81 protein-coding genes and 1 tRNA gene are annotated in these 106,833 nt (G+C 62.4%); 42 read left to right on the top strand and 40 right to left on the bottom strand.

Annotated elements, in window-relative coordinates; all coding sequences use genetic code 11:
• Nucleotides 1–505 precede the first annotated feature (505 nt).
• On the bottom strand, nucleotides 506–3,643 hold the full coding sequence (locus tag VLU25_13530; GenBank protein HSR68953.1) for a hypothetical protein: 3,138 nt from the start codon (nucleotides 3,641–3,643) through the stop codon (nucleotides 506–508).
• On the opposite strand from VLU25_13530, the gene VLU25_13525 reads away from it, so the two are divergent.
• Both VLU25_13525 and VLU25_13520 read left to right on the top strand, forming a co-directional pair.
• A complete protein-coding gene (locus VLU25_13525) occupies nucleotides 3,599–5,014 on the top strand; it encodes a hypothetical protein (protein HSR68952.1) in 1,416 nt (471 codons plus the stop codon). The genes VLU25_13530 and VLU25_13525 overlap by 45 nt on opposite strands.
• 401 nt (nucleotides 5,015–5,415) lie before the next feature.
• Nucleotides 5,416–9,006, top strand: a complete 3,591-nt coding sequence (locus VLU25_13520; protein HSR68951.1) for a DUF11 domain-containing protein — start codon at nucleotides 5,416–5,418, stop codon at nucleotides 9,004–9,006.
• Between the two features lie 23 nt (nucleotides 9,007–9,029).
• Here VLU25_13520 and VLU25_13515 read toward each other — a convergent pair whose 3' ends face one another.
• From VLU25_13515 to VLU25_13500, 4 genes are all read right to left on the bottom strand, one after another.
• Nucleotides 9,030–10,394 (bottom strand): hypothetical protein, encoded by a 1,365-nt coding sequence (locus tag VLU25_13515; GenBank protein ID HSR68950.1) that lies wholly within the window; start codon nucleotides 10,392–10,394, stop codon nucleotides 9,030–9,032.
• 213 nt (nucleotides 10,395–10,607) lie between these two features.
• On the bottom strand, nucleotides 10,608–14,219 hold the full coding sequence (locus VLU25_13510; GenBank protein HSR68949.1) for a hypothetical protein: 3,612 nt from the start codon (nucleotides 14,217–14,219) through the stop codon (nucleotides 10,608–10,610).
• A gap of 92 nt (nucleotides 14,220–14,311) precedes the next feature.
• Nucleotides 14,312–15,439, bottom strand: coding sequence for a hypothetical protein (locus tag VLU25_13505; GenBank protein HSR68948.1), 1,128 nt, complete (start codon nucleotides 15,437–15,439; stop codon nucleotides 14,312–14,314).
• 475 nt (nucleotides 15,440–15,914) lie between these two features.
• Nucleotides 15,915–17,816 (bottom strand): hypothetical protein, encoded by a 1,902-nt coding sequence (locus VLU25_13500; GenBank protein ID HSR68947.1) that lies wholly within the window; start codon nucleotides 17,814–17,816, stop codon nucleotides 15,915–15,917.
• A gap of 399 nt (nucleotides 17,817–18,215) precedes the next feature.
• Here VLU25_13500 and VLU25_13495 point away from each other — a divergent pair, with 399 nt between their 5' ends.
• Genes VLU25_13495 through VLU25_13465 form a run of 7 tightly spaced genes read left to right on the top strand, consistent with a single transcriptional unit; the run spans nucleotide 18,216 to nucleotide 26,169 of the window.
• Nucleotides 18,216–20,228: a class I SAM-dependent methyltransferase gene (locus tag VLU25_13495; protein HSR68946.1), complete on the top strand. Its 2,013-nt coding sequence runs from the start codon at nucleotides 18,216–18,218 to the stop codon at nucleotides 20,226–20,228.
• Nucleotides 20,225–21,187, top strand: a complete 963-nt coding sequence (locus tag VLU25_13490) for a glycosyltransferase family 2 protein (GenBank protein ID HSR68945.1) — start codon at nucleotides 20,225–20,227, stop codon at nucleotides 21,185–21,187. The genes VLU25_13495 and VLU25_13490 overlap by 4 nt, the downstream gene beginning before the upstream one ends.
• Nucleotides 21,168–22,517 (top strand): glycosyltransferase family 2 protein, encoded by a 1,350-nt coding sequence (locus tag VLU25_13485; GenBank protein ID HSR68944.1) that lies wholly within the window; start codon nucleotides 21,168–21,170, stop codon nucleotides 22,515–22,517. Before VLU25_13490 ends, VLU25_13485 begins: the two co-directional genes overlap by 20 nt.
• On the top strand, nucleotides 22,507–23,454 hold the full coding sequence (locus tag VLU25_13480; protein HSR68943.1) for a glycosyltransferase: 948 nt from the start codon (nucleotides 22,507–22,509) through the stop codon (nucleotides 23,452–23,454). Before VLU25_13485 ends, VLU25_13480 begins: the two co-directional genes overlap by 11 nt.
• Entirely contained in the window at nucleotides 23,451–24,416 is a 966-nt protein-coding gene (locus VLU25_13475; protein ID HSR68942.1) for a glycosyltransferase family 2 protein, read from the top strand. Before VLU25_13480 ends, VLU25_13475 begins: the two co-directional genes overlap by 4 nt.
• A complete protein-coding gene (locus VLU25_13470) occupies nucleotides 24,395–25,303 on the top strand; it encodes a glycosyltransferase family 2 protein (protein HSR68941.1) in 909 nt (302 codons plus the stop codon). The genes VLU25_13475 and VLU25_13470 overlap by 22 nt, the downstream gene beginning before the upstream one ends.
• Nucleotides 25,300–26,169 carry a glycosyltransferase family 2 protein gene (locus VLU25_13465; GenBank protein HSR68940.1) on the top strand — a complete coding sequence of 290 codons (870 nt, stop codon included), beginning with the start codon at nucleotides 25,300–25,302 and terminating at the stop codon, nucleotides 26,167–26,169. Before VLU25_13470 ends, VLU25_13465 begins: the two co-directional genes overlap by 4 nt.
• On the opposite strand, the gene VLU25_13460 is transcribed toward VLU25_13465, so the two are convergent.
• Entirely contained in the window at nucleotides 26,166–27,809 is a 1,644-nt protein-coding gene (locus tag VLU25_13460) for an FG-GAP-like repeat-containing protein (GenBank protein ID HSR68939.1), read from the bottom strand. The genes VLU25_13465 and VLU25_13460 overlap by 4 nt on opposite strands.
• 407 nt (nucleotides 27,810–28,216) lie before the next feature.
• Here VLU25_13460 and VLU25_13455 point away from each other — a divergent pair, with 407 nt between their 5' ends.
• From VLU25_13455 to VLU25_13425, 7 genes are all read left to right on the top strand, one after another.
• Nucleotides 28,217–28,810: a sigma-70 family RNA polymerase sigma factor gene (locus VLU25_13455; protein ID HSR68938.1), complete on the top strand. Its 594-nt coding sequence runs from the start codon at nucleotides 28,217–28,219 to the stop codon at nucleotides 28,808–28,810.
• Entirely contained in the window at nucleotides 28,807–29,310 is a 504-nt protein-coding gene (locus VLU25_13450; protein ID HSR68937.1) for a zf-HC2 domain-containing protein, read from the top strand. The genes VLU25_13455 and VLU25_13450 overlap by 4 nt, the downstream gene beginning before the upstream one ends.
• Nucleotides 29,311–29,373: 63 nt before the next feature.
• Nucleotides 29,374–29,808: a hypothetical protein gene (locus VLU25_13445; GenBank protein ID HSR68936.1), complete on the top strand. Its 435-nt coding sequence runs from the start codon at nucleotides 29,374–29,376 to the stop codon at nucleotides 29,806–29,808.
• A gap of 98 nt (nucleotides 29,809–29,906) precedes the next feature.
• On the top strand, nucleotides 29,907–31,625 hold the full coding sequence (locus tag VLU25_13440; GenBank protein HSR68935.1) for a histidine ammonia-lyase: 1,719 nt from the start codon (nucleotides 29,907–29,909) through the stop codon (nucleotides 31,623–31,625).
• Between the two features lie 71 nt (nucleotides 31,626–31,696).
• On the top strand, nucleotides 31,697–33,040 hold the full coding sequence (hisS, locus tag VLU25_13435; protein HSR68934.1) for a histidine--tRNA ligase: 1,344 nt from the start codon (nucleotides 31,697–31,699) through the stop codon (nucleotides 33,038–33,040).
• The gene (locus VLU25_13430) at nucleotides 33,037–33,495 is read left to right on the top strand and encodes a GatB/YqeY domain-containing protein (GenBank protein ID HSR68933.1); all 459 of its coding nucleotides are present in this window, start codon (nucleotides 33,037–33,039) and stop codon (nucleotides 33,493–33,495) included. Before hisS ends, VLU25_13430 begins: the two co-directional genes overlap by 4 nt.
• 76 nt (nucleotides 33,496–33,571) lie before the next feature.
• Complete coding sequence (locus tag VLU25_13425) at nucleotides 33,572–35,254, top strand: hypothetical protein (GenBank protein HSR68932.1); 1,683 nt, start codon at nucleotides 33,572–33,574, stop codon at nucleotides 35,252–35,254.
• Nucleotides 35,255–35,297: 43 nt separating this feature from the next.
• Here VLU25_13425 and VLU25_13420 read toward each other — a convergent pair whose 3' ends face one another.
• The 4 genes from VLU25_13420 to VLU25_13405 are packed head-to-tail and all read right to left on the bottom strand — an operon-like array spanning nucleotide 35,298 to nucleotide 39,683.
• Complete coding sequence (locus VLU25_13420) at nucleotides 35,298–36,566, bottom strand: TlpA disulfide reductase family protein (GenBank protein ID HSR68931.1); 1,269 nt, start codon at nucleotides 36,564–36,566, stop codon at nucleotides 35,298–35,300.
• Nucleotides 36,563–37,657: a thioredoxin domain-containing protein gene (locus VLU25_13415; protein HSR68930.1), complete on the bottom strand. Its 1,095-nt coding sequence runs from the start codon at nucleotides 37,655–37,657 to the stop codon at nucleotides 36,563–36,565. The genes VLU25_13420 and VLU25_13415 overlap by 4 nt, the downstream gene beginning before the upstream one ends.
• A 33-nt stretch (nucleotides 37,658–37,690) precedes the next feature.
• Entirely contained in the window at nucleotides 37,691–38,437 is a 747-nt protein-coding gene (locus tag VLU25_13410) for a methyltransferase domain-containing protein (protein ID HSR68929.1), read from the bottom strand.
• Between the two features lie 19 nt (nucleotides 38,438–38,456).
• Nucleotides 38,457–39,683: a YbhB/YbcL family Raf kinase inhibitor-like protein gene (locus VLU25_13405; GenBank protein HSR68928.1), complete on the bottom strand. Its 1,227-nt coding sequence runs from the start codon at nucleotides 39,681–39,683 to the stop codon at nucleotides 38,457–38,459.
• A 143-nt stretch (nucleotides 39,684–39,826) separates the two neighbouring features.
• Here VLU25_13405 and VLU25_13400 point away from each other — a divergent pair, with 143 nt between their 5' ends.
• A complete protein-coding gene (locus tag VLU25_13400) occupies nucleotides 39,827–41,053 on the top strand; it encodes a DUF3179 domain-containing protein (protein HSR68927.1) in 1,227 nt (408 codons plus the stop codon).
• Between the two features lie 311 nt (nucleotides 41,054–41,364).
• On the opposite strand, the gene VLU25_13395 is transcribed toward VLU25_13400, so the two are convergent.
• From VLU25_13395 to VLU25_13380, 4 genes are all read right to left on the bottom strand, one after another.
• Nucleotides 41,365–44,478, bottom strand: a complete 3,114-nt coding sequence (locus VLU25_13395; GenBank protein ID HSR68926.1) for an error-prone DNA polymerase — start codon at nucleotides 44,476–44,478, stop codon at nucleotides 41,365–41,367.
• 266 nt (nucleotides 44,479–44,744) lie between these two features.
• Nucleotides 44,745–46,100, bottom strand: a complete 1,356-nt coding sequence (locus VLU25_13390) for a hypothetical protein (protein ID HSR68925.1) — start codon at nucleotides 46,098–46,100, stop codon at nucleotides 44,745–44,747.
• A complete protein-coding gene (locus VLU25_13385) occupies nucleotides 46,057–46,773 on the bottom strand; it encodes an ATPase domain-containing protein (protein ID HSR68924.1) in 717 nt (238 codons plus the stop codon). Before VLU25_13385 ends, VLU25_13390 begins: the two co-directional genes overlap by 44 nt.
• Nucleotides 46,774–46,998: 225 nt before the next feature.
• Entirely contained in the window at nucleotides 46,999–47,241 is a 243-nt protein-coding gene (locus VLU25_13380) for a hypothetical protein (GenBank protein ID HSR68923.1), read from the bottom strand.
• A gap of 255 nt (nucleotides 47,242–47,496) precedes the next feature.
• On the opposite strand from VLU25_13380, the gene VLU25_13375 reads away from it, so the two are divergent.
• The gene (locus VLU25_13375) at nucleotides 47,497–49,161 is read left to right on the top strand and encodes an amidase (protein ID HSR68922.1); all 1,665 of its coding nucleotides are present in this window, start codon (nucleotides 47,497–47,499) and stop codon (nucleotides 49,159–49,161) included.
• A gap of 142 nt (nucleotides 49,162–49,303) precedes the next feature.
• On the opposite strand, the gene VLU25_13370 is transcribed toward VLU25_13375, so the two are convergent.
• The 5 genes from VLU25_13370 to VLU25_13350 all read right to left on the bottom strand — a co-directional run bounded on the left by VLU25_13370 (nucleotide 49,304) and on the right by VLU25_13350 (nucleotide 55,558).
• Entirely contained in the window at nucleotides 49,304–50,494 is a 1,191-nt protein-coding gene (locus tag VLU25_13370) for an RNA-binding domain-containing protein (GenBank protein ID HSR68921.1), read from the bottom strand.
• A gap of 150 nt (nucleotides 50,495–50,644) precedes the next feature.
• Nucleotides 50,645–51,061, bottom strand: coding sequence for a hypothetical protein (locus VLU25_13365; GenBank protein HSR68920.1), 417 nt, complete (start codon nucleotides 51,059–51,061; stop codon nucleotides 50,645–50,647).
• A 111-nt stretch (nucleotides 51,062–51,172) separates the two neighbouring features.
• Nucleotides 51,173–52,297: a lipocalin-like domain-containing protein gene (locus tag VLU25_13360; GenBank protein ID HSR68919.1), complete on the bottom strand. Its 1,125-nt coding sequence runs from the start codon at nucleotides 52,295–52,297 to the stop codon at nucleotides 51,173–51,175.
• Nucleotides 52,287–54,854: an ABC transporter permease gene (locus VLU25_13355; GenBank protein HSR68918.1), complete on the bottom strand. Its 2,568-nt coding sequence runs from the start codon at nucleotides 54,852–54,854 to the stop codon at nucleotides 52,287–52,289. Before VLU25_13355 ends, VLU25_13360 begins: the two co-directional genes overlap by 11 nt.
• The gene (locus VLU25_13350; GenBank protein ID HSR68917.1) at nucleotides 54,851–55,558 is read right to left on the bottom strand and encodes an ATP-binding cassette domain-containing protein; all 708 of its coding nucleotides are present in this window, start codon (nucleotides 55,556–55,558) and stop codon (nucleotides 54,851–54,853) included. The genes VLU25_13355 and VLU25_13350 overlap by 4 nt, the downstream gene beginning before the upstream one ends.
• A gap of 84 nt (nucleotides 55,559–55,642) precedes the next feature.
• On the opposite strand from VLU25_13350, the gene VLU25_13345 reads away from it, so the two are divergent.
• Nucleotides 55,643–57,976, top strand: a complete 2,334-nt coding sequence (locus tag VLU25_13345; protein ID HSR68916.1) for an alkaline phosphatase PhoX — start codon at nucleotides 55,643–55,645, stop codon at nucleotides 57,974–57,976.
• 185 nt (nucleotides 57,977–58,161) lie between these two features.
• Here VLU25_13345 and rpmB read toward each other — a convergent pair whose 3' ends face one another.
• The 3 genes from rpmB to VLU25_13330 all read right to left on the bottom strand — a co-directional run bounded on the left by rpmB (nucleotide 58,162) and on the right by VLU25_13330 (nucleotide 62,909).
• Nucleotides 58,162–58,404 carry a 50S ribosomal protein L28 gene (gene rpmB / locus VLU25_13340; GenBank protein HSR68915.1) on the bottom strand — a complete coding sequence of 81 codons (243 nt, stop codon included), beginning with the start codon at nucleotides 58,402–58,404 and terminating at the stop codon, nucleotides 58,162–58,164.
• A 294-nt stretch (nucleotides 58,405–58,698) separates the two neighbouring features.
• Nucleotides 58,699–61,467, bottom strand: coding sequence for an SBBP repeat-containing protein (locus VLU25_13335; protein ID HSR68914.1), 2,769 nt, complete (start codon nucleotides 61,465–61,467; stop codon nucleotides 58,699–58,701).
• A gap of 143 nt (nucleotides 61,468–61,610) precedes the next feature.
• Nucleotides 61,611–62,909, bottom strand: a complete 1,299-nt coding sequence (locus tag VLU25_13330) for a DUF6178 family protein (protein ID HSR68913.1) — start codon at nucleotides 62,907–62,909, stop codon at nucleotides 61,611–61,613.
• 71 nt (nucleotides 62,910–62,980) lie between these two features.
• Between VLU25_13330 and VLU25_13325 the strand changes: the two genes are divergently transcribed.
• A complete protein-coding gene (locus tag VLU25_13325; GenBank protein HSR68912.1) occupies nucleotides 62,981–64,399 on the top strand; it encodes a sodium/proline symporter in 1,419 nt (472 codons plus the stop codon).
• Nucleotides 64,400–64,417: 18 nt separating this feature from the next.
• On the opposite strand, the gene VLU25_13320 is transcribed toward VLU25_13325, so the two are convergent.
• Nucleotides 64,418–64,849: an arsenate reductase ArsC gene (locus VLU25_13320; protein ID HSR68911.1), complete on the bottom strand. Its 432-nt coding sequence runs from the start codon at nucleotides 64,847–64,849 to the stop codon at nucleotides 64,418–64,420.
• 249 nt (nucleotides 64,850–65,098) lie between these two features.
• On the opposite strand from VLU25_13320, the gene VLU25_13315 reads away from it, so the two are divergent.
• The 3 genes from VLU25_13315 to VLU25_13305 all read left to right on the top strand — a co-directional run bounded on the left by VLU25_13315 (nucleotide 65,099) and on the right by VLU25_13305 (nucleotide 67,862).
• The gene (locus tag VLU25_13315; protein ID HSR68910.1) at nucleotides 65,099–65,476 is read left to right on the top strand and encodes a BlaI/MecI/CopY family transcriptional regulator; all 378 of its coding nucleotides are present in this window, start codon (nucleotides 65,099–65,101) and stop codon (nucleotides 65,474–65,476) included.
• Nucleotides 65,477–65,497: 21 nt separating this feature from the next.
• On the top strand, nucleotides 65,498–67,192 hold the full coding sequence (locus tag VLU25_13310; GenBank protein HSR68909.1) for an aldehyde dehydrogenase family protein: 1,695 nt from the start codon (nucleotides 65,498–65,500) through the stop codon (nucleotides 67,190–67,192).
• A gap of 184 nt (nucleotides 67,193–67,376) precedes the next feature.
• Nucleotides 67,377–67,862, top strand: a complete 486-nt coding sequence (locus tag VLU25_13305) for a thioesterase family protein (protein HSR68908.1) — start codon at nucleotides 67,377–67,379, stop codon at nucleotides 67,860–67,862.
• 39 nt (nucleotides 67,863–67,901) lie between these two features.
• Here the strand turns inward: VLU25_13305 and VLU25_13300 are convergent, their stop codons facing one another.
• From VLU25_13300 to rpsO, 7 genes are all read right to left on the bottom strand, one after another.
• Nucleotides 67,902–70,037 (bottom strand): M28 family metallopeptidase, encoded by a 2,136-nt coding sequence (locus VLU25_13300; GenBank protein ID HSR68907.1) that lies wholly within the window; start codon nucleotides 70,035–70,037, stop codon nucleotides 67,902–67,904.
• Nucleotides 70,038–70,377: 340 nt separating this feature from the next.
• The gene (gene rpoD / locus VLU25_13295) at nucleotides 70,378–72,090 is read right to left on the bottom strand and encodes an RNA polymerase sigma factor RpoD (protein HSR68906.1); all 1,713 of its coding nucleotides are present in this window, start codon (nucleotides 72,088–72,090) and stop codon (nucleotides 70,378–70,380) included.
• A gap of 173 nt (nucleotides 72,091–72,263) precedes the next feature.
• Nucleotides 72,264–74,051, bottom strand: coding sequence for a DNA primase (gene dnaG / locus VLU25_13290; GenBank protein HSR68905.1), 1,788 nt, complete (start codon nucleotides 74,049–74,051; stop codon nucleotides 72,264–72,266).
• Nucleotides 74,052–74,143: 92 nt separating this feature from the next.
• Nucleotides 74,144–76,486 (bottom strand): endonuclease MutS2, encoded by a 2,343-nt coding sequence (locus tag VLU25_13285; GenBank protein ID HSR68904.1) that lies wholly within the window; start codon nucleotides 76,484–76,486, stop codon nucleotides 74,144–74,146.
• A 4-nt stretch (nucleotides 76,487–76,490) separates the two neighbouring features.
• Complete coding sequence (gene larB, locus VLU25_13280) at nucleotides 76,491–77,252, bottom strand: nickel pincer cofactor biosynthesis protein LarB (GenBank protein HSR68903.1); 762 nt, start codon at nucleotides 77,250–77,252, stop codon at nucleotides 76,491–76,493.
• Nucleotides 77,249–79,351, bottom strand: coding sequence for a polyribonucleotide nucleotidyltransferase (gene pnp / locus VLU25_13275; protein ID HSR68902.1), 2,103 nt, complete (start codon nucleotides 79,349–79,351; stop codon nucleotides 77,249–77,251). The genes larB and pnp overlap by 4 nt, the downstream gene beginning before the upstream one ends.
• A gap of 155 nt (nucleotides 79,352–79,506) precedes the next feature.
• Nucleotides 79,507–79,776, bottom strand: a complete 270-nt coding sequence (gene rpsO, locus VLU25_13270; GenBank protein HSR68901.1) for a 30S ribosomal protein S15 — start codon at nucleotides 79,774–79,776, stop codon at nucleotides 79,507–79,509.
• Nucleotides 79,777–79,963: 187 nt separating this feature from the next.
• On the opposite strand from rpsO, the gene VLU25_13265 reads away from it, so the two are divergent.
• Complete coding sequence (locus VLU25_13265) at nucleotides 79,964–80,683, top strand: histidine phosphatase family protein (protein HSR68900.1); 720 nt, start codon at nucleotides 79,964–79,966, stop codon at nucleotides 80,681–80,683.
• 38 nt (nucleotides 80,684–80,721) lie between these two features.
• Nucleotides 80,722–82,590 (top strand): acyl-CoA synthetase, encoded by a 1,869-nt coding sequence (locus tag VLU25_13260; protein HSR68899.1) that lies wholly within the window; start codon nucleotides 80,722–80,724, stop codon nucleotides 82,588–82,590.
• On the opposite strand, the gene VLU25_13255 is transcribed toward VLU25_13260, so the two are convergent.
• Complete coding sequence (locus VLU25_13255; GenBank protein ID HSR68898.1) at nucleotides 82,591–83,994, bottom strand: isocitrate/isopropylmalate family dehydrogenase; 1,404 nt, start codon at nucleotides 83,992–83,994, stop codon at nucleotides 82,591–82,593.
• A gap of 33 nt (nucleotides 83,995–84,027) precedes the next feature.
• The gene (locus tag VLU25_13250) at nucleotides 84,028–85,185 is read right to left on the bottom strand and encodes a dipeptidase (GenBank protein ID HSR68897.1); all 1,158 of its coding nucleotides are present in this window, start codon (nucleotides 85,183–85,185) and stop codon (nucleotides 84,028–84,030) included.
• Between the two features lie 217 nt (nucleotides 85,186–85,402).
• Between VLU25_13250 and VLU25_13245 the strand changes: the two genes are divergently transcribed.
• Together VLU25_13245 and VLU25_13240 are read left to right on the top strand one after the other, a co-directional pair.
• Nucleotides 85,403–85,648 carry a hypothetical protein gene (locus VLU25_13245; protein HSR68896.1) on the top strand — a complete coding sequence of 82 codons (246 nt, stop codon included), beginning with the start codon at nucleotides 85,403–85,405 and terminating at the stop codon, nucleotides 85,646–85,648.
• The gene (locus tag VLU25_13240; GenBank protein ID HSR68895.1) at nucleotides 85,645–86,049 is read left to right on the top strand and encodes a type II toxin-antitoxin system VapC family toxin; all 405 of its coding nucleotides are present in this window, start codon (nucleotides 85,645–85,647) and stop codon (nucleotides 86,047–86,049) included. The genes VLU25_13245 and VLU25_13240 overlap by 4 nt, the downstream gene beginning before the upstream one ends.
• A 4-nt stretch (nucleotides 86,050–86,053) precedes the next feature.
• On the opposite strand, the gene VLU25_13235 is transcribed toward VLU25_13240, so the two are convergent.
• Entirely contained in the window at nucleotides 86,054–86,965 is a 912-nt protein-coding gene (locus VLU25_13235) for an ATP-binding protein (GenBank protein ID HSR68894.1), read from the bottom strand.
• 53 nt (nucleotides 86,966–87,018) lie between these two features.
• Nucleotides 87,019–87,558, bottom strand: coding sequence for a cob(I)yrinic acid a,c-diamide adenosyltransferase (locus VLU25_13230; GenBank protein ID HSR68893.1), 540 nt, complete (start codon nucleotides 87,556–87,558; stop codon nucleotides 87,019–87,021).
• 360 nt (nucleotides 87,559–87,918) lie between these two features.
• Between VLU25_13230 and VLU25_13225 the strand changes: the two genes are divergently transcribed.
• Genes VLU25_13225 through VLU25_13200 form a run of 6 tightly spaced genes read left to right on the top strand, consistent with a single transcriptional unit; the run spans nucleotide 87,919 to nucleotide 93,800 of the window.
• Nucleotides 87,919–88,368 carry a hypothetical protein gene (locus tag VLU25_13225; protein ID HSR68892.1) on the top strand — a complete coding sequence of 150 codons (450 nt, stop codon included), beginning with the start codon at nucleotides 87,919–87,921 and terminating at the stop codon, nucleotides 88,366–88,368.
• Entirely contained in the window at nucleotides 88,365–89,147 is a 783-nt protein-coding gene (locus tag VLU25_13220; GenBank protein HSR68891.1) for an electron transfer flavoprotein subunit beta/FixA family protein, read from the top strand. The genes VLU25_13225 and VLU25_13220 overlap by 4 nt, the downstream gene beginning before the upstream one ends.
• A gap of 22 nt (nucleotides 89,148–89,169) precedes the next feature.
• Entirely contained in the window at nucleotides 89,170–90,150 is a 981-nt protein-coding gene (locus tag VLU25_13215; GenBank protein ID HSR68890.1) for an electron transfer flavoprotein subunit alpha/FixB family protein, read from the top strand.
• Between the two features lie 25 nt (nucleotides 90,151–90,175).
• Nucleotides 90,176–91,216, top strand: coding sequence for a zinc-binding dehydrogenase (locus VLU25_13210; GenBank protein ID HSR68889.1), 1,041 nt, complete (start codon nucleotides 90,176–90,178; stop codon nucleotides 91,214–91,216).
• A 39-nt stretch (nucleotides 91,217–91,255) separates the two neighbouring features.
• On the top strand, nucleotides 91,256–92,218 hold the full coding sequence (locus VLU25_13205; protein HSR68888.1) for an aldo/keto reductase: 963 nt from the start codon (nucleotides 91,256–91,258) through the stop codon (nucleotides 92,216–92,218).
• Nucleotides 92,219–92,276: 58 nt separating this feature from the next.
• On the top strand, nucleotides 92,277–93,800 hold the full coding sequence (locus tag VLU25_13200) for an AAA family ATPase (GenBank protein HSR68887.1): 1,524 nt from the start codon (nucleotides 92,277–92,279) through the stop codon (nucleotides 93,798–93,800).
• 361 nt (nucleotides 93,801–94,161) lie between these two features.
• On the opposite strand, the gene VLU25_13195 is transcribed toward VLU25_13200, so the two are convergent.
• Nucleotides 94,162–94,794 (bottom strand): hypothetical protein, encoded by a 633-nt coding sequence (locus VLU25_13195; GenBank protein ID HSR68886.1) that lies wholly within the window; start codon nucleotides 94,792–94,794, stop codon nucleotides 94,162–94,164.
• A gap of 171 nt (nucleotides 94,795–94,965) precedes the next feature.
• Between VLU25_13195 and VLU25_13190 the strand changes: the two genes are divergently transcribed.
• A complete protein-coding gene (locus VLU25_13190) occupies nucleotides 94,966–95,259 on the top strand; it encodes a hypothetical protein (GenBank protein ID HSR68885.1) in 294 nt (97 codons plus the stop codon).
• A gap of 14 nt (nucleotides 95,260–95,273) precedes the next feature.
• Here the strand turns inward: VLU25_13190 and VLU25_13185 are convergent, their stop codons facing one another.
• Genes VLU25_13185 through pyk form a run of 3 tightly spaced genes read right to left on the bottom strand, consistent with a single transcriptional unit; the run spans nucleotide 95,274 to nucleotide 98,368 of the window.
• Entirely contained in the window at nucleotides 95,274–95,672 is a 399-nt protein-coding gene (locus tag VLU25_13185; protein HSR68884.1) for a BlaI/MecI/CopY family transcriptional regulator, read from the bottom strand.
• 55 nt (nucleotides 95,673–95,727) lie between these two features.
• Nucleotides 95,728–96,903: a phosphopentomutase gene (locus VLU25_13180; protein ID HSR68883.1), complete on the bottom strand. Its 1,176-nt coding sequence runs from the start codon at nucleotides 96,901–96,903 to the stop codon at nucleotides 95,728–95,730.
• A gap of 19 nt (nucleotides 96,904–96,922) precedes the next feature.
• The gene (gene pyk / locus VLU25_13175; protein HSR68882.1) at nucleotides 96,923–98,368 is read right to left on the bottom strand and encodes a pyruvate kinase; all 1,446 of its coding nucleotides are present in this window, start codon (nucleotides 98,366–98,368) and stop codon (nucleotides 96,923–96,925) included.
• 95 nt (nucleotides 98,369–98,463) lie between these two features.
• On the opposite strand from pyk, the gene VLU25_13170 reads away from it, so the two are divergent.
• The 4 genes from VLU25_13170 (at nucleotide 98,464) to pyrE (ending at nucleotide 102,351) form a co-directional block, all read left to right on the top strand.
• Nucleotides 98,464–99,036, top strand: coding sequence for an HD domain-containing protein (locus VLU25_13170; protein HSR68881.1), 573 nt, complete (start codon nucleotides 98,464–98,466; stop codon nucleotides 99,034–99,036).
• 69 nt (nucleotides 99,037–99,105) lie between these two features.
• A complete protein-coding gene (gene acs, locus VLU25_13165) occupies nucleotides 99,106–101,058 on the top strand; it encodes an acetate--CoA ligase (protein ID HSR68880.1) in 1,953 nt (650 codons plus the stop codon).
• A 57-nt stretch (nucleotides 101,059–101,115) separates the two neighbouring features.
• Nucleotides 101,116–101,610, top strand: coding sequence for a YajQ family cyclic di-GMP-binding protein (locus tag VLU25_13160; GenBank protein HSR68879.1), 495 nt, complete (start codon nucleotides 101,116–101,118; stop codon nucleotides 101,608–101,610).
• Nucleotides 101,611–101,745: 135 nt separating this feature from the next.
• On the top strand, nucleotides 101,746–102,351 hold the full coding sequence (gene pyrE / locus VLU25_13155; GenBank protein HSR68878.1) for an orotate phosphoribosyltransferase: 606 nt from the start codon (nucleotides 101,746–101,748) through the stop codon (nucleotides 102,349–102,351).
• Between the two features lie 49 nt (nucleotides 102,352–102,400).
• Here pyrE and VLU25_13150 read toward each other — a convergent pair whose 3' ends face one another.
• On the bottom strand, nucleotides 102,401–103,201 hold the full coding sequence (locus tag VLU25_13150) for a hypothetical protein (GenBank protein ID HSR68877.1): 801 nt from the start codon (nucleotides 103,199–103,201) through the stop codon (nucleotides 102,401–102,403).
• Nucleotides 103,202–103,334: 133 nt separating this feature from the next.
• On the opposite strand from VLU25_13150, the gene VLU25_13145 reads away from it, so the two are divergent.
• The 4 genes from VLU25_13145 (at nucleotide 103,335) to VLU25_13130 (ending at nucleotide 106,501) form a co-directional block, all read left to right on the top strand.
• Nucleotides 103,335–104,612 carry a pitrilysin family protein gene (locus tag VLU25_13145; protein HSR68876.1) on the top strand — a complete coding sequence of 426 codons (1,278 nt, stop codon included), beginning with the start codon at nucleotides 103,335–103,337 and terminating at the stop codon, nucleotides 104,610–104,612.
• A gap of 27 nt (nucleotides 104,613–104,639) precedes the next feature.
• The gene (locus VLU25_13140; protein HSR68875.1) at nucleotides 104,640–105,998 is read left to right on the top strand and encodes a pitrilysin family protein; all 1,359 of its coding nucleotides are present in this window, start codon (nucleotides 104,640–104,642) and stop codon (nucleotides 105,996–105,998) included.
• Between the two features lie 31 nt (nucleotides 105,999–106,029).
• Nucleotides 106,030–106,356, top strand: coding sequence for a tetratricopeptide repeat protein (locus VLU25_13135; protein HSR68874.1), 327 nt, complete (start codon nucleotides 106,030–106,032; stop codon nucleotides 106,354–106,356).
• A gap of 70 nt (nucleotides 106,357–106,426) precedes the next feature.
• Nucleotides 106,427–106,501 (top strand) — tRNA-Thr (locus VLU25_13130).
• Nucleotides 106,502–106,579: 78 nt separating this feature from the next.
• Here the strand turns inward: VLU25_13130 and VLU25_13125 are convergent.
• A partial coding sequence (locus tag VLU25_13125; protein ID HSR68873.1) for a tyrosine-type recombinase/integrase occupies nucleotides 106,580–106,833 on the bottom strand: 254 nt, incomplete at its 5' end.

The following is a 106,833-nucleotide window of genomic DNA, read 5'->3' as shown; positions in this document are numbered from 1 at the left end:
GGCCTGGCCTATTGGGTTGGCTGCACCCTGCTCCTCCTGGCCCTGGGGCTGTGGGTCTTCAAGGCAACGCGCCGCCAGATCGTCGACTTCGTGTGAGGCCCCAAGCCCCGGCTCAGAATCTATGAACGCCGGCACCAGTGCAGTGCGTCAGAGGTTTTGAGCCACCCTGTGGCGTTATCCCACGCTTTCAGCGTTTGCACATTTGCCGTCTGAAACCCAGGGTGGCGCCGCCGTCTCGCTTGCGCTCGCCGGGGCTGACCCTGGGCTGGCGAATCACTCGCCTTCAGCGAGCCCGGACTTGACTTCTAACACAGTCCCTTGGGCTGGCGAATCGCTCGCCTTCAGCGAGCCCGGACTTGACTTCTAACACAGTCCCTTGGGCTGGCGAATCGCTGGCCTTCAGCGAGCCCGGACTTGACTTCTAACACAGTCGCTGGGCTGGCGAATCTGTCCCTGTCAGGGACAAGAACGGAGGGCCCTGACTCAGAATCTATGACCGCCGGCACTAGCGCAGCGGTTGGCCTTGCACGGCCGAAAGGAAAGTCTGGGAGCCGTCGGTGAAGAGAGAGAAGGTGTAGATGGGCAGGCTACTCTGCAGACGCAGGTGCCCGCCGGTCTGATCGAAGTTCTCGCCGAAATAGGTTTCGGCATCGAGGAGATCGACGATGCGGTGGCCTGGTTCCAAGGTAAAGGTGTTTTCGGCGGTCTTCTCCCCTTCCGCGTCGAAAGCCTGAAGCGTTACCTGGGCTGCACTCCCGTTGGTGTTGAGCAGTGCGAGGCCCTGGAAGACATGGGCTTGGCCAGATTGCGCCACATGCAGAAAACGGTACCGTTCAGCCGGCTCCTCGGCCAAGGGAAGACTGGACCTGGCTCGGCCGCGGTTGGTGCTGAAGATGGCGCTGCCTACCAATTGAGCGGGGATCAGCAGGGGACCGCTGAGTCCTTCGTTGGCCAGCACCTCCAGATAGCCCACGGTGATGACCCCGGGCGAAGGATCCTCAAGGAAGCTGAAAACCGCCTGGTCGAGCACCGTTCCCGCTTCCACCACCTGCTGGAAGGTCCCCAAGACGTTGGATTGGTCGTCGTAGGCCGTGATGCGGACCTGAATACTCCTCTCCCCGGCGTTGAGCAGGCGCAAGCGGGTGGTCTGGCGATCGCCGTCGGTGAAAAAGTGAGGAGCATAAAGGCGCAAGGTTGACCGAGGCGCTACCGCCGGAAGCGCAACGTAAGCTTCATCGTCCACCAGCATGGCCATCCCCAGCAGAGGACGGCTGCCCTCCACCACCACATAGCCTTCTTCCTCGGAGTCCTCGTCCAACTCAAAGAGAGAACCGAGCATCTGCAGCAGAGTTCCCCCCGGGGCTAAGAGGGTCTGACTCTCAGCTTTGAGCCCTCCGTCCGGACCACGCAGTCGCAGGGTGAGAAGGCAGTCTCCCGAAGGGTCGGGGTTATGCAGGTAAACCAAGGTGTCGACGGTGGCGTTGCGCCGGACCGCCTGCAGATAAAGCTTGGGGGCGATCTCCAACTGGCCGCCGACCCCGTCCAGCCGCGTCGCCTCCAGGTCGCCCATCAAGAAAAAGCCCTTCAAGGCCTCTTCGACACCCTGCAGGCTCAGGGTTCCCAGGATCTGTCCGCGGGTCAATTGTTCGGTCAAAAACGTCCACTGGCCTCCCGCCGCCAACTGCAGGTCGGTGTCGGCTTCCACAAGGTCGCCCTGCAGATCGCGGACTCGCAGGAAAACAGAGACATCGTCGGCGGAATCATGGATCACCGCGCCCCCCACGAAGGAGCGGCGCAGCCGTTCGTCTCCCAGGCGCAGAGAAGCCGGCATCACAATCGGGGCGGAGCCGCCCACCAGCACGGCGACCGCCGCCGTGGCGGTCAGTCCTCCGTCGCTGACTTCGAGTTGGAACCCGAAAAAGGTGTTGACGGCCTCCGCCGGAGCCCGGAAAACCAGCCTGTCGGAATCCTCGCCTTCAAGGTCCAGCGGCGAACCTGAGGTCTGCTCCCAGCGGAAGGTCAAGGGGTCGCCATCCGGGTCTTCGGCCTCAGCCTGAAGTTCGACCAACTCGCCGGGCGGGACGGTAGTGAAAGGCGCTACCTCCACCTGGGGAGGGCGATTGCGCAGCAGCGTTACATTAGACCGGTCCTGGGCGAAGCCGCCCTTGCCGTCCGAAGCCTCCAGTTGAAAAGTCAGGACGCGCCGTTCCGAGACGCTGGGCGCTACGAATCGTGCCATTTGTTGATCGGCCCCCAGCAGTTCCACGGCGGGACCGGTCAATTGCCGCCAGCGCAGGAAAAGCGAATCTCCATCCGGATCCGAGGTTTGTCCCTGAAGCTCCACCAGTTGTCCGTGGGCCGCAACTTGATCAGGGCCGGCATCTACCAGGGGAGGATTATTGCCGGGAACCGGAATCACCGTAATCCGCACCGTGTCGCTGGCCTCGAAGAAGCCGTCGTCAACCGTCAAACGGAACACCAATGCCACCGCTTCGGCAGTGGCCGGCGCCAGGAAGGTGGGCCTCAGAGACTCGGGGTCGGAAAGAACGACTTGCGGCCCGCTTTGCTGGCTCCAGCGGATCTCCAGGGCATCACCGTCAGGATCCTGCGCCGTGGCCTCCAATTGCACGAGCTGAGCGCTCTGAACCGTGCGGGGCTCGCCAGCCTCCACCGTGGGAGGCAGATTGCCCTCGTTGGCGACTAAGTCGATGCCTTCAATCTCCTGTCCGCCACTCACCACCAGGACAGTCTTGGCCAAGGGGTTGTCGCTGTTCGTCCCCGTTTCATTGATCCCGTTATAGTAGTCCTTCGGGAACTGATCGAAGCGCTGATCATAGGGTCCCACGGAGCTGCCGCCCACGAAACGGGGGTCCAGCGGCTCGATGAAGACCACGTAGCGGCCGGGAATCAGCCCCGGAATAAGATAATCCCCCGAGCCGTCCAGCAGAAAACCGGAGACCACCGAAACCACCTCGTGCAGCGATTCGGCGTCGTTTGGCTCAAGGCGTACCGCCACCACGTTGGCTCCTCTCAAAGGCTCGCCGCCGCGCCGTGTGACGTTGCCGCTGATACTGCCCGTCTCCTGGAAAGAAGAAGCGGGCTGAAGCCAGGAAATCCAGGCAATGTCATCGCGCAGAGGCTGCTCGACCGCATTGGCGATGGCGAATGGATACATGAGCGGAACCAGCCAGTTGTCCTCCGCATCCTGGTTGGAGGCCAGCAGCCGGTTGGCTTGGGTGTGGTCCAGCCCCAGCAGATGGCCCAGTTCATGCACCACGGTGGCCTGGAAGTTCTCCGAAAGTGCGAAGAGCCCATTGAAAACCGCGAATCCGGAGAGGAAATTGCGGGTGTTGGTGTTGATAAAGCGGGGACCGGAAAAGGCCAGAACAGAGTTCCTCGAGCCTGCTCCCAGAAGCATGTCGATGACGGCGCCGTCGTTGTCGAAGATGACCGGGTTTTCCGGCCTGATCTCGCCGCCTCCGATGGGCGCTCCCCCGAAGAAGTCGAGAATGTTGTCGGCATCCACGTCAACTTCCAGTTGGGGCTGCTCCTGAAAGGAAACAGTCGAAGACGGGACGGCCTGCCATTGGTCCACGGCATGGCGGATGAGAGCATCGGCCGAGTCATTGTCGAGAGGGCCCAAAGGACCTCGGTCCAAGGCAAACGGCACCGGGCCTGCCCATCGGCCCGGCTGACCTTCCTGGACGACCAGGGGACCTCCCCCCACAAGAAAGGACTGCCACGACAAGAGGAGAAACAAACAAAGGAGCCCTGGACCGAGGCAGGCCAATCCCCGGCGAGAGTCCGAGATGGAAATTGGCGAGAGCAATCCGCTCAACATGAAACTATCCTGTTCGGTCCGACTGGTGCCGGTTTCCCTATTTGCTCTCCTGCCGAGCGTCCAGGCAAAAATGAGCGCAGCCTCCCTTGGAATCGCGCCTTCTTATTAGATGCGCAAAAGCCGCTCAAGACGCAAAATCAGCCCAAAAATGATAATTTTTTCGCATCCGGGAGACGCGTCCCCGCACGGGAAGGCCAGCCGCTGCTACAGCCTCTGCTTCATCTGCCGGGGCCATGGGCCGAGGGTCTTGGCCGCCGGCCTTCCGATTCGGAAGGGGTGGTGTATACTGCGGGCATGATCGCTCTGCTTCTGCTCTCTGTGACGGTTTCTCCCTGGGCCGGACTGTGGCGCATCGATTCCGGACAGCATCAAGCGCCTCATCTCTATATTCACCAAGATGGCACCGTGCAGATGTTCGCCCTCGACTGGTCAGCTTTCGCCATCCGCGAGAGCCGAGTCACAGAAGATGAAATTGTCGTTCAGTTCACCGAGGAAACCAGCATCGAGCTTTCGCGCCTCACCCTGAAGCCAGACGGGAACGGCTTGAAAGGTTCGATGGCGATCGCGGCGGGTGGAGGGCAATTCGCCATCGAGCAACCCGTTAGGGCCATTCGGGTGGCCGAAAAGATGCCCGTTTCCCCCCAGCAATGGATTGCCGACGCCCGCAAAGAGAACCGGATCGACGTGGTTGCCCTGGTATTGGAAGCGCCTCGTGAGTCGTTTGAGGATTTCCTCAAATTTTGGGATGAGAAAGTGATACCCGCCTACTATCCGTTCTTAAATCATGCTCTGTACGGAAAAGAGAACGATTCCCAACTGCGCTTGCAACAGCTCCGCAGGCTCTTCGAGCATCTCTCCGACTTTGAGGAGGAGGCCTCACTGCGGGTGGCTCGAGCCCGGGAGGCCGTGTCTGAAGCCGCCCAGAGTCACAGGGGCTTGCGGGCTCAGATGAAAGAGGACACCTGCATCGTGCTTCTGCCGGCCTTCGACAAGCCGAGAGTCGATATGCATACCGTGGCAACGGCCCGTCTGAAGCGGGAGCCGGGTCAGATACTCTGCTGCGGCAGCCGGGAGTACAAGATCGAGAACTTTGTCTTCGTCGAGCTGGCGCCACCCGCCAAGCCCTCCCCTGAAGGCCAAGAAGAACAATCCCCCACAGCGGACCATCGCTGAAAAACGCATCATTCCTTCTGAGCCAAAACGATCAGCGCGTCACTCTTGAAGCGGCCTGGTGAAGAGCCGCAGCATCTTCCCGACTTGAGAACCTGCTTGGTCGGGGAGCGGCAAGAATTGCCCGGCAGAGTGGGCAGAGTCTTCAAGGACTGCTGGCAGGCGGGGATCAGCCGCCCCCGGCTCAACCTCCCGTAAAACCTACCTTTAGGGCCTTTTGACGATTGGCTCGTTCCTTGGCATCCGGCTTGCTCACGATGAGTCCACGGGCAAGCCGGCCGCGGCATTGTTTGGCTGAAAGCGTCAAGAAACTATGGCCTGTGATGAGCGTCACCTCCTTTTGTGCGCATTAGCCCGACACTGTAGCTGGAGACAACTGACTATCAAACTCGGGAGTCATCGAGATGCGAGCCTCACTTCAAGCCTTTATTACCGTTTTCTTTATTTTTGCGATCGCTTCCGGCCCCCTTCTGGTCGGCCAGGAGGAACTTCCTCCCCCCAATTTCGACGTCGAACTCATCGCTACCGATTATTCGGGAGCCAAAGGAACCCTGGACGACCCTCTGAGCGGGAACCGCTCAATTCAAATGCTCACCGAGGTGCTGAATGATCCCGACCCGTCCGGCTACCAGTACACCGACTGGTCTGTGCGCATCGTCAAGGGTTCCTTCTGCCTTCCCTGCAGAGGCACAACCTGCCGGCTGATCGGAGCGGAGGGGCCGGATCCCATCTTTCAGCACACGCGGGTCCGCTCAAATGAGATGGCCATCGCCTTCTCCGTTTCGGTCTTCAAGACCGGCTTTCAGCTCGCAACTGCCCGCACCACCGTGCATCTGAAAGGCGAACCGGGAGCCTGCAGCGACGACTCGGGGGGAGACGGTCCCTTCGATGTTCAACTGGCCGCCCCGACAGGCAGCGTTCCGCTGGGATCGACCATCAAGCTCTTGGGCAACGCGCATCATCCGGGCGACGATCAACTGACTTTTCTGTTCTATGCAGCGACGGCTTCAGGACAACGCGGGAGCTTGATCGACGACCGCAGCGCTTCCAAGTGCGACGGCCCCTCGGGATGCTCGCTCGAAGTGTCCTTTCCGGCAGGAGACGTACCCGCCACCCATTTCTTCACTCTTGAGGTTTCCGATGGGACCAATACCGTCTCTTCCGTACAGAGGCAGGTACGCGTCTCCGAGAACGGCGATCCTCCGTTACCCGATGATCCGGAAAGGACCTGGACAGAGTGCGGCTCCTGTGGATCGCGGGTCGATGCGGGTCCTCTGGAAAGCACTGTTGTTGGAGGCGAAGACCTGAAACTGCGGGGTTCGGTCCGGGGCCCCTCAGTCGATTCCACCCTCATTCCAGGGATCTTCGAGTGGATCGTATTGGACGATGGCGGACTGGGATCTTCTCTGCAGATCGTGGCAGATTCTTCCCTCGGCGCCACGCTGCTGACTCCGGAAGTCAACCAAGACACTGAGATCGTGCTGGGATTGGAGGCTACCTTTAACGGCTGCGGCTGCGTCGACCCCATGCGGGTCATAATCTTGGCCCAACCGCCGCCTGAAGCCGCCGACGTGTCGGTGGCGGTCTCCGCGCCGGCATCAGCAGAACTGGGGGAGGGCGTGTCCTTCACCCTGAACGTGTTCAACCAGGGTCCCGAGGCGGCTGATGATGTGAAAGTGACGGCGACCCTGCCCCAAGGTTTGACCCTCAACTCCACATCTTCAAGCAGCGGGTCATGCAGCCAGTCGAACCAGGTCGTGACCTGCTCGTTGGGCACGATGAGCGCGGGCAGTTCGGCGACAGTCGGCCTGCTGACCGCTCCCGGCGGACCCGGCGACTGGGTCGTGGCAGCTTCGGTGAGCGCGGAGCAGGACGATCCCAACAGCGGCAACAACACTTCCGAAGCTCTGAGCCACGTCACCCAATCGGCCCTCGACTTGGCCCTGGCCATGACGGGCCCGGGACCCGATGCCGACCTGCGGGTCGACGGCGAGGTGGTTTACGAGATCACGGTCAAAAACCTCTCCAGCGGCGTCGCCAACAACGTCACGGTGATCAATCCGCTCTCTGAGCAACTGCTTTTCGTCAGGGCCAATCCCGACCGCGGCTCCTGCAGCCTGCTTATCAATACCCGAGAGATCTTGTGCCGGCTGGGCCGCTTGCAGGGCGGAGACGAGCCCCGCATCGAAGTGCGTGTCCGGGCTCGGCAGCCGGGATCGTTCGTCAATTCGGCTACCGTGACCGCTGATGAGGAGGACTCCCAACCCGACGACAACGTCGCCGGACTGGAATGGAACGTGAAGGCCGAGGAGGCCGACCTTGCAGTAGCCTTGGAGGCCTCCTCCGACCGATTAAACCAGAACGGCCTGCTGACCTACTCCATCACGGTCTCCAATGCCGGTCCCGGCAAGGTGGAGGAGGTGACGGTTTCAGGCCCTGTCCCCGCGGGCCTTACTTCGCCTTCGGCCTCGACCGAACAAGGGACTTGCACGGTTTCCGAAGAAGAGATCTCCTGCACTCTAGGCGCCCTCGAGGCCGACGAGCAAGTGACGATCACAGTTGAAGGCATGGCCAGCACCGAGGGCGTCCTGGTCTATACGGTGGAAGTCGGCGGCAGCGAGGAAGATCCCAACATGGAGAACAACTCCGACAGGGTGGAGATCCTGGTGGAGGCTTTGGAATTCACCCTGGTACCCTTCTCCCTGGGTCTTCCCGACACGTTCGTGAGCATGGCCCTGGTCAATTTGGCAGGGGGACCCAACTTCATCGAAATCGAAGCCGTGGGACGCGACGGAGTCATTCAGTCTTCGGCTTCCCTGGAGTCGGACTCGGACCGCAGTCAAGCCGCCTTCCTGACCAATCAGCTCTTCCCGCCCCAGGGCGGAGTGGACGAGGAAGCCACTTTGGTGGCTCGCGGGACGCAGGGCCGCATACGCTCCTTCTTCATGATGGGCGATAACGGCTTGCGCAAGTTGGACGGCATCGGAGGCTCGATGGCCGAGGGAGAGGAACTTTACTTCCCCATGGTGCGCGGCCAAGAAGCCAACACCCTTCTCTTCCTCTTCAATCCCGGCCAGGAAGAGGCTCCCGAAGTGCTCCTGGAACTGTTCGACGCTGAAGGCCACCTGCTGCAAACGGCCCTGGCCTCGCTGGCTCCCTTGGGATCATTGCGGGGCTCGGTCGGCGACGTGTTCGGTGAAGCCGACTTGGACGAAGGCTACGTCAGAGTGGCCTCCGCCGTTCCTTTGCGGGGATTCGAGGTGGTCAGCGACAACAGCAACTTCGCTTCTCTGACAGCCAAAAGGCCAGAACAAGTGCGGCGCCTGATAGTGCCTCATTTTCTAGCCACCGCAGACGCCACCACGTGGCTGCATCTGCTCAACCTCAACGACTCCCCGGCGGGCGGCACGGTCCATCTCTTCGACGACGATGGAGAAGAGCTGGCTGCGACCGCGCTTGACTTGGAGGCTCTCTCGCTGAGCCGCATCGACCTGCAGGACCTGTTCGACTTCGAGGAGTTGGATCTGATCACCGGCTATTTGGAGATCCGCATCAGCGGCGGCACCGCCGGCGTCTTCGAGAAGGCGGCAGAGGTGGTGGCCACGGTTTCTTATGAAAGCGAATCCTTCCACGCCGCCTTGCCCATGGCCCAGGAAGGCTTCCAGGAAACTTTCTTCCTGCACGTAGCCCAGTCGGACGAAATCGGAATGTTTCACGGCTTGGCCATCCTCAACCGCAGCCAGGAGCTTGCCCAGGGTCTGGTTTCGGTCTACGACAAAGAGGGTCTCAAGACGGGTGAAGCCGAATTCACGCTGGAACCTGGAGAGCGTGTCGTCGACCTGCTCAATGGTCCTGAATTCTTCCAATCCGGATTCTCCCAGATCCAGGGGCACATACTGATCACCAGCGATCAGCCAGTGATCTCCTTCGCCCTTTTCGGCGCGGCCGACTTCCTGGCCGCCATTGAAGGCCAAGGCGTGGAGGAGGAACGGTAGGGCCGCCTGGAGAAGGCTGGGCCTCAGCCTTCCGACTGGGGCGGATCGTTCGTCTGCGGCTGCTCAGCGGCCTTGGTCGTTTCCCTGCTTTCGGGTTTGGACGGATCGGGGGGTTCCTTGAGCAATCGCATGTAGGCTCGCAGTTCGTCGGTCACGCGCCCATAGTCAAACAGCCGAACCAACTCGCGTTCGGAGAAGCGGTTGGCCATCTGAGCGGCGAATCCATATCCAAACAAGTAAGACGAAGCGCGATGCTCTCCGGAGAAAAACTCCGAAAGTGACACCTCGTTTGGGCGCTTGTCAAAAGCTCTGCCAAACTCCGCGCCGAAGCGTTTGAACGCCTCCAGCCTCTTCTCCTGGGAGAGGCCCTCGGGCTGGAACAAGTAGGCGCTGGCAGAATCAGAATAATCGAGCCTCGAGGCCAGGTAGGCGGCGATGCCCCGGACGACGAATTCGTTGCGGAAAAAAGGCGGATGCGGACGGTGGATCACATGATCGAATGCCACCAGCCCCTGGGCGATTTGATAACGCACCTGTTGCCGCTCAAGCTCCTCAGCCATCCAGTTAAGATCGAAGAAGAGAAGGAAGCGGGGGGTGCCGATTGGACTCAGGATGCGGATCTGAAAGTCGAAGGGTTGGCGGCCCAGGATGGGAACCACCTGCCCAGGAATTTCCAGAAAAGGATACAGTTGGCGCAGGTCGTCGGCTGACTGCTTGACCAGCTCCTTGAAGGTGTCGGCGAGTTGCTTGATCTGTTCGCCCCGCTCCTTCAAGTCGGCGAACACCGTCTTGATGGCTTCCTGCCGGAGGTGCGTAAAGAAGATGCCGGTTTCCGAGCCGTAGAGGGCATGTGTGAGGAGGGAATAATAGCGGGGCTCGACCTCCTCTCGCCAATAGGCTTGGAAGGAGGAGAAGTCGTCTAAGGGCGCTTTTTCCAGCGTCTTCATCCAGGAAACGATTACCGAGGCCTCGGCTTCTTTCAGGAAGGCCCACGGCTCCCAGTCAGGATCATCGCTGACATGAATGGCCTGGAACTCGTAGCGGGCCGTAAACTGGACGTGCCGCATCTCGAGCACGCCCTTCAGCTTCCCTTCCTCGAAGCGTGCCTCGACTTTTTGCGGGCGCCCCCCCGGCACCGCAAAGGTCAAGGTTCCGTCTTCCACTTGAAAGGTCGTCGTTGTGCGGTTCCAGTCGGCATCGTAGAGCTTGGACTGGACGCCGTTGTAGACCAGGAAAAAGAGAGTTGAGGAATTCTCTTCGTTATAGGCATGCCACAATCCGGACCGTTGATCCGGCTGATCTTCAGCGTGAGCGGGCGCCAAGAGAGAGAGAGCCCCTAGAACTGCCGCGCCCACAAGACTGGAAATGCGTTTGAGTTGCCTGTTCATCTATTGCTCCTTAAAGTCTCTGGGAAGCTGGAAAGTACCTCGGCTTGATGGCGCAAGAGAGAGCCCAGCGGACTTTCCCATTGGATGCCGCGGTGATGCAAAAGTTGCATTTGGAAAGCTGCGGTCCCGAGCCTGAGGAACCGGCGTTTCCAGGGGTTGAGGCCGGCCTGCGTCCCGAGATGGCGGACGCAGGCCGACTCTTGACGAGGCTGGCTACTGAAGAGGCCGCTGGCCTCCGATAGCGGAAAGAAACACTCCATCGCGTGCGCCGAAGAGGGCAAACGCGATGATGGGCTGAGTGGAGGTGATCCGCAAGTAGCCTCCGATCTGCTCGAAGTTGCCGAAAAAGGTGCTGTTGTCGAGCAGTCCGATGATGCGCGAGCCGGAATCCATCAGGTGTTCCTTCATCCCCGTCCTTTCCCCGCTTCTGTCGAAAGCCTCGACTATCACCTGAGCCGGCTCCCCGCTGTTGTTGAACATGGCCAGACCTGTGAACAGATTGAGGTCGTCTGATTGAGCGACATGGAGGAAGAGGGTTTCGGTCTGTCCTTCGATCGGAATGGGGAGACTGGACAGCGTCTCCTTACCGATGCCGTCGAAGCTGATGATGGGCACGACTTTGGCTTCATCCGTAAAGGGGCCGACAACGCTCCCTTCAAGCTCGAACTCGAGATGCCCCTGCAGCAGCGTGAACCGGTCCAATTCACTGGTGTCGATTCCCATGATGTCGGCTAGTTCATGCACGCCCACCGATGACGGAGACAGGTCGAAGGTTCCCCCTCCCATCTTTTGTCCGCCGCCGTCGAATGCATCGACATGGACTCGGACGAAGACGTCGTCATCGGCATTGACGAGGCGCAGACGGGTTCCGGCTCCGTCCGGCCCGATCAAGAAGTGAGGCGAGACCAGGCTGGGGGTGCTGACGGCAGACTGAGCCATCATGGTTGCGAAGTTGTCGTCCACCTTAAGCAGTTCAAAGCCCCTGATCGGCAGAGAGGCGTCTATGTGCACATATCCGTCTTCAAGATCAGAAACTCCGAAAAGCTCCTCGGCCGTGGCCAAGATGGATCCTTGAGGCTGCAGGTCGAAGGCGGCGCTCCCAACCTGGCCGCCCTCGAGATCGAAAAGATCCAGAGTTACTGCGGAAACTGCTTCCAAGTCAGGATTGAAAAGATAGATGGTGGTGAAGTCTTCTCCGCTTTGGCGCACCCTGGGCAGGAACAAGTCGGTACCGTCCTGGGGTTCGCTTCCCACGCCGTCCAGCCGCCGGACGCTGTTGTCGCCGATCATGAAGAAGGCCTGGAAGGGGCCTTCGTTGCCCCGAATGATCAGGGTATCGGAAGGAGGCACGTCACGGGTCAGGAACGCGTCCTGTCCCAGAGCTGCGATCTCCTCTTCGCGGTCGGTTTGATTGACGATGTTGCCGTCGGCGTCGCGCCCTTCGATGCTGAGCGAATTCTCGCCTCCGATGCGGTTGACGATCCCCAGACCAATAAAGCTGTCGCTGCCTATTGTGTGTGGCAGAGCCAGGAAGTTGGGTCCCAGGATGCGGATCTCAACCTCAGCCGTGTTGTTGCTTTCATCGGGATCGACACCTCCGAAGGTGACTTCGGCCGAGAGGGGTACCGCCCCCTCGCCCAGTGCTTGCAGCGTGAGGGTGAGCTGGCTGTCGGAGCCGCTGTCGAGGCTCCCCAGCGAACAGGAAACCGTGCCGGCGTTGTTCTGGCAACCCCCGCCGGCGTCCGCTTCCAGGAAGCTCAGCCCCTCCGGGATCACGCTTGTGACCTGCACCCCGGACACGTCGTCGGGACCCGCATTGGCAACCGTCACAAGGGCTTGCAGGTTTCGCTCCTGTCCCACAGGATTAGGGGTCACCGAGACGATGCTGATCTCCAGATCAGCCTCGGCGTCGCTGATGGAGATCACGGCCTGACCGTTGTTGTTCGCCGAATTGCTGTCCCCCTGATCGGCTGTCACCGAGGCCGTGTTGACCACTTGCGCACCCACTGCGTCAGCTCTGGCGACGATGGTCACCAGCACCGAGGCGCCCTGCGCCAGGTCTCCGATTTGGCAAGTCACGAGCGAACCGGCCCCGATGCTGCAGGTGCCTCCCTCAGTGGCGGAGGCGCTCAGGGCCGTCAATTGAGCGGGAAGGTCGTCGGTTACGGTGACTCCCGTGGCGTCTTCCGGCCCCTGGTTGGTAACCGTGATGCTGTAGGTGACTTGGCCGTCGAGCGAGACTGCATCGGCATCAGCCACTTTGGACAGGCTGAGATCCGTGATGATTTCGCTCACCTGTATCGTCTCGGACTGCGAATTGTTGGGCACGCTGTCGCTGTCCGAGCCGAAGACGCTGGCGTTGACGGAGAATGGACCGACCGAACCGGCCTCTAGCGTGACCGTGCGCAGGGCTGTGGCTTCGTCCGCCAGAACTCCCACCTCACAGACAACGTCGGTGAGGCTGCCGCTTGCCAGTGCGCAGCCGCTGGAAGCGGACTCGAAGGAATTGGCCGGAATATTGAAGATAATCCTGACGTCGCTGGCCGCCGCCGGCCCGTTGTTCCGCGCCAAGGCCTCAAAAGAGACGCTGGCTCCGACGGGGACATTGGCGGCGGAACTGTTCAAAGAGGCCAATTCAAGGTCCGCTTCAGGCGGGGCTTCGGCCAAAATCTCGACTTCGATGTCGTCGTCGCAACTGCGGTTGTTGAAGCTTGCCTGAAAGTTGAGAAGAACCGTCCTGTCGACGCTGACATCGGGAACGTTTAAGACCGTCGTGCGGGAAGTGGGGCTGACCAGCGAGACTTGGCTGCCCAGGCCGTCGTCATCTACGACGGTCCACCGGAAGACTCCAGGAATATTGCTTCCTTCCGAGGTTCGGGCGCTCCCTTCCAGCGTCACGCTGGAAGGACCCACAACTGTCAGTGAGGGAGGTCCGGCGTTGGCGTTGATTTGGATGCCGCCTCCAAAGTCGCACACTTCATCCTCATCTTCCTCTCCGCCTGGACCCGTGTTCTCGGAAACCACGTTGACGGTTCGCTGAGCCGACTGCCGCGAATTGGTTCCATCCGAGACGACGACGGTGAAGTAACGGAAGCGGGGTATGAATCCGACGTTGAAAGGCAGAGTGGCGGAGCAGCCCGCACTACTCGTGCAGTTAGAGGCGACCCGCTCGCCGATAAGGGTTCCCCGCACTCCTTGGATGGTGGAATCATAAAACTGGAAGGTCAACTGGTTGTCGGTGGCGTCACGGGCCGAGCCGACCAGGTTGATGGTCGATCCCAGAGGGGCGCTGTTGGAGCTCGTTGTAATATTGACGTTAAAAGGACGCGAGTCGGGTTCCTCTCCTCCGGAACCGCCGTCGCAGGCCCCCGGTTCGCCCCTCAGATGAACCTGAAGGCTGTCTGTCTCAAGCTGAAAGCCTGGCGAGAAGACCGAAACGGAGAACTCGATGATCATGGAATCGGAGCGGACCCGCGAGTGCTGAAAGATAGGGTCGGGTCCTTCGGCTCCAGTAAAGCGGCAGGTTGTGGCAGTACACGGGAGGCAGAAGAAACCGCTTACGATGCGGACCGACCAATCGGTGAACTGGTAGCCGCTCGGATTAGGGTCGTTTATCACCTCAGTCATCAATTGAATGGAACGGTTGCCGCTGAAGGGATCGTCCTGGGTGCCGGCCGCCCCCGAAAAATCGGTGGCCGAAAGAACAACATCGAATGGGGCCGGCGGCGGGTCCTGCGCCAACAGAGCCGGAACAGCGAGCAGACCGAAAGTCAAGGCGAGCAGAAGCCCTTTGGAACCTGCTGCAAAGATACCTCGAATCAACATCTTACCTCCAAATGGTGCGTCCCGACCTAAGGTTGGAAATTCGTGGAGCGGAAGCCCGGGTGGCTCTCCGCGCAAGCAGGCCTTGTTTCCCCTTACCTGCTTTGCCCCTCTTGCTCCTCTGATTCGAGATCCAAGCGTTTCAAGAAAAGTTCTCCGGTGAACGCCGGCGTCTTGACGCCGAACAGTCCCGTCCGTGAGTCGCAGGCGATGAAAGACAACCAGACGGAATCGCCGTGAAAGGCCAGACGTGGTGAATCGGCGACGCCCAGAGTTGCGTCATCCGGCCCGATCGTCAGGGGCGGCATCATCCACCTGCTTTCTTCATAATCATATAGAGCCAGTCCGACCTTCCCGGCCGTCTGCTGGCTGCCTTTGCCCAGCGACTGATGCCAGATCGCAAACGCCGCATCCCGCCCATGATATACCAAAAGATCACTGGAAGCGGAAATATCTTTTCCCTCCGGCGTCAGGCGCCTTTTCTCAAACCCTTGGGCCTCGGCCGAGGCTTCGATGACTTGACTCTGATTCTTCGGGTCCCAGTAGCTGCAAAGGAGCAACAGCTTGCCTGATGCGGGCTCGGAGGCGAGAGCGATATACCCCATGCGGCCTTCGGCCGCAAAGATGGTACGAGGCTCAGAGCAGCCCTGCGGAGTGCAGCGGGCCAGATCGACCCTGGTCTCGTCGCCGGTCGAGAGGCTCCATGCCACTGCCGTGCCCTCGCTGAGCACAACCGCGTCAACCGAGACAGCCACCCCCTCCCCTATGGTTTCAGGCGGAGACCAATGGATGCCGTCTCGGCTGAATGAGCGGCTAATCAAGTCCGCGGTCTGAAGGTAGTAGAGCCAGAGAAGCTCCCCTTCTTCCACCAATACCGGTCTCAGCCCCTGCAACGCGGAAGCCTGCTCGACCTGCTCCCACTTTTCGTCCGGGCCCAGCCTCAAGAGACGCAATCTAAACTTGTCTGCTTGATCCTGGCTGTAGGTGAGCGCAAAAAAACCGTGGGCGGTTTCGTGAAAACTTACCGAGGAAGGGAAGCCTCCCAGGTCAAAGATTTGCCGCTGATCGCTCGCCTCTCCATCGGCCGCCGCCTCAGCGTCCGCTCCGGACTCGCTGCCGTTGACGGCATCTTCCTGCTGCAAACCGGCAGCTTGGCCCAGCGATTCGACCGGCAGGAGGTTGAGAAGAAAATGGCTGCGCCGCTGCTTGCGGATCTTTTCCATCCAGGCGGCCCAGGTCCGTCCCCGGTAGCGGCCCAGGGAAGGATTCATTCGCTGCCCCTTGCTCCTGCCCTTGGTTTCGGTGAGCTTGACAACCCGCTTGACCTTGCCGGTGAGGAGATCAGCCTCGCCGAAGAAGGGAAAGGGCTGACGGTCGCGACCGATCCACAGCACTTCGATGGAATCGCCGACAACCTGCATCGCATGGTTGTTGTCGCCGGCGCTCCGGTAGACGGAAGCCGGCCGCTCATTGATCCGCAATTCCGCAGAGCCGTCTTGGGCCGAGGCCGAGCAAAGAAGGGCGAGGCAGCCCGCCCAGGCGGAGATCGTCTTCAGTACGCTTTTAGACAAGTCGGTCCTGTGACCACAAAAAGGAGGAAAGCTGTCGACAGCTTTCCTCCTTTGAAGTGGTTTTCAGTTTTAGACTAAGAACCTGCGGGAGCCGCCCGCGATAAATGGGGCGACTCCCAGAGGCGACTTAGTTGGATGGCGGAAGCGGCCCGCTAGCCGACAACGGCAGCCAGTAGGACAAACCAAACGAATCCAGGAACACGATGCTCTGAGCGATGGTGACATAGGATCCGCGCTCACCGTCGTAGTTGACGGCGAATCCCTGGATGGAACCGCCGGTAGCGTCGTACCAGAAGTCACGCGTCAGGATGCGGTCGAAACGGACCCAACCGGGTCCCAACTCGTCGTTCTCCACAACCGGGTCAGCCAGGAAGTTGGCGGCCAAGCCGCGACCGTCCAGAGTGAACAAGTCATCCAGGCTGAAGGTGGCGAAGTTCTCGGTGAACACGAAGTCGGGGGAACCTCCACCAGGGACCAACTCCCCGCCGGGAATCCCGAAGACGTCGAAGCGGAAAGCATTCAGACACTTCACGGCCACCCTGATGACCACCGGGTCGATGGGCGGGGGCGGCGAAATCTGCTCGATTTCCTCTTCAATCCGAAGCGGATCTTCGCTGTTGTTGAAGATCACCAGGTTGTAGTAGGTCGCAGCGGCGTCCATACGGTAGGCGTTGTCGCTGAAGACCGCAAAGGCGCTACGGTTGAGGTTGAGCGATCCGTTGTAGTCGTCCTTGAATGAACCGAAGGACAAGAACTGATCCGCGGGCGAAACCGCATCGGGGAACAGCGTCCAGCCCAGCGATCCGCCGACCACAGGCTGGGGAGCCCAGGGATTGCTGGAGTCGCAACGAGGCTGGTTGCTGGTGGCGCCTTCGCAGTTCGTTTCGATGGAGTTGCCGCCATGGGCGTCCTGCCGCAGGTAGTAACTGTTGGTGGGCAGGAAGAGCTCATCGCTACGCAGGAGCGTCAGCCAGATGTGTTCTGTGCCCGACAGGATTACGCCCTTGGGCGCCAAGGGTCCGTCGACATCCATGCCTCCGTCGTTGACCGCGTCGGCATCGAAGGCGTCGAAATCGCCGTCGCCGTCCACGTCTTGCGGGGTGGCGTTGTTGTAGCTCGCCGTGCATTGCCCCGCCTCGAAGAGGTCGGCATCGTCGCAATCCAGGACCTGACCGGCATTGATGGCGGGGCGGGTCCAGGCGGTAACCGCAAAGGAAGCCTGGCCTCCGGGACGCGCAGCACCGATGGTGTGGAAGCCGTTCAAGTAGTTGAAGGAGATGGCGCTGGCGTTGAAGATGTTCAGGTTGTCGTCGTTGACGCCCGCGCGGACGCCGATTTTGTCGGGATCAACGCCGACGCAGTCATCCTCCAAATCGTCCGGCGTCAACTCGAAGGGATAGAGCCAATCGGCGAACTCGTCCAGATCCTCAGGATCATCGAAGTCGCCGCGGTCACCCGCAGGACTGGTGTCGTTGCCGTCACCCGAGTCGTTGCCGGCATCTCCCGAGGCCGTCACGAAGAGCAGAAAGCGGCCTTCGCCGAAGCGGGCAGTCGACAGAGGAGTGGGGTCCTGGGGCGGAGTCCCGAAGAAGAAGTCCGAAACGTTGACCTCGGTTCCCGGAATCGTGTAGTCGAAGGGGTTGATCAACATGGTGTCGTTGCAGGTCAACAAGACCAGGAAGTCGACCACGTCGTCGCAACTCTCATCGAAGTAGCGGAAGTGAAGGGTAACCGCGTCGGTCGGGTTGGTGTTGGTGATGGCGATGAAGTTCGTCCACAGGGGCGCCTCCAGGCCGAAGTTCTCGGTGACCGTGAGGGTCGGGACGAAATCGGGATTGATTTCACTCGGACGAATTCCCGTGTCAAGCAGGAAAAGAAGCTGCGATCCTGGCTCGACAACGGTTCCCGCCGGACTGTTGGTGCTCTGCACCTCCTGCGGGAAGTCGCCATAGCCGTCCTGAGCCAACGCCATCGGCGCGCTCAAAAGCAGCAAAACGGCTGCAATGGAAAGTATCTTGAGTCGGTTCATTGAAAGCATCCTCCTTAAGTTTGGCTTCTAGATGACCCAATACAACAATGACATATCTCTAGGGCGCCTGCTTTCAAAAAGCGCCCTCTAAGATGGCGGCCGGTCCACCCTGAACACAGTCACGGGCCTGATCCCGGCTAAACAACGCTCTAGAAGGATGCCCGCCCCGCGGGAAAGTCGCAAGAATTTTTCCCTGCATCCTCCCGGCGGCGCGGACAGAAATTCCGAGCCAGCGGACATCTTAGACCATCGCCTGCCAAATGACAAACTCTTTGCCGATATTTCTCGGAAGCGGCGCGGATTCGCGCCCCAGCGACCGAATATCAGCAGATGCCCGCCACAGGGCATTCATGCTACCGTCTCTGAGAGGCTCGTGCAAGTCGCCTCGGGACCGCAAGCATGAACATCAAACGTCTTATCGGTGCCCAGCCTGCGGCTGCCCACACGGAACGGCTTTACGGCAAGGGCTACTACCATGGAGAAAACAGCGGTTATCCCCGGGAAGGCTATGGCCACAGGCATCCGGACTGGGAGCCCTGGTGCGATTTGCTGGCCTCCCTCATTCCCTCCGGCGGACTGCTCCTCGACTTGGGATGCGCCTACGGCTTTCTGGTAGAGGAAGCCCGCAAACGCGGTTTCCAAGCCTTCGGGTTCGACATCAGCAGCTATGCCCTGACCCGCGGGCACGCCGCCGGCCGTCTGGGACGCTGCACTCTGGAGCGGCTTCCCCTGCCGGACCAATGCGCCGACGCGGTTTGCCTCTTCGACGTCCTCGAGCATCTCTACGATCCGCTGGCCGCCCTGCGTGAAGCCCGCCGGGTCCTCCAGCCCCGGGGACTTTTGATCGGTGCCACTCCCGACGCTCCCTTCTTTTCCCGTCAGGAAGAAACCCACTGCTTTGAGCGTCCGGCTTCTTTTTGGACGGCGGCCCTTGAGGAACTGGGACTGGAGTACCGCTTCCGCTTTTCTGAAGAGGATTACAACTTTCAGTTCCTGGCCGGAGAAGAGGGCCTGAGCCGCCTTCTCGGCCGTTTCCAGCACGACTACTTCGACGATTCCCCGGATGTGGTGCAGAGCGGGCCTCCTCTGCGGGCGGTGCTGCGCCCGGGATGGGCTCGCCTCCGGGGAGGGGCGCGGAGGCCCCTGAAGTGGCCGGCCCGCATCTACCTGCTCAACCCCTTGCGCGTCCCCTTGCGAGTGCGGGGCCAACTCCATCTGCGCGCCCAAGGCTGGGCCCGCATGAGAATCCGCTGGAACAGCCAGGTCCTGGCCGACCTGCGCCCCCGGCCGGAACCGCTGCAAGGGGTCTTCCAACTGCCCGAGTTCCTGCTCCCCTCGGGCGGACACCATCTCTTTCTGGAATCCTTCCCGCCCCAGACCCGATGGGAGATCGGCCCCATCGTTCTGCAGTCGCAAGCGGCCCGAAGCGGCCCCCTGCGCCGCGGACTGCCATTCGACCTCTATCAACGCTACCGCATGGCCGCCGAGGCAGCCCGGGTGCTGGGTCCCCGGACTCTTCTCGACATGGGAGGATACATGGGCGACGCCGACGGGCACTTGGCGGTATCGTCGGATTTCTTGGCTCCCGCCGAGTCAGGCCGCTCGCCCCAGGTGATTTCCTGCGACCGGCGCCTTTGCGATCATCCCGATTACCTCCGCGACGACGACCCGCTCTTGCAAAATGCCCGCTTCGACATGGTGGTGTGCCTGGACGTGCTGGAACACGTGCCTCCCCGGCAGCGGCCCGCGTTCCTCGACCGTCTGCAGCAGTTGGCCAGGCGCTGGATCGTGCTGGCCGGACCTTTCGCCTCTCCCCAAGTGGAGGCGGCCGAAGGACGGCTGCGGGAGGGACTGATGGCGGCTCGCCGCTTCCTCGAGGAGCACGCCCGCTACGGCCTGCCCGACTTGCAGCAGGTCCTGCAGCGCTTCCAGGAGGCCGGATGGACGGTCATCGACCTGCCCAACGGCTACCTGCCGCATTGGGAAGAGGGCCAGGCGCTGACCCAACACTACTTCGCCCTGGACGATTACGGCAGCAGCGTTCTCCTCAACCGCATCCTCAACTCTTCACGCTACAGCGGCGACAACCGCCAACCCTGCTACAGGCGCCTGCTCGTTATATCAAGGGAGCCCCTGGGGGAGGAGACGGGCGCGGCCGTGCAGGACCTGAGCAGTCAGGCCGGAAAGCCAGAAGTCCCTCCTCTTTCCCGCCATCCCGGCTTTCTGCAACTGCAGGAGCGGGTCATCAACCTGTTGGCTGAGCGCGGCCCGGCAGCCGACGACCTCTGCTTCTTGCTCAACGAACGCGAAAAGCACATCGAATTGCTGCAAGCCTCCCTGAGAGAATTGGAGCGTCTCAACGCCCAGCCCTTGCACAAGATCGCCCTGCGGCGCTTGAAGGAGCGGGGATGAGCGGCCAAGGGGAGGCTCCCCAGGTCTCGATTGCGGTCATCAACTACCGGGGACGCGACTACCTGCAAGAACTCTTCGACTCGCTGGAGGCGCAGACCTTCCGCGACTTCGAGGTGCTCTTTATCGACAATGCCTCAGGCGACGGGAGTTGCCAGTGGGTGGGACGCCGCTTTCCACGGGTGAAGCTGCTGCCGCAGCAGGAGAACCTGGGATTCGCCAAGGCCGCCAACCTGGCGGCGCGTTCCTCGCGGGCCCCCTTTCTGGCTCTGCTCAACACCGACCTCAAGCTGGAGCCGGACTGGCTGAAGGAAGCGGTCAAAACGGCCGAGAGAGAAGAGGCCGCGGCGGTGGCTTCCAAAATGCTCCTCTACAGCCGGCCCGGAGTGCTCAATGGGGTGGGCGGGGCCATGAACCGGCTGGGATACACCTGGGACAGGGGGATGTACGAGGAGGACGAGGGCCAGTACGACCGCGTCGAGGAAGTCCTCTTCGCCTCCGCCGGCGCCGCTCTCTTCCGGCGGCGCATCTTCCTGCAGGCCGGCGGCTTCGACGAGCGCTTCTTCATGTACCACGAGGACGTCGACCTGTGCTGGCGCCTGTGGATACTGGGACATCGCGTGGTGACGGCCCCCCGAGCCGTGGTCTATCACCACTTCGGCGGCTCCACCGCCAAGACCCGCGGCATGCGCTGGAGAGAACTGTTGGGAGAGCGCAACAACATGCGCACGCTGCTCAAGAACTATCAGCTCGGCAACGCCTGCCGGGCCATGTGGGGCGTACTCACCTTGCCCCAGCCTCCCAGGCGCAAATGGGGACAGTTGCGCAACCTGCTGTGGAACGTCCTCGTGCTGCCCGACACCCTGAGGCTGCGCAGGCGGGTGCAGAAAGCCAGGCAGCGCAGCGACCGCCAACTGCACGGCCTTATTGTACAATCGCGGGATGTCCCGCTCCGGCTCTGAGTCTTCTGCCCCCCATCCCTCCCAGGTTTCAGTGATCACCGTCAATTGGAACGGGCGGGGGCACCTGGAGCACCTGGTGCCGTCTCTGCAGGCCTGCGGGTGCGGCGAGATCATCGTCGTCGACAACGGTTCCTCGGACGGCTCCAAAGAGTACCTGCGACGCCGCCATCCCCAGGTGCAGATCATAGAAAACGACTGCAACCGGGGATTCGCCGGGCCCAGCAATCAGGGAGCCCAGGCCGCCCGGGGACGCTGTCTGGCCTTCATCAACAACGACATGCGGGCAGATCCGGGATGGCTCGAGGAAGGGCTGGCGAGATTGTCCCCCGAGCGGCCCTGCGTCGCCTCCCGCATTCTCGACTGGGAAGGCAAGCGAATCGACTTCAACGGTTCTTCCCTGCAATATCTGGGATTCGCGCTGCAGCAGGACATCGGGGAATTGGCCGAGCGGGTGAAAGACCGCGACGAAGTGCTCTTCCCCTGCGGCGGAGCCATGCTCATCGAGCGTCAGGTCTTCCTCGACCTGGAAGGCTTCGATCCCGATTACTTCGCCATCTTCGAGGACGTCGACTTGGGTTGGCGCCTGTGGCTGAGCGGTTACGGAGTGGCCTTCGCTCCCCGCTCCATCGCCTACCACCGCGGCCACGCCACCTTCGCCCGCCACGCCAACGAGCGCATGCGCTACCTGATGCACCGCAATGCCCTGCTGACCGTGATTAAGAACTACGAGGAGGAACTCTTCCAAAAGGTCTTTCCCCTGGCCGTGCGCCTGGCCATCCGCCGGGCGGTGCTCCTCTCAGGAGTGGAAAGGGAGAGCTTCTACCTGTGGGCCGAGGCCCGCCGCCAGTTGCGCAGCGGCGACGAGGCCGCCCAGGAACGCTGGATCGACGCCCTCAATCACCTGGTGGCACTGGACGACGTTCTGGAACGCCTTCCCCAGGTGCTGGAAAAGCGGCGGCGCGTTCAAGCCTTGCGGCGGCGTCCTGATAGCGAGATTCTCGAGCGCTTCGACGATCCCCTGCGGCGCATCGTGGAGGATCCGGAATACGAGATGGAAGAGCAGTCCTGGCTGCGCCTGCTGGCCCTGGACCGGCATCTTCCCCTGGAGCAAGCACCCGACCCGCGTTCCCGCCAAGCGGACCGCCTGTCGGCCAAGGTCGAGGACTTGCGCCGACAGCTCGACCGCTTGCAGCGGCAGGGGACGCAAGCTCTGGCGACTCCACCCCCCGCAGGCCGTCCCGGCTTGAAAGCCTTCCTCGACAGCCTGCGCAAGGACGGGCCGGGCCTCACCTTGAAGCGGGTAGCCAGGAGGCTGCGCCGTGGACTCTAAAGCCCCCGATATCAGCGTCGTCATCCCCACCTACAACCGGGCCCGAATGCTGGAAAAGACACTGCGGGCTTTGGCCTCCCAGAAGAGTCCTCACGAGCGGGCCCTTTCCTTTTCTTATGAAGTCATCGTCGTGGACGACGGATCGCGCGACCAAACCGGGAGCCTTTGCCGCCGCCTGGCCGAGGACTTTCCCGTCCCTTTGCGCTACTTCCGCCAGAGCAACCAGAAGCAGGGCGCGGCGCGCAACCGGGGGGCAGGGCGGGCGGAGGGACGCTGGCTGCTCTTTCTGGGCGACGACACCGTGCCCCGCGGCGACTTCCTCTACCACCACCGGCGCGCCCACAATCGGCGCGGCGATGCCGGCCGCCTGGCCGTCATCGGCTACACGCCCTGGGCCGAGGACTACCCGGTGACCCGCTTCATGCACTACATCGGCGAGTACGGATGGCAGTTCGGCTTCTCCATCATCGAAGACCCCGAGGACGTCCCCTTCAATTTCTTCTACACCAGCAACGTCTCCCTGCCCCGCCGCTTCTTCATAGAGAGCGGAGGCTTCGACGAGGACTTTCAGGAGTATGGTTGGGAGGACATCGAACTCAGTTGGCGCCTGAAGCAGCAGGGAATGCGGCTGGTCTACCAGCCCCGGGCGGTGGCGCGACATCACCATCCCACCTCCCTCGAGTCGTTCCTGAGGCGCCAGCGCAAGGTGGGCTACTCGGCCTGGACGTTCCATCTCAAGCACCCCGAGATGGAGGAGTTCCTCAACACCCGGCGCCTGCCCCGCTTCTCGCTGGGGCGGCGCCTCAAGATGGCGCTTCTCAAACGGCTTTGCCTGTGGACGGAAAAGCGGCGCTGGCCCGATCTCAGCCGCTACTACCCCGACCTGCTCAGCTATCACTACAACCTGGGACTGCTGGAGGCTTGCGACGAGGAATGAAGGAAGGGCAAGCCTCCATCACGGTAGTGGTCCCCAACTACAACCAGAGGAAACTGCTGCGCGCCTGCCTGCGCTCCCTGCGCCGTCAGACCCATCCCTGCCGGGTGCTGGTGGTGGACGACGGGTCCGAGGACGGCAGCGCCTCCATGGTGGAGCAGGACTTTCCCGAGTTCCGCTGCCTGCGCCTCTCCTCCAACGTGGGATTCGCGGCGGCGGCCAACGCCGGAATGCGGCGCGTGGAAACCGAGTTCACGGCCCTGCTCAACAACGACGCGGAAGCCGACCCCGAGTGGATCGCCGCCGGACTGCGAGCCTTCCAGCGCCTGCCCCGCCACGGAATGCTGGCCTCCAAGATGATCGACTCGCGCGATTGCTCCCGCCTCGACTCGGCGGGAGATCTTTACAACCGCAGGGGGATGCCGCTGAAGCGGGGCAACGGTTGTCCGGCGTCGGACTTCGAGCAGGAGGCTGAAGTCCTGGGAGCCAGCGGCGGAGCCGCCTTCTACCGCACCTCCATGCTGCGCCGTCTGGGCTATTTCGACGAGTCTTTCCACATGTACCTGGAAGACGTCGACCTGAGTCTGCGAGCCCGCCTGGCCGGCTACCGCTGCCGCTTCATTCCCCAAGCAGTGGTCTACCATCTGGAGGCCGGCTCCGACCCTCTGCGCAAGCCCGGCGACGGCCCCGGCGTATACTATTCGCCGTCGCGCGTGTACTGGATCACCCGCAACCGCTGGCGCTTGATGTGGACTTACCAGCCGCTCTCCAACTTCCCTTGGCTGGCCCTGGGATGGACCAAGAGCGCCCTCTTTCACCTTCTCAAGGCCGGCTACTTGGGGTCGTTCTTGAAGGGGACGGCGGCCGGATGGGCGGCATTGCCCAACGACCTGGGCAAGCGTCGCCGCCTGTTCCGGCACAGCCGCATATCCCGGTCTGAACTATGGAAGCTGTTCCGAGCCTGACCGCCATCTGCGTCAACTACAACGGGGCTCAAGTGCTGCCCCGGCTGCTGGAGTGTCTGCGCTCCTGCCGGCGCCCCCTTCAAATCCTGGTAGTGGACAGCGCTTCTCGCGACGGATCGGCCGATCATCTGGGCTCCGACGTGCACCTGCTGCGGCTGCGGGAAAACCTCGGCTATGCGGCCGCTCTCAACGCCGGACTGCGGCTGCGGCTGAGCCAACCCGATCCTCCCGACTTTTTCCTCCTCCTCAACAACGACGTGGAGTTCGAGCCTGGCGGGCTGGAAGCGCTCATCTCCTGCGCCCAAGCCGAGCAGGCTTGGGTCGCAGGCCCCCAAGTCGTCAGCCGAAGCGACCCCCGGCGTCTCGACGCCGCCTGGGGACGCGTCGACTATTCGCACGTGCTGGCGCGCTATCGCGGCAAGGGAGCCCCGGCTTCGCGTTATCGCCAACGGCGCCGGACGGAACTGTTGCTGGGATGCGTCCTGCTGGTCAAACGCCAGACCCTGGAAAAGGTGGGATTCTTCGACGAACGCTATTTCATGTATCACGAGGAGGTCGACTTTCTCTACCGCTGCGCTCAAGCGGGACTGAGGGTATGCTTTTGTCCGGCCGCACGCTTTCTCCATCGCGGCGCCCACAGCACCCGCCGCTCGCCACTGAAAAAAGTCTACTGGCTCCGCCGCAACACGCTCTTTTTTATGTTCAAACACCGCCCTGGAGCCTTGGCCTGGCTTTACTGGGCAGCGACCTTGGCGGGAAGCTTGGCCTTCAATACCCTCCTCCTGCGCACAGCCCGCCTAGGCGCCATCCTGCGCGGGGTGCGCGACGGATTCAAGACCCGGGGACGGCAAACCCGCCTACGGCAAACTGAAGCCAATCGACCATGAAGGAAACTCCCTCCATCGCCGTCATCATTCCCTCCTACTCGTCCCGGCCCTTAATCGGAGCGACGCTGCGGTCGCTTTTCCTGCAGGACGTTGAGGAAACCTTCGAAGTGGTGGTGGTCGACTCTTCCCCCGACGATACCGCCGACTGGATCCGCGGCGAGTTTCCTTCCGTCAAGGTGCTGCACTCTCCCCAACGCCTGCTCCCCGGGGCCGCGCGTAACCGCGGAGTCCAGGCAACCAGGGCCCGACTGCTGGCTTTCTTGGATGCCGATGCGACCGCCCGCCCCGACTGGCTGAAGATCCTCTTGGGGCGCCTGCGGCAAGACGGCATCCGGGCCGCGGGCGGATCGGTGGACAACGCTAATCCGGAATCACCGGTCTCCCGCATGCTTTACTGGATCGAGTTCTCGGAATTCGCTCCCGGGCTTCCTTCTGGTCCTCGCTGGGCGCTGCCCTCCTGCAATTTCGTCATTCCCCGCCGCGACTTTGAGCGCGCCGGAGGCTTCGAGGAGAAGACAGCCATGAGCGAAGACCAGATCTTTTGTCTGGCCCTGGGAGAGGGGATCTTCTTCGAATCCTCCACGGGAGTCCTGCATCGTCAGCGTGAAGCGCTTCCCCAGGCCCTGGACCATCTGCGCCGCCTGGGTCTGTGGAGCGGCCGCCTGCGCCGCCGCTTCAAAGTTCCCGGCTGGCGGCTGCGCCGTTTTCCCGCCGCGGCCTGGCTCTTGCTGCCGCTGCGCGCTTGGCGCATCTGGCGCCGAGCCCGCCGCAGCCGGGCCCCCTTGAAGCGGGGGGACCTGCCTCTGCTGGGACGCGGACTGACCCACTGGTGCCGGGGATTCCGTCAAGGCCTGCGGGAGATCTAGAAAACGACGATGGTGGAGCGTCCGCCCTTGGAAAGGAAATCGCCCACGACCCCTATGGGCCTCTCCCCCGAAAGGTCAAGGTTGACGTAAAGCTGCAATGCGCCCGAGGGTTTGGGACCCAGGATGATGGAGCGATAACGCGCCTCGAAGATCAGAATCTCCTGATCGCGGGAAGTGGATTCATTGGGGTGCCAGTTGACGCGGGTGGAAAGGGGTGCGGGAACCCTGCCCGACTCTACGGTGAACTCGCGGACCACGTCGGGTTGGAATGAGGTAATGACCGCGCTGCGGTTCAACTCGGGATCGTAGATGTAAAGACGCCGTTCCGCAACCAGCGGGTGTTCACCGCGCCAGTCGATCACCAAGCCGGGCCGGAAGTTGAGAACCAGATCCCCCACGACTTTGAGGCCGTCCGGCTGCAAGGAGAGAATGAGCAGGCTGGGGCGGTCCTCCAGCACGGCCGCAACGTCCAACAACCCGTCGTCGTCGAAATCGAACAGGGCCAAGCTGGTGATCGTCTCTCCCGGGAGCAAAATCGAGCCCTCCGGTTGGTCGAAGGGCGATTCTCCGCCGTCATGGCGAAAGAAGATATGAACTTGGGCGCCCTCTTCGTCGTTGCGGCCCAGCAACAGATCAGACAATCCGTCACCGTCGATGTCGGTAAACACCATCTGGGCGTCGTTCGAAACGCTGACCGACCGCAGCAACTGAAACTGCGACAAGGCGAAGACCTCTTCGTTTTCCATCAGGAAAAGGCCGTCCTGTCCGCGCTTGGCCCGCATCGTATAGGGCTCTCCGGCAGCGGAGGGCGCCCGTGAGATGAGAAAGTCGAAGGGCGTCGACTCTTGTCGGGGGGCCGAGGGCTCTTCCGGCGGAGGCGGATCCTCGGGAGGCGGCGGCTCTTCGGCCGGCGGCGGGTCAGCCTGGTTGCCTTCATCGCCGTTGCTATGATCGAGTGAGTCGGTTTCGCCGGGTCCATCAGCGGGGTCCGGTTGCGAGGGACTCTCTTCGCCCGTCCCCGGGCCCTCGTTTGCGGCGCCGGGTTCTTCGGCGGGAGCGTCCTCACGCGAGGCCTGTCCGCCTACCGGCGCGGCGCTGTCGTCGCCCGGTCCGTCCTCGGCGGCAGTGGGGTCGCCGCCTGCGGAGACGGCAAAGGGATTGCCGGATGAACCGAAAACCGGCCGATCGAGCTGAGCGTATTCCACTTCCAGCGCCAGCAATTGGTCGTGATCTTCCAAGGAACGGATCTCAACCTGCTTGCCCGGCAGGTCAAAGAGAGACTCTTCCCGGAGGAGTCTTGCGGGGTACGCCGTGGACCCGGAATCCCGCGAGGCAACAAGGGCCCTGCGCGCATGCTGAGGGACAACTCCTTCGGGGACGAATCCGCCGCCGGGCTCCGGCCGTTGGCGCACCTGGGCGGCGCGCCGGAAGGCCGAATCCGGATCGAGTTTCTCTTCCCGCCCCTCGCCCACCCCTTGGGCAGAGGGAAGCTGGCTGCCGCTGCCTTGGCCGGAAGAGAGGAGGGCGGCCTGATCTCCGGACTGGAAGGCCGGCCGAGCCGAGTCCGCCAGATCCAGATAGCTGTAGGTCGGCAACGTCAAGAGCAGAATGACGCCGCCGATTCTGGTGAGCCATTTCATCAAGCTGAATCCGATCTTTACTGTTTCGGCTTCGACTGCGCACAACTCCACTTGGCTCGCAATCCGCAGCCTTTTACTTTATAACTCAAGACGCCCTCAGACGCAATGAGCAAAAAGTGGTCTCGCACGAGAGAAAGCCTCCGGCCTCTCTCCAAGCCATTGTACCGGTTCGCGCAGTGCGTCGGCTCACAAATTTTTGAACTGTTAAGATACGGACTGGGACGGGGCCTGGTACCGGAATGCCGCTCCCATCGGAACCCTGGGGGGCGATCAGGGCGGCGGCGGGAAAACAGGTTCCGATTTACTTGCGACTTTGCCGCGGCGGCGGCATCTTCTATCTGTGCTTCGGAGACAAGCGCAGACAGCGAAGATACTGCTTAGGCGCTGGCTGTCAGGATCGCTTCTCGATGCCCATCGATATCAGCCAGCAGCAGTTGACGGAAATCGTCGAGCGGGCCCAAGAAGGATCGCCGGACGATTTCTACAGGCTTTACGAGATCTTCTCCAAGCCGATCTTCAATTTTATCCGGCGCTTGATCGGAAGCGGGGTAGAAGCCGAGGATCTGACGCAAGAGACCTTCTTGAAGGTGCACAGCGAACTCGGCAAGCTTCGAGAGCCCAGCCAGTTCAAGTACTGGCTGTACCGGATAGCCCGCAACGAGGTCTATCAGAAACTGAGACGCTCCAAGCGGACTCCCGAGGTTTCGATCGATGATGAGGAAACCGAATACTACAATTTCCTGCCCGACGAATCGGACGGGCGGGATCCGGAACGGCAAGTCCTCTCCCTGGAAATGCAGGAAATCATCGACCGCACCCTGGCCGGGCTTACGCCCAAGTATCGCGACGTGTTCGTCCTGGCCGTCTTTCACAAGATGAGCTATGACGACATTACAAAAGTTGTGGGACGGTCCTTGCTCTCGGTCAAGACCGACATCTACCGGGCAAGACTGGCTATGAAGGAAGCGCTGAACGAGTACCTGAAACGGAAGACGACATGAACTGCCAGGACTTTCAACTGATGCTCTCGGCGGAATTGGACGGCGCCTTGACGGCGTCGCAAGCGTCCGCCTTGCAGGCTCACCTGGAAGTCTGTTCGTCTTGCCGAGCCGAAAAAGCCCAGTTTCAAGAATGGGACCGACTCGTGCGGGCGGAGGCTTCTTACGATCAGGAGCCTCCGCTGCGCATCTGGAACGCCATCGAGGCGGGCATCCGCCAACGTCAACCCGCCACCCCCGCCATGGCCCCTCAGGCCCAGCCTGCCGGTATCCGGCAATGGCTGGCCGGATGGCTGCAAACGCCCCAGTTGCGCTTGGCCGCCGCCGCCCTGGCCGTGGTGCTGGTATGCGGTCTGGCCTTGATGCAGATGGGACCTGGGGAAAGCGAACGCCTGTTGGCCGAGTTGGACGCCATCTCAGGTCCGGAATCGACGGAGAACCCCTATCTCATCGAGTATATGGAGCAAGAATCCCGGCCGCGCAATCCGTTCAGCGGCATGTAGGAGGCAGAGATGAAGAGGGTCATCGCATACTTGTTAGTGGCGAGCTTGCTTGCAACTGGGCTGATGGCTCAGGAACAAGCCCGAGCCCTCCAGCAGGACGAAACCGCCCCGCTGGCATTAGAAGAAGGCGATAAAGCCAAACTGCAATTCGCCGCCAGCACTCACGAATTGATCATGACCCGTTTGGCCGAAGGCCAATACGAGTCCATCCTTCCCGAATACCGCAAGATCCTGGCTTTGCAACTCAGCGGCTCCTTCGATGAGCGATTGACCCAAGGCGCCTGGCTGATCGTGGACGAACTGAGAACGGAAGGCCAATACGACTTGGCCCACTCCGTCATCAAAGAGACGCTGTCGCGCGTCAGCGACGTCGACAGCCGCTGGGAACTGCTGATCCTGCAAGGCAAGACCTACAAGGAACAGGGACTTTACGGGAAGGCGATCGCTTCGCTCGAGGAGGCCCGAAAGCTGCGGCCTCAAAACCACCCGGATCAATAAAACGGTCCGCAGGCCAGTTCATTCGCCAGAGTCTTTCAGGCGTGCCGATGCTCTTTTGAGATCGGCACGCCTTTTTTCTTTTGTTATCCTGACCCACCATGGCCAAACTGCAAATCGGAAATCCCTCGGGGCTGACCATCGACGACGTCGTCAGCGTGGCGCGCCATCCCCGTCCGCAAGCCCGCCTCAGCCAGGCGGCCCGAAGGCGGATGGAAGAATCCAGCGGCTGGGTCGATTCGGTGGTGGAAGGACTCAGCCATGATCATCAGCGCTCCTCCTATTACGGCATCAACACCGGCTTTGGCTCTCTGGCCGGATGGACCACCCTGGACAACGCCTACCTGACGCGCGTCCTCTCGCGCAACCTGCTGGCCTCCCACGCCGCCGGGACGGGCGCCTACTTCGACGAAGAGACCGTGCGAGCCGCTCTGCTGCTGCGGGCTCACTCGCTGGCCCAGGGACACTCCGGCATCCGCATCGAAGTGGTGGAAAAGCTCCTCGCCATGCTCAACGAGGGAGTTTATCCGGCCGTTCCCTGCATGGGCTCGCTGGGGGCCAGCGGCGACCTGGCTCCCCTCTCCCACCTGGCCTTGCTGCTGGCCGCCGTCCCCCAGGCGCCCTCCTCCCAGGAGGGGCTTGACTTGCCCCCAGGAAACGGCGAGGCCTTCTTGCCCCTGGCCGAGGACGCCGCCTGCAGCGATTGCGACTTGCACCTGACCGTGGACCGGGCCTCGGGAAAGCAAAGGCGCTGGAAGCGGGTGGAAGGCGCGCAAGCCATGAAGAAGGCGGGAGGCCCTCTGGAGTTGCGGGCCAAGGAAGGGTTGGCGCTCAACAACGGGACCGCCTTCTCGCTGGCCCTGCTGGCCCTGGCCCTGCACGACGCCGAGAGCCTGGTGGAGCAGGCCGATCTGGCGCTGACCATGTCGCTGGAAGCCATCAAGGGCTTCGCCGATCCCTTCTTCCCCCAGATTCACGAAGCGCGCGGTCATCCCGGCGCCATCCTGACGGCCGCCGCCGTGCGCCGCTACGCCGAAGGAAGCACCCTTATCGACGGCTCTGCCCGGCAGCGCCCTCGCCGCATTCCGCCCCAGGACCCCTACTCACTGCGCTGCGCGCCCCAGGTTCACGGGGCCGTCCGCGACGCCCTGGCTTTCGTGCGCCGCACCGTGGAAATCGAACTTAACGCCGCCACCGACAATCCGCTCATCTTTCCCGACCTGCCCCGCGACTACAAAGCGGTCTCGGGAGGCAACTTCCACGGAGAGCCGGTGGCCATGGCTTCCGACTTTCTCTCCATCGCGGTGACCGAGTTGGGCAGCATTTGCGAGCGCAGGGTCTTCAAGATGACCGACTACCATCCCGACCAGCCCTTCGGATTGCCGCGCTTTCTCTTTGACGACAAGGCCACCATGGGACTCAACAGCGGACTCATGATCCCCCAGTACACGGCCGCGTCCCTGGTGTCGGAATGCAAGACCCTCTCCCATCCCGACTGCGTCGACTCCATCCCCAGTTCGGCCAACCAGGAAGACCACGTCAGCATGAGCCTCAACGCCGCCCGGCACGCCCGCCAGATCGTCGACAACATCGAGCAGGTCATCGCCATAGAGTTCCTCTGCGCCTGCCAGGCCCTGGACTGGCGCTTGCGCCAAGACCCCTCCACCCGGTTGGGAGCGGGCAGCCAGGCCGCCCTGCGGCGTTTTCGCGACGATGTCCTCTACCTCGACCAGGACCGTCCTCTTTACCCCGACATGCGCCGGGCCCTTCACCTGGTGCGCAGCGGAGCCCTCCTGCAGGCCGCCCGCCAGGCCGGCTGAAGGGCCGCTTCCCTCGGCCGATACCCGAATTCGATATAGTTAAGTTTTTCGAATCAGGAGCAAGAGCACACATGAGCACACGGGTTGAAGCCCGCGTTCCCCGCGGCATGAGGGACATCCTGCCTGAGCAGATGATCAAGCGGCAGTACGTCATGGACGTCGTCAGCCAAGTCTTCCAGAAGTTCGGATTCGAGCCCTTGCAGACTCCCGCTATCGAGCTCTACGAGACGCTGATGGGCAAGTACGGTCCCGAGGCCGAGAAGCTCATCTATCAGACCTTCCACGAGGGAGGAAGCGAGGAGCTGGCGCTGCGCTACGACCTGTCGGTGCCCCTCAGCCGCCTGGTGGGGATGCATCCCCAACTGGCCATGCCTTTCAAGCGCTATCACATCGCGCCGGTGTGGAGGGCGGAGCGTCCTCAGCGGGGACGTTATCGCGAGTTCTACCAGTGCGACTGCGACACCGTGGGTTCTTCCAGCATGCTCTCCGATGCCGAGACCATCAACGTCATCTATGCCATCCTGGAGCGGCTGGGATTCACCGAATTCAGCATTCACATCAACCACCGCAAGGTGCTCAACGGCATCGGGCAGTTCGCCGGAGTTCCGGAGGAGCAGTTGGCAGGACTCTACCGCTCCATCGACAAACTGGACAAGATCGGCCTGCAAGGCGTGAAGAAGGAACTGGCCGACAACCGCATTCCCGAGCCCGCCGTCGACCGGCTGCTGGACCTGCTTCAAACCGAGGGCCGCAACCGCGAGTTGATCGATAACCTCGAGGAGCCTCTGGGCGGCTTGGAGGAAGCCCGCCAGGGACTCCAGGACCTGGAGCAGATCCTCGACTACCTGGAAGCGCTCGGGGTGCCCGAGGAGTTCTACACGGTCAAGTTCGCCATGGTGAGGGGACTCGAGTACTACACCGGCTCCATATACGAGACCACTGTCCGTCAGTCCAAGATCACCAGCAGCGTGACCGGCGGGGGCCGCTACGACAAGCTGATCGGAATGTTCCGCGAGGAGAGCCTTCCGGCGGTCGGCACCACCATCGGCATCGAACGCATTATCGACATCATGGAAGAACTCGACATGTTTCCCTCCCAGGTGGGCGACACGGTGGTGGAGGTCCTGGTGACGCTGTTCGGCCCGGAGCAGGCCAAGGCCTCTCTTTCCATGGCCGACCGTCTGCGCCAGGCTGGGATCAACACTGAACTCTACTCCTTGGACTACTCGCTGCGCTCTCAGTTCAAATACGCCAACCGCAAGAACATTCCTTATGTGGTGGTGATCGGGCCCGACGAGGCCGAGCAGCAGCGGGCCACGGTGCGCGACTTCGTCAGCGGCGAGCAGAAGACCGTGGCCCGGAGTCAGGCCGCGCAGCAAATCAAGGAGTGGATGGAAGAGGACAAGAAATCATGAGTGAAACCCTAGATCTGACAGCCAAAATCAAGAGCGATCTGAAGGCCGCCATGCTGGCCAAGGACGAACTGCGGCGCACCACTTTGCGTTCCGTCATTACCGCCATTACCAACGCCGAGAAGAGCCGTCCAGACGCCCTCAGCGAGAACGACGTGCTTCAACTGATCAACAAGGAAGCCAAGAAGCGCCGCGAGGCGGTAGAACAGTACCGAAAGGGCGGCCGCGACGATCTGGCCGACCGGGAAGAGGCCGAATACGCCGTCCTGCAGAGCTACCTGCCCCAGCAACTCAGCCGAGAGGAGATCGAGGCCGTGGTGCAGCCCGTCATCGACGAATTGGGTGCTTCCGGCCCCCAGCAGATGGGCCAGGTGATGGGCAAGGTCATGCCCAAGCTGCAAGGCAAGGCCGACGGCAAGATGGTCAACGCCGTGGTGCGCGAGTTGCTCTCCAAATAGAGGGGATTCACTTTCTTTTGATCCGTACGAGGCGTTTCTTGCGCATGTTGAGATGAAAAGGAAAGGAGTCGCCCACATGCAAGTACTCGAAGACCGCATCTCATTGGCCGCCAGCCTGATCATCTGGCTGACGGTTTTCATAGGACTATCCGCATACCACCCCCCCACTTCAGTCTCGGCGGAGGAAAAAGACAAGCCGGTGGCGCCGCTGCTGGAGGGCATGAGCGACCACACTCATCCCATCACCACCTCCTCCCCGCGGGCCCAGCGCTTTTTCGACCAGGGCCTGGTGCTGGCCTATGGATTCAACCACGCCGAAGCCCGCAGGGCTTTCCAGGAAGCGGCGCGGCTCGATCCGCAATGCGCCATGTGCTACTGGGGACAAGCCCTGGTCCTGGGTCCCAACATCAACTCGATGATGGACCCCACCGACATTCCGGCCGCCTGCGACGCCATGGACAAGGCCCTGGAGCTGATCGACCACGCTTCGCCCCAGGAACAAGACTACATACGGGCTCTTTCGGCCCGTTACTCGCGCGACGCCGGAGAGGACCGCTCGGGGCTCGACCAGGCCTATGCCGAGGCCATGGGCGAGCTGGCCCGCAAGTACCCGCAAGACGCGGACGCGGGAGCGCTCTATGCCGAGTCGCTGATGGACACAAGTCCCTGGGACTATTGGGAGGAGGACGACTCGCCCAAGCCAGTGACCAAGAAGATCCTGGCCGAGCTGGAGCGCGTGCTGGAAATGGACCCGGATCATCCCGCAGCCCTGCACTACTACATTCACGCCGTGGAAGCGGTTCATCCCGAGAAGGCTGTAGGGGCTGCCGAGAAGCTGGAGGACAGGGTTCCCGGCGCCGGGCACCTGGTGCACATGCCCTCGCACATCTACATCCGCGTGGGCCGCTACATCGAGGCCGCCGAGGCCAACAAGCGCGCCATCGCCGCCGATGACGACTACATCACCGCATGCCGCAAACAGGGCATCTATCCCTTGGCCTACATGCCCCACAACCACCATTTCCTGTGGGCCAGCGCCAGTTTGGCCGGCCAGAGCGAAGTGGCGCTGGAGGCCGCCCGTCATCTGGCCGAGCACACCGACCACGACATCATGGGCCAAGAGGGACTGGCCACCTTGCAGCACTATTGGGCCACTTACCTCTACGCCCAAGTCCGCTTCGGACGCTGGAAGGAGATCCTCGGTTGGCCTGAGCCGCCCTTCGATTACGTCTACCCCAAGGTCGTCTACCGCTACGCGCGCGGCGTGGCCCTGGCCCGCACCGGACAGGCCGAGGAAGCCGCCCGCGAACTGGACATCCTGCGCCGATTGGCCCGGGACCCGGTGCTCGAATCCAACACCATCTGGGACATCAACCACATGTCCGAGCTGGCCGGCATCGCCTTGAAGGTCACCGAGGGGGAAGTGGCCGCCGCCAAGGGCGACCTTGAAGCCGCCATCGCCCATTTGCGCAGCGCCGTCAAGCTGGAGGATCGGCTTCGCTACAACGAACCCAGCGACTGGCACCAGCCGGTGCGGCAGATCCTGGGCGCCGTACTGCTCCAGGCCGGACGGCCGGCCGAGGCTGAAAAGGTCTACCGCGAAGACATGAAGCACTATCCCGAGAACGGTTGGAGCCTCTTCGGACTCCACCAGGCCCTCCAGGCCCAGGGCAAGGATGCCGAAGCCGCCCAGGTGAAGCAGCGTTTCGAGAAGGCCTGGGCTGCCGCCGACGTCAAGCTGGAAGCTTCCCGACTTTAGGGGGCAGGGGGCATCAGGCCCGCAGGCCGGGGCGTCTGCGGGCCTACTCCTTCAGCAGGGATTCGATGAGTTCTTGGAATTGCCTCACCAGTTGTCGGTGGTGCTCTCCGGTGGCGGGGCCGGCAAAGCCGGAGTGAATGCGGCGCACCTTTCCCTGGCGGTCGATAAAGATGTTGGTGGGATAGGAACGGACGGCCGACAGGTCGGACAACTTCTCTCCGGCGGCGGACTTGTTGCTGGTTCCGGCCAGCAAGAGCGGGAATTCGATGCCGTGGCGTCGAGCGTACTTGCGGACGTACTCCTTGTCGCGCTCGGCGTCGCCGGTCAGCTCGAAGGCCAAACCCACCACCTCGAGCCCCTGAGGGCCATAGCGCTCATGCCATTGCGCCAGCAGCGGCGCCTCGTCGTTGCAGTTGGGACACCAGGAACCAAAGACGTTGACCAGCACCACCTTGTCTTGAAAACGCGGGTCGTCGCTGGCGATGATCTGGCCGTCCAGGCTGGGAAAGCTGAAGGTGAACCGGTTCTCGTCGTTGTTGAGAGCGACTTCCTGGTAAGGATCGGGCAACTGGTCCGATTCGCCTTCTTGCAGGCGGCGGGCGCTCCAGGTGGCGTGGTAGCTGTCGCGGGACCAGAAGTCGCCTTGCAGCGATCCGTCTTCCTGCAGCCGGGCCCGGAAGAGAAAGGCGTGTCCGCCGTCGAAGCAGGAGAGGCGCAAGAGGCCGTCGCGGTAGTCGCCGGCCAGAAAGCGGTAATCGCCCACCGGGGTCAGAAAGGTGCCCACCAAGCCTCCTTCCTCGCGGCGGAACTCTCCCCGCGCGGGAGACTCGCCGTCTTCGTCGCTGAAGACCGCCTTCCAATCTCCCAGCACCTGGCTGAGTTGATCGTCGGCCGGAGCGGCTCGATCTGGAGCGTTCTCTTGCTGCACCGGCAAGAAACGCCGTTCATCGCCGTGGACGGCCTCGAATCCGAGTCGGGAATATCCGCCGGCGGCGCGTTTGCGCCACTCGCCCACAAGATGGCGTCCCTGCCCGCTCATCCCTGCAGTGATCTCGGAGTCGTATCCGTCGATGCGCAAGCGCACCTGGTCGTCCCTCACTTGCAGAGAGGAAAAAGGGACCTTCTCAGGACCGTTGAGGGCGTAGGCGGAATAATCGCCGGGCCGGCCTTCGACCACAAGCGAAAAGGGCAGGGGGCCGCCGGGCGATTGCAGCACGGCGCGCCAGGTTCCGGTGGCCAACCGAGGGCGGCTTTGGCAGGCCGGACCCACGGCCAGCAGGATGAGAATCGCCCCAGCCGCGAGGCGCTTCATTGCCGCCCCTGGCGCTTGATCTCTTCGTCGATCAGGTCAGAAACCTGGTCGGCGCTGGCGGCGCCGCGCACGGGACGGCCATTGATGAAGAGAGCGGGAGTCCCGCTGACGCCGGCAATGCGGCCGTCCTGCATGTCCGCTTCAACGACGTCGGCGTGGCGTCCCGAGGTCAGGCAAGCCTGGAACTCGGTCTGGTCCAGCCCGATGTCGACCGCCTTTTCGCTGATGGCATCCACGCTCAGAGCCGCCGGACGTTCGAAGAGGCGTCCGTGCATTTCCCAGAACTTGCCCTGTTCGAAGGCGCACAGGGAAGCTTCAGCGGCTCTCTGCGCGTTGGGATGGATGCTGTTGAGCGGGAACTGGCGGAAAACCCGCATCACCTTGTCGCCGTACTTTTCGGTGATCACATTGAGCGTATCGTTCATGCGGGTGCAGTAGGGGCATTCGAAATCCGAAAATTCAACCAGAACGACCGGCGCGTCCTCAGGCCCCTTGGACGGATGCCCCTGATGCTCGATGTCGTAGCGGAAGGGCTGGACGCTCTGCGACACGTCGTACTTGACCTTCAGTTCTTCGATGTACTGTTGCAGAAGATTCTCGCGCTGACGTCCTTGCAGAAAATTAATGATCTGGGGACGCACCGCTTCTAGCGGCTGGCGCAAGCGGCTCTTGTTGATTTCGTAAACCTGTTCAATCTCTTCTTCGGCAGGCTCGGCGACTTTGTTGAAGACCTGCGTTTCCAGCAGCTCCTGTTGCTCCATGCCTTGAGCCTGGGCTTCCAGTTCGAGCACCCTGTCGGCAACCATCTCTTCCAGGTGCCGCAGCACGACGTCGTGACGCTTCTGCTTTTGCTCGGCTTCGAACTGGAGGCGCTCGACGCGCAGTGATTCGAAGGCGTCAGCCGCCTTTTTCTCCACCTCGCTGCGCATGATCTTGACGCCGTTGACCACGGCCAGAACATCGGGGTCTGATTCTTCCATCTGCTGCCCCGAAGCGGCTTGCTGGGCGCAGGCCGTCCCGGCCATGACCGCCAGTACTGCCAGTACGGATAGGCTTATCAAAAGGGCTGAGGTAGGTTTCGATCGGTTCACTATCTCGTCTCCTGGTTGAATTATCCGGCTATTTTATCGCAATACCGAATCTCGTGTATCCTCCGCGCGGCCTATCGCGCTCCAGCGGAAGGCCCAGCGCCAGGTGATTTGCAGCTTCTTGAATCCCGCTTCCCGGAAGGTCCGCTCCAATTCGCGGCGGCGGAATCCGCGCAGGATGGACAGAGGTCCGTCGTGGCGGATAGCCCGCGAACGCGAGAGCAGTCCGCTCAACAGCCGAAAGCTCCAGTAGGCGAAAGGATGGCGGTGAAGATCGTTGACCAGGACGGCCTGCCCCGCCGCCGTCCGCAGAGCCCGCAGCACCCGGGCGGCAGCCTCCTCGGGAAAGTGATGGAGAAAGGCCGAACACAGCACCAGGTCGAAGGCTTTGGGGGCGAAGGGCAAGGCGAGGACGTCGGCGGTGACGAACCTGATCGAGTCGCTCGGGGCCGATCGGGCGGCGATGACGTTGGCCTGAGGATTGAAGTCGACGGCCATGATGGACAGGGGAATGCCTCGCCGGCGGGCCCACTGCAGAAGACGGCGCGGGATGTCGCCGCCTCCCGCGCCCACGTCGAGCACCCTGAACGAACGCCCCGGCGGTGATGCGCTGTGCAGACGCGAAAGCTCGGCGCGGGCCGGACCCAGCACGGCCTCGGCCCCGCCCAGCCAACGGTTGACCAGGTTGAGTTCGCGCAGCGTCTGCTCCATCTCGCCCGGCTGCAGCAGGTGGGGTGAATCGATCATCTCCTTCTCGTCGCTGCGCCGGGAAAAATCAACCATGGATGAAAGGCCTGGATGTCTATTGGTCGAGAGCCATGGTCTGGGCGGCGGCCAGAATGCGCCCTTGGATGGCGGCCTCAATTTGAGCCGCCGTAGCGCCCGGCTGGAAGTTGAGAAACCCCTGGATGGCATAGAGCCGGAAGAAAAGACGATGAGGATCGCCGAGGATGGGGCAAGGCGGAGCGTAGCCCAGCGATCCGAAGCCGTTGAGACCGTGCACGCCGCCCAGGGGCAGAAAGCCGTCGGTCTGCTCGATCTCATTCAACTCGGGGATGTGCCTGGTAAAGGCAGGAATGTCGTAGACCACCCAGAGGGGGAAAAACCCGGCGTCGGCGTCGTCCAGGATCATCACGTAGCTTACGGACTCTTGCGGGGCCACAGGCGGGGCCGGCGACCAGAACAGGGCCGGCGTGAAGATGGAGGGCGAGTCGCAGGTGAAATCTTCTGGAATGGTCTCGCCCAGCGCGAAGGCGGCGCTTTGCAACTCGGCCAGAGGACGCGGAGGCACGGCCGTCAACTGCGATCCGCCCTCCACCAACTCCTGACGCAAGGCTGTTACGAAGAGTCCCTCGTCGGACTCGATCTGCACCGATCCCACGAAGTCGTCGGGCACGTTGTCGAAGATCTCGTCCACGAAGCGGGCCAGATGACCGCCGTAGTCGAAAGCCTCGACGCCGACCTGATTGCCCCCGGAATTGAAGAGCCGCATGACGATGTCGAAGTCCGCCGTGCTCTGAAAGGCGGCCAGGGCAATGCCGGTGCGCTGTCTTGGGAAGTTCTGCTCCACCGGAATGCGCATCCACTTGGTCTGGGGAGGATCGGTAACGCCGGTGGAATCGGTCAACTCGCCGCCCTGCCGGAGGTTGAAGAAATAAGAGAGAGCCAGGTCCTGCGCGCTGGAGGCGCCCTGAGCCAGCACCCTGAGATAGCCGATGCGGGGCAGGTTGAGGTCGGAGGTGAGGCGGAAACGGCGCGAGCCTCCCGCCGCCAGGTTGACCTGAAAAATGCCGTCGGCCTGCGGGACACCGTCCAGCAGCCAGGCCGTGGTCCAGAGGCGCTCGTTTTCCTGCAAGAGCCGTACTTCTCCCGTCCAGCCGGCCTCCGACGAAGTGTTGGTGACGATGAGCACGGCTTCGAAGCCGCCTCCCAACACCAACTGCGGAAAAGTGCGTGCCTGCAGCCATACAAGGCTAAGCGCCGTGCACAGGCCGGCAAAAAGAGCGAAACGAGTCCATCTAAAATCCATTGCGGCTCCTCGTATTCTGCCGTCGGTTGGCGAGATTCATCTTAGCACCCCGGACCGGAGCCTCGGCGACGGCCCGCCCTCCATTGCCTTGGCGAAGGGGGGCTGCTTGGCAACCCACACCCATCTGCGTTAAAACAAGACCAATGAAAAAGCGTCTCTTGCAGATCCTGCCCTTCCTGCTGACCGGACTTTCGGTGGGGATCTTCTACCTGGCCATCATCTTGATCAGCCCCACCCGAACCCAGACGCCGGCCGCTATCGAATGGTCTTACTTCCTTCATTCCTGGCAGGTGCTGCTGTCGGCGGCCTTGTTGACCCTGGGTGTCCTGCTGACCTTTTACCTGTGGTCCCGCACCTCCTCCCTGCTCTACCGCATCGGACTGGTGGTCTGCCTGTGCCTGTTGCTGGGGACGGCCTACCTGAGCATGGGAAAGAGCGTCATCACCTCGATGTTCGAGCGTCTTGACGGCGGACGCTACCTGGCGGCGGCCCAGGCCGATCACGTGGCCGACGAAGAGATGGTCATGGGCCTGACGGTGGGCGGCAAAGCGCTGGCCTATCCGGTCAAGATGGTGTCCTACCACCACATCGTCAACGAACGGCTGGCCGGCGAGCCTTTCGTAGTGACCTACTGATCGCTCTGCCACACCGGTCTGGTGTGGGAGGCGACGGTCGACGGACAGGCTCTGACCTTCGAGCTGGTGGGCCTCAACAACCAAAACTTCATCATGAAGGACCACCAGACCGGAAGCTGGTGGCAGCAGGTGACCGGAGAGGCCATCCAGGGTCCGCTCAAGGGCAGCCGCCTGACCTTGAAGCCCTTCGACGAGGTGTCCTTCGCCATTTGGAAGCGGGAGCATCCCGATACCCAGGTGCTGGCCCCTGACGATCGCTACGCCGAGTTCTACTTCGGGCCCGGGGAGAAGCGTCCCCAGGACGGCGGACCCTTCGCCTTTCCCACTTCGGTCGATGGAGGGGACGAAGTCGAGCTGGGCGCCCTGGTGCTGGGCCTGAAGCTGGGCGGACGCGCCAAGGCCTATCCCATGGACGTGCTGCGGAAACAGAACCCCATCGCCGACCTGCTGGGCGGACAGGCCCTGTTGCTGGTGGTGGCCGAAGACGGGAACTCGGTGCGGGCTTTCCACCGTCAGGTGGAAGGACAACGGCTGGATCTCTACCGCAAGGCCGAAAGCGATCCGCTGCGCCTGGTCGACGCCCAGACCGGCAGCGAGTGGGATTTCTCAGGCACCGCTCTCTCGGGGCCCCTTGAAGGCAAGCAACTCGAGCGCCTGCCCGTGATCAAGGACTACTGGTTCGACTGGAAGCAGTTCAATCCTGAGACTTCGGTCTACAACGCCGGCGTTCGATAGTGGCTTTCGCGGATGCCTGTGGCTCCGGTGGGGATCGCCGCAAGGATGCGCCTGCCACCAGGTCAAGGATCAGCTCAGTTTCCACGACCTTGGGTCGAACTTCCAGCACCCCATCTTCAACTCACCAGTCCACGGCCACACGCACTTGGGAGTCTTGGGAGTTTTGGCAGTTGGGATCGTTGGGATCTGGAAGTTGGCGGCAGTGGCGCATCCTTGCGGCGATGGAGGGCAGTGCTGCAGGCGCGGCTGGAGGGCGGGGCCGTTTCACAGAAAGTCACTCGGCCGGCTATGGGGCTTTTGCAGATGCTCCCTCAGTGGAAGTCGTGGGAGCGGGTGCGGGGGGTGCGGGGATCGAAGGGTTGAAAGCGGGCCGCCTTGACCGAGATGACGTTGTGGCGGCTTTGCAGGCGGCCTTCCACTATCAGGCAGGAGTTGCCCAGCAAGGTGAGGCGCTGCTCCTCGAAGAGCCGGGGCGTGACCACGATGTTGCTGATGCCGGTCTCGTCCTCGAGGCTCATGAAGAGGAACCCCTTGGCGGTCATGGGACGCTGGCGCACGATCACCATCCCCGCCACCTTGACCCAGCTTCCATGACGCAGCTTGGCCAGGCCTGAGGCCTGCACGATGCCCTGGCTGGAAAGCTCTTTCCGGCGCAGCGCCAGGGGGTGAGGACCGATGGTGAGTCCGCTGCCCCGGTAGTCGGCTTGCAGGCGTTCAGAGGCGTCCATCTCGCGCAGGGGCGAGGACTCGGGGGCTTCTGCAGCCTCTTGCTTCTTGAAGAGAGGACCTCCGGGGCGGCAGGCCTTTTCCACCTGCCAGAGGGCCTGACGGCGTTTCATGCCCAGGCTGTTGAGGGCTCCGATCTGAGCCAGCACGGCCATTTCCTTGCGCTGCAGCGAGCAGCGGCGGCGCAGGTCGTCGAGAGAGGCGAAGGGCCGCCGGCGGCGTTCGGCTTCGATGTCCTGCGCCTTCTGGCGGCGCAGCCCGGACGCGTAAATCAGTCCCAGCCGCAGCGAGCCGTCCTCTTCAACCGAGCACAGGCAGTGGGAGCGCTGCACGTCCACCGGACGCACCCTCTGCCCCCGATGCTGGGCGTCCTTGACCAGGGTGGCGGGATGGTAGAAGCCCATGGGCTGGTTGTTGAGCAGGGCGGCATAGAATTCGGCCGGAAAGTGAGCCTTCATATAGGCGCTGGCGTAGGCCAGCAAGGCGAAGCTGGCCGAATGCGATTCCGGAAAGCCGTAGAGGGCGAAGGACTTGACATAGCGCAGGATCTCCTCAGCCGCCTGGCCGCGGATGCCGCGTCGGGCCATGCCCCGCAGCAGGTCGTCCTCCAACTCGTCCATGGCCTCGGTTGAACGCTTGAATCCCATGGCGCGGCGCAGTTGCTCGGCCTGTCCGCCCGTGAATCCGGCCGCCGTCATGGCGATTTTCATGAGCTGTTCCTGGAAGAGGGGCACGCCCAGCGTCCGCTTGAGGATGGGCTCCAGGCTGGGGTGGGGATAGCTGACCGGCTCTTCCCCGTTGCGGCGGCGCAGGTACGGATGCACCATCTGTCCCACCACCGGGCCGGGACGGATGAGCGCCACCTCCACCACCAGGTCGTAGAAGCAGGTGGGCTTGAGGCGGGGCAAGGTGGCCATCTGGGCCCGGCTTTCCACCTGAAAAACGCCCACGGTATCAGCCTTTTGCAGCAGGTCGTAGGTCTTGGGGTCGTTCTGGGGAAGGTGGGCCAGGTCGATCTCGCCTCCCCTTTGCTCGATGAGGCGGATGGCGTCCTGCAGGGCCGACATCATTCCCAGGCCCAGCAAGTCGACCTTGATGATTCCCAGGTCGGCGCAGTCTTCCTTGTCCCACTGGATGACGTGGCGGCCCGGCATGGTGGCGTTTTCCAGCGGGACCACGTCGTCCAGGGCTCCCTGGGCCAGAACCAGTCCGCCCGAATGCTGACCCAGGTGGCGGGGCAGGTTCTGGATCTGCTTCCAGAGGTGAAAAAAGCACTGGGCGCGGCGCTCATCGAGGGGGATGCCGGCTTCCAGGAAACGTTTTTGGCGCTCTTCCTCCTCTACTTTTTCATGGAAGACGCTCATCAGGCGCGAGAGCTTTCCCAGCGTCTCCTCGGGGAATCCCAGCGCCTTGCCCACCTGGCGGGCGGCGCTCTTGCCCCGGTAGGTGATGACGTTGGCCGTCATGGCGGCTCCCCTCCGTCCGTAGCGCTGGTAGACGTGCTGGATGACCTCTTCGCGCCGGTCTCCGCTGGGCAGGTCGAGATCGATGTCGGGCCACTCGCCCCGCTCTTCGGAAAGAAAGCGCTCGAAGAGCAGGTCCATCCCCACCGGGTCGACGGCGGTGATCCCCAGGCTGTAGCAGACGGCGCTGTTGGCGGCCGACCCGCGTCCCTGCACCAGGATGTCGCGGCGGCGGCAATAGCGCACGATGTCCCAGACGATGAGGAAGTAGCCGGCCAGGTCGAGCTTTTCGATAAGGTCGAGTTCGCGGGCGATCTGGCGGCGGGCGCGCTGGTGATAGGGGCGGTAGCGCTTGCGGGCTTCCTGCTCGGTCAGCTTGCGCAGATAGCTGGTGGGCGTCTCTCCGGCGGGAGCCAGGAAGTCGGGAAAGCGGTAACCCAGGTTGTCGAGGGTGAAATCGAGCTTCTCGCCCAACTCCAGGGCGTTGCGCCAGGCCTGGGGACAATCGGCGAAGAGCTTTTTCATCTCCTCGGGAGGCTTGAGATAGGACTGGGCGTTGGGGGCCAGTTTGCGTCCGGCGGCTTCCAGCGTGGTGCGGTGGCGGATGCAGGTCAGCACGTCCAGCAGCGGACGGTCCTGGCGGCGGGCGCAGCGGACGCCTCCGCTGGCCATCAGGGGCAACTTGAGGGAGCGCGAGAGGTCGATCACCTCCTGGTTGACGATCTCCTGGCGGCGGCACTGGTGGCGCTGCAATTCCAGGTAGAGACGCTGTTTGGGGAAGACGGCCGAGAGGCGGTCGAGCAGGCGGCGGGCGGCGCAGCGTCCGCCCTGGGCCAGGGCGGTGTGCAAGGGGCCCTCGGAGCCGCCCGTCAAGGCCGTCAGTCCGCCGGCGAACTCGGCCACTTCGTGCAGTCCGGCATCGCCCTCGCCCTTGCCGGCCCGCATCTTGAGGCGGGTGACCAGGCGGCACAGATTGCGGTATCCCTGCCGATTCTCCACCAGCAGCGGCAGGGAGCAGGTGCGCCCCTCCATCTCGTCCAGGCGCAGCGTCACCAACGACCCCACCAGCGGACGCACCCCCTGGCGGCGGCAGGCCTTGAAGAAGCGGGGCGCCCCGTAGACTCCGTCGCAGTCCGCCAGGGCCAGCGCTTCATACCCCAACCGGGCCGCCTGCCCGGCCAATTGCTCGGGAGTCGAGGAGGCCTGCAAAAAACTGAATGCGCTCTGTGCGTACATTGGCTTAGATTGCAAACATGATCGTTTTATTTCACGCCTTCAGAGGTGCTTCCATTACCCAGGGTGGAGTCCGCTGCAAGCGAAGCGCGGCGAGGACGGAACCCTGGGTTTCGCGTACAAAAACAAATGAAACACTGAAAGTGTGAGATAAAAAATTAGGGGCTGCTCGCCGCTAGGGTCACCAGGTGGCCAACAAGTTCACACACGAATCAAGTTCAGCGACCGCGCTGAAGGCCTAATTGATCTCGGCGGTATGAGGCCGCTCGCTAGTCGTAGACACCTTCTAAGAACCACCCCTCGCGGCGAGGGTCGCGGAAGAGGCGCAGCAGGGCGCCGTCTTTGAGTTCTACGTCGTATTGCTGGCGCTGATAGCCGTGATCATCCCGCCACCAGTCGCCGCTGGCATGCCAGGGACCGGCGCAGCGCACCACCTGTCGGCGTTCGATTTCCACCGCCGCAGGCGGACGGCAGCGGCGCAACACAGGAGCAGGAACTTCCGAAGCCACCGCGAAAGCCGGAGCCGGCGGCAAAGCCTTCTTAGAACGGCCCTTGCGCTGTCCGCCGTCGAGGCGCAGCGGACGCATCTCGAAGGCGTCAGGACGATGGGTGTCGAGCGGATGCGGACAGCCCACCATGTCCTCTCCCACCAGCGCCGTCAGACGGGCCAGAGTACGTGAGAGCCTCTCGGGATCAGCCACCGCCTCCTGCAGCAGCGAAAACTGCAGGGTGCGGGCCGGAACCGGCTCGAGACGCACCGCCAGCCAGTGGATGCCGGCCTCCAGGGGACGCTCCTGCAAATCGAGGCGCAGCAGCGAGTGCATCACCTTGGACGACTTGAGGGGAAAGGCCAGTTGCAGGGTGCGGGTGAAGACTTCTCCGTTATCCAGCCCCAACTCCAAGGTCACGGCCTCGGCCGCCATTCCCCGGCTTTGCAGGCGACGGCAAAGCTTGTCCAGCAGGCCCTGGAGGGCGAAGGAAAGGGGCTCCAGCGAATCCAGCGTCCAGTCCAGGTCGCGGCGTTCTTGAAAGGCGCCGGGAGGCGTCCAGGGTTGAAATGGACGCAGGTCCTCTCCCCGCGACAAGGCCTGCAGGCGCGTCCCGGCAGGACCCAGGCGGGCGGCCAGTCGGCCCTTGGGCAGGTCGATCAGATGGCCCAGCTTGCGGATGCCCCAACTTCCCAACACCTGGCGTTCCTGCTGACCCAGCGAAGGATCCAGCAAGCTGAGGACCTCCACCGGCAGGGCGCGCAGAAAGCTTTGCTGGCGCTTGGGATCAAGGCGTCCGCGGCAGCCGTTGAGGGCCGCCAGCAGAGCCGCCGTGCGGGTAGAGGCGGAAGCCCACAGCGGCAGGGGAAGGGGTTGCTGCGGACTCCCGCCTTTTCCGTCCTCCCGGGGGAGCAGGGAGGCGGAAAGCTGTTGCAAAATAGGCGGCTCGCTGCGCCTCGTGGCCTCCAGTACAAGCCCCTCTCCGCTGCCTTCGGCCAGCTCGACGCGCTCCATGCGCGGCGTCAGTTCCCGCGCCAGATTCAATAACTCGGCCGTCAGCACGAAGCGGCCTCGGGCCTCGTCTTCGACCTCCTCAGGAGGCGTCGCAAAGACCGCAATGTAGCGTAGTGCTGCCATAAGATCTTCCTTTCATCACTTCGATTTCATCAACGGCGCCGCGCAGGACACAGGGGTGAGGAGCGCCGGCTTCCAATCCCCAATCGGTGGACGCGCGGCGCAGCGAAAGGGCCAGCGAGGCGGCACTGCCCGCCAAGCCGCGGCGGTTGAGCACCAGCATCAGCAAAGGCGTCCGCTCCACCGCCTTCTGGAGGCGGAAAAAGGTCTTGCAGGGAGCCGTCAGTCCGCTTTCGCCGGGCGGCGCCGAAGGACGGTCCAAGTCCAACACCAGGGCCCCGAAGCCGCCTCCCCGCGCCACCATGTCGGCCGCCTTGAAGGCGCGGGCCATAGAGCGGGAGGCGGCCGCCGAAGCGCAGCGCACCCACAACAGCTTCTCCAGGTCCACTCCGCAGGCCTGAGCGGCCAGCGGATCCAGGGCGTCAAAGGCGTCCACGTAAGCTGTCAGCTCATCCTGCGCGGCGGCCCGAGCCAGCACCCGCAGAGCCAACGTGCTGCGCCCGCTGGAAGGGCCGCCAATCAACTCCACCATGGCTCCGCGCGGAAATCCTCCTCCCAGCAGTTCATCCAGATGGGGCAATTCGCTGCTCAGGCGTTCGATGCGGGAAGCCTTCTGGCGACGCGCCAGATCGCGGCCCCTGAACACCCCTGCGCTCTGCTCCATCAATGCCTTCATAGCCTCTCCTAAACACTTTTTGTTCACCTATAAGCATAAACGGAAAGGACTGCCTTCTTCAACTAAATTTCACCCAAACTTGCCAGCAGTGCGCAAGTGGGGGCGGAAACCGGTACCGTGGGATGAGAATCGGAGGATGGGGGCAAAAAAAGAGGACCGCCTTTGACTGAAGGCGGTCCTCTCAAGGATATGAATGCAGTTTGTTTCGTCAGAGGCCTGGCCGTCTTAAGCGACTTCGATAATTTCCTCTTCTTTCAACTCCATGCGGGCCAGGTCACGCTCGGTGACCTTCATCTGACGAGCCGACATCTTGTAGTAGTGCGGATGAGTAGCCTTGGTGGCCGAATAGACCTTCTCCCAGCAGTCCGGACAGACGTCGAGGTGGTAGAGGTAATCCAGCTTTTCCTCTAGCTCCAGTTCACTCCGCAGGTAGCGAGCTAGCCATTGGCGATCACAGTAGTCAGTCATGGTGTGCCATCCTCTCTTCCTGGCTTCCAATCCACTTAGACCAACTTTTCGGTAGGAAAGTTTCAAAACTTTATGCCGTTCTTTGCGCGGCGCGCCTGTAAGTGTCTGCAAAACAACAAATTAGACAGCCATCACCAATTCTTCAGTTTCACCAGCTTTTTGTGCCCAAAGGCATGTGGTCGTCGCTCGGCCTTTGTTTTGCTAAAGTAAATTTCCATGAAAAGGGCAACGCTTGAAACCTCACGTCGAAACTTCATGGCTTATTTCGCGGGCGCCGGGCTGACGGGCACCCTCCTTCCCGGATCTTTGTGGACCGCCCTGCAGGAATCTGAGGAACCCAAGGTCACCACCGCCATGTTGGCCCAGGCCGAGGCTCTGTCGGGTCTGCAGTTCAGCGAAGAGGAGCGCCAGATGATGGTGGAGGACCTCAACGACACCCTGGCCGACTATCAGCGCCTGCGTCAGGTCGAGCTGCCCAACTCGGTTCCTCCCGCGCTGCATTTCGACCCGCGGCTGCCCGGCATGCGTTTCGACCAGAGCCGGCGGCCTCTGCGGCAATCGACCGGCACCGCCCGGCCCATGCCCTCCGACCGGGAAGAGATCGCCTTCTGGCCCGTCACCGACTTGGGCCGCCTCATCCGCCGGGGGGAAATCACTTCGCTGCAACTGACCCAACTCTACCTGGAGCGTCTCAAGCGTTTCGATGCCAAGCTGCAGTGCGTCATCACGCTCACCGAAGAGCTGGCGCTGCGCCAGGCCCGGCGGGCCGACGAAGAGTTGAGCCGGGGAGTCGACCGGGGACCCTTGCACGGCATTCCCTGGGGAGCCAAGGATCTGCTCGCCACCAAGGGATACCCCACAACCTGGGGCGCCATGCCCTTCAAGGACCAGGTCATCGACGAGGACGCCACGGTAGTGCGGCGCCTGGAAGAGGCCGGCGCCGTGCTGGTGGCCAAGCTGACACTGGGAGCCCTGGCCTGGGGCGACGTCTGGTACGGAGGCACGACCAAGAATCCCTGGAACCTGGAACAGGGCTCCTCGGGCTCTTCGGCGGGGCCCGCCGCGGCCACCGCCGCCGGCCTGGTGGGATTCGCCATCGGCAGCGAGACCTGGGGATCGATCGTTTCTCCCGCGACCCGCTGCGGCGTCACCGGACTGCGTCCCACCTTCGGACGCATCAGCCGTCACGGCGCCATGGCCTTGAGCTGGAGCATGGACAAGCTGGGGCCCATGGCCCGCAGCGTGGAAGACTGCGCCCTGGTGCTGGACGCCGTTATGGGTCCCGACGGACAGGACCCCATGGCCTCGGACCTGCCCTTCAACTGGGACGCTTCGGCCGACCTGGGGACGGTGCGTGTCGGCTACCTGAAGAGCGATTTCGAGAGCGGACGCGGAAGCGAGGCCATGAAGGCCAACGACCAGAAGACCTTGCAGGTGCTTCGCGAACTGGGAATCGACCTCGTTCCCATGGAGCTGCCCGACTTCCCGGTGGGAGCGCTCAGCTTCATCCTCAACACCGAAGCGGCGGCCGCCTTCGACAGCCTGACCCGCTCCAACCGCGACGACCTGATGGTGCGCCAGGAGCGCCGGGCCTGGCCCAACGCTTTCCGCGGGTCGCGCTTCGTTCCGGCGGTGGAATACATCCAGGCCAACCGGGCCCGTACGCTATTGATGGGACTGATGGACGAGGCCCTGAGCGACCTCGACGTCTACGTGTCGCCCTCCTTCTCGGGCAATCTGCTGCTCACCAACCTGACCGGCCACCCGGGAATCGCCCTCCCCAACGGCTTCACCGAAGAGGGCTCCCCCACCAGCATCACCTTCTGCTCCCGCCTCTACGCCGAAGACAAGCTCTGCCTGATCGCCAAAGCCTACCAAGACGCCACCGACCATCACCTCAAGCACCCCGAACTGGCCTGATGGACGATTCGACTCGCCTAACCCAGGGGCCGATGGCAGCTTCGGGCGATTCGCTCCTGCCGCGGCCTCGACCCAATGTTGCGGCTGTCGTCGCGCAGCGCCATGAAGAGAGGAGGACCAACATGGCACCTAAGGTTCAAGGTTAATCATCCGTTGGGGGATCGAGCCAGAAGGTTACGCGTACGAAGCGGGCGTCGCGGTCTGCTTGGAGGTCGGGTTCGGTGCCGTTGTGCTCCATCATGGCGCGGCGCAAGACGGGCCAACCTCTGCCGCGCTGCTCCATGAATCCCATGGTCAGCATGAAGTTGGCGAGCAACTCGTTGCGCGAGCGTGGATGCCCGCCGGCGCGAACGCTGGAAGGAGTCATGGTATTGGGGAGTGAGCCTGGGCTGGTAACGACGATCCGGTCATCGAACGACTCGAATAGAATCTTGCTGCCCGTAATCGCGTAGTCGCGATGAACCACGGCATTGACCAGGGCCTCACGAGCGGCCTTGACAGGCAGTAGTGGTCTATCTTCACGATAGATCCCTTTGTAGTGCTCTTTCTTCCCGAGTGACCGGAGCCAACCGAGAGCCCGCTCCACCTGCTCATCGATCCGGCCCTGGGCCTGGCCCACCTGCAAAACCTCTCCGGAGCGGTCCGTACCGGCGTAGGCTACGCACTCGACCCAAAAATTCGAGGTCTGAGGGTAATATTGCGGCTCTCTTCCAAAGGCCAAGATCCCGTACAGCGTAGCCGCCAATCGGTCTCCTGCTCGGGCAACTACGCCTCGGTTGAGAAGATCCTCCTCCAAAGAAGGTTGAGGGTCATCATTGAGATCCAATCCCAATCTTGCCAGGTACTTTCGAAAAGCTGAAATGTCGATCTGATTGACGCCGGCAGCCTCTATGGCACGCTCCTCGGTCAAGATGTAGCCGAAGAGGTTGTACAAATCCTGAAGTTCGCTTGGAGAGGGCTCGACACTGGAGCGGCCTCTCCTCACATAGACCCGTCCCTCATGCCTCAGGGGTTCGAAGCCGCGTTGGCTGGGCACTTCAACCCAATGCACCCACCCATGGGGAGCCTCATGGCGTTGCAGGCGTGCCTGAACGGGAGCGCTGAGACCTGTGGTCAGAAACGCTGTGAGCCGCTCCGCGACCTTCTCCGGATCTTCCTTGACTCCGACAATTTCGCAAGTATCGTCAACGCCAAATATGACAACACCGCCCCTGCTATTGGCAAAAGCGGCCAAGGTGCGTCCAGTCGCTTTCAAATCGCCTAGCCCACGCTTGAACTCGGTCCGATCGTCTTCTCCGCTCTCTATTCGCTCGAGAATATCCACCCAGTCCATTGGGTCGCATTCTATCTCAAAAGCTGATCAAGGTCGGGAGGACTGGAGTGGGGAGAGAAGTGAACGAGAAAACTTCGAGTTTAGTTGAGGTGAAAACGCTGCTCTAAACGACAGTTTGGTTGACGGAGCCGCAGCCATGCGCGGGGCAGGTCAGTGGACGGTTTCGGCGGAGGGTTCCTGCTCGGGGGTGGGGATGCATTGGAAGGTGCAGATGCCGGCGGGCTTTCCGTTGAAGAGGACGCGCAGGGTGTAGGTGCCGTACTCGGAGAGGGGCACCATGCGCAGGCGGACGTTTCCTTCCACCTTGTTGCCGGCGTCCACGCGCCCTTTCAGTTCGGGCAGCCGCTCGCTGCGCCCACCGGGCGTCGTCAGTTCCACCGCCACCCGGTCTTCGTCGCCGTCACTGCGGTCTTCGTCGTCGACGAAGAAGCGGAAATAGAGGTACATCTCAGGGTGGGCGGCAGGCACTTCCTTCGACCAGATGCGGTCAAAAATGCCGTTCAGGTAGACCTTGCCGTTCGATTCCTGCAGTACTTTGTCGCAGATGAGTATGGCCTCTAAACGCATGCACCTGCCACTATATCACCGCACTGACGAGCACAGTCGCTCCCCAAAGGCTTTGCCAGGTTCAAGTGCGAAGTGCGACATGCGAAGTGCGAAGGCAAAAACCCACCCCCGTCAAATCGGAGGACGGCTGTTGGGGCCGTAGCCGGTGAGTTCGGCGAAGCCCCGGCCCAGGGGGGCGCCGGAGGGAGAAGTGATCTGGACGGCCCCTTCGTAGTAGTTGAGGTCGGTGACCAGAGACGAGCGGTTTTCCTGGTCCTCGAGCAGGGAGCGGATACGCAGATCGAGGTTGAGGGAAGGGATGCTGAGGGTCCAGGCCACGGGATAGGGGGCCTGGCTTTGGGGGGAGGTCCAGGACTCGCTGGGCGTCAGCGTCCACTCATCCAGTTCGAGGAAGCGTGGGCGGGACTGGGCGTCGATGAAGGTGGCGCGGCCGTGGTCGGGGGAACCGTCTCGGCGGCGCAGTTGAAAAAGCATCAGTTCGCTGCCGTCCTGGAATTGCAGGCTGAACCAGTCCCACCCGACCTGCTGGGGGGAGAGCACCGAGGTGGAGAACTCTTTGTCCATCCAGCTCTGGCCGATGACCTGGTAGGGGCGTCCCCGCAACTCGACCGTCCCCGACGTGTCGAGGCGGGGAAAGGTGTAATAGAGGCTGGCCGAGCCGGGTCCTGGACCCTTGGAGGAGTACCCGTTGGGGCCTTGCAAAACCAGCGGCTTGGCCGGACGTGTAGAGAGATCGAAAGCGATGCCTTTGGCATCGTCGCGGGCGGAGAAATCGAAGGCCTGGCCGTTGAAGCGCAATTCCCAGCGTGCGTCGGTCCCGGCGGGGGCGCGGCTCCAGGCCAGCAAGGGATCGGGGTAGGAAGAGAAGCCCCCGAGGAAGGGCGTGGTGCGGTAGAGAAGTTCGCTGAAGAGATGCTCCCCGCTCCGCAGGTCGGTCAGGGCGGCGTGTCCCATGATGAGCGAGCGGGTGGCCCACCGGGAGTCGAACCGGGGCTGCTGGGAAGAAAGTCCGATGCGATAGAAGGTGAACTGGTAGCCGAAGCGAAAGTCATCCGCGCCCTGCTCTTTGAGATGACCCGTGAAATACCACCACTCGATGCGGTAGTCGTGATGGGCCCAGTGGTCTTGAGGGAAGGCCCAGGAGTAGTCGGGCGCGGCCTGGCGGAACTCGGGCGCCGAGGCCAGCGGAAGGGCCACAAGCAAGGTTGCCGACAGCATGGCGGTCTTACATTTCATCGCGGTTGAGCTCCGTTGCGGGGGTGCGGCTGGCGCGCAAGGCGGGATAAACGGCGGCCGCCAGGGCGGCTATCAGGATGCTGGCCGTCTGTTGGGCCAGAGCTGCCCAGGGCCAGTAGACCTGGATGGTCCATCCGAAGTAGTCGCGGTTGATGACGAAGATGAGGACGGCCGCCAGGGCCGCACCGCCCAGCGCCCCCAGAGCCAGTCCCAGCAATCCCATGCCGGCCCCCTTGCCCAGATAGACCCCGAAGATCTGACGCCGCGATGCGCCCAGAGCGCGGTACAGCGCCAGTTCGGAAACGCCTTCGCGGGCCAGGATCAGCAGGGTCAGGGTGATTCCGCAGACTGCGATGAGCAAGCTCATGACTTGCAGGATGCGCACCACGGCAAATGTCTGGTCGAAGATCTGCAGAGCCGTCTGGCGCAAGCGGCGATTGCTGGTGAAGCTGAGTGGGTCCTGGGAGTAGCGCTGCTTGAGTTGCTCGGCCAGTTCCTCGGCCTGGACGCCGGGCCGCAGGTAGAGAGCGAGATTGCTGGGAGGGCCGTCGCCGAAGAAGCCTGTGAAAGTATCCCAATCCACCACCGCCGCGCCCCGCTCAGAGGCGTAATCGTAGTAGACGCCGGCCACCCGAAGGTGCTGGGCGCCTCCCGCAAGCGGGATTTCCAGCCGGTCGCCCACGCCCAGGCCCATGCGGCGGGAGAGCGGCTCGGAGATGAGCACTCCGCCCTGGCGGGCTTGCCGGAAGGCGCTGCGGCGGTCTCCCTGTTGAAGAGGAAAGCGTCGGTCGCCGTCGGGCAGGGCCAGGTCGACTCCCGAGAGAGGGATCTCCCGTCCGCCCACCGCCACGCGGCGGCTGCGCAGCCTGTCGATGTGGGAAACCTGGGGAAGGCTGCGCAGTTCTTCCACCAGACGCGGACGCATCACCGCTTCGAAGCTGCCCGAGCGCCAGGAAGGCGTGGTGACGTAGATGTCGGCCTGCACGGTCCCGGCCATCCACACCTGCACGGTCTGGCGGAAGCTGCCGATCATGAGCGTGATGCCGATGAGCATGGAGACGGCGATGGAGAGGGCGGCCACGGCGGTGGCGGTCTTGTGAAGCTGCAACGAGAGGGTGCGCAGCGAGTAATCGAACCCGAATCCTCGCAGTGGCAGGAGCCGGAAGAGCTTTTCAACCGCCAGGGGCGCCGTCAGCGGGACGCCGCAGAGAATGGCCAGGGCCAGCAGGAAGCCGGCGGGCTTGTAGTTGTGTCCTGCCAGCCACCACCAGGCCAGAGTGGCCGTCACGATGAGGAGTCCGGCCAGCGCCATGGGACGCGCGAATCCGGCCGCCCGCTCGCGCAGGCTCACCGAGGTGAGCAGTCCGCGAGGGTGGCGACGCGAGACGTCGAGGGCCGGCAAGAGCGCCCCCAAAAAGGCTCCGCCGATGCCGATGGCGGCGGCCAGCAGATAGAACCAGAAGGGGAAGACCAGCGATTCGATCTCGGAGAGCAGGTAGATGTTGGTCAAAGTGGCGCTGACCAGGTCGATGTTGGCCAGGGCCACGTAGTATCCGACGGGTAGTCCCAGCAGTGTCCCCAGGGCGCCCAGCAAGGCTGCCTCGGCCAGGATCAGCGCCACCACCTGAACGCGGCTGGCTCCCAGCGCGCGCAGCAGTCCGAACTCGGCCCGGCGGCGCAGCAGGGAAGCCTGGGTGGCGGCGTAAATGAGGAAGAGTCCCACCAGCAGGCTGATCATGCTCAGCGCCGTGAGGTTGAGGCGGAAGGCCGAAAGGAGCCCGCGGGCTTCCTCTTCCTGCTCATCGAGCGTCACCACCTCGAATCCCGGGCCCAGGACGCTGGACAGCCGGTCGGAGACGGCTTGCAGGTCGACTTGCGGGATGCCGTCCTGATGCCGCCGCAGCATCAGGTCGATCTGGTGAATGCGTCCGGGACTCCCCAGCAGTCCTTGCACCTGGGCGATGTCCATGACCGCCAGCTTGCTGCCGGCCCGGGGGGAGTAGCGTTCAACGGGCAGCAGCAGTCCGACCTCGAGCTCGACCCGGCGGGTGCCGCTGGAGACGGCGAAGCGGCTGCCCGGCCCCCAGCCTTGCCGCTGGGCCAGTTCGCTGGTTACGGCGACCAGTCCGGGCCGGGTGAGGAAATCGCTGGGTCCAAGGTCTCCTCCTTCGTCCGCCGCCTGACGGGCGGCCTGGAAGGCGGGCAGCGGCAGCGGGCCGGCCAAGTCGAATCCGTAGAGCTCGAGGTAGAAAGGATCGTCCTGCTCGACCCGCACGTCGAGCCGGTAGAGGGGCCAGGCCAAGGCCACTTGTGGATCGGCCAAGACACGGGCCAGCAGGGCTTCATCGAAGTCTCCGGCCTTGCAGCGGACGCTCAGATCGGCGGCGCTGGAGATAGCTTCGATGCTCCCGCGAAAGGCTCCGACGGCGCTGCGGTTGATGATCTGGATGGAGAGCACCGCTCCCACCCCCAGGGCCACCCCCAGCACGGTCAGCAGGTAGAGACTGCGTCCCTGACGGAAATGGGCGGCCAGCGTTCTGCGAAAATAGCTGATCACGATGAGGTTTCGGTGACAGTCCGGAGATCGGAGCGGGCCTCCAGAATGCCGCTGTGGATATGCCAGCTTTGCCCGGCCATGCGGGCCAGCGAATGGCTGTGGGTCACGTAGATGAGGGTGCCGTCTTCGTCCTCGACCAGTTCCAGCATCAGCCGCATGACCGCTTCGCCGTTGGCGTCGTCGAGATTGCCGGTGGGCTCGTCGGCCAGAAGCAGGCGAGGACGCCGCAGCAAGGCCCGGCAAATGGCCACCCGCTGCATCTCGCCTCCGCTCAGCTTTTGAATGTTGTCGTGGCCGCGGTCCTCCAGCCCCACACGCCGCAGAAGATGAGCGGCGCGGCGTCGGAACTGGTCGGGGCGGCCTCCGGCGATCAGTTCGGGCAAGTAGACGTTCTCCAACACGCTCAGGTGGGAGAGCAGATGAAAGAACTGGAACACCAGGCCCACCTTGCGGCGGCGCAGCAGCGTGCGGCGGCGGTCGCCCAGGCTGCTGATCTCCTCTCCGTCGATGAGGATGCGTCCGCTGGACGGGGCATCGATGCCGGCCGCCAGGTTGAGCAGGGTGCTCTTGCCGCTGCCGCTGCGCCCTACGATGGACACGGTCTGGCCCTGAGCGACCTTGAAGCTGACCTGGCGCAGCACGGTGCGTCCACCGGTGGGGGTGTCGTAAGTCTTGCACACCTGATCGAACTCAAGTACCGCCATCCCTCCTAACGACGCCATCAGCAGGCAGCCCGTTTCAGCCGCTGACCGGGGTTGGCTATAATCCCGCCTGGAGGAGTCACATCGATGGCCAAGATCGGGCGGCGGGGATTTTTGAAATATATCGGGGCCGGGGCCTCGCTCACTCTAGCGGGGTGGCCCCTGGCTTCCTCGGGCTGCGCACCCGCCCGCCCCAGCCGGAGGCCCGGCGCCTGGACGCTCCCCGACGGCAGCCCCGCGTGGGAGACCGTCGACTATCCCGTTCCTCTGCCCGGCCAGGACCCGTCGATTCCCGATGCCCGGCGTCTGGCCGAGTTCACGGTGCGCGACGAACTGGTCCTGCCCGAGGGATTCCGCTATGACGTCCTGGCCCAGTGGGGCGACCTGCTGGGAGCCGAGGGCCACCGCATCCGCTTCGGATACAACAACGACTACACGGGGCTGGCTCCCGTCCGCGGCAGCGAGGACGAATACTGGCTGCTGGTCAATCACGAGTATGTATCGTTTCGCCCTTACATCGAGTCCTGGCGCGAAGTCTACGGAGACGATCCGCCACAGATCGTGCTGCGTCCGCGGGAGGGATTGGAGAAAGGACGCCTCTCGGTGGACGGGTGGGATTTCCCCTCCCACCGCCTCGACCTCGATTCGGCGCGGGCCCGGTCGATGCCCGAGAAGGTGCGCCGGACGCTGGCCAAGGTGGCCGAGCGGGTGCTCGACGCCCAGGGCGTGAGCGTCCTGCGCCTGCGGCGTCATGAGGACGGGACCTTCGAAGTGCTTTCCCGAGCCTCGGACCACCGCCGCATTTCGGCCTTCAGGCGCCACAACGCGTCCGCTGCGGTCTTCCGATTCAGCGGACCGGCTGGGAAGATCCTGCAAGCCGAGCCGCGCGGCACCATGTCGAACTGCTCAGGCGGAACCACGCCCTGGGGAACCTTCCTCACCTGCGAAGAGAACTTCCAGCAGCAGTCGCAGGAAGAGATCACGCCCGGAGGCGCCCTGGCCGCCCATCCCACCAGGTATCTGGTCGCCGACCCCCACCTGACCGACGATGAAATGCAGGACAGCCACCCTGCGCCGCTGCGCCTCAAGGGACTGGGCCAATTGCTGCCGGAGCCCCTCGACGGGCGACACTATGGCTGGGTGGCGGAAATCGACCCGGCCACCGGAAACCTGACCAAGCACACCCTTCTGGGCCGCTTCCGCCACGAAAACGTGGCCGTCCGCTGCCGGGCGGGAGAGCCCCTGGCGGCCTACATGGGCGACGACCGGCGCGGAGGCCACGTGTGGAAGTACGTCAGCCGGGAGGCGGTGGAGGATCCTTCCGATCCCTCCAACAGCCGGCTCTTCGAGTCGGGGACGCTCTATGTGGCCCGCTTCCGGGAAGACTACAGCGGAGGCTGGATTCCGCTGCTGCCTTCCACCCCGCTGCGCCGTCCCCAGCCTGAGCATTGCCCTTCCGGCCACATGCACCTGCCCGACCGTCCCCGCGGGGGCACGGTCAAGGTGGGGCCTGCCTCCAGCGCCGAGGCGGAGATCACGCTCCAGCAGTGGGTCCAGCGCGTGGAAGCCTTCTGCGGCAAGCCTTTTCAAGACTGCACCTTGGGCGACCTGGTCGAACCGCAATCCGGACCCGAACAGGCGCTGGGCGTGCTGCTGATGGAGGCCTTCGCCATGGCCAACTGCATCGGGGGAACCCCGACCGCCCGTCCCGAAGACCTGGAGGTGCATCCCGCCGACCAAAGCGTCTACATCGCCTTCACCGACGCCACCGAAGGCAGCGAGGGATCGCCCGACCAGCGCATCTTCCCCGACTCGCGCCGGGAGAACTCGCGCCAGTACGGCGCCCTCTACCGGTTGCTGGAAGGCGACGGCAGCGCCCGCTCCGATAGCGAGGATTTCCGCTGGGGCCGATTCGTGAGTTCGGGAGAAGCGGCCGAGGGAGGCGGCGGGTTCGCCCACGCCGACAACCTGGCCATCGATCCTGAGGGACATCTGTGGATGGTCACCGACATCAGCACCTCGGTGCAGAACTTCCCCACCCGCCGGAGCGAGGACCTGACGCGCCGCGGAGAAAAGTACTTTCCGGGTGTCTTCGGCAACAACGCCATCTTCTTCATCCCCACCGGCGGACCCCATGCCGCCCGTCCCTTCTGCTTCGCCACCGGGCCCGTGGAGTGCGAAATGGCCGGCCCCACCTTTACTTCCGACGGACGCACCCTCATCCTCTCGGTACAACATCCGGGCGAGCAAAGCGGCCGCAACGGCGGCCGCCCCCCAGAGCGCCAGACCTACCGCATCAGCAGCCGCGACGGCACCACCTTCGAGCAAACCCGCACCGTCCCCCAGGGAAGCAGCTTCCCCCACGGCGACCCCTCCCGCGCCCCCCGCCCCGCCGTAATCTCCATCACCCGCGGGGAGTAAGCGTGCACGACCTTCCAAAGCCAGCGCGCGTAGCAATGCCTTGCCTTGTATGTTGCGAACCTCTCGATTCCTGGAAAGCAGGAACCGGAGGTGGTCGTCAACTGACAAAAGGACGTGGGGGTTGCTCGGCGAGAACCAAAACGTGCGGACAGATCGAAGCCTAAGACCTGGACAGAAGCAGAGATCTAGGCGCTGATGTCCTTGAGGGTCATGCCTTCGTCTTTGAGGAAGCGCATCAGGCCCTTTTTGGAGATGGTGCGCAGGGCTCGGGTGGAGACACGCAACCTCACGAAACGGTTGAGTTCTTCGACCCAAATGCGCTTGCTCTGCAAGTTGGGCAACTGGCGCCGCCGCGTCTTCTTGTTGGAGTGCGAAACCCGGTTGCCCGCCAAGGGCCCCTTGCCGGTCAAAACACACTTACGAGCCATGCTGCAAATCCTCCTCGTTAAGGAAGCGGAAAGCTTAGCATAGGGCCTGCACCGGCTTCAACTCGCGCCCGCCGCCCCTATCAGGGTTCCCGCAGATGGGTCGAACACGCGGCCTCTTTGCCGAGCCAGCGATCAAGAGCTTTCTGGAGCTTGCCGCGGCGGCTTGGCCAGGGCCACTGGTGCAGCGCGTCAGAAGTTTTGAGCCACCCTGTCGCATTATTCCACGCTTTCAGTCCATGCCCTCCTGCTGACACATCTCGCGGTCGCCCAATGGGAGCTCGGCTCTTCGTTTGCTCAGGGCAGGGGTGTGACGGGAAGCACAATGAACTGTCCGGGCTGAAGGCGGATGGCCGTGGCCGAAAACTCCTGGCTGCCGGTGACCCGCAGGTTGCCCTGGAAGTCGCTGAAATCGACCTCTTGGTCCCACTCGACTTCGGTGACGAAGAGAGCCCGATGCTCAAAACCGCCCAGTTGCAGGACGGCTTCGGCAACCGTCTCGCCGGCGGCGTTGCGCAGTTGCAGCCCGAGCTCCTGGGCCGCTCCCAGTCCCATCAAGGCCAGACCGGTGTTGTTGCCGCCGCCCGCCTGCACAGGGGTCACGAAGCCGCGCAAGCGGGGGCTGGCACCCACTCCGGTGGCGCCGATGTCGCCGGCGTCGAAAAAGACGAAAGCCGACAGGGACAGGTCGGAGACGACCTGCACCGAGCCGGTTTGCAGGGCGCCTTGGCCGTCGGTCGCCAGGCTGAGGTTGGCGCCGGCGGGAATTTGCCGTTCCAGCCGACCTTCGACCTGCTCTCCATTAAGGTCGACCTGCATGGGACTCCCGTCGTCCCCCCGCAGGATGACCTCGACCGAAGCGGCGTCGCCCGTGTCGGTGTTGACCAGTTCGATCCTGCTGGCGAAGCTGATGCCGGCTTCCTCGCCGTCGCCGAATTGGGCGAAGTTGAGGACCGCGGTATCGACCAAGGCGGCCAGAAAGGCGTCACGGCCAGCCGCCCTCTCGGGCCGTAACGGCGAGGAGCCCGCAGCCAGTCCGTCGGAATCGGTCAGCCCGGCCAACAGGAAGCGTCCCCGGCTGTCGATCTGCACTGCCCTGACTTCGTCGCGTCCGGAGCCGCCCAGGTAGGTTGAACTGACCAGCTTGCGTCCGTTGGTGTCGAAATCGATTACGAAGCCGTCGAATCCACCCCCGGCCACGGGTTGGACCGCGTCCTCAGTGGGCAGGTCGGTGGAGTTGGTGTGCCCTGCAAGCAGCACCCGGCCAGCGGAAGCGAGCTGGCTGGCGTTGAGGAACTCGTCGCCGCTGCCGCCCAGATAGGTGGAGAAGATGGGCGTGTTGGTCGATGTGTTGAGGCGCACCACGAAAAGGTCGCGCCCGCCGCCTCGCTGGCCCTGTATGCCGTCCACCACGTCGAAGTCGTCAGAAGTGGTTTCTCCGGCCAGCAGGGCGATGCCGAAGGGATCGACGTGAATCCGGCGGGCAATCTCGATCTCGGAGCCGCCCAGATAAGACGAGCTGAGAATGGCGGGGACTTGGAGGTCGAAGCGCAGCAGAAAGCCTTCGCTCTGACCTGCAAAGGTGGCGTCGAAGGGGTCTTGCAAAGGGAAGTCTTCTGAACGGGTCTCTCCTACGATATTAACCACAAAGCTCTCGAGGCCGGGAGTCTCAAAATGAGCGTCGAAGACGCGGTCGGCTCCGCTGCCGCCCAGATAAGTCGAGAAGATCATGGCACCCGCGGGCGCAAAGCGGGTAATGAAGAGGTCCTCGGCCCCGTTTTGCTGCTCCTGAAAAGGCAGAAAAAGAGGGAAGTTGAAGGAGGTGGTATGGCCGACCACGGTAACGCCTCCGTCTTCGGCAGCGAAGATGTCGCCGGGCAGATCGGGCGACGATCCGCCCAGATAAGTGGAGCGAAGCAACTCGTCTCCCTGAGGACTCAGTTTTGAAATAAAGACGTCGACGTTTCCCCGGCGGAACGGCTGGGTGGCGTTCACAGTAGGAAAGTTGAGGGACTCGGTCTGGCCCAGCAGGTAGACGTCGCCGGCGCCGTCGCGTGCCAGGCGGCGGCAGATGTCGTCGTTCGATCCGCCCAGGTAAGTCGAGAAAACCAGGCTTTGGCTGCGGGTGTCGACCAGCGACAGAAAGGCGTCACGGGACCCGCCGGTTTGACCCTGCAAGGCGTCCTCGGAGGGAAAGTTGACAGAGGCGGTCTCGCCGCATACATAGACCATTCCGTCTCCGGCGTCGAGCAGTGCGTGAGCCGCGTCGTCCCCGGCGCCGCCCAAATACGTGAAGAAGGAAAGCACGGGATCGATGACCAAGGGCAGGGCGGGGTCGTAGGGCCCTACTTCGAAGGTCACCGTCGAGGAATCGAGCAGACGATAGCGGCTGGCGATTTCCTGGCGGCCCTCAGGCCCCTGCTGGTAGCTGAAGGGACGCACCTGGCGAAGGCGATGAGGGCCGGCTTCGATCAGCAAGTCGCCCTCCTCATCCAGCCAGACGCGTCCGGCTCCGCTCAAGCGCAGGCGGATGCGTGAAGGATCGGCTCCGGGCCAGACCCGGAGATCGAACTCAAGGCGGCGGGGATCGCCGTAAAAAACGGCATCGATACCCGGGTAGAGGCCGGGCCGCAATAACTGGCCGTAGTGGGGAACCGACTTGCGCCAAGCCGCCGGATCGTTGCCCAGCAGATGATGGCTCACCGAGGACAGGCGTTGGCGAGGCAGCAGTCGTCCCTCGATAGCATCCTCAAAGCGGATGCCGAGGGAGGCGGCGGGATAGCCCTGCCAGGCGGGAAAGCCGACCTGCAAAGCATCGGGAGCAAGAGAGATCCGATAGCGCTCTCCCACGGCTTGAAACTCCCCGTCCGCGGTCGCGACGGGTTCGAAGTGCAGCTTCTGGTCCGGCAGCAGAGTGCGCAGTTGCTTGCCTTGAAAGCCGGCATGCGTGGCCGAAGCGGGGTAGGGATGGGAAGCCGTCCCCATCACAATTGTGGAGACGACGACCGCAATCCCGAGCGGTACGTTGGGGATTCGCTTCAAGGACAGCATAGGAACGGTAAACATAGCCCCTCCGTATGGGCTTCAAAAGACGGCTTTTAAGCCTCAGCCTTGCAAACGCGGGTTCCCGACCCTGATAAAGTATAGCTTGACCGGCATTTCATTGTCGCAGAGCCTCCCCCGGCGCGTCCACTTTGAAGCGGCGGCAGTCATTCTCTTTCCTTCTTCCCTTCACTGCTCAGCCGCCTCAAAATGCTGCGGCATTTCTGCATATCCCGGCGAGTCCGGAGAAAACGGCGGCGGAGCTTGCGCTTGCCTACCACCGTCCGCAGCGGGAAGGTCCGCGTAAAGCCCTGCAGGGCGGCTTCCCAGGCAGAGCCGGGCCGGGCTTCAAAGCCTTCCTCAACCAGATTGCGGGCCGAATTCTGGAGTTGCATGAGTTGGCCGTAACCCAGTTGAAAGAAGGATTGAAGAAAATGCCGCCGTACGCCTTGAGCGGCAAGCTCGAGACTCCCTTCGCTCCACACGTCCAGCCCAAGACTGATGGTGGCCACCGTCTTGCGGATGCGCCGCTTGAGGCGCTGCGGCTGGGCCGGGCTGACCTGATCGGCCGAAAGCACTTTGTTGCAGGTGAAGGCCAACTCTTCCATCAACTGCAACGACTGATCCTGATCCTCGATGGCGGCGAAAGCCTGGAGCAGCAGGTAGGGTCCTTCCTGCACCCCCGGAAGCATAACGGGCAGGGCACTAAGATCCTCCAGCGCGACCCAGTCCTTTTCCGGCAAGGGCTGACCGGGAGAGCGCGGCGTATAGATCTCGATCGCGTCGTAGTAGTCTTGAAAACCCAAATCTTCGAGACGCGACTTGCGGCTCTGGTAGGCCATCTCCTGAGTTTCGCTGGGAGTTCGGACGGCGGCCACGGAAAGCAGGAATTGGGCTCTCTCCTTATCCAGTTCATATAACCTGAGGATCAAGGCCCTGGCCATGCGCGCGGCATCGGGATTGGCGGGCAAGACCAGGAAGTAGTCGTCATCAGGCGTCTTCAGGGTCTCGCGTCCGCGCGGGGCCTTATCGTCGAAGACTTCGTTGCGGTCGCTTCGGACGTGGATTTGCAGCAGTCTTTGAAAGGCAAACTCCCAGATCTCCTCTTCCACCGCCCTGATCAGTTTTCTGGCCACGGCATCGTGAGCCGAGACGATGCAGCCTTGACGATAGAGGAACTGTCCTGCGTCGAGGCGGTCCCTCCGCCACAGGTCGAGGTCGAGCACGCCCTTCCATTGCTCTTCGGTGATGTGGGGCAGCAGCTGGCCGATCTGGTCGTCGCTCAACTCGCGCAGGCCATAGTACAACTGCGCGGTCGGCAAACGGCGGATGCGGGAGCGCGATTGCGAAGAAGACAGCATTTGGCCCAGGTCGACGGGCGCATAGCAGGTGCGATAGACCAGTTCCTCGGGCCGGCGCATGAGGCGCCGCGCCCGGCCGGCTTCAGGGGTCGGCTTTTCGTTCACGCAACGAGTATACCGATTGGCTCACGACCCTTGCGCCGCAGGGGGCGCTCAGGCATGATTGGGCGCAATCCATGAGCCATGAAGCCGCTGTCCTGGTCACTTTGGTCCTCTACAAGATCGTCCTCATCATCATCGGACTGCTCTCCCAGCGCCGCACCAAGGACAGTCTCGACTTCTTTCTGGGAGGACGCCAACTGGGACCGCTGGTAGCCGCCGTCAGCGCTTCGGCCAGTTCCTCCTCGGCCTGGACGCTGCTGGGTGTCAGCGGAGCGGCCTACCTGTGGGGACTCTCGTCCCTGTGGCTTTTCCCGGCTTGCGTGGGAGGCTTTCTCCTCAACTGGTACGGGGTCGCTCCCGCCCTGCAGCGCTACAGCCGCGAGGTGGACGCCATGACCGTCACCGAGGTGCTGGCGGGGCGACCGGGACAACCGCTGCACCGCACCCTCTCGGTGACGGCTTCGCTGATCATCCTGGTGTCTCTGGGCGCCTACGTGGCCTCTCAGTTCCTCAGCGCCGGCAAGACTTTCTACGAGACCTTCAACCTGCCGATTTCCTCCAGCATCCTCATCGGAGGCGGCATCGTGGTGCTTTACACCTTGTTGGGAGGCTTTTGGGCCGTCAGCATCACCGATACGCTGCAAGGCTTGATGATGGCGGCCACGGCCATCCTGCTGCCGGTGGCGGCCTTGATCGCGGTGGGCGGACCCGGCGGACTGTGGGAGGGAATAGGACAAGTCGGACCCGATTACATGAGCCTCACCCGAAACCTGGGCCCGGCAGCCGCCCTGGGACTGATCTGGGGCTACCTGGGCATCGGACTCGGCTATCCGGGACAACCCCACGTGGTCAACCGCTTCATGGCTCTTCGCGAAGGACGGGCTTCCTTGGTCTCGGCCCGGCGCATCGCCATCGCCTGGGCCTTGGTGGTCTATTCGGGAATGCTGCTGCTGGGATTGTGCGGACGCCTGCTCTATCCCGCGCTGAGCGATCCCGAGGTGGTCTTCGTCTCGGCCACCAACGAACTCTTCCCTCCGGTGCTGGCCGGCATCATGGTGGCGGCCGTGCTCTCGGCCATCATGTCGACAGCGGACAGCCAATTGCTGGTGGCTGCCTCCTCCGTCACCCATGACCTCAAGCTGGGAGGCAAATCGACCCGTCACATGCTGGCCCGCTCCCGTTGGGTGGTGCTGATCCTCTCGGCGGGGGCCATCGTGGCAGCTCTGCTGGGATCTCAGGAAATCTTCTCCAGCGTACTTTTCGCCTGGACCGCCATGGGGGCGGCCTTCGGACCGGCGCTGGTCGTCAAGGCGCTGGGCTACGGCGTCTCTCCGCGGCGGACGCTGCTGGCAATGCTGGTGGGGTTCAGCTTCGCCGTCGCCGCCTACTACCTCTTTCCCGCCTCTCAAGACAAATGGATCGAGCGGGTGCTGCCTTTCCTGGCCGGCCTGCTGGTGATCTTCTTCCCCCCAAGGCCAACTCAACAGTCCTGAGCAGGACCCGGGTCGCCGCTATTTTTCCAGCAGGTCTTTCAGCAGCCGGCGGACCCGCTTCTCGACCTCGTTGCGGGAAAGCCGGAAGGCGGCCCGGATTTCGGCGGAGCGTCCGCGGAACTTGGCCGGATCGCTGAGAGGCCAGTGCTCATGACGCACCCCCGAAGGGAGGACCGGACAGTTGTCGCGGGCGTCGCCGCAGAGCGTGACCACCACATCGTAGCTGGAAAGATCCTTCTCGGATATGTCGTGGGGCGACTGATGCTTGATATCCACCGCCGCCTCATTCATCACCCAGGTGGCGTAACGGTTCACTTCGTCCTTGGGCTCCAGCCCGGCACTCTCGGCGGACACTTTCTTGCCTCCATAGTAACGGGCAAATCCTTCGGCCATCTGGCTTCGGGCCGAGTTGCCGGTGCAGACGAACAGAATTCGAGGTCTCTTTGCCATAGCTTGTCCAGTCCCTATCGCCCTGATATCCCTCGGGGTTTGGCGCCGCGGGAACGGGCAAGCGGCCATTTTAGTCGATTCCCGCATTCTTCTCCACCCGACGGCCGGGAAAGGCCCGAGGACCCTGCAATAATAAGATAATAAACAAAGATAAATGCATCGGTCACTTTTTCTCACTTGAATCTCTACCACGCTTGTGGTAGAAACTCTTTAAGTGTCGTAGACGTGGGAAGGCTCGGGGGACAGCCTATGTCGGGAACATCGTCGGTCCGGCTGACTCGGTTTGAGTTGGAAGTCATGGAGGCCTTGTGGAGACTGCGCCAAGCTTCGGTCAGGGAAATGCTGGAGGCCCTTCCTGAGGCACGCCGGCCTGCCTACACGACGGTCCAAACGATCGTCCGCCGCCTGGAGCGCAAGAACGCCTTGAGGCAAGTCCGCAAGATCGGAAACGCCTTCGTTTATCGTCCCACTCTCAGCCGAGAAGCCGCTTACAGCAAATTGATCAGCGACTTCCTCGACCTTTTCGGCGGCTCGCCGCGGCCTCTTATTTCTCATCTGGTGGAAAGCGGGCAACTGGGATTGGAAGACCTCAAGGAAGCCGAGAGCCTTTTGTTCTCCCGCAACTGAGCCTCGGTGGGAGAACATGGCATGAGCAGCGCATCGGTTTCCCATTCCCATCTGGACTCGGCTTTGGCCGCCTTGGCCACCAAGAAGCGCCGCTGGCATACCATCTGGACCAAGCACCTGATCGAGTTGCTGGTTCGCCTGCGCGCCGACTACGCTCAAGTCGCCGATCGCTGGGTCAAGGTGTCCTGCCACGCCAAAGGCGTCGATCCCGACAGTCCGGCGGCCGCCGAGGAGTGGTTGGGAGGCCCTTTTTGCGTCCTGCGCAATTTGCGCCTGCTGGAACGGTCCCTGCGCGAGATCGAGACCTTCGGACGCCCCTCGCCGCCACTGGTGCCGCGCGTCCGCGAGAACAGGCAGGTGGCCGTCGACGTCCTGCCCAACGACATCTACGACCGCCTCTTTTACCGCGGCTTCTCGGCTGAGATCCGCTTTCAACCCCAGGTCAATCTGGAGAATCTTGCCGATCACCAAGCCCTTCCCCATCAGACCCATCCTCAGGGACGCCTTTGCCTGGTGCTGGGAGCCGGAAACGTCTCCTCGATCGGACCCATGGACGTGCTTTACAAGGTCTTCAACGAAAAGAAGTCGGTCCTGCTCAAGATGCATCCGGTCAACGAGTACCTGGGACCGCTCATAGAGGAAGGCTTTCGGGCTCTGCTGGAAGCCGATTTGCTCAGAGTGGTCTACGGAGGCGCCGAGGAAGGCGCTTATCTGTGCCAGCATCCGGCCGTGGACGAGATTCACATCACGGGCTCCGACCGGACCCATGACGCCATCGTCTACGGCACAGGCGAAGAGGGCCGCCGGCGCAAGGCCGAAGACGATCCCCGTCTGGACAAGCCCATCAGCAGCGAGCTGGGCAACGTTTCGCCGGTGATCGTGGTGCCTGGAGGCTGGAGCAGCTCCGACCTGGCCTTCCAGGCCGCCAACCTGGTCAGCATGCTGGTCAACAACGCCGGTTTCAATTGCAACGCCACCCGCGTCATCATCCAGCAGAGAGGCTGGAAGCAGCGGAATGCGCTGCTGGACGCCGTGCGGACCCAACTGGGCAAGGTGCCTTCGCGAAAGGCCTACTATCCCGGCGCCCGTGAACGCTGGGAGTTGCACATGCAAGGACACCCCGATGCCGAGACCTTCGGCAGCCGGCAAGAGGGATGCCTTCCCTGGACGCTGTTGCCCGACCTGCCCTACCGCGAGGACGATCCCAATTTCAGCCGCGAAGCCTTCTGCGGGCTTTTTTGCGAGACGGCTCTCAAGGCTTCGTCGCCGGCCGACTTCCTGCGTCAGGCGGTGGACTTCTGCAACCAGCGCTTGTGGGGGACCCTTAACGCCGCCCTGCTCATCCACCCCGGTTCCCTGCGCAACCCCGAGACCGCCGCCGCCCTGGAGGAGGCCGTGGACGAACTGCGCTACGGCACGGTGGCCGTCAATCACTGGCCGGCCCTGGGATACGGGCTGGTCTCGACGTCGTGGGGAGCCTATCCCGGGCACACTTACAGCGACATCCAATCGGGCATCGGCGTGGTCCACAACAGCTACATGTTCTCGGGCATCGAAAAGTCGGTGGTGCGCGGGCCTTTCCGCGTCCGCCCCAAGCCGGCCTGGTTCGTCACCAACCGCAGGGCCCACCGACTGGCCCGTCATCTGACCCGGCTGGAAGCCCGTCCCTCCCTCAGACGCGTTCCCGCCATCTTGTGGAATGCTCTGCTCGGTTGACGGCTTTATAAAACAGTCGATTCCGCGAGAAGTGTGACGGATATCACAGCCTGGAAGCCTGGCCGGCTGCTAATGTGATGGCCGCGAATCCAAGTGTTCATCATCGTACACTCAAATGGGACGCCTCCTCCCCGGGGCGTCCCGCTGATCTCGCCGCCGCCTTCCCGTCTATAATGACCCGCTGATGATTTCGCTGGAAAAGATCGAAGAGCTCCCCGTGCACCTGCGGCGCACGATTTCGCCGGACTACCTGGACAACATGGGGCACATGAACGTGCAATACTACATGGCCCTCTTCTCAGACGCGACGGGGCGGATGTTCAGCGACTGCGGGATGAGCGAAGAGGTTGTGAGGGAAAAGCGAAGGGGAGCGTTCGCCTTGCAGCACTTCATCCAATACCGTTCCGAGGTGCACGCCGACGAGACGGTTTCGGTGCGCATCCGCCTGCTGGAAAGCACGGCCCGCAAGCTGCACATGATGGGGTACATGGTCAACGAAAGCCGCCGTCAGGTAGCCGCCACCCTGGAAGCGCTGGGCGCATTCGCCGATCTGGAGGCTCGCCGCATCGCTTCCTGTCCCCCTGAAATGGAAGAGGGCGTCAATATCTTCCTGGCCCAGTGCCAATCCCTCGACTGGCAGTCTGAAACCTGCGGCTGCATCAGGCTGTAGGCAACTGCCGACTCTCAAGAACCAACTCCCAAAGCGTGCTCACTGGGTGAGCCGTCGGGCCTGGTCGAGGGTGCGGTTGACTTCGCGCAGGGCCCGCAGCAGCAGTTCGGCCTGCTGTCCGGCCTGGCTGGGGTCGCGGTTCTCCACCGCTTCGGCCAGTCCCGGCAGCGGCAGACTGGCGTAACCGGTGTAGTAGCCGGGAGCGTAGATGGAGTGACGAAACCAGGAGCGGCGAGGCAGTCCCTGCTCCAGCAGGAATCCCCGCTCGGCACGGCGCAGCAGGTCGTTGAAGCGGCGGCGGCGGCCTTGATCGAGTCCGTTCTCGAGCAGCCTGCTCATTCCCGAGGAGATGTCTTCACCGATCCGCTGCATGGCGCCGGCTTCGTCCTTGAGTTGCTGCCAGTTGACCAATCCGCCGCCCAGCCCTTGGGCTTTCTTTTCCAGATCTTCCAGATAGCCTGTGATGGCGGATCCATACTCGCCATAGTTGAAGGGCAGCAGTTCGGCGTTGGCAAGACGCAGGGCCGTCCGCCCCCAGATCTCGGCGATGGCGGGGTGGTATTGCCAGCCGGGGTCCCCGAACTGGTCCATCCAGTAGTGGCTGTCGTAGAGGGAATGGTAGACGCCGTAATCGCCGCCGAATCCCATGGAAAGCGAGGGGATTCCCAGGTGATCGAGAAAGACGGTGTAGTCCGATCCGCTGCCCAGGTCGTCGGCGTCGGGAAGGTTGAGAGGTTCGGTACGGTTGGCGTTCTGGGCTTGCAGCCACTGGTCGTAGACGGGCCGGCGCGAATCGGGATCGAGCACACGGCGGGTGACGTCGCGCAGCAGGTCGTCCAGGGCCGGGACGGCCGAGGCGCTGAAGCGTCCGCCGGCCACGCCCACGTCGACGTTGAGATAGGCCACGGCCTTGTCGGTCAGTTCCTGGCGCAAATGCTCTCCCCACTCGGTGGACCCGATCAGGCCGTATTCCTCGCCGCCCCATCCGGCCAGGATGATGGTGCGCCGGGGACGGTAGCCCTGATCCAGCAGGCGGCCCAGGCCGGACGCCACTTCCAGCATTGCAGTGGTTCCGCTGTTGGGGTCGACGGCCCCGTAAGTCCAGGCGTCGATGTGGTTGCCCAGGATGACCCATTGATCGGGCAGCTCGCTGCCCTCAATACGTCCGATGACGTTGTAGACGGGACGCCGGGCATGGTCCATCTCCAGTTCCAGGCGCACCCGCGAAGGGCCGGGACCCACATGGTAGGCAAAGGGCAGCCCGCCCTGCCATCCCTCGGGCACATTGGGACCACGCAGCGCCTCCAGAATGGGGCGGGCGTCCTGGTAGGAAAGAGGCTGAGAGGGAATGCGCGGCACATTGACGGCTTCTTCGAAGCTCAAAGCCTGGGCCTCGGGCAGGGCCGGGGTTGCCGGGGTCAAGGGGTCGCCCGGATGAATGAAAAGATACTGCACGCTTCCCCGTTGAACGGCGCTGGGAGGGCGCATGGGACCATGGGGAAAGAGGTCGCCGCGAAAGTATCCGTCGTCCATGGGGTCGGAATAGATGAGCACGCCGGCCGCGCCCCGCTCCTCGGCGGTTTTAACCTTCACGCCCCTGAAACTGCGTCCGTAGCGGGCCAGCACGATCTTGCCCCGCACCTCCACGCCCATTTCTTCCAGGGCAGCGTAGTCGTCCGGCAGTCCGTAGTTGACGTACACCACCTGCCCCTCGACCTGTCCCGAAGGCGAGTAGGCGTGAAAGGGAAGGATGACGTCGCGGGAAAAAGAATCCTTGTCGAGTTGGTAGCCTTCTTCCTGCAGACCCAGAGGGCGCTCCTCGGGCTCCAGCAGCGTCACCGAGACCTTCTTGGGAAAGGGAAGCCAGGCCAGGTACTCGACCAGATCGGCCTGCAGCCCGTTCTTGCGGAAATGGTCGAGGATGTATTCGGCGACCTTCCTCTGGGCCGGCTGTCCTTCCACGTGAGGCTCTTCCGTCAGGACGCGGTGATGGCGGCGCGCGGAGGCTGGAGTCGGCACCGTGGCGAAGAGCGCCTCAGCCTGCAACTGGCGGGCGGCGGACTGGCTTGAATACCCGCTGGGTACATCCTGGATGAGAATCTCGTCCTGTGCGAAGAGAGAAGGGATGAAAAACAGCAGGGAGAGGAGGGTCAGCGGGAAGGCGGTCTTGGGCATGTGAAAACCTTGCCTCACTCGGAGCCTCAGGTCAACTTCCCCTTGTGAATTAAAAGCCAGTGCAGTGCGTCAGAAGTTTTGAGCCACCCTGTGGCGTTATCCCACGCTTCAGCGTTCAGACCTTTGCCGTCTGAAACCCGGGGTGGCGCCGCCGTCTCGCTGGCGCTCGCCGCGGCTGACCCTGGGCCGGCGAATCGCTCGCCTTCAGCGAGCCCGGACTTGACTTTCGACACGGTCGCTGGGCTTGGCGAATCCGTCCCTGTCAGGGACAAAAAACGGCGGCCCGGGCTCAGGACTCATGACGGGCAGCATGGGGGGTTGGGAGTTCGACCGCAGGTCGCTAGTTGGCCTGACCCTCTTTGCCGTTGTTTTCCAGGAAGGCCTTGAGTTTGCGGCTGCGGGAAGGATGGCGCAGCTTGCGCAGGGCCTTGGCTTCGATCTGGCGAATGCGCTCGCGGGTCACGGAGAAGCGCTGTCCCACCTCTTCCAGAGTGTGCTCGCTGCCGTCGCCGATGCCGAAACGCATGCGGATGACCTGCTCCTCGCGGGGAGTCAGGGTCTGCAGCACGGCGGCCGTCTGTTCCTTGAGATTGAGGTTGATGACGGCTTCGGCGGGGGACACCACGCCGCGGTCTTCGATGAAGTCGCCCAGGTGGCTGTCTTCTTCTTCGCCGATGGGCGTTTCCAGCGAGATCGGCTCCTGGGCGATCTTGAGGATCTTACGCACCTTGCTGACCGGGATGTCCATCTTCTTGGCGATCTCTTCCGAAGTGGGCTCGCGCCCGTACTCCTGCACCAGGGCGCGGGAGGTGCGGATGAGCTTGTTGATGGTCTCGATCATGTGCACCGGGATGCGGATGGTGCGGGCCTGGTCGGCGATGGCGCGGGTGATGGCCTGGCGGATCCACCAGGTGGCGTAGGTGGAAAACTTGTATCCCCGGCGGTACTCGAACTTGTCGACGGCCTTCATGAGGCCGATGTTGCCCTCCTGGATCAGGTCCAAGAACTGCAAGCCCCGGTTGGTGTACTTCTTGGCAATCGACACCACCAGACGCAAGTTGGCCTCGACCAGCTCCTTCTTGGCGATGTCGGCTTCCAACTCGCCCTGCTTGATGGTGGCCAAAGTGCGCTTGAGCTCGGGCGGCGTCGCCTGCACGGCTTCTTCGATCTCGTGCAGCCGCCGCTCGATCTCGCGAAGGCGCATCTTGACCTTCTTCGACTCGTCCAGCTTGAGCGGCGATTCTTGAAGCTTGCGCAGCTTACGGGCCTCCCGTTCCAGCCGGATGACCTTGTGGACGGTCTTCTTGATGGCATCCACCAGGTCCTCCAGCACGGGCGGCTGGAAATGCATGTCGCGGACGCTGCGGGCGATGGGAATGCGATAGCGGGCCAGGGTAGAGAGCTGGGTCTTGTACTCGGGCGAGTTCTTCTTCGACTTGGCCAGCTTCTTGCGGGCCTTGCCGGCTTCCTTCTGCAGTTCCTCGATCTGCTTGACGTCGGCCAGGACCGATTTGATGCGGTTTTCCACCACCTCTTCGGTCACTTCGTCTTCGGTGAAGACGACCAGGTTCTTGATATTGACCTCTTCGGCCTTGAGGGAGTCGCGGATCTTGAGGATCTCGCCCACCACAACGGGGGAGCGGGAAAGAGCCTTGAGGACCACCCTCTGACCTTTTTCGATACGTTTGGCGATCTCCACTTCGCCTTCACGCGTCAGCAGCGGAACGGTGCCCATCTCGCGCAAGTACATGCGGACGGGATCGTTGGTCTTCTCCAGGCTGTCAGAGCTGACCGTCTTGGAGTCCTCGCCGTCGTCGTCGTTGTCATCGTCCTTCTTGGATCCGGACTTGTCCTTGACGCCGTCCAACTGGTGCTCGGAATCGATCACGTCGATGCCGGCATCGCCGAAAAGGCGGAAGATGCTGTCCAAATCATCGGAGGAGTCAATGTCGTCTGGCAGGGCGTCGTTGACCTCGTCATAGAGAAGGTAGCCCTTCTCTTTGCCCAGGTTGATCAACTCCCGAACGCCTTCATATTTGTCTTCGACCGCCAATTCGCTCACCTCTGATCGTTCCCCTCGATAAAATCTTTAGTTTATAGGATGCTCTCCGGGCAGATCAACTCGGGCGACCAAGCGCCCACGGCTGAGTGTGGCCGTTGCCCGGCGTCTTTCGAGGACATCCATAAAACCATCCCTCGGCTGAGCCGAGGGCCTTGCATTCACATTCACTGCGCATGCTCCGCCATCTGGCGGGAGCGGCGCATCAATTCACGGCCCTCCGCAATCAAAGCGGCTTTCTGCTTAAGGGCCTCCACCTGTTCCTGCAAGCTCATCTCCGAGTCTCGAAGACGGGCCTGCAATTCCTGCTGGCACCTCCGGTTCTGACGAATGCGCAGGGCCAGCACGCTTCCTTTCACGATGTCTTCGTTAAGCGGCAGATCCCCTCCGAAAGCCATCCTTTCGGCCAAGTCCAGCAGGGGCCCTGCCTCCAGTTTGGAACGCAACCGGGTGATGTCCGGTTCAACGTTCTTTTCATTCAAATCCATTATCAAGCTGAACACCGGCTCGGTATCCAGGCCCTTGAAGAGGCCCCTGTCCACCGATTTCAGCACCGCCGGCCGCCAGTCCGGATTGAGCGCGGCGGCCAGCAGAATCTTCTCCGACCGGGTGGCCAGATCAATGCTGAGGGCGGGCTCGCGAGGGGGAGCGCCGTCTCCCTTGCGCCGTCCCGAGTACTGTCTCAGCTCTGACCAAACCAGCCGCTCCTCTATTCTCAGACGTTGAGCGAGCCTGGAAAGATGCTCCGCTCTTTCAATCTTATCGGACACCAGCAGCAGGTATGGGAGGACCTGCGTCACAATCTCCTGCTTGCCGCGCGGACTTTCGGGCGCTTCATGCTGCCCGGACAGATGCCGCAACAAATAGTCCAAGAAGGGTTCAGCCTCCTCGACCATTTTGCTGTAGGCCTCTTTGCCCCGGCGGCGTATGAAGGTGTCGGGGTCGCTGCCTTCGGGCAGCCCGATGACCTTCACTTGCAGGCCTTCGCCCATCAGCATTTCGATGGAGCGAAGGGCCGCCTTGGCTCCAGCGAAATCGGGGTCATAGTTGAGGACCACCCGCGAGGCGTAGCGCGCCAGAACTTTGGCTTGCTCGTCGGTCAGGCTGGTCCCCAGCGAGGCCACCACGTTTTCAAATCCGAACTGATGGGGGACGACGCAGTCGAAATATCCCTCCACCAGTATGACTTCTTCCTCTCTGCGGATCGCGTCGCGCGCCACGTCGAGGCCGTAAAGATGTCGGCTTTTGTTATAGAGCGCGGAATCGGGCGAATTTAAGTACTTGGGTTTTCCCTCGCCCAGGATGCGTCCTCCGAAGGCGATGGTGCGGCCCGTCACGTCCCTGATGGGAAAGATGACGCGATCGCGAAAATAGGAGTAGACGCCTCTCTCGTTCTCCTTTGCCAGCCCGCAGGCAACCGCTTCCTGGTTGGAAAAGCCCTGGGCTCTCAGTTGCTGCAGCAGCCAGTTGCCCTGGGGCGCGTATCCCATCCCGAATCTGGAGATGGTCTCGGGGGCGATTTCGCGTTGTCGCAAGTATCGCGAGGCGGCGTTCGTCCCCCCTTGCGATTTAAGCGCCTCTTGAAAGAGACGCGAAACCCAGTCGGCCAGTTTCAGAAGACGCTGTTTTCGGCGGATTTCTTTTGAATCGCCACCCCCGGCGGAGCGCGGAAGGGGGACGCCGGCGCTCTCGGCCAGGAAGCGTACGGCTTCGGGGAAGGACATATTCTCCATCTTCATCACGAAGGAGAAGACGTCCCCGCCCTCTCCGCAGCCGAAGCACTTGTAGATCTGTTTTTCCTCGCTGACCCAGAAAGAAGGCGTTTTCTCGCTGTGGAAGGGGCAGAGCGCGCCATGGTCTTTGCCGCTCTTCTTTAGTGGCAGGTAACGGTTGATGAAGTCGACGATGCTGACCGAGTTGCGCAACTGCTCGACATAGTGGTCGTCGAAGTTCATAAGATGCCGGTCCGCCCGGCCAAGCCTCGAGCCCCCGGGGGCGCCGAATTCATTCTCCTGCGGAATTTCTCGTCAGACGGCGGCCAAACCGCTCATTCGCGAAGCGTGACGAAGGTTGCGCCGCCGTCGCGCTTATAGCTTCTCACATGAGGGTGGGTCTTCAGAAATTCGCCCACCGCTTCTTTCAGCCTCCCCGTGCCGTGCCCATGAATGATACGCACTTCGCGGTGCTCGCTCAAGACGGCCTGATCGAGATACTTGTCGGCCTCGATGACGGCCTCTTCCACGGTGCGTCCGATCAAGTTCAACTGAGGCGAGACCTCGGCTTGAGAGGCCTGCAGGGAAACGTTCTTGGGAAGCTTCCTCTTTCCTCCCGATTCTTTCTCTTCGGCCTTTAACTGCTCCAGCGGGCAGTCCATGCGCTTGCCCCCGAAGTCGACGTGGGCCTGGCCCTCTTCGACTCTGATCACCTTGCCCCGCTTTCCGAAAAGCGTGTGGCTGACCCAGTCTCCGGCTTGCAGCGAGGGAGGGCTTTGGCTTTCTCCTTCGACGTCCTGGCTGCGCTCGCGGCGCACCTGGCGGCGGAAGGCCTCCTTGAGGGCGGCTTGTTTCTGCTGCAGTTGGCGGCGGGCTTTGGCCGATTCAAAACGGTCCTTGACGCTCTTCAGATAGCGGTCGCCCTGGCGCTTGAACTCGCGCGCCCATTTCTCGAGGGTTTTCTCGAATTCTTTCTCCTGCCGGGCCAGTTGACGGCTGTGACGCTCTTCCAGTCGGCGCTTTTCTTCCTCCATTTGCCGGCTCAGCTCCCGCGCTTCGTCCTTGGCCGCGCGGGCCTCGTCCAATTCCCGGCGCAAATGACGCAGATATTGCTCGGCCTGCTGGTCGGTTTCCTTCATCAGTCCGCGGGCCTGTTCCACGATGGCCTGGGGGAGTCCCAGCCGCTGGGCCACCTCCAGTCCGCTGGAGCCGGCCGAGAGTCCGAAGCGGATGCGGTAGGTGGGGGCCTGAGTCTTGGGATCGAGTTCCACGCAGGCGTTGATCAGGCCCTTCTCGGTGGCTGCGAAGACCTTGACCGACTGGTGATGAGTGGTGGCGATGACCAGGGCCTGACGCTTGCGGAAATGATCGATGACGGCGATGGCCATGGCCGCGCCGTGGACGGGATCTGTTCCGGTGCCGATTTCATCGAGCAGGATCAGCGTAGGCCTCCCGTCCTCTCCGGACAAGGCTTCCATCATGGAGCTGATGCTGAGCACATGAGCCGAAAAGGTGCTCAAGTGCTGGGAGATGGATTGGTGGTCTCCGATGTCGGCCAAAACCGCCCTGAAGATGGGCAGCACGGCGTTCTCGGCTGGAACCGGGAGTCCGCATTGGGCCATCAGCGAGAGCAGACCCACGGTCTTGAGGGCCACTGTCTTGCCCCCGGTATTGGGGCCGCTGATGATCAATCCGTTCTCTTCCCGGGAGAGGCGGATGTCGATGGGCACCACCTTCTCGTCGCCCAGACTGGCAAGCAGCAGGGGATGGCGGGCTTGGCGCAGGTCGAGGCGGGAGCCTTCCTCCAGCGCGGGCAGCACGCAGCGGAACTTGTCGGCGTACTCGCAGGCGGCCATCAGGGCGTCGACGCGGGCGATCAGATCGGAGATCAGGCGCAGATTCTCGATCTCTTCCCGCATGCGGTCGCTGAGTCGGGCCAGGATCTGGCGGATGAGCTCCTGCTCGCGCTCCTGATAGTAGATGAACTGGTTGTTGAGTTCGACGGCGCTGAGAGGCTCGATGAAGACGGTGGCCCCCGAGGAGCTGGCGCCGTGAACGACACCGGGTATGCTGCTTTGCCTCTCGGTTTTGACGGGGATTACGAAGCGTCCGTTGCGGCTGGTGACGTAGGCGTCCTGGATGACCGAGTCAGACCTCTTCTGGAGCAGGGCCCGCAGGTGCTTTTGGGCCTCTTTGCGGCTCTTGACGGCCTGGTTGCGGACCTTGGCCAGTTGGGGATGGGCCTGGTCGCGGATCTCCCCGTTGGGGTCGAAGATGCGCTCGATCTCGGAGAGCAAGCGGTCGGGCGGGTCGAGCGGACGCGTCCACTGGGCCAGCAGAGGCCATTCCTGGGGGTCGAAGGTCTTGCGCAGGTACTGCCCTGTCTTGAGCACCTCGGCCAAGTCGAGGCATTCAGACGGCTCCAGCACGGAGGCCCGCTCGTTGAGCTTCTCCAGCAGCGGACGCGGGTCTTCGAGGTGGGCGAAGGCGACCCGGGACTCCTGGGACACGAAGCGCACGGCTTCCTCCAGGCGCTGCAGGCGCTGCTGCAGACGCTCGGGTTCCCGCAGGGGCTGGAGGGCGGCCAGGCGGGCGCGTCCCGCCGGGGTGTGGGCGAACTGCTCCAGCAGGGCGACGGCCTCGTCGAATCCGAGCAGTTGGCGGGTTTCCTGGTCCATGGCCCTAGGCGTCCGGGAAAGTTCGTTGTCGGTTGATGAGGGCTGCCGAATAGCCCGCTCCGAAGCCGTTGTCGATGTTGACCACGGTCACGTTGGAGGCGCAGGAATTGAGCATTCCCAGCAGAGCGGCCAGTCCGCCGAAGGAGGCGCCGTAGCCGATGCTGGTGGGGACGGCGATGACGGGGATGTCGACAAGTCCGCCCACCACGCTGGGCAGCGCCCCTTCCATGCCGGCGGCCACCACAACCACGCTGCAACGGCGCAGCATCTCGCGCTGCCCCAGGATGCGGTGCAGTCCGGCCACTCCAACGTCGTAACAGCAGTGTACCCGGTTGCCCATGATGCGGGCGGTGACGGCAGCCTCCTCGGCCACCGGGATGTCGGCGGTTCCGGCGCAGAAGATCCCGATCTGGCCGCGTCCGTTTTCTTGGGGTTGGCGCACCACGCTGACGGCGCGGCTGAGGTCATGAAACTGGCAGGGGAAATCGGCGCTGAGCGATTCGGCGACCTGGGAAGAGGCCCTGGTGATGAGCAGGTTGGGGTGGCGCTGAAGGGCCTGGCGGGCGATGGAGACGATCTGCCGGCCGGTTTTCCCTTGGCCGAAAATGACCTCGGGAAAACCGTGACGCAGACTGCGGTGATGATCGATCTTGGCGAAACCGAGATCCTGATAGGGCAGATCCCGAAGGAGTTCCAGAAGGCGCTCTTCGGAGATCTTGCCCTCTTTGTAGTCTCTGAGTGCTCGCTTCAGATCGTCTTCGATCATCGTCCTCGGCGGCGTTCGCCCCGCTGCTCGCGCAAAACGGCTTTGCGGCTGAGGCGGATTTTGCCGCTGGGATCGACGTCCAGCACCTTGACCATGATCTTGTCGCCCACCCTGATCTCTTCGCGGATGTCCTTGATGTGGCGTTCCGCGATCTCGGAGATGTGCAACAGCCCTTCCGTTCCCGGCAGGATTTCAACGAAGGCGCCGAAGTCGACCACTTTGACCACCTTGCCCATGTAGGTCCGGCCCACTTCAGGCGAGGCGGTGATTTCTTCGATGATTTTGATGGCTTTCTGAGCCGATTCGCCGTCCACCGAAGCGATCTTGACGGTTCCGTCGTCTTCGATATCGATCTTGACGCCGGTCTGGTCGATGATGCTGCGGATCTGCTTGCCGCCCGGACCGATGACTTCGCCGATCTTGTCGACCGGAATCGTGATGGTGACGATGCGGGGAGCGTAGCTGGAAATATCCTGGCGCGGCTCGCTGATGCTCTCGGCCATCTTGTCGAGGATGTGCAGGCGTCCCCGGCGGGCTTGCTCCAAGGCCTCGCTCATGATGGCCTTGGTGACGCCCGTGATCTTGATGTCCATCTGCAGGGCGGTCAGTCCATCGCGTGTTCCGGCCACCTTGAAGTCCATGTCTCCGTAGTGGTCCTCGAAGCCGGCGATGTCTGAGAGGATGACGTACTTGTCGCCCTCCTTGACCAGCCCCATGGCGACTCCGGCCACGGCCCGGGAGACGGGGACTCCGGCGTCCATCAGAGCCAGGCAGCCGCCGCACACGGTGGCCATGGATGAGGAGCCGTTGGATTCCAGGATTTCGGAAATGACACGGATGGTGTAGGGGAAGTCGTCGGGCGAGGGCATGGTGGGCGTGAGGGCCCTTTCAGCCAGGGCTCCGTGCCCGATCTCGCGGCGTCCGGGGCCACGCAGGAAGCGCGCTTCGCCGACGCTGAAGGGCGGGAAGTTGTAATGCAGCATGAAGCGCTTGGCGTCTTCACCGGCCAGGCCGTCGGTACGCTGGGCGTCGTCTTCAGTCCCCAGCGTGACCGTGCACAGGGCCTGGGTTTCGCCGCGGGTGAAGATGGCCGATCCGTGAGTGCGGGGCAGGTAGCCGACCTCGCTCCAGATGGGACGGATTTCGTCGTTTCCGCGGCCGTCGGTGCGGCGGCCTTCTCCCAGCAGTTGCTTGCGGAAGAGTTCTTCCTTGAGTCGGTTGAAAGAGTCGGCGTAGACCTCGGCCAACTCCTCATCCTCGCCGGCTGACTCGACCGCCTCATTCTTGCAGGCCTTGACGGCGTCGTCCTGGGCGTGTTTGCCCCGGGTGTTCATGGCCTCCACCAACTTGCTTGAAATCTGGGAAGAGACCTTGGCGTAGGCCTCCTGATCGCGCTGCGGCGGCTGGTACTCGCGCTTGGGGATGCCGCGCTTGGCTTGCAGCTCGCGGATGACGGCCACAATGCGCTTGATCTCCTCATGGGCGAATTCCAAAGCGTCCGCCATTTCCTGCTCGGAAATCTCTTTCGCTGCCGCCTCGACCATGACGATGGCATCGTCTGTTCCGGCGACCACCAGGTTGAGGCGGCTGTCCTCCAACTGAGTGTAGGTGGGATTGACCACGAATTCCCCCTCGATCAGTCCCACGCGGACGCATCCGATGGGACGGTGGAACGGTATGGGGGAGGCGTAAAGCGCCGCCGAGGCGCCTACCAGCGCCAAGGTGTCGGGGTTGACGTCCTCTTCGGCCGAGAGCACGAAGGCGATGACTTGCGTTTCATGCTGATAACCGTCGGGGAAGAGGGGACGGATGGGGCGGTCGATCAAGCGGCTGGTAAGCGTTTCCTTCTCTGAAGGACGTCCTTCGCGCTTGAAGAAGCCGCCCGGAAAGCGTCCCACCGCCGAGGTGTACTCGCGGTAGTCGCAGGTGAGCGGAAAAAACGATGCGTTCTCTTTGGGTTCGGTGTCGGAAACCGCTGTCACTAAGACCCGGGTGTCGCCGTAGCTCACCAAAGCGGCACCGTCGGCCTGCTTGGCCAACTTGCCCATCTCGATGTTGAGCTCGCCTCCACCGAGGGTCAGGTTTACAGATTCAATCATCTAAACCTTCCTCCAAGTGGGGAGGCCCCTGAATGAGGCCTGATCACGATATCTAGTACAAAAAATTTCAGATCTTGGGAAGGCAAACTGCCGATACTGCGGAGTCGGCAGAGGAGGAGGGCGCGGGACGCCTTTGCGTCCGGCATCTTCTTTTCCTACTTGCGAATGCCCAGGCGCTCGATCAGGCTCTTGTAGCGCTCGAAGTCGTGCTTCTTGAGGTAGTCCAGCAGGCGACGGCGCTTTCCGACCAGCTTCAACAGTCCCCGCCTGGAATGATGATCCTTCTTGTGGGTCTTGAAGTGCTCGGTCAAATAGGTGATGCGTTCACTCAGCAGCGCCACTTGGACCTCGGGGGAACCCGTGTCGGCGCCGTGCAACCGGTAGTTCTCGATCAGTTCCTCTTTGCCTGATTTCGTCAGAGCCATGATCTACTCTTCTTTTTATCCTCTAATCCTTATTGTCTTCTTCTCTTCTACTGTCAAAGAGAGGAAATGTATCAGAAAACCCGGCGCAAGTAAAATCGAAAGCGGCCCCTGTCGGCGTTGGGCTTGAAGGCAACGGCAGCGGCTGGGTAAGCTTACTGGCCGTGCGCCGGGGAGCGGTAGGACGGCAATGAGTTCTCTAGCGATGGTGCGCCATGCACAGGCTTCCTTTTTGACGGACGACTACGATCGCCTCTCCCGGCTTGGAGTGGAACAGGCGCGCCTGTTGGGACGTTATTGGGCTCGACGCAAGGTTGCCTTCGACCTGGTTTTCTGCGGTCCCCGCCGGCGCCAGCAAGACACCCAGTCCATCGTGGCTGGGGAAATGGAAAAGGCTGGACACCCCTGGCCTCAAGCCCGAGTCCTGGAGGGGCTGGACGAATACCCGGCAGAAGAGATCATGCGCGCTTTCGCTGCCCAGGTGGTGGCGGCCGACCAGCAACTCCAGCAGATCTCCGAGGAGTTCGAAGCCAGCCAGGACGCGCTCCGCCGCCAGCAGCTCTTCCAACATATCTTCGAGCAGGTGACGCGGAAATGGTTGAGCGGCGAACTGAAGTCCGACGGCGTCGAGTCCTGGCAGAGCTTTCGCCAGCGGGTGCTGGAGGCCTTGGAGAGCATCATGCGTCAAGCCGGTGGCGGCAGCCGGGTCGCCGTCTTCACCTCGGCCGGACCCATCGCCGTCACCATGGAAAGGGCCCTGGGCCACCCCCCTGAAACCACCCTGGAGTTGAGTTGGACGATCCGCAATGCGGCTCACAGCGAATTCCTCTTCACCGGGCGGCGGTTCAGCCTGGCGACCTTCAACACCCACCCCCATTTGGACGATGCGCGTCTGGTGACCTTCCGCTAACCTGTTCGCACCGGCATCAAGCCAGGAGGACGCTTTACTTGAAGATCGAAACCATTGAGGACATCCGCCGGATCGAGAAAGTGCCCCTCGAGCAGGCTTTGCAGGCGGAAAACAGCTATCAGATGATCGCTTCGGGAGCCGCAGGGCGGGGAGCCAGGACGGCCTTGCGCTTCATTCCCAGCGGGAGCGGCTACCGCAGCCCCGTCGACGTCAGCTACGAACAGTTGCTGGCACGCATCCACCAATGCGCCAACCTCCTGCATCACCTCGGGGTGGGGCCGCGGGAGGTGGTGACGCTCATGCTTCCCAACCTGCCCCAAACCCATTTCGCACTGTGGGGAGGGCAAGCCGCAGGCATCGTCAACCCCGTCAACCCGCTGCTGGGCGTCCGCACCCTGAGCGGAATCCTCAATGCCGCCCGCACCCGCGTCCTGGTGGCCTTGGGTCCCCACCCGCAAATCGACATCTGGCAAAAAGCCCTTCAACTCAAGCAGTCGGTTCCCACCTTGAAGACCCTGCTCAAGGTGGGGGGAGGCCAGACCGACCAGCCCGACGTCCTCGACTTCGAGGCCCAACTGGACCGGCACGACCCCTCGCGCTTGGAGAGCGGACGCCGGATCCAGAGCGGCGACATCGCCGCCTACTTCCATACCGGAGGAACTACCGGCACACCCAAGCTGGCCCGCCTGACCCACCGCAACCTGGTCTACAACGCCTGGGTGCTGAGCCGCATGGGAGGAACGGAAGACGACGACGTGCTGCTGTGCGGACTGCCCCTCTTTCACGTCAACGCCGTGGTCCTGTCGGGGCTGACGCCCTTCTCGATTGGAGCCCAAGTGGTGCTGCTTTCGCCTCAGGGCTACCGCGATCCCTCGGTGATCGAGAACTTCTTCGCCATCATCGAGCACTATGGGGCCACCAGCTTCAGCGCCGTACCCACCGTTTACGCACGGCTGTTGGAAACCGACTCCGAGCGGCACGACCTCTCCTCGCTGCGCTTCGCCATCTGCGGCGCCGCTCCCATGCCGGTAGGCCTCTTCAAGGCATTCCAAGACACCACGGGCTTGAAGATCCAGGAAGGCTACGGGCTGACCGAGGGCACCTGCGCCAGCGCCTGCAATCCCAAAGACGGCGAGCGCAGGGTGGGCTCCATCGGATTCAGGTTGCCTTATCAGGAAATGAAAGCGGTTCGCATTGCCGATGGACGCATCGAGCGCGAGTGCGGGAACGACGAGGTGGGAAACGTGATCATCAGGGGACCCAACGTCTTCGCCGGCTATGTGCGCGAGTCCGACGATCAGGGCGTGTTGCTGCAAGACGGGTGGCTGAATACGGGAGATCTGGGCCGCCGCGACGAGGACGGGTACTTCTGGCTCACCGGACGGCAGAAAGACCTCATCATCAGGGGCGGACACAACATCGATCCGGGCCCCATCGAAGAGGCTCTGCAGGGGCATCCGGCCGTGGCGCTGGCAGCGGCGGTGGGACGTCCCCACCCCGATGCCGGGGAGTTGCCCTCGGCCTTCGTCTCATTCAAACCGGGCGCCCAATGCCAGGTGGAGGAATTGCATGAGCGCTGCCGCCGCTTGATCGACGAGCGGGCCGCCTGGCCCAAGTACATCCAGATCCTGCCCGAGATCCCCGTCACGCCGGTGGGCAAAGTCTACAAACCGGGCTTGCGCCTGCTGGCCGCTCAGGCCGCCTTCAGGGAAGCCCTGCAAGAGGAATTGGAGCAGGTGCGTCCCTGGTCGGTGCGGGCCAAGCAGGATCCCGGCAGCGGAGTCGTGGTGGACGTCGAAGTGGAAGCTCCCATGGAGGAGCGTCCCGGCCTGCAGGACGCCATCGCCCGCGCCGTCAAGGGATTCTCGGTTCCCTGCAAGATCGTGTGGCGGCTGCCGGGAGAGTGATCACTCGCCCTGGGCCAGCGAGAACATGGGATCTCCGTCGCACAGGTGAAGCTTCTCCACGTGCACCCAGGGGTAGCCCTCAGCCACCTTTTTCAGCAGGTCGTGGATCTCCTCGTCGCTGACTTCACGCTCGGCCAGGTAGCGGCAACGGTACCAGTCGACCATGAAGATGTCGGGCTGGGGACCCGGATACATCTTGGTTCCGCGGTTGGAGACCATGTTCAATTGCAGGGGACCCACCTTCTTGGGCAGCTTGTCGATGCCGTCGCCGTGGGTAAAGACGTCGGCGCCCACCACGGTCCAATCCTTGGGCTCTTCGGTTGCGGCGTCCTCTTCCGAGACCCGAGGCATCTTGGGAGCTTTGCCCTGGTGGGCGATGTGCGATTTGGGATACCGGTCGCGGCGGGGCAAGGCGTTGATGACCACGCGGGTGAATTCCAGAGTGGTGGCGTGCCCTCCCAGATCGCGCGTGCGGATTCCCGACAGCAGCGCCATGCGCAAAGCGGTGTCGACGTCGTTGGCGTGATCGTGCATCCCCAGGTAGTGCAGCATCTGGATGGCGGAGAGCAGCAGCGCCGTGGGATTGGCCACCCCCTGCCCGGCGATGTCGGGAGCCGAGCCGTGGACGGCTTCGAAAACGGCCCGGTCGTCGCCGATATTGGCTGAAGGGGCCACGCCCAGGCCTCCCACCAGACCCGCGCACAGGTCGGAGACGATGTCGCCGAAGAGGTTGGGCAGTACCAGCACGTCGTACCTTTCGGGGTGCGACACCAACTGCATGCACAGGTTGTCGATAAGAATGTCGTCGCATTCCAGCTCGGGATATTCGGGCGCCAGCTCGCGGAAGGTTTCCAGGAAGAGGCCGTCGGTCATCTTCTGGATGTTGGCCTTGTGTACGCAGGTCACCTTGTCGCGTCCCATCGACTTGGCCATTTCCAGCGCGTAGCGGTTGACGGCCAGGCTGCCGGGACGGGTGATGATGCGCAGGCACTGTGCCACGTCGGGCGTCTGCCAGTGCTCGATGCCGCCGTAGGTATCTTCGATGTTCTCCCGCACCACGATCAGGTCGACGTCCGAGAAGCGGGTCTGCACCGAGGGCAGGCTGATGGCCGGACGCACGTTGGCGAACAGTCCCAGCGACTTGCGGATGGTGACGTTGACGCTCTTGTGTCCGCCGCCCACCGGCGTGGTGGTGGGCCCCTTCAAGGCCACCTTGTTGCGCTTGATGGATTCCAGCGTGTCCTGGGGAATCGGGGTCTTGTGGCGCTTGACGGCAGAGATCCCGGCATCGGCCGTCTCCCAGTCTAACGGAGCCCCGCTGGCCTCCAGCACGTCCTGCACGGCCTCGACGATTTCAGGTCCGATTCCGTCGCCCGGAATCAAGGTGATCTTCTTGCTCTCCATGCTGCTTCTCTCTGGCTGGTTGAGGGGAGGGCGTCAGTTGGAAGGGGCGGACTGCATCTCCTCCGCCACCTTTTCCACTTGGCGCCACACGCGCAGGGTGTTTTCCGAGGCGATCTTGCGCAAATCGTCCTCGCTGTAGCCGCGTTTGAGCAGCTCGGCAAAGAGGTTGGGGAGTTGGGAGGCGTCTTCCAGGCCCACCGGCAGAGAGCTGACGCCGTCGAAGTCCGACCCCAGGCCGACGTGTTCGATACCCACCAGGTCGCGCACATGGTCGATGTGGTCGGCTACGTCGGTGACGTGGGTCTTGGGGACGCCTTCGCGCTCGTCGTACTGGGCGATCCATTCCACGGCCTTGGGATCGTCGCGGTCGAGTTCGTTCTCATCCAGGTAGTTGCTGATGGCCATGTCGCGCTTGCGGGCCGCCTGCAGAAACTCGGCGCGCAGGAAGGCCGATCCGAAGTTGATCTGAATGACTCCGCCCTTCTCGGCCAGCTTCTCGATCATCTCGTCTCCCATGTTGCGTTCCCAATCGGGAGTGAAGTGCCGGCAGGAGGAGTGGGAGGCGATAACTGGGGCCCTGCTGATCTCCATGACCTGGTAGAAGGCATCATCGGAAATGTGGGAGACGTCGACCATCACGCCCAAGCGGTTCATCTCCTCCACCACCGTCTTGCCGAAGTCGCTGAGCCCCTTCCACTTGCGGTTGAGATCGTAGGAGGAATCGGAGATATGGTTGACCCGGGAGTGGGTCAGAGTAATGTAGCGGATGCCCCGTTCCTTGAAATGCCTCAGATTGGCCAGGTCGCCTTCCACGGGCGCGCCGTTCTCCATGCCCATGGGCAGAGCGATCTTGCCCGCTTTGAAGATCCGTTCCACGTCATCTGGAGAGTAGGCCACCTCGTACTTGTCGGGCCATTGCTCCTGGAAGCCCTCCACCATGTCGATCAGTTCATCGGCGAACTCTTTGGCCCCGCCGGTTTCCTGGTAGGTGGCCGGGATGTAGATGGACATGAAGGGGACGTCCAGCCCTCCCTCTTTGGCGCGGGGATAGTCGAAATGGCCGCCTTGGGTGCGTTGGGAGATGTCTTCGTATTCGTCGTTGAGCCGGTAGGGGATGTCGACGTGAGTATCGATCACCATGATGCTGCGGGCCAGTTCGCCAGCACGGTCCTTGAGCTGGTCCTCACTCATGGCGGCTGGCTCCTCCCGTCCAGCTTCTGTCGAACACCCCGCCAGGCAGAGCAGTAGAATCGAAGCAAGCAAGGTCAAAAAAATCGAGTAGCGCACCTTAATACCCCCCCCTGTCTTTACTGCCGAAAACGGTCGAGAAGCCGATATTAACACGTTCTCCCCCGGCGTCTCCCGTGCAAGGCTGCTGCTCATTGCGACGGCGTGCTATCCTGTTGATATGGGTACGTTGGTCATCAGCGACATTCCAGATGATCTGCTCGGCGAGCTCAAGAAGCGCGCAATCGCCGAGGGAGACACTGTCGGCAACCAAGCGCTGAAGGTTCTGAAGCAGAACATTCGCGAAGGAGCCTACTCAAGACGCCGTTCCGGTCTGATCGATGAAATTTTGGAAGTGCCCATCCCCCCCCTCCCGGCACCAGTCCCTTCCTCAGCGGACCTCATTCGTGAAGACCGTGAGCGATGATCGTTCTCGATGCTAGCGCTGCTATCGAACTAATCATGCAACGCCCCTGCGGAGGACTAATCGCTAGGCAGTTGCGGGAAACGGACGCTGTTTGGGTGCCCGACCTCTTTTTCTCAGAAGTGGCCAACGCTCTTTGGAAACTGACGGCGTTCGCCGGTCTGGAAGAGAAAACCGGGTCGCTGTTGCTCCGCCTGACTTTGGCTCTGCCTGACCACGTCGAGGATTCGTCTGAACTGGTGGAAAGCGCTTTCCAACTCGCTGGCCAACTCAGAAGACCTGTCTACGATTTCCTCTACCTGAGACTTGCCGAAACCAAACAAGCCACACTGGTTACCATGGACCACAAGCTGGCTAGCACGTGCCGGGATCTCAAGGTTAGGGCATATCTGCCTTCTACTTGAGACCTCACTCACCCAGAGATTCCCCCGTTTGCTCGTCTTCGGAATAGACTGCATGTTCCCCGCAACTGTCACACCTGACATAAAACTCTTTTTGTTTTTTGTCTTCGACAAAGGCTTCGCTCATAATGCTTACGGCATCCGATCCACAGGCCGGGCAGACGAGTTTCGGGGAGTCGACCCGTCTTTGGGGAAGACCACTTTGCACGGGAGTTTTCCTGACAATCCTGTCTTGCCTTCTCCTAAAATCCTCGCCGGAGACTCGTAATATCCGGCACATTTCATTGAGCCTGGAGAACAACCGCTTGCCGATCCGCGACTCCAAATTTTCAGCAGGTCTGGGACGCTCCGCGACTGAGTCTCCTGCAGGTCTTCGGCTTGGACGGTGGAGAAGGATATTGCTTGTCAGGATCGTCGGCCTCTGGTTAAGATAGCGATCGTTGAGGATTGTATCAATAGTTTCCCTGGCCCACTCCGTGCCTCGACTGGCTCCCAGATCGTCCCAAACAAGTACATCGACCTCCGAAAGAGGTACCATCAATTCCCGTTCTGTCATCCTGGAATCTGGCCCGTAGGAATACTGCAGATCCTTGAGCAGAACCTTCTCATCCACGAATTTCCCCGCCACAAGTTTCCTTGAGATCAGATGGTTCAAAGCAGCGATAGCTAGGTGAGTCTTTCCAACTCCAGTCGGGCCAATTAAGAGGACTCCACGAATCTCAAGCGGGTACTTGTCGGCGAAATTCTTCATCATGAAGTGCGCCTTGCGCTGCGACTCGTGCACAGATCGGTAATTTTCGAATGTCTTATCGCGATATCGAGGAGGAATCCGAGCCTGAGCCAGCAGGCGGCGGCGTTTGTTGTCGGCGCTGCAACGGGGGCAGGGGACGGCGACTTCGACGCCTTCCCGTTCTTCCATGATCCATCCCGCGCCCTGGCAGCGGGAGCAAGCCTCGGGATGGGGGTTGCGCCTCAGCCGGTCCACAGCACCTCCCGTCCGCCTCCCCGGGTGTTCTCGTAGCGGGCCATCACGAAGAGCAGATCGGAGAGCCGGTTGAGAAAGACCAGCAAGTGGGGATTCATGTCGTCCTGGCGCATCAGCGCAACCAGCTCGCGTTCGGCGCGCCGACACACCGAGCGGGCCATGTGCAGGTGAGAGGCCGCCAGCGATCCTCCGGGCAGGATGAAGTTCTTGAGGGGAGGGAGATCCTCTTGCATCTCGTCGATCCACTCCTCCAACGTGGCGCATTGGGCTTCTCCCACCCGCTCCACCCTGCGCTTGCTGTCCAGGGTGGTGGCCATATCGGCTCCGGCGCTGAAAAGCAGGTTCTGGAGACTCTCGATCCGCCGCCGGACAAGTTCGACAGCCGAGGTGGCGCCCGCCACACCCAGTACCGAGTTGAGTTCGTCCAGTGTTCCGTAGGCCGCAACCCGCAGGGAATCCTTGTCCACCCGCTCGCCGCTGAAAAGAGCCGTGCGCCCGCTGTCTCCGGTCTTGGTGTAGATCTTCATGACGTCCAGTCCCTTGCCGCCAGAGGAAACTTCACGATAGCACGGCTGAGTGAGCGAAGTCGAAGCCTCTCGACGGCCCTTGGGCGGCGCTGTTTGAAGAAGAGGAATTGCAGTCAAATGACGGATGACATAGAATCCTGGGTGTGCGCTCACTCGCAGCGCGGGACGATAACGGCGTCTGAGATGCCCCGTCACATCCCCAAGCTGTAAGCGGCGGCCGCCTCGGCCGTCCTTCTGAGCCGCCAGACTTCCCTGAGATCCGTCACAGCACGGTGGTCCACTTGGACGGGGCAGACCATATCTTTGTCTGGATATTTCCGATGGGGCGCACGAACTCTCTTTGAAAGCGAGAATCAAATCATGAACAGAAAGTATCGCCAGCGTGGTTACCAGGACGACGGCGGCAAGGACAAAAAGAGCCGCCGCTCAGGCAAGCCATCCGGCACCCAGTGGCGGGAAGGGCCGCGCTCGCCGCGAATGATGGGCTTCCAAAAGCTGGCCCGTTGTTCCATGTGCGGCGCCGAGGTTCCCACTCTGGACGACATCGAGCCTTCCAGCGTTTGTCCGCAGTGCGAGAACGACTTGCACACCTGCCGCAACTGCGTCTTCTTCGACACGTCGGCCCGCTTCGAGTGCACCCAGCCCATCCCGGAACGGGTTACCCCCAAGGACCGCCGCAACCAGTGCGAGTTCTTCGAGATCAAGAGCCGGGTCGAGAAAAAGACGACATCGACCAAGAAGAGGACGGTGGGCAGTTCCTCGGACGACCTGGATCCGCGGGAGGCGTTTGAGAGGTTGTTCAAGAAATGAAGATCATAAGCTGCCTTAAAGAAGTGCCCGCCCGCGACACCCGTTATCAGGTGGACTCGGGCCAACACTGGATAGAAGAAGGCGGGCTGACTCTGGAAATCAACGAATGTGACGAGTACGCGCTGGAAGAGGCGCTCAAGCTGCAGGAAGCTCACGGCGGCGAGGTGTCGATCCTGACCGTGGGCGGGGCCCGCTCCGAGAAATCGATCCGCAAGGGACTGGCCATGGGCGCCAAACAGGCCATCCTGGTGGAGGACGAAGAGCGGCGCGTCAACCATCCCTATGCCGCCGCCAAGGTGATGGCTCAGGCGCTGCAGGATGAAGAGTTCGATCTGGTCTTGGCCGGTACTCAGTCCGACGACTACAGCTACGCCCAGACCGGCGTCATGCTGGCCGAGATGCTGGGCTTGCCCCACGCCACCATCGTCATGGAGATCGAAGCCAAGCCGGATGAGAAGAAGATCAAGGCCTTGCGCGAGATGGAAAGCGGCTGGTTTCAGTGGGTGGAGATGCCCCTGCCCGCGGTCCTCACCATTCAGGCCGGCAGTTCCCAGGTGCGCTACCCTTCCCTGCCCAACATCATGAAGGCCAAGAGGAAAGAGATACGCCGCATCCCCCTGGACGACCTGGGGGTCGACCTGGAAAGTATGCCCCGCCTCGAAATCAGCAGGCTCTATTTCGAGGAGGCCGAAGGCAAAGCCGAGATTCTGGAAGGCGACACCCGAAGCGTCGTCGACCTGCTGGTGGAAAAGCTGCGAAAAGAAGCCCGCGTGCTCTAGTTCGAGTTAAGGATAGAAGACGATGGCAGAGAAGATTTACGTGTTGATAGACCACGGTCAAGGGGAGGTCCGCAACGGATCGCTGGAAGCCCTGGCCTGGGGACAGAAGATGGCCGCTGAGAGGGGAGGCGAAGTTCACGCCGTCATGCTGAGCGGACCGGATCAGGAAGCCGCCCGCCAGGTGGCCGATTCAGCCCAGGCTTCTTCCCTCCTGTGGCTGCGCCACGAGCGCCTGGCCGACTACGACCCCGACGCCTACGCGGCGGCCCTCAAAGACCTCGTTCGAGCAGACAAGCCGGGGCTGCTGCTGATGGCCCACATCTACCAGAACATCGACCTGGCTCCCAAGCTGGCCGTAGCGGTCGAAGGCTGCTTGATCACCGATTGCATCGGCCATAAACGCGACGACGGCGGACTGGTCTTCGTCCGCCAGATGTTCCGCAACAAGCTCAACGCCGACATCCGTCCCTCTTCCGGCCATCCCTGCATCGCCACCTTGCAGGCGGGAGCGGTCAGCCGCGACGAATTGCAGGCCGGCCAGAGTCCGCTGCAGGAACGCCAAGCCGATCTCGACCAAGTGCCGCAAAGGCGCGTCAGCCTCGAGAAGATCGGCGCCGGAAAGGGCCAGGTCGACCTCACCAAAGCCGATGTCATCGTGGGAGTGGGCCGGGGCGTCAAGAAAGAAGAAAACCTCGCCATGGTGCGCGAGCTGGCCGAGGTGCTGGGAGCGGAGATCGGCGCCAGCCGGCCCGTGGTCGACAACGACTGGATGGAGCGGGAACGCCAGATCGGCAGCTCCGGACAAAACGTCTCGCCCAAGCTCTACATCGCCCTGGGCATCTCGGGCGCCATTCAGCACATCGTAGGCATGAAGGGCTCCAACACCATCGTGGCCGTCAACACCGATCCCAACGCCCCCATCTTCAACATCGCCACTTACGGCATCGTGGGAGACCTCTTCGAAATCGTGCCCGCGCTCATCGAGAAGCTGCGCGCCGATTAACTCTTCGCTCAGTCTCAAGGACTCCATGAAAGCTCTCTTTTTCGAGCAACACGGTTCACTCGAACAACTGCGCTTCGGCCAACAGCCGACTCCCCGACCGGGGCGGGGCGAGGTGCTGGTGCGTACCGAAGCGGCATCCATCAACCACCTCGACCTCTACGTCATCGGCGGACTGCCGGGAGTCGACCTTGAAATGCCCCACATTCCGGGATCGGACGGAGCGGGCGTAGTGGAAGAGGCAGGACCTGAGGTGGAAGGACTGAAAGCCGGCGACCGCGTCATGCTCAACGCCTGCGTGTGGTGCGGACGCTGCGAGTTCTGCCTGGAGGGCGAACAAAGCCAATGCGTGCGCCTGAAGATCCTGGGCGAGCACCGCAAAGGCACCTTCGCTCAGTTCTTCGCCGCCCCCGAGAGCAGCTTGGCCCGCATTCCCGAAGGCGTCTCCTTCCAAACCGCCGCCGCCTATTCGCTGGTTTTCCAAACCGCCTGGCGGATGCTGGCTTCAAGATGCCGGCTGCAAGCCGGACAGGACATCTTCATTCACGGCATCGGAGGAGGGGTGGCCACCGCCTGCCTGCAAATCGCCAAACTGGCCGGCTGCCGAGTCTTCGTCACTTCCTCGGCCCAGGAAAAGCTCGATCGGGCTCTGGAACTGGGAGCCGACTTCGCCTACAACTACCTGGAAACCGACGTCGTCAAGGCGGTGGCCGAGGAAACCGGCAAACGGGGCGTTGACGTGGTCGTCGACAGCGTGGGAAACGCCACTTGGGTGAACAGCCTGAAGATGGTGCGCCGTGGAGGAAAGATCGTCACCTGCGGAGCCACCACCGGCCCCAATCCGGCCACCGAGATCCGCCTCATCTTCTGGAAGCAGATCGACATTCTGGGCTCCACCATGAGCAACGCCAGGGAATATGAGCAAGTGGTCCAGTTGCTGGGCCAGGGGCGCCTGGAACCCGTCATCGACCGCGTTTTCCCGCTCTCGGAGGGCCGCCAGGCCTTGCAGTACGTGAGCGACCGCAAGCAGTTCGGCAAGGTCGTGCTGCGGCCTGAAGACTCGCCATAATCCGCTCTACAAACCGCAATCTCAGTCAGAGAAAGCACCATGCAATATCGAAGCTTAGGACGAACCGGACTCCAGGTTTCCGAGATCGGATTCGGCGCCTGGGGCATCGGCGGCCAGATGTGGAAAGGCGGCGACGACAAGCAGTCGCTCAAAGCCCTCCACAGGGCGGTCGAGAAAGGTATTAATTTCTTCGACACCGCGCTGGCCTACGGAAACGGCCACAGCGAGTCCCTGATCGGAAAGCTCCTGGAGGAGCGGGAGGAAGAGCTGTTGGTGGCCACCAAGATCCCTCCCTTCAACCAGCGCTGGCCGGCCCAGGGGACGCTCGAGGAAGCCTTCCCCCGCCACCACATCGTCAACAGCGTCGAGACCAGCCTCAAGAACCTGGGGCAGGACTGCCTCGACCTGGTTCAGTTGCATGTGTGGGATCCCTCCTGGGCCCGGGACCTGCGCTGGCACGAGGCCTTGTGCGACCTGCGCCAAATGGGCCGGCTGCGCTTTTTCGGCATCTCCATCAACGACCACCAGCCCCAAACGGCCAGGGAAGTGGTGGAAAGAGGCCTGGTCGACTGCGTCCAGGTCATCTACAACATCTTCGATCAGAGTCCCGCCGACGAACTCTTTCAGCTTTGCTCCGAGAAGCGGGTGGGAGTCATCGTACGGGTGCCCTTCGACGAAGGCGCCCTGACCGGCAAAGTCACGCCCGACACCCATTTTTCCCGCCGCGATTGGCGCAGCAGGTATTTTGCCGGCGAGCGCAAGGAGCAGGTCTGGGAACGGGTGCAGAAAATCGTCTCGGAGACGGGTATCGAGCTGGAGCAACTGCCCGCTCTGGCCCTGCGCTTCTGTCTTCAGCCCAAGGCTGTAGGGACGGTGATTCCCGGCATGCGCCGGGTGGAACACGTGGAGGCCAACGCGGCCGTCAGCGACCTGGGATCGCTGGAGGAAGAAACTCTGCAAATTCTCAGGAGCCAGCGCTGGGAAAAGAACTTCTACCCGTGAGCCAAAATCGGGGCCGTCCCTTGACGTAGCCCTCCAGCGATCTTAGGAGAAGGATTTCATGGATAACAAGAACATCGACGACTTGAAGAAATTCCTCGACCAGAGCGGTCTGCGCCTCGGCTTCGGCCCTCAGCAGCAAACCCAACAGGAGGAGGACGGCGAGGACGAAAGCCGGCAGCGGCGGGACCAGGCGCTGCAGTTCGACTTTCGGCCCAGCCAGATCAAAGAATACCTCGACCGCTACGTGATTCAGCAAGACGACGCCAAGAAGGTGCTGGCTACGGCGGTCTGCGACCACTACCACAACGTCCAGACCAACATGCGGACGAACGAGGACAACCGCGATTACAAGAAACAGAATATCCTGCTCATCGGACCCACCGGCGTGGGCAAGACTTATCTGGTTCAAAACATCGCCCGTCTCATCGGCGTTCCTTTCGTCAAGGCCGATGCCACCAAGTTTTCCGAAACCGGCTACGTAGGCGGCGACGTGGAGGACCTGGTGCGCGAGCTGGTGCACCAGGCCCAGGGCGACATTCAGTTGGCCGAGTACGGCATCGTCTATCTGGACGAGATCGATAAGATCGCCGGCGCCCGCAATCTGAGCGGACGCGACGTCAGCGGCCACGGCGTGCAGCGGGGCATGCTCAAGCTGATGGAGGAAACCGAGGTTCCGCTGCGCTCGCCCACCGACATCGCGGGCCAGATGCAGGCCCTGATGGAGTTTCAGACCAAGGGCAAGATGGAGAAGAAGACCATCAGCACCAAGAACATTCTCTTCATCGTCAGCGGGGCTTTCGACGGACTGCTCGAGATCATCAAAAAGCGCATCGGCAGCAAGCGCATCGGCTTCCAGGAAGGCGAACGGATCGACGAGCATCAGATCTACGGCATGGCCCGCTCGGTTGACTTCATCGAGTTCGGTTTCGAGGCCGAGTTCATCGGCCGCCTGCCGGTCTACGTCCACTGCAACCAATTGGATGCCGAGGACTTGTTCAAGATCCTCAAGTACTCCGAAGGTTCCTTGCTCAAGCAGTACAAGCGCGACTTTCTGGCCTACGGAATCGACGTCTTCTTTACCGACGAAGGCATGAAGGCCATGGCCCAGGCTGCCGTCAAGGAGCAAACCGGGGCGCGCGGCCTGATGACGGTGGGTGAAAAAACCTTCCGCGAGTACAAGTACATGCTGCCCGACAATCCCCAGGTCAAGGAATTCGTGGTGGAAGCCGACCTGGTGGAAGATCCGCAGGCGAAACTCGAAAAGCTCCTGGCCGATCCCGAGATGTACCGGGACCGGATCAACGGCTTCCAGACCGTCAAGTTCGCCGAATTCTTCAAGCAGAAATTCGGAATCGAAGTCACGGTGACGAGAGAAGCCGTCGAGCACCTCAAGATGAAGGCGTCCAAAGAAGAGGCCGACGCCGAGGACTATTTGACGCGGCTTTTCGGGGAGTACGAGCACGGCCTCAACCTGCTGCGAAACGCCGAGGCGGCCGATGCCTTCGAGATTACGCCCGAAGTCATCGATCAGCCCTCGCAGAGCCTGGACGGGTGGATTCGCCGCAGTTACAAGCGCGACTGAGCCGGCGGGCTTGAGCCTGTGACGGGGGAAGCCGGCTAGAACAGCCGGTCATAAAACCTGAGCCAGCGCCTACCTGTGCAGTCCCGTCTGAATAATAAAGATTCGCTGGCCCAGCGACTATGTTGAAATTCAAGCACAAGCTCCCTGAAGGGGAGCCATCCGTTAGCCCCATCGTTAGCCCAGCGACTGTGTTAGGAGTCAAGTCCGGGCTCGCTGAAGGCGAGCGATTCGTCAGCCCAGGGTCAGCCCCGGCGAGCGCAAGCGAGACGGCGGCGCCACCCTGGGTTCTGGACCGCCAAGGTCCGAACGCTGAAAGCGTGGAATAACGCAACAGGATGGCTCAAATTTCTGACGGGCTGCACTAGTTGTTGCGGTAGACGGCCGCGTAGACGCTGCGGAAAGGCGAGACGCAGTACTGCTCGACCAGTTCCTTGCCGGCAACCGGATGGATGGCCAGCTTCTGCATGTAGCGGTCGGCCACCACGAACTTGAGCCGCATGATATCGGCCTTGCCCTTGGGCCTTTCCACTTCGAAGGCCTCCCGCAACGAAGGACGGAACTCGAAGACCTGGTCAAAGCGGTAACGCGTCAACTCGTAAGGAGTTGGCACATCGCGGCTGCCGTAGCGGCGGTAGTGCTGGGTGAGCCTGGTCTGAAAGTCGTCGTAGTCGAAGTTGGGGACTTTGTTGTTGACGCTGACTTCGATGATGTATTCGGGCCCCTCGCCGTCTTCCTCCTGGTCGTCCTCGGGCCCTTCGACCTCTTCCTGATGGAAGCGCAAGCCGTAGGTGAAGTCGAGGTCGTCCTTGTCAAACTTGATGCGGTGTCCCTTTCCGTCGTGGAAGCGCTTGAGTTCGACTTTGCCGTCCTTGTCCCCCTCGGCATCGAGCTGTTCTTGGGTCACATAGTAATTGGAAACATTCTCGTACCACTCGTCGATGATGCGGTGGAGAATGTCATCGAAAGACGCTTGAATATCTGGATCTTCGCTCATCAATCTCCCATTCTGTCGTGCCGACTTATTGTAATCATGCGCTCGATTGTTGTAAACCGGTAACAATGGCGGTGCAGCGCGTCCCGCCGGGTTTCGAATAAAAAGGCGCCCTGAGACGTTACCCCGGCAGCACCCGCTTCAAGCACCATAGGCGGGGAAGGAGGCACGGATATGGGAACAGGAGGAGCGGCAGCGGGAGGCGCGGCGGCAGCGGCAGCGGCCATCGCCGAGGCCGTTAAGGCATCAGGAGCGGTCGTCAAGATGAAGCCGGAAGAGTTTCAGAAACTGCTCAACCGCATGGAGGAACCGCTGATCGTCATCAGCGAGGGCGGTTTCTTCAGCAAGAACTACCAGTACCTGACCAGCTACAAGGGACTGCACTTCTACACCAAGTCACCCCAGCATTTGCACCTGCCCAGCGATGCCGAGGTGATGGCGGCCCAGAAGGTATGGATGCCCAGTTAGTTGTCTGAAGGTTCCTAGAGAAGCGCCACGTCTAAGGAATCGGCGCCTTCCATCGAGTCGGACCGCGGGGAGCCGTTGGAGGCGTGGGAGCCGTCGCCGTCGGCCTCGAGGAAAGCCAGGAGGCGGCTTTCGCTGCCCCGGAAGTAGTTGTCAGCGAACTCCTCGACGGCGCACTGCAACACCTGGGAACGGCGCACGCGGGGTGTGTAGAAGTAGGCCTTGCCTCTCTTGACCCGGTTGACGCTGCCTTTGCGGGCCAGCTTGTCGAGGACCGTCATGACGGTGGTGTAGGCAACCGAGCGGGCCCGGCGAATAACCTCCAACACGTCCCCCACCGAGAGGGGGCGGCCTTCGCGCCACAGCACCTCCAGGACTTCGAATTCGGCGGGCGTGAGTCTGCTAGCGTCCTTCACCGTGCGCCAGTATACAATCCGGGTACGTCAATTCAGGCTAACCAGCCCGCCGCCCTCATCGAAGCTGTTGCAGGAAACTGGCTCCCGCCGGCGCCTCGATGGAGAAATTCTCTGCAACGGTGGCGCCGACGTCGGCCAAGGTGGCTCGCGTACCCAGGTCGGCGCCGCCTTGCAGCGAGGGGCTGTAGGCCAGAACCAGGGTGTATTCGCGGGAATGGTCGGTGGAGGCCGTGGTGGGATCGCAGCCGTGGTCGGAAGTGAGGATGAGCAGATCGTGGGGCTGGAGATTCTCCAGCAGATCGGCCAAATCGCGGTCGAAAGCCTCCAAGGCCTTGGCGTAGCCTTCTACGTTGTTGCGGTGGCCGTAGAGCATGTCGAAGTCGACCCAGTTGGCAAAGATCAGGCCCCGCGGACTCTCCCCCAAGGCGCGCAGGGTTTCGCGCGTCGTGGCGCTGTTGTTGCCGGATTTGAGTTCGCGTCCGGTGGCCTTGTAGGAGAAGACGGAAGCGATCTTGCCCACCGTCACAACCGGCACGTCAGCCTCCTCCAGGCCATCCAGCACGGTAGGCCGGAAGGGTGCGATGGCGTAGTCTTTGCGGCCCTCGGTTCGCACGAAACTGCCGGGCCGGCCTCGAAAGGGACGGGCGATCACCCGGCCCACCTCGTGCTCGCCCCTGAGCTGGGCGCGGGCGATTTCACAGATGCGGTAAAGCTCGTCGGTGGAAATCACGTCTTCGTGGGCGGCGATCTGAAAGACGCTGTCGGCCGAGGTGTAGACGATGGGGCGTCCCGTCTCCAGGTGACGGGCTCCCAGTTCGGCGATGATCTCGGTGCCGCTGGCCGCCTTATTTCCCAGGACCTTGCGTCCGATGGCTTGTTGGAAAGGCTCGATCACTTCAGCCGGAAACCCGCTTTCGAGATAGGTGGGAAAGGGCTTCTCCAGGATCAGCCCCATCATCTCCCAGTGGCCCGAGGTGGTGTCTTTGCCGCGGGAGGCCAGGGCGGCTTTGCCATAGCAGGCGCTGGGAGAATCGGCGGGCGCCACGTCCTGCAGCGGACGGATATTGCCGATGCCCATTCGGGCCAGCCGGGGGATGCGCAGAGGACGCCACTCGGCCACGTGGCCCAAAGTGTCGCTGCCGGCGTCCCCGAACTCTGCGGCGTCGGGCAGAGCGCCCACTCCGACGCTGTCCAGCACGCCGATGATGATGCGTCGGAAGGACCTGCTCATAGCTCAAAAACCGTCGCGATCATATCATCTTCATTTGAGTGGACCGGCTGCCCTGCACGCGGTGCAGCTTCATCAGGCTGGTGTGGCCCTTCTCGATGATGGGGGCCCCGGTGAGGATGATGAGGTTGTCGCCCTTGACCAGGAAGCCGCGCTCCAGCAGGGTTCTTTCCAGCATGTTGATGAGCTCGTCCACGTTGGCGATGGTGCGCATCTGCACCGGCTGGACGCCCCAGAACAGACACATCCTGCGCATGATGCGCTTGTCGGGAGAGAGTCCCAGAATGGCCGTGCGGGGACGGTACTTGGCGATGGTGCTGGCCGTCGATCCGGTCTGGGTGAAGGCGCAGATGGCCCGCGTCCGGATGGACTGAGAAGCGTAGTATGCCGCTTCGCAGATGGCGTCGGGAAAGGACAAGTGGAGTCCCGAGTGCTGGCGGGTCTTGATCTCGCTGATGGTGGACTCGGCGGCCGTGATGATCTTGTCCATCATGCGCACCGATTCCACCGGATAGGAGCCGGTGGCCGTTTCGGCCGAGAGCATGACGGCGTCGGTGCCGTCGAAGACGGCGTTGGCCACGTCGGACGCTTCAGCCCGCGTGGGACGCGGATTCTTGATCATCGATTCCAGCATCTGGGTGGCGGTGATGACCGGCTTGCCCTTCTTGTTGGCGGCCTGGATGATGCGCTTCTGCAGGATGGGGACCTGCTCCGGGGGCATTTCCACACCCAGGTCCCCGCGCGCCACCATGACGCCGTCGCAGGCGTCCAGGATCGACTCCAGGTTGTCGATGGCGCGAGGCTTCTCCAGCTTGGCGATCACCGGAATGTCGGCGCGGGCCTCGTCCAACCGCGACTTGAGGACGATGATGTCCTCGACCCTGCGCACGAAGGAAAGGGCGATGTAGTCGACCTCGTTCTTGATTCCGAAGCGCACGTCCTCGATGTCTTTGTCGGTCAGCGAAGGCGCCGAAAGGTTGGCGCCCGGAGCGTTGATGCCCTGGTTCTCGGCCAGCGTGCCGCCGGTGATCACCTCGGTCTCGATTTCTTCTTCGGTGGTGGAGAGCACCTCCAGCTCGATCAGTCCGTCCGAGAGCAGCACCCGGTCCCCCGGTTTGACGTCGTAGGGAAGGGCCTGGTAACCGGTGGAAACCCGCTTCTTGTCGCCCATTACCGGCTTGGTGGTGATGGTGAAGCGGTCGCCGGTCTCGAGTTCTACCGGCTTGCCCTCCTGCAGCGCTCCGGTGCGGATCTTGACGCCTTGCAGGTCCTGCAAGATAGCCACCGGACGTTCCAGTTCCTCTGAAATCTTGCGCAGGGTGCGGATGGTTTCGCGATGGTCCTCAAGTTCTCCGTGAGAGAAGTTGAGGCGCGCCACGTCCATGCCGGCCTCCATCATTTTGCGCAGCATTTCGGGGGAACGCGTGGCCGGACCAATGGTGGCCACGATCTTGGCTCGTCTTCGCATCGATGATCCTTTGCGATATCATGACCGGACCGCAAAGCCCGGAGGGTCAAAAAAGAGAGGCCATTATACTGGATTCGCTTTCAGGAGTCGTTTAGATGCCGTCACGTGAAGAAGCCTGGCAACTGCTTACCGAATACACCCAGAACCCCAGCCTCATCAAGCACGCTTTGGCGGTGGAAGCCGGCATGCGGGCCTATGCCCGCAAGTTCGGGGAAGATGAGGAAAAATGGGGGATCGTGGGCTTGCTGCACGACTTCGACTATGAGCAGAATCCCAGTCTGGAGGACCATCCCTTCGTGGGATGCCGCATCCTTCAGGAAAAAGGCTATCCCGAAGACATCGTCCACGCCATACTCTCCCACGGCAACCACACCGGGGTGCCCCGCAAGAGCAAGATGGACAAGACCCTGTTCGCAGTGGACGAGCTGAGCGGACTGATCACGGCGGTGGCCCTGGTGCGGCCCAGCAAGAAGATCGCCGACGTCAAGGTCAAGTCGGTCAAGAAGAAGATCAAGGACAAGGCCTTCGCCCGCTCGGTCAGCCGGGACGACATCCGCCAGGGAGTCGAAGAGCTGGGCGTCGATATGGGCGAGCACATCGCTTTCCTGGTCGAGGCCATGAGCGGCATCGCCGAGGACCTCGAGCTGGACGGCTCGCAGGCCCGCTGAAACGACCGGGCCCCTCAGGACGCGACCGACGACAAGCCTAAGTTTGAAGCGAGAGGACCAAGAACAGCAATGGCAAAAGGCAAAGAGACCATCGACGCGCTTCTGCAAGAAGACCGCACCTTCGATCCGCCCGCGGATTTCGCATCCCAGGCCCATTGGAGCGACCCCGAGATCTACCGCAAGGCTGAGGACGATCCCCTCGGCTTCTGGAGCGAGATGGCCGAGGCGCTGGACTGGTTCCAGCCCTGGGACGAGGTGCTTGAATGGGACTGCCCTCATGCCAAGTGGTTCGTGGGAGGCAAGCTCAACGTCAGCTACAACTGCCTCGACCGCCATCTTCAGACCTGGCGCAAGAACAAGGCCGCTCTCGTTTGGGAAGGCGAACCGGGCGATCAGCGCGTCCTCACCTACCAGGACCTGCACCGCGAGGTCAACCGCTGCGCCGCCGCCCTGCACCGTCTGGGGATCGAAGAAGGCGACCGGGTGGCCATCTACATGGGAATGGTCCCCGAACTGGCCGTGGCCATGCTGGCCTGCGCCCGCATCGGAGCCCCCCATACGGTGGTCTTCGGAGGCTTCAGCCCCGAGTCGCTGCGCGACCGCATCAATGACTGCCAGGCCAAGCTGCTGATCACCGCCGACGGATCCTGGAGGCGCGGAAGCGTGGTTCCCCTCAAACAGAACGCCGACGAGGCCGTGCGCGGATGTCCCAGCATCGAGAACCTGCTGGTGGTCAACCGCACCACCGACCCCACCCGCGTCAACATGAAGGACGGACGCGACCACTGGTGGCACCGCGAAATGCGGCGCAGCGGCGACGCTTACGTCGAACCCGCCCACCTCGACTCCGAGCATCCCCTCTACATCCTCTACACCTCGGGAACCACCGGCAAACCCAAGGGACTGCTTCACACCACCGGAGGCTATCTGACCGGCGCCACCGCCACCTGCAAGTACGTCTTCGACCTGAAGGAAGAAGACACCTACTGGTGCACCGCCGACATCGGCTGGGTCACCGGCCACAGCTACATCGTCTACGGACCCCTGGCCAACGGCGCCACCACGGTCATGTACGAAGGCGGACCCGACTATCCCGAGAAAGACCGCTTCTGGGAGCTGGTGGCCAAGTACCGCATCAACATCCTCTACACCGCCCCCACCGCCATCCGCGCCTTCATGCGCTGGGGAGAGGAACACCCCCAACGCCACGACCTCTCCTCCCTGCGCCTGCTGGGCACCGTGGGCGAGCCCATCAATCCCGAGGCCTGGATCTGGTACCGGCGCCACATCGGTGGCGACCGTACGCCCATCGTCGATACCTGGTGGCAAACCGAAACCGGCGCCATGATGATCACTCCCCTGCCCGGCATCACCCGCACCAAGCCGGGATCGGCCACCCGGCCCTTTCCCGGAATCGAAGCCGACATTCTCGACGGAGAGGGGAAACGCGTCGAAGTGGGCGGAGGCTATCTGGTGCTGCGCAATCCCTGGCCGTCCATGGCGCGCACCATCTGGGGCGACGACCAGCGCTGGCAGGAAACCTACTGGAGCCGCTACCCGGGCCTCTATTTCACGGGGGACGGAGCCAAGCGCGACGAGGACGGTTACTTCTGGATACTGGGCCGCGTGGACGACGTCCTCAACGTCTCGGGACACCGCATCGGCACCATGGAGGTGGAAAGCGCCCTGGTCAGCCACGATGACGTGGCCGAAGCTGCCGTCATCGGCGCCTCCCACGACATCAAGGGCCAGAGCATCGCCGCCTTCGTCACGCTGCGCGGAGACATACAGGGAGACCCGGAAAAGAAGGAGGCGTTGCGCCGCCACGTGGCCATCAAGATCGGGCCCATCGCCAAGCCCGACCAGATCCACTTCACCCACGAACTGCCCAAGACGCGAAGCGGCAAGATCATGCGCCGCCTGCTGCGCGACATCGCTGAAGGACGGGTGGCCAGCGACACCACCACCCTGGCCGACCCCTCCGTGCTGGAGGCCATCAAGCAAAGGTACGAAGAAGAGTAGCGCCCTTGGTCGCAAAGCTATGGAGGGCCTTCGGCTCGTGGTAAGATGCCCGCCGAAATGGCCAAGACCAACTCATTCGACGTTCTCTCGCAAGTCAACGTCCACGAAGTCCGCAACGCAGTACAGCAGGCCCTCAAGGAAATCGGACAACGCTTCGACTTCAAGGGAAGCAAGAGCGATATCAAGCTGGAAGAGCAAGATCACCTGATCCTGATCAGCGACGACGAGTTCAAGATGACCCAGTTGATCGACGTGCTGGAAAAGAAGCTGATCAAGCGCAAGGTGCCCCTCAAGGCCCTCAGCTTCCAGAAAGTGGAACCCGCCGCCGGAGGGACGGTGCGCCAGCGTGTCGACATCCAGCAGGGCATCCCCGCCGAGAAGTGCAAGGAAGTGGTCAAGTTCATCAAGGGGACCAAGCTCAAGGTGCAGTCCTCGATCCAGGGCGACACCGTGAGGGTTTCGGGACGTGACCGCGATACCCTGCAGGAGGTCATCGCGCTACTGAAAGAGAAAGACTTCGGTGTCCATATGACCTTCGGCAACTATCGATAGCGAGCAGCCTCATACCGCCGAGAGCAATTAGGCCTTCAGCGCGGTCGCTGAAACTTGATTCGTGTGTGAACTTGTTGGCCACCTAGTGGCCCTAGCCCGCCGACAGATGGTAGCCGCCAACAGGAGTCCAGTGCCGTGAGCGCCTCTATTCAGTCGAAAAAGATCCGCCTGGTCGAACTGCTTCGCCAGAAAAGCCTGAAGATCGGCAAGTTCACCCTGACCTCGGGGATGACCAGCCACTACTACTTCGATTCCAAGCCCACCACGCTGCATCCGGAGGGCGCCTTCCTGACCGCCGAACTGCTGCTCTGGACGCTGCGCGAGAAGGGAATCAAAGCGGCCGCTATCGGCGGGCTGACGCTGGGCGCCGACCCCATCGTTTCAGCGGTGGCGGCCGTCAGCCACGCCCTGCGCCAGCAGTACGATCCCCTGCCGGCCTTCATCGTGCGCAAGGAAGCCAAAGGACACGGCACCCAGCGCTTCATCGAAGGATACAGAGGCAAGGAAGGCGATCCGGTGGTGATCGTGGACGACGTCTGCACCACCGGAGGATCGACGCTCCAGGCCATCGAAAAGGCCGAAGAGGCCGGTTACCGAGTCGTGGCAGTAGTGGCTCTGGTGGACCGCCAGCAAGGCGGCGCCGAGCGGCTTTCCAACTATCCCTTCTTCCCCCTGCTGACGGCTCAGGAACTCCTCGACGGCCCCGCCATCCAACAACAGCTTAAAGCCCTCCAGGATTGAGACGAAGCGCGAATCTCGATATGCGTAGTTCTAATGTTCGAAGGTGGGATCAGGCCAAGGCCTTGGCAGGCGCCGGACGCCGGAAGCGGTGTCCCAGGTCGATGAGGCGCCGTTCCAAATCCTGCTGCAGCCCATCCGAGAGCTTCTCTCCCCGGCGAGTCAGGTAGAACTGGTCGTGCACGTCGCGCCCCTCGATTTTGACGTAGGCCATGTCGATGTCGACCCCCGCCTCCGAAATCGTACGCCCCACCAGGTAAAGGTGGCCGAAATGGTCGGGGAAGTCGATGGAAAGGCAGGTGGCGCTGGGATGCGACCCATCGTCCAGGCAGATACGGAGAGGACGGTCCTCGTCGATCTGTACCTGATCGATGCGCTCCTGGAAGCGTTCGCTGAGACTCACCTCGCCCTCCACCACGCTCTCCAAAAAGGCCTGGAACTCCTGCACCTTCTTATTGCTGGCGAAGACGGTCTCGCGGTCGATGAACTGAAAGGTGTCGAGCACGACCGAGTTGGCGTTGGCGAAGGCTTCGGCCGAGGAAATATTGGCCCCGAAACAGCTTAGAGAACCGGCTACGTTGCTGAAGAGGCAAGAGCGGTCACGGGTGATTACCGACAGCTTCCAGCGTCCGGCCTCGCGGTTGAGCGAAGAGATCAGCGGCCGCGCGCCGCGGCTCTGCATGAGCAGGTAATGCTTGACGATGTCGACGCGAGGGGTGTTGACCAGGTAGCGCCGCGGGAATCCCATCACGAACTCTACGAAACGGTTCGGTTCCAGGGCCATGGGAAGCTCGTCGAGCATAGCCCGGGCTTCCTGGGCATCGGTGATGGGCAAATAGAGCGGATCGACCATGTCGTTTTCTATTCTGCGTCCAATCCGGCTCATCCGTCAAGGAGTTGCTGGGGACATCGGAGATTGAATGCCATAGTGCCCGCATCCGCCCCGCAAGTTGACGCCAAAGCGCCCAAAAAGCTATTTTTGGCCGATGGACAAGCCGGCTCCGATCGACTTCCAAGAACACCATTTGGACAACGGATTGAAGGTCATCCTGGCGCCCCGAACCCGAATCCCGCTGGTGCACGTTACGGTCCACTACAAGGTGGGATCAAGCTACGAATCTCCTGGATTCTCGGGCTTTGCCCACCTCTTCGAGCACATGATGTTCCAGGGCTCGGAGAACGTGACCAAGAACGAGCACGGACGCCTCATCGACGAGGTCGGCGGTCACTGGAACGCCTCCACCAACAAGGACCGCACCAACTACTACGCGACGCTTCCTTCTCATCACCTGCGCCTGGGGCTGTGGTTGGAAGCTGAGCGCATGCGCTCTCTCAAGGTGACCCCTGAGAGCTTCGAAAACCAGCGCAGCACCGTCATCGAAGAGAAGAAGCAGAATTACGACAACCGCCCCTACGGAGAAGCCTTCCTGACCTTCGACCGGCTGGCCTACCAGAGCTGGGCCTACGCCCACCCCGTCATCGGAGACGAGGAGGACTTGCGCAAGGCCCGCGTAGAGGACGCCCAGGCCTTCCACCGTCGCCATTACGGGCCCGACAACGCCATCCTGGTCATCAGCGGCGACTTCGATCCCGCGGAGGCCATGACGGCGGTCGAGGATTATTTCGGCGTCATCACCCATCAGACCGACAGCCGGCCTCCTGAGATTGAGGAGCCGGCCCAGCAGGAAGCCAAGCTCAAGGTCATCGAGGATCCTCTGGCCACCCTGCCGGCCGTCTACATGGGATTTCACATGCCCGAAATGGGGTCAGACGACTTCTACGCCCTGTCGATGCTGGCCATCATCCTGACCCAGGGCAACTCTTCGCGCCTCTACAACCAGTTCATCTACCGGCGCAATTGGATGACCAGCCTGTCGGGCGGACCCAACAACTATCGGGGGCCCGAGCTCTTCAACCTCTTCTATCTGATTCACCGTCAGGTGGCGGTGGACGAGGTCGTTGAAGCAGTCATGGAAGAGCTGGCGCGCACCGGCGAGCAGGAAGTCAGTCAAGAAGAACTCGAGAAGGCTCGTAACCTCTACGCTTACCGTTTCGTCTCCGGCTGCGCCAAGGTCTCCACCATCGGCGAACGCCTGGCCCGCTACGCCGTCTACTTCGGCGACCCGGCCCGTTTCAACGACGACCTGCGCCGCTATGAGGAAGTCACTCCGCGGCGCATGATGGAGGCTGCCGCACGAACTTTTCGTCCTCAGAACAGCACCATCCTCAAGATTTTGCCCAAAGCGGGCTCGACGCCGTCCTAGCGACTATCGATTCTGCCCAAGTCAACCATGATTAAAACGCCACCTCCCCCGGGTCCTATTCGCAACGTTTCCTTTCCCGAGGTTCCCAAGGACAGCCTCGACAACGGACTGCGGGTGCTGACCGTAAAGAACCGCGGCATCCCCAAAATCTGGCTGCGCCTGGCCATTTCTTCGGGCGGAAAAGTGGACGCTCCCTTCGAGCGGCTGGCCCTGGCGCCGTTGACTCTGGAGATGGTCGAGCATGGGACGCGCAGCCGCAGCGCCCAGCAGTTGGCGCGCGAGCAGGACCGATGGGCCATCCACTACAAGGCCGATGCCCGCCTGGAGTACTCGCTGCTGCAAATGGACTTTCTGAAGAGCGCTGTCGAGCCTGCTTTGGATCAGCTTTCAGAGATGCTGATGGCTCCCGCCTTCGACGAGGGCGAGATCGAGCGCGTGCGGGCCCGCTGGCATAGCCTCCTCTCGGCCCAACGCTCCATGCCCCGCTATCTGGCCGACGACCAAATGCACAACGCTCTCTTCCCCGACCATCCCTACTGCAAGAAGTGCCTGCGTCCCGAGCACCTCAAAGGCCTCGGATCCCATGAGCTGACCCGCTTTCACGCCCGTCACTACGGACCTTCCCGGGCCACCTTGCTGCTGGCCGGCGACATCGACCAGGAGGAGGGCCTGGAGTTGGCCCGCAGGTACTTCGGGCAATGGAAGGCGGAGCCGGTTGCCAGCCCCGATTTCCCCGATCTGGGAGAACCCTCCCAAGGAAGAGTCAGCCTCATTCACCGTCCTCATTCGACCCAGACCCGGCTGCTCATCGGAGGACGCACTTTCGCCCGCAACCATCCCCACACGCGGGTGCTGCGCATGGTTTCCCAGGTGCTGGGAGGAGGGGCCAGCGCGCGTCTCTTCCTCAACCTGCGCGAGGCCAAGGGCTACACCTACGGCATTTACTCCGAAATGAACGGCTTCAAGCGCGATGGACTGCTCACCATGGGCGCCGACATCCGCTCCGACGCCCTTATCGAATCCATCGAGGAGATCTTCGCCGAGTGCAGACGCATGGCCCGGGAACCGGTGGGGCAGGAAGAACTGCAGCGGGCCCGGGCCGAAGTGATCGGCGCCTTCATCGCTCAACTGGAAGCCCCGGCCACCATCGCCATGCTGGAGCTGCTGCGCGATTTCTATGGCCTGCCTGAGGATCACTTCGAGCGCTACATTCCCGAAGTGCAGGGGGTCAGCGCCGAGGAGATTCAAGAGGCGGCTGCGCGCTACCTCGACCCGGCGCGCTATCATATCGTGGTGGTGGCCGACCGTCGCCAAGTCGAAGAAGACCTGAAGCGGTTCGGTCCCGTCACCGTCTACGACAAGAGCGGAAATCAAATCGAGTCGTGAATCTCGACAGGCTTTATAGGAGCGGATAACCATGTCAAGCGCCCAAGACCACTACAACAAGGGAATGCAGCATTTCGTCCAGGATCAACTCGACGAGGCCATCGCGGAGCTGGAAAAGGCCTTGCAGGTCGACTCCGACCATGCCGACTCGCTGCAGGCCCTGGCCATGAGCTATTTCCACCAGAACGAGCTGGAAAAGGCCGTAAAATACGGCGAACGCTTCCGCGACCTGGAACCCGAGAACGCCATGGCCTACACCAGCCTTTCCATGTTCTACCAACGCCAGGGCCGCATCGAAGAAGCCGAAGACATGGGCGCCCTGGCCGCCAAATACACCAAGTCCGGCGGCGATGCCTAGCCCCGGCCACGATGCCCGCCTGGCAGTTGATTACCGCGACCCTTTTTAGTTAGAATGCCTAGCTCCGCAAGCCGGCGTAGCTCAACGGTAGAGCGACGCATTCGTAATGCGTAGGTTGGAGGTTCGATTCCTCTCGCCGGCTCCAGTGCTTTCAACAACTTAGAGCAATCCGCCCCTCCCCCGAAAACCCGCCTGTGTGATATCTGTGGGAAAAATGAGCCCATTAAAGGGCCTCCTTGCTCTCTTTCTTGGGTGTCTCGAACGACAACTGCTCTACTGCTTTCTTGGTGTGCTGATCGCTCAGGTGGGCATAGCGAAGGGTCATCGCCATGGTCTTGTGGCGCATCAGTTTCTTGATGGTCAGCAGGTCCACCCCGCTCATGGCCAAGTGACTGGCGAAGGTATGCCGAGTATCGTGAAACCGGCAGTGATCGATCTTCGACGCTTCCAGGGCCTGCTTGAAGTGGTATTTGAAGT

It is taken from the genome of Acidobacteriota bacterium, assembly GCA_035471785.1.
Lineage (GTDB): Bacteria > Acidobacteriota > UBA6911 > RPQK01 > DATIPO01 > JANQFM01.
This window is presented reverse-complemented; position numbering and strand designations above follow the sequence as displayed.

What these genes read in the sequence shown, in the direction of transcription:
- VLU25_13150 (HSR68877.1), bottom strand. Translation starts at nt 103,201, where the DNA reads ATGGTCGATCCGCTCTATTTGCCCATCACCGATGCCCAGGAAGCCCGG.
- VLU25_13240 (HSR68895.1), top strand. Translation starts at nt 85,645, where the DNA reads ATGATCGTTCTCGATGCTAGCGCTGCTATCGAACTAATCATGCAACGC.
- VLU25_13300 (HSR68907.1), bottom strand. Translation starts at nt 70,037, where the DNA reads ATGCCCAAGACCGCCTTCCCGCTGACCCTCCTCTCCCTGCTGTTTTTC.
- VLU25_13385 (HSR68924.1), bottom strand. Translation starts at nt 46,773, where the DNA reads ATGAAGGCATTGATGGAGCAGAGCGCAGGGGTGTTCAGGGGCCGCGAT.
- VLU25_13450 (HSR68937.1), top strand. Translation starts at nt 28,807, where the DNA reads ATGAACTGCCAGGACTTTCAACTGATGCTCTCGGCGGAATTGGACGGC.
- VLU25_13460 (HSR68939.1), bottom strand. Translation starts at nt 27,809, where the DNA reads ATGAAATGGCTCACCAGAATCGGCGGCGTCATTCTGCTCTTGACGTTG.
- VLU25_13200 (HSR68887.1), top strand. Translation starts at nt 92,277, where the DNA reads ATGGATAACAAGAACATCGACGACTTGAAGAAATTCCTCGACCAGAGC.
- VLU25_13350 (HSR68917.1), bottom strand. Translation starts at nt 55,558, where the DNA reads ATGGCGGTACTTGAGTTCGATCAGGTGTGCAAGACTTACGACACCCCC.
- VLU25_13170 (HSR68881.1), top strand. Translation starts at nt 98,464, where the DNA reads ATGCCGTCACGTGAAGAAGCCTGGCAACTGCTTACCGAATACACCCAG.
- VLU25_13320 (HSR68911.1), bottom strand. Translation starts at nt 64,849, where the DNA reads ATGGCAAAGAGACCTCGAATTCTGTTCGTCTGCACCGGCAACTCGGCC.
- VLU25_13180 (HSR68883.1), bottom strand. Translation starts at nt 96,903, where the DNA reads ATGAGCAGGTCCTTCCGACGCATCATCATCGGCGTGCTGGACAGCGTC.
- VLU25_13425 (HSR68932.1), top strand. Translation starts at nt 33,572, where the DNA reads ATGCAAGTACTCGAAGACCGCATCTCATTGGCCGCCAGCCTGATCATC.
- VLU25_13375 (HSR68922.1), top strand. Translation starts at nt 47,497, where the DNA reads ATGGCTTATTTCGCGGGCGCCGGGCTGACGGGCACCCTCCTTCCCGGA.
- VLU25_13515 (HSR68950.1), bottom strand. Translation starts at nt 10,394, where the DNA reads ATGAACAGGCAACTCAAACGCATTTCCAGTCTTGTGGGCGCGGCAGTT.
- VLU25_13315 (HSR68910.1), top strand. Translation starts at nt 65,099, where the DNA reads ATGTCGGGAACATCGTCGGTCCGGCTGACTCGGTTTGAGTTGGAAGTC.
- VLU25_13305 (HSR68908.1), top strand. Translation starts at nt 67,377, where the DNA reads ATGATTTCGCTGGAAAAGATCGAAGAGCTCCCCGTGCACCTGCGGCGC.
- VLU25_13145 (HSR68876.1), top strand. Translation starts at nt 103,335, where the DNA reads ATGGACAAGCCGGCTCCGATCGACTTCCAAGAACACCATTTGGACAAC.
- VLU25_13135 (HSR68874.1), top strand. Translation starts at nt 106,030, where the DNA reads ATGTCAAGCGCCCAAGACCACTACAACAAGGGAATGCAGCATTTCGTC.
- VLU25_13420 (HSR68931.1), bottom strand. Translation starts at nt 36,566, where the DNA reads ATGAAGCGCCTCGCGGCTGGGGCGATTCTCATCCTGCTGGCCGTGGGT.
- VLU25_13360 (HSR68919.1), bottom strand. Translation starts at nt 52,297, where the DNA reads ATGAAATGTAAGACCGCCATGCTGTCGGCAACCTTGCTTGTGGCCCTT.
- VLU25_13245 (HSR68896.1), top strand. Translation starts at nt 85,403, where the DNA reads ATGGGTACGTTGGTCATCAGCGACATTCCAGATGATCTGCTCGGCGAG.
- VLU25_13500 (HSR68947.1), bottom strand. Translation starts at nt 17,816, where the DNA reads ATGAACCGACTCAAGATACTTTCCATTGCAGCCGTTTTGCTGCTTTTG.
- VLU25_13495 (HSR68946.1), top strand. Translation starts at nt 18,216, where the DNA reads ATGAACATCAAACGTCTTATCGGTGCCCAGCCTGCGGCTGCCCACACG.
- pnp (HSR68902.1), bottom strand. Translation starts at nt 79,351, where the DNA reads ATGATTGAATCTGTAAACCTGACCCTCGGTGGAGGCGAGCTCAACATC.
- VLU25_13210 (HSR68889.1), top strand. Translation starts at nt 90,176, where the DNA reads ATGAAAGCTCTCTTTTTCGAGCAACACGGTTCACTCGAACAACTGCGC.
- VLU25_13475 (HSR68942.1), top strand. Translation starts at nt 23,451, where the DNA reads ATGAAGGAAGGGCAAGCCTCCATCACGGTAGTGGTCCCCAACTACAAC.
- VLU25_13390 (HSR68925.1), bottom strand. Translation starts at nt 46,100, where the DNA reads ATGGCAGCACTACGCTACATTGCGGTCTTTGCGACGCCTCCTGAGGAG.
- larB (HSR68903.1), bottom strand. Translation starts at nt 77,252, where the DNA reads ATGATCGAAGACGATCTGAAGCGAGCACTCAGAGACTACAAAGAGGGC.
- VLU25_13230 (HSR68893.1), bottom strand. Translation starts at nt 87,558, where the DNA reads ATGAAGATCTACACCAAGACCGGAGACAGCGGGCGCACGGCTCTTTTC.
- VLU25_13365 (HSR68920.1), bottom strand. Translation starts at nt 51,061, where the DNA reads ATGCGTTTAGAGGCCATACTCATCTGCGACAAAGTACTGCAGGAATCG.
- VLU25_13205 (HSR68888.1), top strand. Translation starts at nt 91,256, where the DNA reads ATGCAATATCGAAGCTTAGGACGAACCGGACTCCAGGTTTCCGAGATC.
- VLU25_13465 (HSR68940.1), top strand. Translation starts at nt 25,300, where the DNA reads ATGAAGGAAACTCCCTCCATCGCCGTCATCATTCCCTCCTACTCGTCC.
- VLU25_13380 (HSR68923.1), bottom strand. Translation starts at nt 47,241, where the DNA reads ATGACTGACTACTGTGATCGCCAATGGCTAGCTCGCTACCTGCGGAGT.
- VLU25_13410 (HSR68929.1), bottom strand. Translation starts at nt 38,437, where the DNA reads ATGGTTGATTTTTCCCGGCGCAGCGACGAGAAGGAGATGATCGATTCA.
- VLU25_13265 (HSR68900.1), top strand. Translation starts at nt 79,964, where the DNA reads ATGAGTTCTCTAGCGATGGTGCGCCATGCACAGGCTTCCTTTTTGACG.
- VLU25_13440 (HSR68935.1), top strand. Translation starts at nt 29,907, where the DNA reads ATGGCCAAACTGCAAATCGGAAATCCCTCGGGGCTGACCATCGACGAC.
- VLU25_13215 (HSR68890.1), top strand. Translation starts at nt 89,170, where the DNA reads ATGGCAGAGAAGATTTACGTGTTGATAGACCACGGTCAAGGGGAGGTC.
- VLU25_13310 (HSR68909.1), top strand. Translation starts at nt 65,498, where the DNA reads ATGAGCAGCGCATCGGTTTCCCATTCCCATCTGGACTCGGCTTTGGCC.
- VLU25_13520 (HSR68951.1), top strand. Translation starts at nt 5,416, where the DNA reads ATGCGAGCCTCACTTCAAGCCTTTATTACCGTTTTCTTTATTTTTGCG.
- VLU25_13225 (HSR68892.1), top strand. Translation starts at nt 87,919, where the DNA reads ATGAACAGAAAGTATCGCCAGCGTGGTTACCAGGACGACGGCGGCAAG.
- VLU25_13505 (HSR68948.1), bottom strand. Translation starts at nt 15,439, where the DNA reads ATGGAAAAGATCCGCAAGCAGCGGCGCAGCCATTTTCTTCTCAACCTC.
- rpmB (HSR68915.1), bottom strand. Translation starts at nt 58,404, where the DNA reads ATGGCTCGTAAGTGTGTTTTGACCGGCAAGGGGCCCTTGGCGGGCAAC.
- VLU25_13490 (HSR68945.1), top strand. Translation starts at nt 20,225, where the DNA reads ATGAGCGGCCAAGGGGAGGCTCCCCAGGTCTCGATTGCGGTCATCAAC.
- VLU25_13195 (HSR68886.1), bottom strand. Translation starts at nt 94,794, where the DNA reads ATGAGCGAAGATCCAGATATTCAAGCGTCTTTCGATGACATTCTCCAC.
- VLU25_13370 (HSR68921.1), bottom strand. Translation starts at nt 50,494, where the DNA reads ATGGACTGGGTGGATATTCTCGAGCGAATAGAGAGCGGAGAAGACGAT.
- hisS (HSR68934.1), top strand. Translation starts at nt 31,697, where the DNA reads ATGAGCACACGGGTTGAAGCCCGCGTTCCCCGCGGCATGAGGGACATC.
- VLU25_13470 (HSR68941.1), top strand. Translation starts at nt 24,395, where the DNA reads ATGGAAGCTGTTCCGAGCCTGACCGCCATCTGCGTCAACTACAACGGG.
- VLU25_13445 (HSR68936.1), top strand. Translation starts at nt 29,374, where the DNA reads ATGGCTCAGGAACAAGCCCGAGCCCTCCAGCAGGACGAAACCGCCCCG.
- pyk (HSR68882.1), bottom strand. Translation starts at nt 98,368, where the DNA reads ATGCGAAGACGAGCCAAGATCGTGGCCACCATTGGTCCGGCCACGCGT.
- VLU25_13255 (HSR68898.1), bottom strand. Translation starts at nt 83,994, where the DNA reads ATGGAGAGCAAGAAGATCACCTTGATTCCGGGCGACGGAATCGGACCT.
- acs (HSR68880.1), top strand. Translation starts at nt 99,106, where the DNA reads ATGGCAAAAGGCAAAGAGACCATCGACGCGCTTCTGCAAGAAGACCGC.
- VLU25_13525 (HSR68952.1), top strand. Translation starts at nt 3,599, where the DNA reads ATGGCGGATGAGAGCATCGGCCGAGTCATTGTCGAGAGGGCCCAAAGG.
- VLU25_13430 (HSR68933.1), top strand. Translation starts at nt 33,037, where the DNA reads ATGAGTGAAACCCTAGATCTGACAGCCAAAATCAAGAGCGATCTGAAG.
- VLU25_13140 (HSR68875.1), top strand. Translation starts at nt 104,640, where the DNA reads ATGATTAAAACGCCACCTCCCCCGGGTCCTATTCGCAACGTTTCCTTT.
- VLU25_13250 (HSR68897.1), bottom strand. Translation starts at nt 85,185, where the DNA reads ATGAGTGAGGACCAGCTCAAGGACCGTGCTGGCGAACTGGCCCGCAGC.
- VLU25_13405 (HSR68928.1), bottom strand. Translation starts at nt 39,683, where the DNA reads ATGGATTTTAGATGGACTCGTTTCGCTCTTTTTGCCGGCCTGTGCACG.
- VLU25_13235 (HSR68894.1), bottom strand. Translation starts at nt 86,965, where the DNA reads ATGGAAGAACGGGAAGGCGTCGAAGTCGCCGTCCCCTGCCCCCGTTGC.
- VLU25_13345 (HSR68916.1), top strand. Translation starts at nt 55,643, where the DNA reads ATGGCCAAGATCGGGCGGCGGGGATTTTTGAAATATATCGGGGCCGGG.
- VLU25_13510 (HSR68949.1), bottom strand. Translation starts at nt 14,219, where the DNA reads ATGTTGATTCGAGGTATCTTTGCAGCAGGTTCCAAAGGGCTTCTGCTC.
- VLU25_13455 (HSR68938.1), top strand. Translation starts at nt 28,217, where the DNA reads ATGCCCATCGATATCAGCCAGCAGCAGTTGACGGAAATCGTCGAGCGG.
- VLU25_13395 (HSR68926.1), bottom strand. Translation starts at nt 44,478, where the DNA reads ATGTACGCACAGAGCGCATTCAGTTTTTTGCAGGCCTCCTCGACTCCC.
- VLU25_13190 (HSR68885.1), top strand. Translation starts at nt 94,966, where the DNA reads ATGGGAACAGGAGGAGCGGCAGCGGGAGGCGCGGCGGCAGCGGCAGCG.
- VLU25_13220 (HSR68891.1), top strand. Translation starts at nt 88,365, where the DNA reads ATGAAGATCATAAGCTGCCTTAAAGAAGTGCCCGCCCGCGACACCCGT.
- rpsO (HSR68901.1), bottom strand. Translation starts at nt 79,776, where the DNA reads ATGGCTCTGACGAAATCAGGCAAAGAGGAACTGATCGAGAACTACCGG.
- VLU25_13160 (HSR68879.1), top strand. Translation starts at nt 101,116, where the DNA reads ATGGCCAAGACCAACTCATTCGACGTTCTCTCGCAAGTCAACGTCCAC.
- VLU25_13325 (HSR68912.1), top strand. Translation starts at nt 62,981, where the DNA reads ATGAGCCATGAAGCCGCTGTCCTGGTCACTTTGGTCCTCTACAAGATC.
- VLU25_13285 (HSR68904.1), bottom strand. Translation starts at nt 76,486, where the DNA reads ATGGACCAGGAAACCCGCCAACTGCTCGGATTCGACGAGGCCGTCGCC.
- dnaG (HSR68905.1), bottom strand. Translation starts at nt 74,051, where the DNA reads ATGAACTTCGACGACCACTATGTCGAGCAGTTGCGCAACTCGGTCAGC.
- VLU25_13335 (HSR68914.1), bottom strand. Translation starts at nt 61,467, where the DNA reads ATGTTTACCGTTCCTATGCTGTCCTTGAAGCGAATCCCCAACGTACCG.
- VLU25_13485 (HSR68944.1), top strand. Translation starts at nt 21,168, where the DNA reads ATGTCCCGCTCCGGCTCTGAGTCTTCTGCCCCCCATCCCTCCCAGGTT.